This is a genomic window from Rothia nasimurium (assembly GCF_928381415.1).
Lineage (GTDB): Bacteria > Actinomycetota > Actinomycetes > Actinomycetales > Micrococcaceae > Rothia > Rothia nasimurium_H.
This window is the reverse complement of record NZ_CAKMSF010000001.1, coordinates 115096-230438: the sequence shown is the minus strand read 5'-3', so window position 1 is coordinate 230438 and position 115343 is coordinate 115096. Positions and strand designations below refer to the sequence as shown.

Below are 115343 nucleotides of genomic sequence, written 5' to 3'. Positions count from 1 at the left end.
CTCAGATAAGTTTCGCGTCACAAACTCCACATGTGAGACAACAAACTATAAACTTAGGTCTGTAGTGCCCACCAGCTCGTCGTGCCCGTGCATGAATCGGGGTGTGGGCCGCCAGTCACCAGCTACCAGCGCACCGCCGCGCTGCTAACCGATGAGTTCAATGACGCTACTCATCGAGGAAGAGGTCACACCATGACTATTTCTGCCGACAACGCTCACGAGCAGTGGCTTGCCTCTGAGGCTGAAGCCGAAGCTATGATCCCCCTGATTGGCAAGCTGAATCGAGAGAACAATGTGGTTGTCTCTATTCACGGCCACAGCCTGATCAACAAGTCTGTTATCCAGATTTTGAAGGCCCACCGTTTTGCCCGTCAGATTGATGACGTTGAGCTGAACCCGGCTGATTCCCTGAAGATCCTTGAAATTGTGAGCACCCTTGACCTGGGTGCCTGCTCGCTGGGTCTGGCCAGCCTGCAGCGCAAGTTTGAGGCTTCTGGCGCCGGTGATCTTGAGGCCTGGCTGAAGGAAGAACTGGCTCCCGTTGTCGGCAAGAAGGGCCAGATTGAAGCTGCCTCGCAGGACGTCGTGCTCTACGGCTTCGGTCGTATCGGCCGCCTGCTGGCTCGTATCCTGCTGGAGCGCTCCACCGGCGCCGGCCCCAAGCTCCGCGCGGTTGTTGTTCGTAAGAACACCGACAACGACCTCTACAAGCGCGCCTCCCTGCTGCGCCGCGACTCCGTCCACGGCGCTTTCAAGGGCACCATCCGCGTGGACGAAGAGAACTCCACCATCATCGCCAACGGCACCCCCATCAAGTTCATCTACGCCTCTGACCCGGCCGAAGTCGACTACACCGCCCACGGCATTGAGAACGCTATCGTGGTCGATAACACCGGCCGCTGGCGCGACAAGGACGGCCTCTCCCGCCACCTACAGGCCAAGGGGGCAGCGCGCGTCCTGCTCACCGCTCCCGGCAAGGGCGTAAAGAACATCGTCTGCGGCGTCAACGACGACATCATCGAAGATAGCGACACAGTACTGTCAGCGGCCTCCTGCACCACCAACGCCATCACCCCCGTACTGGCCGTCATGGACGAGGTCTTCGGGGTCAAGCGTGGCCACGTTGAGACCGTCCACTCCTTCACTAACGACCAGAACCTGATTGATAACTTCCACAAGGGAGATCGCCGCGGCCGCTCCGCTGCCCTGAACATGGTCATTACCGAGACCGGCGCCGCTAAGGCAGTGTCTAAGGCCCTGCCCCAGCTGGAGGGCAAGCTGACCGGTAACGCCATCCGCGTTCCCACCCCCGATGTGTCTATGGCTATTTTGAGCCTTCAGCTTGAGAAGCCCGTCGGCTCTAAGGAAGAGCTCAACAACCTGCTGCGCGAGCGCTCCCTGCGCTCCAACCTGCGCCGCCAGATTGACTACACCGACTCACACGAGGTCGTGTCAACCGACTTCGTGGGCTCCCGCGCCGCCGGTGTAGTGGACGGTCTGGCCACCATCACCTCCGGTGACGATAACGCCATTCTCTACGTCTGGTACGACAACGAGTTCGGCTACTCCTGCCAGGTAATTCGCGTGCTTGAGACCATGATCGGCGGCAAGCTGCAGAGCTTCCCCGCAGCGATCTAAGAGCGCGGACGCCCGCCGTACGTTCGGAGGGGGCAGGGGCATAGGCTACGAGCCAGCTGGCTCGGGGCTGGCGTGAATCGTGACGAGCCGCCAGGCGAGGAGCGAGAGGGTCGCTGGCGGTAGCCTATGCCCCTGCCCTTTTTGCAGCACGGTGTTGAGTTACGATTTACGCGAAGTTCTCGCTCACCCAGTCCCCCGCGGCGGTGGCGGGGGCTGCTTTTTCGGCGCCGGAGACGCGCGTGTTCAGCTCAATCAGGGTCTCGGTGGTGAGCAGGGCAGATACCTCGTCGAGGACGCGGGCGGCTGCTACCGAGACCTGGCGGGTGTTGATAACGGGTAGTACCTGCTGGGCCAGGATCATGTTTTTGGGGTCTTCAAGCACCACGAAGTTGTTGGCAGTGATGGCGGGGTCGGTGGAGAAGAGGTCCACGATGTCGACGGTGCCGTCGGCCAGGGCTGAGACGGTGAGCGGGCCGCCGCCGTCGTTGATGGGTTCGAAGGACGCCGGGGTGAAGCTGTAGAGGCGCTCTAGGCCGGGCAGGCCGTAGGCTCTTTCCGCGAATTCCGGGGGTGCTCCTAGGCTGAGCTGGCCGCTGAGGGCGGTGAGGTCGTCGAGGCTGGTCAGACCGTGTTCTTCGGCGGTAGCGGCGGTGACGACCAGGGAGTCCTTGTTCTCTGCCTGCGAGGCTGCCAGAACGCCCAGCTCGTCGGGCAGGGCGGCGGGGAGGGCCTGCACGATGTCTTGGGAGGTGACGGCTGTAGTCTCTGCGTCGAAGTAGAGCAGGAGGTTGCCGGAGTAGTCGGGCACCACCGAGACGGTGCCCTCGCGGAGGGCCCCTAGGTAGGCTTCGCGGGCGCCAATGGCGGGGCTGGTGGTGGCGTCTAGGCCGCGGGCTCGCAGGGCTGCGGCGTAGATTTCGGCGATAATTTGTGATTCGGTGAAGTCGGCTGAGCCTACGGTAATGGTGCCGGTGGTGCTCCCGCTGCCAAAGGCGGTGGAGCCGTCAAGGCCGCAGGCGGAAAGGCCTAGAGCCCCGGCGGCGAGTCCTGCCCCGGTGAAGAGGGAGCGTCGGGTGAGGCGGGGTGATGTCATGGGTGTTTACCTTAGTCCGGGGTAGGTGAGGGCTCTTTGTACAAGGGCAAGTAGAGCATCGACGATGAGGGCGAGGGCTGCAACGAGTAGGACGGCCGCGACCATGCGGGTGTAGTCGCGCACCGCCAGCCCATCGATGAGGTAGCGCCCCAGCCCGCCAAGGTTGATGTAGGCAACCACGGTGACGGTTGCGATAATTTGCAGCACCGCGTTACGGATGCCACCGAAAATGAGGGGCAGGGCCACGGGAATTTCTACCCGGGTGAGCACCTGCCAGCCGGTCATACCCTGGGCGCGGGCGGCGTCCTTAATAACGGGATCTACAGCCGCGATACCGGCGTAGGTGCCCGCCAGGAGCGGGGCGATCGCCAGTATGACGAGGGCAAGCGCAGGGGCGGTCAACCCCAGTCCCAGCCAGAGAGCGAAGAGAGTGAGCAGGCCCAGGGTGGGCAGGGCTCGCAGGGCACCGGTAAGAGCGACGACCAGGTTCTGCCCCTTGCCGGTATGCCCCACCCAGGCACCGAGCGGCAGGGCGATAGCCGCCGCGACCAGCAGCACCAGGCCGGAGTAGGCCAGGTGCTCGCCAAGACGCTGCCAGATACCGCCGGTGCCCACCCAGGCGCCGGGGGCGGTGAACCAGGCCCAGACGTCCTGAAAAATCATGGGTTCCTCCAACGGGTGAGCGCGGCGCCGACCAGGGCCAGCAGGCGGTCGAGCACGAGGGCAAGGACGAGGGTGAGCAGGATTCCGGTGATGATTTCAGCCGGTAGGTCCCGGCGCAGGCCGTCGGTGAAGAGGGTGCCGAGGGACTGGATGCCAATAACAGCGCCCACCGACACCATAGAAATATTCGAGACCAGGGCAACGCGTAAACCGGCGATCATGACGGGTAGCGACAGGGGTAGCTCAACCTGCCAGAAGCGGCGCAGCGGGGTGTAGCCCACGGCTGTGGCAGCTTCGAGGGTGATGGGTGAGACCGATTCGAAGGCATCCACGGCGCTGCGCACCATCATGGCTACCACGTAGATAGTCAGCGCCACGTAGACGTTGAGCGGGGAAGTAATGGAGGTGCCCAGCACCAGGGGCATGAGCACGAAAAGCGCTAGTGAGGGCACGGTGTAGAGCAGGGCAGCGCCGTTGACGACCGCCCCTTTACGCACCCGGCCGGCGGTTGTGTAGGCCTCGGTGGAGCGCCCGTCTGCCCGCCGTCCCAGCGCCAGGCGGGCCAGTGGCAGGGCAAGGACGAAGCCCACCAGCACAGGTATGACCGATTGCGCCAGGTGCAGGGCGGTGAGCTGCCCGATATAGGGCAGGTTGGCTAGAAACCAGTTCATGCGGACGCCCCGCTACCGGGGGTCTCGTCGGTGGACTCTCGACCCCTGTCGGCCCCGTTAGGACGGGCCCAGGGGGCTTCCAGGCCGTAGCGCAGGTAGCGCTCCTGCCGGGTTGCTTCGAGCACGTTATCGGCCTCCAGCAGGCCCAGGGCCAGGCCCTGCTCGTCCACCGCCACACCCCAGCCGGAGGGAGAAGAGAGTACCGAATCCAGGGCATCACGCAGGGTTCCACCCTGCACGAAGAGGGAACCACCGGGCAGGTGCCTGCCGCCGGTGACCCAGCCGTCGGGGCGTCCGTCCGCTAGTCTCAGCTGCCAGCCCTCGGCCTCAGCGGCCTGCAGGGGGCGGACGGCCACGTTCCCCGCCCCGGCAAAGGTCAGGCGGCGCATGCCGCGGTCGCGCCCCACAAAAGAAGCAACGTAATCACAGGCCGGGGCCCGCAAAATCTCTTCGGGAGTGCCGAACTGGGCGATAGTACCGCCGGGGGCAAAGACGGCGATGTAGTCCCCCAGGAGCACAGCCTCATCGATATCGTGGGTAACGAAGACGATGGTGCGCTGGAGCTTCTGCTGCAGGTCGAGAAGACTCTGTTGCAGGTCAGCCCGCACCACGGGGTCGATGGCGCTAAAGGGCTCGTCCATGAGCAAAATATCTGATTGCCCCGCCAGGGCTCTAGCCACGCCCACTCGCTGGGCCTGGCCACCCGATAGCTGGGCCGGGTACTTACTGGCAGATGCGCGGTCCAGGCCCACCGTGTCGAGAAGTTCTAGGGCCTCGGCACGGGCCTGCTTCTTAGACACCCCTTTGAGACGGGGCACGGTAGTGATGTTATCGAGCACGCTCTGGTGGGGCATGAGCCCCGCCTGCTGCAGCACATAACCCATAGAGCGGCGCAGCTCGTGGGCTGGTCGAGAAGTGTTGGCTTCTCCCCGCACCAGAATCTCCCCGCCGGTATGTTCTACCATGCGGTTAATCATGCGCAGGGAGGTCGTTTTACCGCAGCCCGAGGGGCCCACAAAAACCGTGATGCTCCCCCGAGGAATACTGAGGTTAAGGTTGTCTACTACCACCGTGTCACCGTATTTCTTGGTGACAGACCGGAATTCAATAGCGGGGGCCGCTGCCATACATGCTCTTTCGTTTGAGGTGGGGCGGGTTTTGCTTCAGCAACCTAACGCCCACGAATCCCAGCCTATTCCAGGCAGTTCTTAAACAGCAAGTACCCTGTCATAAATGCAGATGCCCTGCTTAAAGTGACAGGCATCTGCACTTTTAAGGGGGCAGGTGGGTTGCTAGGCTAGTGACATGAAAATTGCTACCTGGAACGTGAACTCTATCCGTGCCCGCGCTGACCGCGTGGAAGACTGGCTAGAGCGCAGCGACGTAGACGTCCTAGCTATCCAAGAAACCAAGGCCACCGACGAGACCTTCCCCTACGAGATTTTTGAGTACTCGGGCTATGAGGTGGCCCATTTTGGGCTGTCACAGTGGAACGGGGTGGCGCTGGCCTCCCGGGTGGGGCTTGAGGACATTCAGCGCACCTTCACCAACCAGCCGGCTTTTGGCAAGCCGGGTGAGGACGCCGTCGTTGAGGCCCGCGCAATCGGGGCCACCTGCGGCGGGGTTCGGGTCTGGAGCCTCTACGTGCCCAACGGTCGCGGTATCGATGACCCACATATGCCCTATAAGCTGGCCTGGCTTGAGGAGCTCCGCAAGGACGCCGCCAGCTGGCTAGCGCAGGACCCCGCAGCCCAGTTTGCCCTGGTGGGAGACTTTAATATTGCCCCGCTCGATGAGGATGTATGGGATATCGACTTCTTTAGGGAAAACCAGATGACTCACGTGACCGAGCCTGAGCGGGCGGCCTTTAGGGCTTTTCTTAAAGAGCCTTTGGGGCTGGTTGATGTGGCTCGTGAGCATACCACCGTGCCCTACACCTACTGGGACTACACCAAGCTACGCTTCCCCAAGAACGAGGGGATGCGCATTGATTTTCAGCTCTACTCCCCCGTGCTGGCCCAGCGGGTTGTGGGCGCCGAAATTGACCCCGAAGAACGTAAGGGCAAGGGCGCTTCAGACCACGCCCCGGTGATTGTTGAGATTAACTAAAAACAGCCCCGGCCTATGAACCCACAGGCTGGGGCTGTTTTTTGTTTTAAAACAAAAAACCCACTCTCATGTAGAAGCCTAGAGAGTGGATTTCGTGGCTCCGACCGGCGTCGATCCGGTGACCTTACGATTTTCAGTCGCACGCTCTACCAACTGAGCTACAGAGCCAGGCATACCCTTAGATATGCCACAACCGCGTCTTCCCACAAGTGAGAACTTACGCGGTCGGAGCGACCCCGACGGGACTTGAACCCGCGACCTCCGGCGTGACAGGCCGGCGCGCTAACCAACTGCGCTACGGGGCCATACGCAAGAACCGAAGTTCTTACATGGCCGTGAAACCAAAGGTTTCACAGTACCCCCAACGGGATTTGAACCCGTGTTACCGCCGTGAAAGGGCGGCGTCCTAGGCCGCTAGACGATAGGGGCTAGTTCGCTGTATCGTGACCGGCTTTGTTTCCTCAGCCCGTCGCTCGAACAAGTAATACATTACGCGAGTTCAAACAGGCGCGCAAATCGAAAACTGCCCATTCGGGACATTTTGGGTCAAAAGCTGGGTGCCCTGCACCACAAAATTCACGCAAAAGTAACCGGCAATACACATAAACAACCTAGCCAGAACCGATATTGCCGCATCAAGCGTCCGTACCAAAAATTTTTTGAACTTTTTTAAAAAAGACGGCAGGATAGCGCCGTCGGAGCCCTTTTCAGCCTGAAAAGGAGCTTCGGCGGGAGCTATCCTGCCTTGTCTTACAACCAGCCTACTCCTTGCGAGAGAAGCTGACTAGAGTGCTTTTACGTTTTGGCTAGCCCCAGGTAACGCCGGCATCGGGGGCCTGATCGATGCGGGGGTCATCGAGCTGGGGAACAATCATGACCGGCACCTGAGTGTTGTGCAGGATGCCCTGGGAGGTGGAGCCCAACAACATACCGGCGATACCGCCACGGCCACGGGTACCGACCACAATCAGGTCAGCTGCCTTACCCGCCTCTAGCAGTACCTGAACGGGTGAGCCGTCAATGAGCTTGAATTCGATTTCCAGGTTGGGGAAGTAGCCGCGAATCCATTCAGCGGCCTTGCGCTGCAAATCAGCAATTTCGCGGTAGAGGGCCTCAAAGTCCACAGCGGCAGGCACCCAGTTGAGCGCACCGGTGTAGGGAGCCAGGGCGTTGACCAGGGTGAGCTTGACGCCGCGGCGGGAAGCTTCGTCGGCTGCCTGCATCATGGCCAGGCGGGCCTCGTCGGAGCCGTCCGAACCAACAACCACAGACTGGCCGCCGCCCAGAATGCCGGGGTCAGCTTCAATCTTCTCGGCATAGGACTGGGGAACTGCCACGGTGGGGCAGTGAGAGTGGGCAGGCAGGGAGGTAGAAACAGTGCCCAGCAGGCGTCCCAGGAAGCCGCCGTGAGAGCGGGAACCTACCACCATCAGCTCAGCCTTCTTGGAGAGTTCCAGGAGGACGGCGGTAGCGTCGCCGGTCTCGACCGTAGCGCGAAGTTCAACGCTGGTTTCGCCCACGCGGGAGTGAGCTTCGTCGAGAATCTGGGCCACACCGTCGGTCAGGGCCTGCTCGTCAACCATGGAGTAGCCTGCGTCGAAACCGGTACCGGTGAAGACGGGCAGGGAGTAGGCAGTGACCATGCGGACGGGCACCTTGCGGACTTCAGCCTCGTGTACGGCCCAGCGCAGGGCACCGTAGCTCTGTTCGGAACCGTCGATACCGACGATGATTTCGCCGGCTGCGTTGGCCACTTCTGCGATGTCGTTGCGGGCAGCTACTGCTTTTTCACCGAAGGTGAGAGCGTGTTCGGTCATGGTCATCTCCTTAGATTCATGATGACCCCGCTCTGCCAGCCGGGTTGCCGGCGCTGCTGCCGGGGCCTACTTCTAGTTTAGTCCTCCCCTCGTGAGCAGCGTGACTTATTTCGCCTCATTACCGCACTTATTCATTTTTGAACTACGCGGCGCGAGGACGCCGCACCCCACTCCCCTGCCGCTGGGCAGGGGAGTGGGGTGGCGGCGTCCTTGCGCCAACGAGCGTGCGTTATATCGCTGAGCGTGCAGTAGCCATGCGCACGCTCGGCGATACGGCGCACGCTCGCTGAGAAACACCTAGCCCAGGGAGCTAAACACAGCGCCGGAGGCGGTCACCGTGAGTACGCCCTGTTCGGTGTACAGCACTGAGGCATCCCCTACCTGCTGCACCTCAGCCACCGGGAAGCCAAAGGCATCTACAGCGCCCTGGGCATTGAAGTAATCGCCCGCCGGGGTTCCGGACTCAACAAAATGGGCGCCGGTAGCCTCAGACCAGAAGACGTTACCGCTAGCCAAGCCCGGCTGGGCGAAGCTCTGACGCACGCCGCTGCCCACCGGCTGCTCATCGGTCACAGGAATCAGGTTGTACAGGGCAGAGCCGTCACCCACCGTCACCGCGCCAAAACGCCACAGGTCATAGATAGCACCGTGCACAGCATGGGTGCCCGTTACCTCGTTATAGAAAACAGCCCCGCGGGTAAAGTTCTGTCCCATAAAACCGGGGGCACCAGGAGTACCGGGAGCAATAAAACCCTCATCGGTGGGAGCACCCAGCCAGGCGTAATCTTCAGGAGCCCAGGGCAGGGTACCGGTGCTTGAGCTGGTGACCAGCGACGGCTGCTCCGCGGTACCGGCCTCGCTGGCCTGGGCGGGAGCAAGCCCCGTGAGCGTCAGCGCCCCGAGGGCGAGCGCAGCCGAACCGCAACGGGCAAAAATACGGAGTGAAGAGTTGTTCATGGTGTTGTACCTTCCTTTCTCCAGTACTTCCACCCCATCACAGCCGCCCTGGCCCGGGCAAGCGAAAACAGGCAGGTTGATCGAATTGTGAGCCAACTGTTACCAAGCTGTGACCGGCCGCCCAGACTCTCAGCCAGCGCCCACCTCTTCGTGGGAAAATAGGCATGTACGAGCAAGAATCGAGGTAGATTATGGCCGATACCCCGCAGACAAGCCCCTTGTGGAGCACCTGGGCCCGCCAACACACCACCCAGCCCACAGGCGTCCTTGCGCCCCGTTCGGTGCCTGAGCTGCAAAAGCAGGTTAAGGACGCCGCCGCGGCAGGTAGCCGAGTCAAGGTAGTGGGGCGGGGGCGCAGCGCGTCCGCCATTGGGCAGCCGGTCGGCACCATGCTGACCCTGGAGCACCTCACCGGCCTGGTGCGGGTGGACCCCGATAACCTCACCGCCACCTTCCTGGCGGGCACCACCGTGCGCGAGGCCAACCGCCTGCTGGGCCACTACAACCTGGCCTTCACCAACCTGGGGCGGCTCGACGAGCAGACCCTGGCCGGGGCAATTTCTACCGGCTTCCACGGCACCGGCCTGAGCTACGGTATCTTTGCCACCCAGGTTGCCGAGCTCAAACTGGTGGACGCCACCGGCACCTTACTCACCTGCTCGCCCCAGCAGAACCCGGAAATTTTCTCAGCGGCCCTCTGCGGCCTGGGCGCCCTGGGCATCATCGTAGAGCTGACCTTTAACGTGGTGCCCCAGTTCCGCCTGCACGCGGCTGAGCGCGGGCACACCTACGAGAGCATCGTGCACTCTTTTGAAGACCGCTCCCGCGGGGCTGACCACTACGAATTTAGCTGGTTTCCGGGCTCCGGCGAGGTGCGCACCCGCAGACTCACCCGCCTGGCCCTGCTCACCGACGGCTACATGCCCGCCAGCGCTGCCCTGAGCCAGGCCCGGCGCTACGGCGGCGACTATCTGCTCAACAACGGGGTATTCTCGGCGCTCAGCTACGCCGGGGCTAAGGTGCCTGCGGCGCAGCCGACGCTGAACAGGGTAGCCAACTGGGCTAAGGGCAACCGCCGCTACGCCGACTACTCGGCCCGCGTTTTCACTATTCACCGCACCGTGCGGCAAAACAATATGGAATACGCATTCGATATGTCGCAGTTTGCCGACGTCATGCGCGATGTGCGCGCCCACCTGGCGTCCTACCGTAGCCAGATGGCCTACCCCCTGGTCGTGCGCACCGCTGCCGCCGACGACATCTGGCTTTCGCAGGCCTACGGGCGGGAGACCTTCTATGTCTCGGCACGCGCCTACTGGCGTCAGCCCCACGCCGAGCTCTTCAGGGTGTTAGAAGGGGTTTTCAAGGAGCACGGCGGACGCCCCCACTGGGGTCAGTTCCACACCCAGGACGCGGACGCCCTCGCCCAGCTCTACCCCCGTTTCAACGACTTCGTGGAGCTGCGCGAAGAGCTAGACCCGTCGGGCCTCTTCCTCAACCCCTACCTGGACTGGGTGCTCATGCGGTAGGGGCGGCGGACATCCGCACTGGTCCGCGCTTCTGTACGCCCGTTTCCCCCAAGGGGACCTTAAAACCTAAAAGGGACCGCATAATATGCGGTCCCTTTTAAGTTTTGCGGTCCCCTTCTACTAGAGACAGGGCCGGGGCAGTGAGCTACTGCTCGCCGCGTGAAATCGCCGTCATCTCGTCGCGGTCAACCACCTTGATGCGGGCGCGGGGCTCGCCGGCAGCGTCCTTGGCCTCTGCGCCCAGGGCCTTTTCGTGGTCGTCCAGGCGGTGCCAGCCTTCCCAGGTGGTGTAGCGGACGCCGGCCTGATCGAGGAAGGTCTCAATCGCTGCGGGGTCGGCTGCCTCGGCGGTGTAAAGGTTTTCGCGGTCTTCCAGCAGGTGGGTGACAGTTTCGAGGGCGTCTGACTTGGTAGAACCAATCAGGCCGACGGGGCCGCGCTTAATCCAGCCGGTGGCGTAGAGGCCGGGGACGGGTACGTCGCTGTCGTCGATGACGCGGCCCTCAACGTTGGTGATGACGCCGCGTTCGCTGTCGTAGCCAACCTCGGGCAGTTCGGAGCCGAAGTAGCCGATGGCGCGGTAGACGGCCTGCACGGGGTAGTCGATGAATTCGCCGGTGCCGGTAACGCCGCCGTTGCCGTTGAGCTCGGTGCGTTCCATCTTGATGCCGGTGACCTTGCCGTGCTCACCGAGGATTTCGGCGGGTGACTGCAGGAAGTGCAGGTGCAGGCGGCGGGAGGCTGTGCCGGGGTTTTCCTTCTGCTCTTCGAGCCAGCCATTGAGGGTCTTCATCATGACCTTGGTCTGGGCGTTGGTTTCCATGGCTTCGCGGGAGGCCTCGTCGAACTGGAAGTCTTCTTCGTAGAGCACGATGTCAACGTCGCGGGAGTGGGCCAGTTCGCGCAGTTCGAGGGGGGTGAACTTGATCTGGGCAGGGCCGCGGCGACCGAAGACGTGCACATCGGTGACAGGTGAGGCCTTGAGACCCTCGTAGACATTGTCGGGGATTTCGGTGACGAGCAGGTCGTCGGCATGCTTGGAGAGCACGCGGGCGACGTCGAGAGCTACGTTGCCGTTGCCGAGCACGGCGATTTCTTTGGCTTCCAGCGGCCAGGTGCGGGGCACGTCGGGGTGGCCGTCGTACCAGGAGACGAAGTCGGACGCGCCGTAGGAGCCGGTGAGTTCAACGCCGGGGATGTCGAGGTCGGCGTCCTTGATGGCGCCGGTTGCGAAGATGATGGCGTCGTAGTGCTTGCGCAGGTCGGCCAGGGTGACATCGGTGCCGTAGTTGACGTTGCCGAAGAAGCGGATATCGCCGCGGTCGAGCACCTTGTGCAGGGCGTTGATGATGCCCTTGATGCGGGGGTGGTCGGGGGCTACGCCGTAGCGGATTAGGCCGAAGGGGGCGGGGTAGCGGTCGAAGATGTCGATGGCTACGGGCACGGCTCCGGTGCGGACTTCTTCGCTTTTGGTGAGGATGTCTGCGGCGTAGATACCTGCGGGGCCTGCACCGATGACGGCGACGCGCAGGGCGCGGGGGGCTTCGGTTGACACGGGTTTTCCTTTCGGCGCCGGGCGTAGGTGGGCACGGCGGGTTGGGACTTTGGTTCTGCTCTAGTCTACCGAGTTTGGGGCGGACGCCGTCGCCCCGGTTACAGAGTAAGTCCTGGGGTTACCGCGGGTAGAGGCTGGTCGTAATAGATGTAACAGATGCGGGCGGGGGTGCGGGGTGCTTTAGATGGCTCCGGCCTGGGACCAGCCAGCGTCTAGGCATTCTTGGGGAGCGGTGAAGATACCGGTTTTGTTGTTCTCGCTCTGGGCAAGGACTTCTGCCGGGATCTGGCTGTAGTGCTGCTGGTATTCTTCCTCGCTCATGTAGTCACTGGCTAGTTCTTGCTCAGCAAACTCGGTGGGGTCAGCTAGTGTGCCACCGAAGCACATGACGCCGGAGTAGAGCACGTAGATATTGCCGGTGTCGATGCCCCGCTGAATATCTTCGTTAGAAATAGTGGGGCCCTGAGTTGCCAGCTCTTCGGGGCTGGCGGTTGCTGTGGTAGCAGGTGGCGGCACAGTGGTGGTGCGGACGCTCGGGGTGGAGCTTGGTGCCTCAGCTGTAGTGGACGCGCCGCTGGAGCAGGCTGCCAGCAGCGGAATGAGTAGGGCAAGGGGAAGGGCTCGACGTGGCATGGTGCAATCTCCTTTGAATACCAAGAATTGTAATTATTCCAGCAGACACATCTGAAGTTTTCAAGAGGTAGAAGCACCTTCAGTACTTAAGTACTGAGTTGTGCTTAGAAACTTGGCTCAACACTCCTTAAGGGTATTTTCCTCTTCACGCCAGCAGTCCCAAACTAGGCAGACATAGAAGTAAACAGTCAGGTGCATACTTTAACTGAAGTGTTTCTAGACAACCGCCAGGCCTGCATCTCACAGTTGGAGATGCAGGCCTAGCGGTGTCTATTTACTGATTCTCACGCTTAGCTTTTTGGTGCCGATACAGAGTTACCGTAGCAACACACAAGGTAGCAATTGCACCACCGTAGGTGATGTAGCTCAGAAGCGAGCTGAGAGTTTCTGAAGTCATGCTTTGCTCCTATTTAAAATATTTGGGTTAATATCCTGACGGCTTATTAATCTTCCACCATATTCCTGTGGTCAAAAGCAATAAGAGTGCCGGTATCGCAACATAGATAGCCCAAGCTACACCTGAATGTCACGATTCTAATGCTTTTAAACTGATAGAGGTGAAAAATGCAGACAAACAAAGAACCCAGACTGATTTTTTATCCATCTTTAAGGCATAAAAACTGTAAGGCAGCCCAGGATAGAAGTAGACATTTCATTCCCCTTTGAATAACTGAGATATAGCGGATAACTGAAACCCCTTGGTGTTTCTCCGCAGGTTTCTTGTCACATTTCAATAGTAGGTATCGAAGAGCACCCCAGGCAAGGAAAAACGGCCGACGGAGGCAAGGTCAATACTTAAGTACCGACTTCCCTATAACCCCTTGAAGTTTGTCCGAAAACCCTGTATTCCTAGGCATAGAACTCCAACTATGTCAAAGGAGATCCAGATGAAAGCGACTCTGACAACCCTGTTAGTTGCCCTTACCCTAGCGTTACCTGCACAAAATCACCTTTACGGCCACCACGCACCCACTTCTGCCACCCCAGAAGTAGAGTTAGCTATCGGCTGTCCAAAATTTTTGGAACATCTACGACTCTGTAAAAAATAGAAATCCATATGAACTACCTCGAAATCACCCGTAACCTCCCTGCTATAAAGCCAACAGGGAAACTACGCATTACTCTACTCTTCGTTACAGTTCTGGTGACCCTTGGTGACTTTCTACAGGTACCCTATCTTTCTGGAGCAGACCGCTTCTACAACCTAGTGTCTCTGCTGCTCCTTACGCTCCTGCTCTACACCTTCTATGCCAAGAAAATATTCACCCCGTACATTTTCTGCGTTGGGCTTGTAATTAGTTCCTTTTATACTCATATTCCCGATAACAGTTTCTTCTACCTAGGAATATTTTTTGGGGTTCCCCTAGCAGTTTTTCTAGCTAGCTCAAGGCAGCTTATTTTATTAGGAGTTAGCGTACTTTTATTTTTCTTCAGCGGGTTTGTAAATCAAAATTTTCTCAGCTGGCTCATCGTGTCATTATCCTTCTGTGTTCTTCTATTTTTTGTTCCCCTAGCACTACGAATCTCCTGGGAACAGAAAAAGACCCTGGCTCAGGAATATGCCGACTACAAAGAACAGGTAGCTGAATCCAACCGCGCCCTAGCCCGCGAACTTCACGACACCGTAGCCCGGCACATCAGCGTCATCGGCCTCACCACCGGCCAAGGACTCGACGCAATCACCCCCAGCGACAAAGACGCCGCCCTACACACCATCGAAGAACACACCCACAAAGCCCTCACAGACATGCGCCTGCTGATCCGCACCACCCGAGGAGACGCCGACCCCACAGCCCTACCCCAGACGTCCGCCCCCACCATCAACCTCACCCAGACCCTAGCCCAAGCCCGCAAAGACCTCACCGACCACGGCTTCACCCTGCACGAAAACATCACCATCACCGAAGCCAACCTACCCGACGGCGTGCGCCCCACCTTCCACAAACTCATCCAAGAAATCTGCCACAACGCCAAAAACTATGCCCAACCAGGCTGCACCATCACCGTCACCGCCAAACCCAACCTCACCGGCGTCACCGTCACCACTTCCAACCCCGCCACCCCCAAAAAACACACCCGGGGCACCGGCTACGGGCTTGTCGGCATAGGTGAGCGCATCCGCGCCCTCGGCGGAACCATGCACTACGGAGTAACAGACACAACCTGGAACCTCACCATCCACCTGCCCCTCGCCACCGCCTAGAAAGCACCCACCATGCACCAACCCACCGTAGCCCTCATCGAAGACGACCCCGACTTCAACGAGCTCCTGGGCCTCTACATCAAAAACGACCCCGACCTCAACCTCATCGCCACAGGACGCAACGGGCAAGAAGCCATCACCATCGCCAATACCCTACGCCCCGAGGTCTTCCTCATGGACCTCAACATGCCCGTCATGGACGGCATAGAAGCCACCCGGCACATCCTGGCAACCCACCCAGACACTAAAATCATCGCCGTCACCACCTTCGATAGCTACAGCTACGTCAGCCAAGCCCTCGCCGCAGGCGTCCACGGCTACCTCCTCAAAAACTCCCGCGCCAAGGAAATCAAACAAGCGGTCACAGCTGCGGTTGAGGGGCGGGCCATCATCGACCGGCGGGCCCTCGCCAGCCTGGTTATCTCCATGAACCTCACCCAACCACCCCAGGGTGACCCCTGGAGCGAACTCAACGAGACAGAGCAGGCCATCACCAAACTCGTCTGCCTGGGGCACACTAACCAGGAAATCGCGGAAGAGCTGAACTACTCACTCTCAAACGTCAAAAACACACTCTCACAGGTCTACAAAAAGATGGGCGTCACCACCCGCACGCAGCTCCTAGTACACGCCGGGCACCACAACTTCCCGGTGCTGGACTAAAACTTCATCTGCCCTGTAATTTCAGGTATACCTGAAATTACAGGGCAGATTTCACTTAATTTCAGGTATATTCGAAATTATGACTCAGCTTCTTGCTCGCGACCGCTACCTTGACCTGTTAACCAGCATCACGGACCCCGCTCTTGTACGGGTCATTACCGGCGTACGACGCTGCGGCAAATCAGCCCTACTTCGAATGTATCGAGAACACCTCATAAGCCACGGGGTTGCCCCTCACCAGATACTATCTATCAATTTTGAAGACATGAGCAACGACAACCTGCGAGATCCGCAGATCTTCCACGCACATGTTCTCGAAACGATAGAAAACCACGAAGTACGGTTTCTACACATCGACGAAGTTCAGGAACTAAATGACTGGGCTCGCGTCGTAAACTCACTGCGTAGCCGCGAGAATCTTGAAATCTGTGTTACCGGATCCAACGCGTCAATGTTCATTTCTGAGTCCATCACCTATTTAGCAGGGCGCTATATCGAGATATCCATGCTCCCCCTGTCATTGACCGAATTTACTCGTTTCCGAGAACACTCAGGGGTACACTTCACAGGAGCAGTTCAGGCCTACCAACAATGGATCAAATGGGGTACCTTCCCAGCAGCAGCTGTAACAACCAACGAAGAAGTAGTACGACAGCTCAACACCGGTCTCTTTGACTCAATCTTTACCAGGGACATAGCGTTACGCGGGCAGATACGTGATACCGAAGCCTTTCTGCGAGTAGCCCGTTTCGTTTTTGATAACGCAGGCTCTGAACTTTCAACCCTCTCCATCGTGAAACAACTCAAGTCACACGGCAGGAATGTTTCATCTGAGCTCGTAGATCGATACCTACAGTTAATGGTCGACGCGCACTTACTTTACCGCTGCCGCCGGTACGACACCCAAGGGAAGCAGTGGCTAAAGACCAACGGGAAAATGTACTTCGTAGACCCCGGTCTACGCAATTCTTTGCTAGGGTCACGGGATTACAACAGGGGTCGAGACCTCGAAAATATGGTGTACCTAGAACTTCTCCGCCGGGGTTTTGAAGTCACCACCGGGCAGGTCCCCGAAGGTGAAATAGACTTTCTAGCCAAGAAAGAAGGGCGCACAATCTATATTCAGGTAGCCCTAACAACAGAATCTGAGCAAACCCTAGCACGAGAATTAGCCCCTTTTCAGCGACTATCCCCCGGAGCGCGTTGCCTCCTACTCACAGGTGATAGATTCGCCCCTTCAACAGGTGATATTGAGTGGCTAGATGTATTTGAGTTTTTAGCCGGTTCATCCTTCTAGTATCTAATGTAATCGAAAGCTTCATCAGCATGTTCTTAGAACGCGCTGATGAAGCTTTCGATTACCTTGGGCGGGCCGAGGCCCGGCCGTCCGCCCGCTACCGCCGGTTAAGCCTTACGCCCCAGCGATTCCAGGCGCACCAGCACCGACTTATACACCGGAGTGTTCGAGCGCTTCGCCGCCGAATCAAGCGGAACCAGCACATTGCCCTCGGGCAGGTAGACGGTGCAGCAGCCGCGGGCGTGGTCGTACTCCACCACACGGAAATTAGGAGCCCGACGCTCGCCGTCCTCCCAGACCGACACAATATCCACCAGGGAGCCGTCCTCAAGGTCCAGGGCGGCAATGTCGTCCCGGTGCATAAAGACCACGCGGCGGCCACCGCGCACGCCGCGGTAGCGGTCGTCCAGCCCGTAAATCGTGGAATTGAACTGGTCATGCGAACGCACCGTCGACAGCAGCAGGTGACCCTCGGGAACCTCCAGCACGTTGGTCTCATTGACCGTCAACCGGGCCTTGCCGGTTTCGGTGTTGAAGACGCGCTCACGCGGGCCGTTCGGCAGGTAGAAACCACCGGGCTTCTCAATCCGCTCGTTGTAGCGCTCAAACCCGGGGATAGTGCCCTCAATAGCCTCACGAATCACGCCGTAGTCGTCAATCATGGGCTGCCAGAAATCATCACCAAAGGTTTCACGGCCCACCGAGCAGATAATCTCTACCTCTGACTTGAGGTCGAGGTCATCGTTAGCAGTGCGCTTGCCGATAGAAGCAGAGACGATACCGAAGGAGTTCTCCACGGTAATCTTCTGCGGGCCGGACGCCTGCACATCGCGGTCAGTACGGGCCAGGACGGGCAGAATCAGGGCCTTCTCGCCGGGGAAGGCGTGCGACCCGTTGGGCTTGGTCGAGAGGTGGACGGTCATCTCCTGGCTGCTCATAGCCTTCTCGCAGGCGGTGGTATCTGAGGCAACGCGCACCAGGTTACCGCCCAGGGACATGAAGAACTGGTTCTTCCCATCGCGCATCTGGCGCAGGGCGTCCACGGTATCAAGGCCGTGCTCGCGGGGGACGGGGAAGCCGAAGTAGTCTTCAAGAGCCGCAAGGAAGGGCTCGGGCATCTTCTCCCAGATACCCACGGTGCGGTTGCCCTGCACGTTCGAATGGCCGCGGAAGGGGGCCGAACCGGCCCCGGGCTTGCCCATGTTGCCGGTGAGGAAGAGGAAGTTCATCATCTCCCGCAGGGTACCCACCGATTCGCGGTGCTGGGTGACGCCCAGGGTCCAGGAGACAATAGCGTTTTCAGAGGCCTCTACCAGGTCGGCAACCCGCGCCACCTGGGCAGCCGAAATGCCAGAGCCGCGTTCCAGCTCAGCGTCGTCCAGACCCAAAAGGTGCTCGCGTAGCTGCTCGAAGCCATCCGTAAATTTCTCAATGAAAACGTGGTCAATGGCGTCGCGCCGAATCAGCTCTTTGTTGAGCTGCTGGAAGAAGGCGCGGTCACCGTCCAGCCGCACCTGCAGGTACTCGTCCGCCAGCTTTTCGGGCACAATCATGCCCACCGGCGACTGGGGTTCGCGGAAGGCCATCAGGCCGGTTTCAGGCATGGGGTTGAGCACCACCATCTTGCCGCCGTTTTCCTTCATCTTCTTGAAGCTGGTCAGCGAGCGCGGGTGGTTGGTGCCGGGGTTCTGCCCCACCGAGATGAGCAGGTCGGTGGTTTCGAGGTCGCTCATGGTGATTGAGCCCTTGCCCAGGCCGGCGACCTCTTTGAGGGCGACGCCGGTGGACTCGTGGCAGAGGTTGCCGCAGTCGGGCAGGTTGTTGGAGCCCAGGCGGCGGGCCAGCAGCTGGAAGGCGTAGGCGGCCTCGTTGGAGGCGCGGCCCGAGGTGTAGAAAACGGCCTTGGTGGGGTCGGTTTTCTTGAGCTGCTCAGCAATCAGTTCAAAGGCGCGCTCCCAGGTGACGGGGCGATAGTGGTCGTCGCCGCTAGAGCGGTCGTAGAGCAGGGGCTGGGTGATGCGGCCCTGCTTGCCCAGCCAGAAATCGGTCTTGTCGCGCAGCTCGGTCACAGAGTACTGCGCCCAGAAATCGACGCCCGCGCGTTCGGGGGTGGTCTCCTCAGCGATCGCCTTGGCGCCGTTTTCGCAGAACTCCACCACGTTCATGTCTTTCTGGTGGGGTTCGGGCCAAGCGCAGCCAGGGCAGTCGACGCCGCCGTGCTGGTTCATATTAATCAGGGGGAGCAGACCGCGGGCCGGGATCGCGTGGGCCATAGCGTGCAGCACACCACCGGGGCCCGCCGCAACCTTGGTGCGGTGGCCAATCTTGGGATTATCAAAGGCCGTGGCTTCTTCGCTCACGCGGCTGACAACAGGGACGTCTTCGTGCTTGCTTACCGTGCTCATACACCCCAGTGTAGCGCGATGTGGGCCAGGTTACTGAGCCAACTGGCCAGAGTAGAGGTTAAAACGGCGTTCTCGAGCAAAAGCTACCAGGGTGAGGCCCGATTCCTTGGCAAGATCCACAGCTAGCGAGGACGGGGCCGAAACCGCCACGAGCGCCGAGAAACCGGCCAGCACCGCCTTCTGCACCAGCTCAAAGGACGCCCGCGAGCTGACCACCAGCGTCCGCCCCGGTAGGCCGGGGGCTGGGGGCTCCAGCCCGTCGTTCATGAGCAGGTGGCCCACCACCTTGTCCACGGCGTTGTGGCGGCCGATGTCTTCGCGGGCAACCAGCAGTTCGCCGGACGGCTCAAAAACGGCGGCAGCGTGAATACCACCGGTTTTCTTGAAAATTACCTGGTGGTCGCGCAGGCGGGAGGGCAGTTCCAGCACCTGCTCGGGGGTGAGCGCGGTGGGCGGTATGGGGCGACTGGCCTTGCCCATAATGGAGTCAATCGAGGCCGACCCACACACCCCGCAGGCCGAGTTGGTCACGGTCAGGCGCAGGGGTGCAGCCTTCTCAAAGAGGGGTAGGACGCCGCCCGCCGGGCTGGGGTGCGTAGCTTCAGGGACTGCGCGGGTCAGGTCAAGCACGTTGTAGGTGTTGGCGCCGTCCGGCCCGGTCGCCCCCGCACAGTAGCGGGCGGTGCTAATCTCAGCGGCGCTCCTAATCAGCCCCTCGGCGTGCAGGAACCCATGGGCCAGCTCAATATCGTGCCCCGGAGTGCGCATGGTGGTGGTGACGGTCTGGCCATCCAGCCTGATTTCGAGGGGCTCTTCAGCGGTGAGGGCGTCAGCCCGGCGGTCTACCGAAAAGGTGCCGTCGTCTTTGAGCACGTACCGGGTAGCCGGGGCGGTGCGGTTAAGCCTGCCCATGGTTCTCCCGGTACTCCTCGATCAAGGCCTCCACCTGTTCCAAAGCCGAGCGGACGCGCTCCCCCGCCTGACCGGCGTCCGCCTGGTTTTCTGCCTGCGCGGCCGCGTAACCCACCAGGAAGGCAGCCAGGGGTGCTGCCGGGCGCACCACCCCGTGCGCCACATGCTTGGTCATACCCAGAAGATGGGGCATGGTCTGCTCCATCAGGGCAGGGTCAAGATTCAGGCGGGTGGCCAACTCGGCAAGAAAATCGCGGGCAACCTCAAGGTCGCGAGGGTCTCTCTGGCTCATAACGCTCCAACGGTGCAGCGGGAAAAAATTTCAGTTTCAAACATACACCCGCACACCGCAAGAGCCTAGAGGGCTACGAAAGTGACGGCAAGACCGTCCTTCTCACCAAAGCGTTCCAGGTGGCGGCCCAGCACACCCTCAAGGCGCTCACGCTTCTCGGGGGTCTCCGCGTAGGTCAGCAGGACAAGGTGTTCAACACCGTCAACCTCCTGCACCAGCACATCGCCGTAGCCATCGAAATTGCCGTCACGGTTGAAGGTCAGGCGGTGGCCACCCTCAATCTCTTCAGCCAGAATCTTATGCCCGAAGTGGCTAGCGAGCTGCTTGGCATAGCGGGCGGGGCGGTCGGTCAGGACGACGGCGCGCGAGCGGACGGTCAGGGTGTCGATGGAGGGGTAGGACGCGGAATCCACGGCTAGCCTTTCTTATAAGTTAGGTTTGCCTAAATTATACTCAGAGTATCGAAGCAGGCATACCTTTCTTTTCACTATGTTGCTTCCCCCAGAGTGCCACCACAAAGGACCATGCAGCCCCGGCCTATAATTACACCCAGCAGGTGCCCTGCCACACACTCACACGAAGATTTAAAAGACCTCCCGCACGCTCAAAACATAAGGTAATTCGTAACCTTCATCCACCGCAACGCCCACAGGAGTTAGCCCGCATGCTCAATAAGTTCCTCCGCAAGGACTCCCCCACCCCACCTGCCCCAGCGCCTGCACCGGTAGAACACAAAGAAGCGCCCGCGCCCGGTAAGCCCATCTACCTCATCTCCATGGCCGGCTACCCCAACTACGGCGACGAACTCATCACCCTGCGCTGGCTCCAGTACCTGGCAGCAACCCACCCCGCCACCGAGGTCTGGCTCGATGTGCGCGAACCGGGCCATGCGACGTCCCTCTTCAAACACGCCCACCCCAAACTGCACGTCACCAACACCCTCTTCCGGGCAATTCACGAGCACCTCCAGGGCGATTCCAGGACCCCGGCCGATAAGATCCGTGAGCTCAGCACGCCCAACTACGACCTGGGCATCATCGACCTGCGGGAGGCAGGCACCCTGCACCTGCTCGGTGGCGGTTACATCAACTCCCTCTGGCCCGAAAACCAGCTACTCGTAGACGCCATGCGCGCCACCCGTGACATCTCAGGCGCCCGCCTCTTTGCCACAGGTCAGGGCCTCACCCCGCGCAACGACGAAACCTTCGGAGACTTCGATCACGTCAGCGTACGCGACCTACCCAGCGCAGAAGCACTCGGCCTAGAAACCGGCCTCGACGACGCCCTGCTGCTCCCACCCGGCCAGTCACCCGCGTCCGCCCTTCAAACAGGACGCCCCGAAGAGCTCTACCTCTGCATACAAAATGACGCCCTCGAACCCGGGGCCCACGAAGCAATGCTCGCCTTCGCCCGCGCCCAAATCGAGCACTTCGACATCCCCAAGGAACGCACCTACTATGTCGAAGCCATCCCCGGCAACGACTACGCAGGCTACGACGCCCTCCGCGACCTCGTAGCCGACGACGGGTTCATTCCCTTCTCACGCTTCTGGCGTGAAAACTTCACCTACGCCCCCCACCAGGTATGGATCACCAGCCGCTTCCACCACCACCTCACCGGCGCCCTCCACGGGGCCCGCGGCATCGCCCTCAACGGGCAACCCGGTTACTACGACGTCAAACACCAGTCCGTCCTCAACTTAGGTAGCAACTGGAAGCTCGTTAGCCCCCTCAGCGACCCACAAAACCCCCTTGACCTCACCGAGCTCACGAGCCCCCGTAGCTTTATCCACCACATCCGCGCCAAGCGGCAAGAAGCCCAGGAGCTCTACCCCAGCCGTCCGCTCTAAAAAACAAAAGGACGCCCCGCCCTCCCCAACAGGAGAAGCGGGGCGTTCGCGCCCTCCCCTTGCACAGCGTCACACCCGCCGCTCTCGCCAGAAACCGGCACACGGGCGTACACTAGACAGGTACATCAGCGCCGTCCGCACCAAAGACGGCGCACTTTCATTTCTGGGCCACACAAACCCACACGAGTATCTACGGATTTTCACGAATGTCTTCTGAGAACACCGCGGCTCACAAACCCGCACCCTCAGCGCCCACCAGCGCCATCGACCGCTACTTCAAAATCACCGAACGCGGATCCACCCTCTCCACCGAAGTCCGCGGCGGTCTAGCGACCTTCTTCGCTATGGCCTACATCGTGGTGCTCAACCCCCTCATCCTGGGCCTCGGCCCCGACGGCGCAGGCAACACCCTCGGCGTCGAGCGCGTCGCTGCAGCAACCGCGCTGGTGGCGGGCGTCCTGACCATCATCATGGGCCTCTGGGCCAAGCAACCCTTCGCCATGGCGGCGGGCCTGGGCGTTAACGCGTTGCTGGCCTCCACCATCGCAACCACCCCCAACCTGACCTGGCCCCAGATTATGGGCCTGGTCGTCTGGGCCGGTATCGTCATGGCTATTCTGGTGCTCACCGGCTTCCGCCGCGCCGTCTTCGACGCCGTCCCCGAATCGCTCAAGACCGCCATCGTCGTGGGCATCGGCCTCTTCATCTCACTGATTGGCCTGGTCAACGCGGGTATCGTCCGCCGTATGCCCGATGCCGCAGGCACCACCGTACCCGTCTCCTTCGGCGCCGGCGGCCACCTGCAGGGCTGGCCCATCTTCGTCTTCCTCTTCGGTCTCTTCCTCACCGTCGCCCTTTTCATCCGCAACGTGCGCGGTGCAATTCTCATCGGTGTAGTTGCCTCAACCATCTTGGCAATCGTGCTGGAAAAGGTCTGGCCCTCCGGCTCCTCCATGGACTCAGCCACCGGCTGGTCCCTCATGATCCCCGGCATCCCCACCCAGTGGATCGGTCACCCCGACCTCTCCCTGCTGGGTTCCGTTGATATGGTCGGCGCTTTCTCCGGCTCATCCCTGGGCACCCTGGGCGCAACCATGCTCATGTTCGCCATCCTGCTGGCTGTCTTCTTCGACGTCATGGGCACTTCCGTGGGTCTGGCCTCTGAAGCTGGCACCATCGATGAGGACGGCAAGATTGAGAACATCGACCGCGTTCTGCTGATTGACGCCGCCGGTTCCGTGCTCGGTGGTGGCTCATCGTCCTCAGCCCACCAGATTTTCGTGGAATCCGCCACCGGCATCGGTGAAGGCGCCCGCACCGGCTTCGCTAACATCGTCACCGGTGCCCTCTTCCTGCTGGCTGTCTTCATCTCCCCGCTGGTCTCCATCGTGCCCTTCGAGGCTGTAGCCCCTGCCCTGGTGGTCGTTGGCTTCCTGATGGTCCGCCAGGCTGTTCACATCGACTGGACCGATTGGGGCCTGGGCATTCCTGCCTTCCTCACCATCATCATGATGCCCTTCACCTACTCCATCGCGGACGGTATCGGTGCCGGCTTCGTCGCCTTCACCTTCATCCGCCTGGTACAGGGCCGCGGTAAGGAAGTACACCCGATTATGTACATCGTCTCAGCCGCCTTCCTGGTCTTCTTCGGCATGGGCGTGATTGAGGGCTGGCTGCACGCCTAACCCTCCTCTTTCCTCAGTACCCCAGTTTTGGTGCAGTTACCCCGGTTTTTACCCGAGGTAGCTGCACAAAAACTGGGGTATTTGCTTTTAAAGAGGACGGGTTGCCCACCTGCCTACCTGTTTTAATAGAGGCATGCTTGAACCCGATACCCGCTGCCCCTGCGGCACCGGCGAAGTGTACGGCGCCTGCTGCGGCCGCTACCATTCCCGGTTTGCCCAGGCCGGCGAACTAACTGCACCGACTCCTGAAGCGCTGATGCGCTCCCGCTTCACCGCCTTTGCGGTGGGCCTGCCCGACTACCTGCTAGCCACCTGGCACCCGAGCACGCGGCCGACGTCCTTGCACCTCGACGACAGCCTGCGCTGGTACCGACTCGACATTCTCAGCACGGCAGGCGGCCCCTTTGACAGCACCGGCGGCGTAGAGTTCGCCGCCTACTACAGGTCAGTGCCGGGGACGCCGGAGGACGAGCGGGTACGCGGAGTGCAGACCGAGGTCTCCCGCTTCACTAAGGACGGCGGGGTGTGGTTTTACGTTGACGGTGAGCTCAGCTGAGGCTGAAAACTAGGCAGCCCGGTAGACAGTAGAGTGGCTACCCTGCCCGCCTTCTCGAATAACAGCCCCAGAATCTATCAGAGGACGCAGGGCATAACGTACCTGAGCCAAAGTGAGGTTGAGTTTCTGAGCAAGTTCCGTTGCAGACAGGGTGCCCTCATGACTCAAAGTCGCTAGAACCAGAGGGGAGTTCTTTCCAAACTTAGGTGAGGAGCTAGCTACCTGTGTTGGGCGAGACTGGTTGGCGGGAATATTCGTGTTGAAAGATAGCGGGGAAAAAGTAGTTCCCTGTTGTCCGACCAGTTGCCTGCGCTCCAGCTGGCTTAACCAGAGAATGACCTTGAACTTGACCCCGCTATTGATGAGCTGAGGCAAACGCAAACCAACTTGAGCCATAGCAGAGAAACCTTCCTGGATCCCGCCGCCTTCACCCTCAATCAGGCGGTCACCCTCAGAAGTGCGCAGATACTTTGCAGCATCATAAAGTCTTTGGTTAACAGCCGCCTGGGTATGATCCATGGACTCCAGCTGAGCAACTGAAAGACCTCTAAGGCCACCGGGGCTCTCGATGAACAACCCTTTACTACTATCCAGACGAATTTGGATGCTCTTTCCTTCGCCCAAGGTCGAGGGCCCCAAATCACGATGAATAAGAGCATTAGCAATAAATTCTCGCACGGCTCTCATGGGTAGAATTGAGCGGTCAATCATATGCCCATCCGGCTGATAAACCTGCTCGGTAGGAATATTCTCCGCGCACCAGTCCATGATATCTTCGAGCAAATCCGGCAGAGGGCCATCAAAATCTCGCCGATTTCGGGTACGAACACCTTCTGCACCAGGAAGTCGGACGGCAGCCGTTACTGTCAAAGCTGGGCAAAACCCCTGGGGATACTTCCCTAGCGCATACATACCTGCCAGAGTCACCTGCCCCTCTGCTGTCAGCAAACCTTTAACACGTAAAACGTCTTCATCTTTGCTGTACTTAGCCAGACGTTTAGAGCTAGATCGGGCGTTGGACAGGTAAACCTTCAGGTACTGGGTATCTAAGTCATCGATACTGCTGTTAGGTACAGCAGCCTGGTCATAGAAAATTTGTTCTTCGGCATGTAATTTGGCTACCTCAATCATGCGACGTTCACTGTCGTTCATGGGGTAGTCACCATCTGACTGCCGCAGGTAGGCCTGGCCCTTGTAGAAGGCCGGCCGGTCTAATACATTAAGCCCCTTCACTGCTACAAGAAGAACAGTACAGGGCTGAATTTCTTTCTCACTTTTAAAAGTGAAAGAGTGAAAATCTAAATGAGGGCTGGGATGAACATGTTCTCTTGTCAATGAGGCAACACCAGCTTCAACTTCAGGAGCAACGCCTACGATTGAGAAATTTCTTTTCTCATCAACCCCTAAAATAAGGGTGCCTCCATCAGGCATGTTAGCAAAGGCAGACAGAGTTTGGCCTAGATTTTGAGGCAGTCCCTGGTGGGCACTTTTGACCTCAATCTCGGTACTATCAAATCCCCGCTCACGGAGCGCTACAAGTGTTTCTTCAAGAGTGTGAGCAGACCATTCCATGGGTCAAGTATAGAATACTCTCACTAACAATTATCACTGAGAAAAAATTTTTATCACTGATACTTAATAGTGATATGAGGTGTTCTGTCACTGGGTAGCTTTGGTGAACCACATTAACCAAACCCAGCCCTATTCTTTACGTAGCTCTCGGTCCAAGGCCGCCAAGTCAGCTTCGGGCTGGGCGTCGCGGCGCGGGGTAGCCGAGCGGGCGAAGTCGCGCACCCAGGTGTCGTCCTTATACTGGGCAGGTACCCCGCCGCCCAGCAGGCGCTTGGTGATGGCGGCGGTGGCCAGATCACCGGCTACCGGCAGGGGCGCGTGGGAGCCAGCGATAATGACATTGCCCTTGCGCCGTCCCTTGAGCATGGCCGGGTCGGCCACAATGCAGGTGTGTTCAAAGACCTGGGCGATAGCGGCTGCCTCGGCCCGGGCACCGGCCAGGGAGCGGTCGTCGCCGCAGTTGATGATGTAGAGCCCATTTGGGGCTAGCGAGCGTTCGGCCAGCTGGGTGAATTCGAGGGTGGTGAGAGGCTCCGGGGTGATGTAGCCGGCGAAGACGTCGCGGATGATGATGTCGCGCGATGCCGGGGCAAAACCTTCGGTGACGGCGCGGGCTTCACCGACCCTGATTTTGAGGGTGGGGGCCTTGGGCAGGTCGAACCATTCGCGGACGTAGGCGGCGAGTTTGCCGTCGAGTTCGACGACGGTGTTGTGGGAGGCCGGGTAGACGTCGGCCAGGTAGCGGGCCATGGAGCAGGCCCCGCCGCCCAGGTGGGTGATACGGAGCTTAGCCGGGTCGAGGTGGGCGTCAATGAAGGGCTCGATAACGGCCGCTAGCCAGCGCATGTACTCGAAGTCGAGTTCGCGGGGCTGGCCCAGCACGATGTGGGAAGACTCCATGCCGTTGATTTCGAGCACCCAGCCGCCGGGGGTGTAGTCGTCTTCGATGAGTTCGGCGATGCCGGTGTCGATGGGGTAGGTGCCTTCAACGAGGGCTTCGGGGGTTTCTACCTGTTTTTTGGGGGTTCGTCTGCGTTTTGCCACCCCTCTAGCCTAGTGGGTGGGGCGGGCTCTGCGGAGCTTGCTAGAGTGAGAGGGCAGTGACAGTGATGTGAAAGGACGGACGCGCGTGGGTTTTGTAGCTGATGGCAGGTATGTGGTGGCGCCGGTGGGCGCTGAGGACGCCGAGAAGTATGTTGACCTGCAGTTACGGTGCCTGGCGCAGACCTATAACGGGCTGGTAGACCCCGGTTTTGGGGCCCGGCAGGCGGCTGAGCGGGACGGCTGGTTGGAAGAGTTTGCTGAGAATATCGCAGCGCCCGGTGCCCGCGCCTTTTTTGCCTACGAGAATCCGGCATGGACGCCCGCCGGTGGTCTGAGCTGCGCGGTGGGAGGTGAGATTGATTGGGACGCCCCGGTCGGTTTTGCGCTGTCCCGCCCCGGCCCCCTGGCCTGGGAGCTAGAGATTGGCCTGCCCCCGGTTGATGAGGGGACGCGGGAGCTCACCCACCTTTATACTCTTGCATCGACTCACGGCACGGGCTTGGGGGCGGCTCTTTTTGATGCTGTTCTCTACCCTGATGAACCTGCCTACCTCTGGTACATCGTGGGCAATGAGCGGGCTCGGGAGTTTTATGGCCGCCGGGGCTTTAAGGACGAGGGGCTCCCCATTGACTGCGGTGGCGCCTGGGCTCCCGCGCGAACAGCCCGTATGTACCGCGGGCTGACACTGCCTTCGCACTAGAGGGGTTCAAGCCTTTCTCCGCCCTCACAAAATACTTTACTTTGAAAGTATTTTGTGAGAGGGTGGAAGCATGAGCACCACCGAACAGACAGAACACTCCACCCGCGGCTCCTACGTGCACGCCGGGGAAGAATACAACCGCGACACCACTTACATTGAAGACCGCATTGTCGCAGACCCCGCCACTACTGCCCAGCTTGACCCCGACCACCAGCTCTGGCCGGTCAAGCCCGGCGCCTACCGCCTGGTAGCCGCTCGCGCCTGCCCCTGGGCTAACCGCACCCTGATCGTCCGCCGCCTATTAGGTCTCGAAGATGCTCTCTCCGTTGGCCTACCCGGCCCCACCCACGACGCCCGCTCTTGGACCTTTGACCTCGATGAAGACGGCAAGGACCCGGTATTGGGTATTGAGCGCCTACAGCAGGCCTACTTTGCCCGCTTCCCCGACTACCCCCGCGGCATTACGGTACCCGCTATCGTCGATATTGAATCAGGTGGCGTTATCACCAATAACTTCCCGCAGATTACCGAGGACTTCTCGAAGGAGTGGAAGGCCTACCACCGCGAGGGAGCCCCTGACCTCTGGCCCGCTGAGCTCGAAGAGGAAATGCGGGCGGTGATGAAGCGTATCTACACCGAAATCAACAACGGGGTCTACCGTTGCGGTTTTGCCGGTTCCCAGGAGTCCTACGAGGCAGCCTACGACCGCCTCTGGGCGGCCCTAGACTGGGTTGAAGAGCGCCTGGCCACCCGCCGCTACCTCATGGGGGACCACATCACCGAAGCAGATGTGCGCCTCTTTACCACCCTGGTACGCTTTGACGCTGTCTACTACAGCCACTTCAAGTGCAACCGCCAGACCCTGGCCTCCATGCCCAATCTCTGGGGCTACGCCCGCGACCTCTTCCAGACCCCCGGGTTTGGCGATACCGTGGACTTCCAGCAGATCAAAGAACACTATTTTATTGTTCACGAGGACATCAACCCCACCGGCATCGTGCCCACAGGCCCTGACCTGGCCGGCTGGCTCACCCCGCACGGGCGTGAGGCCCTGGGCGGCTCCCCCTTCAATACGGACGCCGGTGCTACCGCCCCTGCCCCGGTGCGGGAGACCGAGCGAGTAGCGTCCGGCCATAACCCCCTCTACCCGGCAGCTTAAGAGCCCGCCGCTTCGTCCGCCTCCTAGCCTGGCTCCGCCCCGGTACTTCACTCGGGCGGGGTCGAGCTGGCGGGCAAAAAGACTCTCACCCCCTCATCGATTGCTTCGTCGCTGATGAGGTCACCCACCCCAGCTAGGTTGGTCAGGTTGCGTACCTGCTGCTGGGCGGTGGGTTCATACACCCGGATACTGCTATCGAGCACAGGCGCAGGCGGCTGCTCCCCCACCGCTGGCAGGGTGATGGTGGGGTTATAGAGCTGCACACCGCCAATTTCTACCTTGCGCAGCTGGGTATCGAGCCAGCGATCCCCCTTCTGTATCACCTCAGTATCTAAGGTGCGCAGGGCTGAGTCGGCGTCCTGGTAGAGGTCAGAGGGGTTAATGCTGGAACTATTGATTAAGCGGTTGCCCAACCCTATTTTCTGAGCCCCCGCGTGCACAGCGTTACCAACTCCCGCTATAGCCATCTGTTCCTGTTCGGTGCGGGTGATGTCGGGCTTCTGGGTCGTGCCGGCGGTAATCGTCGTTTTTACCACGCTGTAGCCGCCCATCAAGCCCTGCAGCTCGGGTATCACCTGCTCCGTACCGGGGTTAGCACCCGCGATCTTCACGTAGTCCGCAGCCCCGTGAACCGAGGCGTCTGCAGGTCTGTGCTGCATCACGGTAGACGCATCGGGCGCGTAGTCGGGGCGGTCACCCTGAAGGTAGGGGACGGGGTCACCCTTATACCGGGTATCAACGTGGGTCACCGACGCAGGTACCTTGATCTCGTCCACCGGACTGCCCTGGGTGATAAGCCCCTTAACCCGATAGCGGGAACCGAAGGACGTATTGGCCGCGAGCGCACCGGCAGCTAGCCCGCCCTGGCTGAACCCGGCCAGAATCACGCCGCTGCCCTCAGCCGCCCCTGCCTGTTCCAGTGCTCGCTCTACCTGGGTCATCAGGGCTGTGTACTGATTAGGGGTTAGGTCAGAACCATACCCCGAGGTAGCACTTCCGGCGGTGCCAGCCCAGGTGTTTGTGCCCCCGCGCCAGGGCTGCAAGAAATCCTCGCGCTCGCCGTCACCGTCCGTCCCGGGAATGGTGACCAGGTACTGGGTTTCACCGGTTTCTGGGTTGTAGAGGGTTTGAACCATGACGTGGTCCCAGGCGCCCTGGTAGTGGGCGGCTTCAAAGAGCTCATCGCCCCGGCTCTCTATGCCTTCCATGCGCTGGAAGTGCTCGGCGATTCCGCGGGCGCTCAGGGGTAGTTCCCGACCGGCTCCATTGGGTTCAAGCCGGGGGATACTCTTACCGGGGTCTAGGTTATCGACGCGCAGGCTGGGGCTGAGCACATCCGTCATGTCGCGGGTAGCCCGCAAGCGCCCGGTCGTACCCGTTACCTGCGCCAGCTTATTAAGTCCCTTAGTCGTATCCTGCATGATCTTACGCCCATCGGGAGTAGTGCGAGCCAGCAAGAAGGCGTCCTTCGCGTAGACCACCGCCAGCACCGCTCCCCGCTTAACAACCAGCTTAAGCAGGTCAACCCGGTAGCCGAAGGCCGACTGGGTGCCACGCAGCACCGCCATGCCCAGGGTCTGAGCCTGATTCGTCTGGTTAATAACCCGATTGGCGAAGTCCTCCGCCTGCCGGTAGTTCTCAGCGGCGCTCTGCACGCCTCGGGCTAGGCCCCGCATACCCGCCACCAGGGTGGTGAGCGTTAGGGTGTTGGTACCCAAGGACGCCAGGGCGCGGCTACCTGCCCCCGTCAGATCGAGGGAGGCCAAAAGAGCCACACGCGCAGTGAGACCACCCAGTTCCCGGCTCGCTTCTTCGTACCGCCCAGCTACGGCAGCAAGCTGGTGAGCTAGGGGCTCTAGCTCAGAGAACTCCACCGAGATACGGCCGCCCGAAGGGCCTGCCCCAGGGGCACCAGAAACGTATGCTGCGACCACGCCTACCACCCCTCTCCTGCCAAAGTAGCACTCACACGGGCAAGCAGAGGGTTGCCCATAGCCGAGGTGAGAGCCCCGTGCAGGGCAGGTAGATTAGCCCGCTCGGCGTGCACAATAAAGTCGTCAAAGTCGATATCGTCCAGCACCGCCATACCCGCTAAGGCGGCATCAAAAGCAGCCCCGGCAGCACCGATAGCAGAAGCCACCAACTCAAGCTCAGCAGCAACAGCCTCACCGGCCAACCGCACCTCCTGGGCACCGGCCTCCAACTCCCCCTGCAGAGCCCTAGCCGCACCCCCTTCTGCCTCCAAAGCCCCCTGAAAGGCACGGCCAGCCACAGAATCCCACTGCACCTGCCCCGCAGCTAAAGCCTGCCCAGAGGCCTGCCCGACGGCGTCCGCCTGCCCCAGCACCTGCTGCGCCAGCGCAGCAGACCACTCCCGCACCCGCTGAGCCAAACCCAGGGCACCCGCGGACGCGCTCGCGGCTCCCTGACTTCCCAGGCCAACCCTGCCCGCAGCCGCGACAAGCTCATACACCGAAGGCATCGCTTTTCCTCCTCACTTCTTTTACGGGCGATTCCTTAGCCCACACCCTAAAAGCAGCACCCGGCGGGGCGCCAGCGTCCGCCCGCCTGTGGATAAGCCCCGCCTCGGCCGTCCGCGCACACCACCCCAAAATTGGTGCAGCCGTGACGCAAGATGACGCAGCGAGTTCACACCCCTTGACGACAGCCACCGCTTACCCGTAAAAGCCCATCTCACACCCCCGCGAAAACGTGCGCCACCCCACCTAGCCGTGAGAAACTAGAGACATGTCTCATCGCGAAAACTGCACCACTCTGCCCTCTGGCCGTCACTCCCTCACCGGCGCGGGTCTTGCCCTCGGCGCCCTCGACGGACGCTACAAGGCCGCCACCGAACCCTTGGTCGACTACCTCTCAGAAGCCGCCCTCAACCGCGACCGCATCCACGTTGAGGTCGAATGGTTCATCTACCTCTGCGACCACCAGGTACTGCCCGGTCTTGAGCCCCTCACCGACGAGCAGCGGGCCGGCCTGCGCGCCATCGTCACCGACTTCACCGAAGAATCTGCCGCCGAGCTGGCAGAAATCGAAGCCGTCACCGTGCACGATGTGAAGGCCGTAGAATACTTCATCGCCCGCCGCCTCGAACCCCTGGGCCTGGGCCACCTCAAGCCCCTGGTTCACTTCGGCTGCACCAGCGAAGACATCAACAACCTCTCCTACGCCCTGGGCATCAAGGACGCCGTCACCAACGTCTGGTTGCCCGCCGCCCGCGGCCTGGTTGAGCAGATCATGAAGCTGGCAGAAGAGGCCCGCGACGTGCCCATGCTTTCCCGTACCCACGGTCAGCCCGCTACCCCCTCCACCCTGGGCAAGGAACTAGCTGTCTTCGCCTACCGCCTGAACCGCCAGATTAAGCACGTTGAAAACGCCGAGTTCCTGGGCAAGATTAACGGTGCAACCGGCACCTACTCCGCCCACGTCGTCTCTGTACCCACCGCCGACTGGCAGAAGATTTCAGAAGAGTTCGTCACCGGCCTGGGCCTGGACTGGAACCCCCTGACCACCCAGATCGAAAACCATGACTGGCAGGCTGAGCTCTACTCCTCCATCGCCCACTTCAACCAGGTGCTGCACAACCTCTGCACCGACGTGTGGAGCTACATCTCTATCCGCTTCTTCCGCCAGATTCCCGTTGCGGGCGCAACCGGTTCCTCCACCATGCCCCACAAGGTCAACCCCATCCGCTTCGAGAACGCCGAGGCCAACCTCGAAATCTCCAACGCCCTGCTGAACACCCTGGGCTCAACCCTGGTGCAGTCCCGCTGGCAGCGCGACCTGACTGACTCCTCCTCCCAGCGCAACATCGGCGTCGCCTTCGGTCACTCCGTGCTGGCTATCTCGAACGTGGTCAAGGGCCTGGAGCGCCTGGACATCGCCACCGACGTCATCGCCCAAGACCTCGACGAGAACTGGGAAGTTCTGGCCGAGGCCATCCAGATGGTCATGCGCGCCGAAGCAATCGCGGGCGTCCCCGGCATGGAGGATCCCTACGAGCGCCTCAAGGAGCTGACCCGCGGCCACCGCGTCGATGCCGCCCGCCTCAAGGAATTCGTCGCTGAACTCGGTCTGAGTGCGGACGCCGAAGCCCGGCTCTCTGAGCTCACTCCGGCTACCTACATCGGCCTGGCCCCCTCCCTGCTGGAGCACGCCACCCGCTAAAGGCTGACTCGCGCAGGTCACATAAGAAAACCCCGTCATACCTGGCGGGGTTTTCTACTCCCCCGAGAGGTTTTCACTTTTAAGATAGAAGGTATGACCGAGAACTCCCGCCCCGCAGACAGCTCGCCCGAGCAGACCCCGCTAGCCGTGCGCCGCCTGCGCAAGCTCCGCACCCGCTACCCCGAAGCCACCCCCGCCGACCTAGCAGAGCGCCTAGGCGGAATCTTCGTGCGCGACTTCACCCTGGTCGGGTCAGCCCAGGCAGGGGCGCAAGAGCTGACCCCCAACGTCCTCGGCAGCGTCACCCGCAACCGCCGCGTCGCCGGGCTCACCCAGGCAGCCGCCCACCTGGGCGCGGTGCAGCAGGGCATGGCCACCTACAGCCGGGCCGCCAACAAGGGCATTAACACCACCGCCCACGTGGGAAGTGCCCAGGCCGTCAAAACCTACCTACACGGCATGGCCCTGCTACACGGCCTACAGGTTGAAAGCAGCGACGAGGCCGCAACCGCTATCTTGGGGGCCGAGGTCAACGATATTCTCACCCAGATGCAGGAGGCCCCCCGCGGTGGTGGAACCACCCAGCAGATGAACATTCTGGGAGCCGTAGCCGCCATCGGCCTGCGCAACCCCCAGACCCTGCTGCTGGTCAAGGCAGGCGAACAGCTAGTCAAGGCAGGAGGCGCTGTTTTCGCTAGTCAGAAGATGCGCCGGGATTTTGCCCAGCAGATTATCGCCCAGGTAGACCAGAACCTGGGGGCAGCTCCCGACCAGCTACCTGCCAGCACCCTCACGGTCTTGAACAGCGGGCAGGACGCCGGCGGCCCGGTCGACGGGTCGGGGCAGGGTAGCGGGGGCTCGGTACCCGCCGATGATGACGCTGACCTGCTAGAACTTTCTGCCGAAGAGGTCAGTGCCATTGAAGCACCCGAGCCGGTAGCGCCTTCTGCCCTGGATGAGCCCGAGCCGATCAAGCCCTCCCAGATTGAGGCACCCGAGCCGGTGACGGCGTCCGCCATTGAAGACCCGGCCCCGGTGGTGACCGAAACTCAGGTACGGCCCAGCACCGAAGCGGAACTGGCGGCAGCCGACGGGGCAACCGCCAAGGGTGCCCGCCTAGCTGCCCGCGCGTTCGTCCGCGCCCGTTCTCGTTTCAAGGGTTAAAAGAAGGGACCAGATCCCTCCCGTATACCGTGTGGACGTTAGGTACTTTGGGAGGAATCTGGTCCCTACTGTAGAGACAGGCACGTGCCCGCGAGCACTCTACCTGCTACTAGCTAGGAGTTGAAGGGCTGGGCGCACGCTGCCATGGTGCCCTCGGTGTAGCCCTTCGTAAACCAGCTGACACGCTGTTCTGACGAGCCGTGGGTCCACAGGTCGGGGTTAACCTCTTGGCCCGAAGAACGCTGAATCGCATCGTCACCGATGGCGCGGGCCGTATCGATCGCCTGCTGGATCTGGCTCTCGGTCAGCGGGTCGAGCAGGGCATTTTCGCCCTTGTCAGCCTGGGAGGCCCAGACACCGGCATAGCAGTCGGCCTGCACCTCAACCTGCACGGCGCCAGAGTCAGCACCCGGGTCCTGGTAGTTGGAGTACTTCAGGGTGCCCATGGTCTGCTGAATGTGGTGGGCAAACTCGTGGGCGGTCACGTACATGACCGCGAAATCACCGTTCGACCCGCCCATAGCCTTGAGCTGATCAAAGAAGGGAACCGACATATACACGGTCTGGTCAGCCGGGCAGTAGAAGGGGCCAGTCTGCGAGATATTGGCGGTACCGCAGCCGGTAGAGAGCTGGCCCTCACCCAGCACCAGGTCGGGTGCGGTGTAGGAGATACCCGCCTCAGCAGGGAGCTTCTCTTCCCACACCATATCCAGGCTCACGCCGGTCGCCAGAATACGGCAATCATCGTAGCGGTTGGCGTCCTCATAGGTCTGGCAGTGGTCGAAGTTCCCGGCGCCGGTAACCTGGTCCTGCTGGGCTTCGGTGCCGTACATGGAGTTAGAACTACCGCCAGTCAGGCCACCAAGGCCGCCCGAGGCAAAAAGGAAGATAGCACCAAGAACAAGCACGCCGGGAATACCGAACTTCCGAGCCACGCTACCCATAAGCATCATCATGAGCGGGTTCGCACCACCGCCACCACCGGAGCGGCCGTTGCCGCCCGATGAGCCTCGCTGGGAGTAGTTGTTATCTAGGTTGTCGTTAAAACCCATGACAGTTCTCTTTACTTCTCAAGCTGCGCGGTCTCACTCTGCGCACCCTCGGAGGTGCTGGCGTCCTGACCGCCCTCAAACCTGGGGGCGCGGTCAGAGTTCAGGGCATCGGGGAAAACAGCGGGCAGGGCGCCGAAGGTCTGCTCGACCGACTTGACCACGTTCTTGCCCAGAGCCAGGTTGGCACCGCCACCCACCACAGCGCCCACACCGAAGGGCAGGGCGCGACCCAGCAGGGCGCCGGACTGGCGGGTCAAGAAACGCTTAATAAACATGTTGCGAATGGTGCGCTCGATGCTGAAGATCTTGCCGGAGTCCTTGGAGCCCATCATCATGCCCCACTTACGGGAAACACCACCGGTCTTACCGGTGTGGGCCAGAATCGAGTTCATAAGCACGGAGCCGTCCTCACCCAGCATGATAGCCATGACCATGAGACGGGACTTTTCGGGATCATCAACGTGCACGCCGTGCAGTTCAGCCATAGCCTGCGCGTAGATAGCGGTGCGCTCCAGATAGCCGCCCACCGCCAGGGCAGAGAGGCCGACGGACGCCGCAGTACCCAGACCGGGCACAAAAGCGGTTGCGCCCACGGCACCGCCACCGACCGTCACATCGCGCAGGTAGGCCTTTTCGAGGCGCTTGGCGATCTGGTCGGGGGTCTCGTGGGGGTGCTTCTCACGCATCTTCTTGAGCATGGAAACAATCAGGGGGCGCTGAACCTTCAGCACGGTGTCTACGGTGCGGGTAACCGCGGGCTTGGGCTGACCGTTAGCGTCAAAAGCGCTAGATGCGTTGAAGTTGAACATAGCTTTTAGTTTACCGGCAAACGGCCCTAAACACAGTGTGCTTGCTATCGTGTATGCCCTGGGCATGACAGGTTACGCAGCACCTCTAGGCGGTAACTGTGGCACCGGCCGCCACATGTGTGAGCGACACCGTAACATTTGGCGGTCAGCGCCACCCCTACGGCAGGCAGCCACCTACACTGTTTGCAGTACCCCTCACGAAAGAAGGCACCTGTGCAGGCAGTTCGTTCTCGTTTCACCGACTCCGATAAGACCACCGGCGTGCTTCTCGTGATCGGCTCCTGTATCTCTCTACAGATAGGCGCGGCTTTTGCGGTGCAGCTCTTCCCCCAGCTGGGTGCCTGGGGCGTCACTACCCTGCGGCTAGGGGTAGCTGCCCTAGTCATCTGCGCTCTTACCCGGCCCCGTTTCTGGGCCTGGGACCTACCCCAGTGGATTGCCGTGGCCCTACTCGGGGCATCTTTTGCCTTTATGAACGGGGCCTTCTACCACGCCATCGAGCTGCTGCCTTTGGGACTGGCGGTGTCTGTAGAATTTATCGGCCCGCTCGTGCTCGCAGCGGTGCTTTCCCGCCGTCTCATTGACGGGCTCTGGATCGGGCTAGCCACCATCGGTATGGCCCTCATCGGAGTTGAAAAGGCCTTCGGGGCCGAACATATCTCCACCCTGGGCTTGGCCTTTGCACTAGTCGCAGGCTTTTTCTGGGCCTGCTATATTCTGGCAAGCTCCCGCGTGGGCAGGCTCATCGACGGGGCTGGCGGCCTGGGTGCCGCCTGCCCAACAATGTCTTCTCTATTCTGCTCAGCCTGGAACCCGGCATCGCGGCTATCGGCGGCTGGCTGTTGCTCTCCCAAGACACCGGAGCCCTACGCTGGACGGCAATTCTACTGCTGACGGTAGCCTCCATGGGCATCACCGTCACCTCACGCCCTCAGCGGGCAGCGGGCGAACCCGCACCCGTCACCAGCACCATCGCCCAGGTGGACGCCCCCCTAGCCCAGCTTGTCGAGCAGCTCCACCAGTTCATCGGTGTCCAGGGCGGACGCCGGGTGCGGCCCGGCACCCACCAGGTAGGTCGCGGCGTCCTGGGTGAGGGCCACATGGGAGCCCACCAGAATAAGGTTGCCCGCATGGCGGCCGCCCAGCATGGTGGTATCAGCCAGACACCAGACGTGCTCAAAGACCTCTAATAGGGTTCGGGCCTGGGCCACGAAGAAGCTGAGACCGGCATCGTCGCCCACATTGACGGCCAGCAGGCCGCCCGCACTATCACCTGTTGCCGGGGCCAGGGCCTCGCGCAGGTCGGTGTAAAACTCGGCGGTGGTCAGGTGGGGCGGGGCCTCCCAGCCCGAGAAAATATCGAGGACGACCACATCCAGACCGCCCGGGGCACCCAACTCATCCCTCAGTCTGGGAGCTGCCGCGGCGGCGTCCTCAATCAAAATTGTGCAGTTAGTACCCTCTGGCAGGGGTAGCTGCTCCATCACAAAGCCGGGCAGCTCCCGCTCGATGTCAACAGCCAGTTGGGCTGAGCCGGGCCGGGTGGCCTGAATATAGCGCACCAGGGTCAGAGCCCCTGCCCCCAGGTGGGCGGCGGTGATGGGCGCCCCGGGCTCAGCCTGAAGATCAACCAGGTTGCCGATCCGGCGTAGGTACTCGTAGAAGATGAAGTCGGGGTGGGCTAGATCCACGTGAGACTGCTCTGCCCCGCCGATTTCAAGAATCCGGCCGGTCGCTGAGAAGCCGTCAGGGGCAACGGATGCGCTCAGGCCAGAAAAAGAAAGTTGAATGGTGCGTGACATGTTCTCTAGCCTAGCCCCTTTCCGGTCTAGTGCAGGTGCCGCAGGTCTTCGTCGGCAGCCAGGGAGTGCGGCTCCATCTGGAAGGTGGAGTGCTTAATGGACACCTCAAAATGCTCAGCCACGCAGCTTTGCAGGTGTTTGAGAATCTCTACGGAGTGGCCCGAGGTGAAGCACTCGTCGTCGAGCACAATGTGGGCGGTGAGCACCGGCAGGTCGGAGGAAATCTGGCTGGCGTGTAGGTCGTGTACGGCAACCACGTGGGGCTGGCTTTCCAGGTGGCGGCGGACCTCGTCGAGATCAAGCCCGCGCGGGGTTGATTCCAGCAGGACCGAGGTGGTTTCGCGGAAGAGCTTGACGGTGCGCGGAATAATGAGCAGGCCGATGAGCACAGCCACTAGGGCGTCGGCCTGGTAGAAGCCGGTACGCCAGATAATAAGGGCCGAGATAATAACCGCCACCGACCCCAGGGCGTCGTTGAGCACTTCCAGGAAGGCGGCCCGCATGTTGAAGTTGGTGCGGTCGCCGCCCACCAGCACCGCAATCATCACGATGTTGCCCACCAGGCCAATGACGCCGAAAATCAGCACTTCAAGGCCGGGTATGGGGGCAGGTTCCAGCAGGCGCTGCACCGCCTCGTAAAGCACAAAGAGCCCAACCCCGAGCAGCACGGCGGCCTGGAACATGGCCGAGAGCACCTCGACCCGGCGGAACCCCCAGGTGTGGCGCGAGGACGCCGGCAGGCGGGCCAGACGCGCGGCGGCCAGGGCAACGCTGACCCCCAGGGCATCGGTGAAAACGTGGACCGTGTCAAAGAGCAGGGCCAGGGAACCGGTCAGCCAGGCTCCGGTCAACTGGAAGGCAACCAATGACCAGGCAATAACCACCACAATGATAAGGCGGCGCTCGTTAGCCCCGCTGCCGTGGGAATGCCCGTGGGCATGGCTGTGGGAGTGGCCGTGCGAGTGGCCCATGGTGTGCCCTTCTAGTAAATGCCGAACCCCTTATAGGAGCCAACCGGCTGGGTGATGTCAGAGTCAACATGATCAATCCTACCAGCGGTATCGCCGCCGGTCAGTTCGGCAAGGAGCTGCTCACAGGCGTCCGCGCTGCCCTGGGCGACAATCTCAACCGACCCGTCGTCCATGTTTTTGGCGTAGCCCACCAGCCCCAGGGGCTTAGCAATACCGGCCACCCACCAGCGAAAGCCCACGCCCTGCACGTGCCCGTAGGCTGTCGCCATGAGCTGGGCCTCAGCGGGTTCAGCGGGAGTTTTATCGGTGAAAATATCAAAGAAACCCATGTCAGAAGACTCTTTCTCTAGTAGTCCAGCTTGGCGTTCGCCAGTACGGGTAGGGCCTGGCGGGCCCGGTCTACCTCGGTGAGGTCAAGGTCAACCACCAGAATCTCGGGAGCTTCACCGGCCTCAGCCAGGGTCGCACCGAAGGGGGAAACTACCCGGGAGCAGCCCACGCCGGTCGGCTGGGTAATATCTGCCCGCGGGTCAGCGCTGGTGGGCGATGCCTGATCAACAGCCAACACAAACATATTGGAATCTAGGGCACGGGCACTGGTGAGAATCTGCCACTGGCTCACCTTCCCCTCACCCCCAGCCCAGGACGCCGCAACAATCGTCGCCTTAGCCCCTGCCCGGGAGTAGTCGGCAAAAAGCTTGGGGAAGCGCACGTCGTAACAGGTGGCCAGGCCAATTTTGGTGCCGTCCACGGTGACGGTCACCAGCTGCTCACCGGCCTTGACCCCCTCAGATTCTTTAAACCCAAAGGCGTCGTAGAGGTGCATCTTGGTGTAGACAGTCTCTACCCCGTTCTGGTCGAAGCAGTAGAGGTTGTTGTAGACCCGCAGGTTCCATTCGTCAGCTAGCTGCACCGGGGCGAAGCCGCCCGCCACCACGGTCACGTAGTTCTCACGCGCGATGTTAGCGAGGGCGGTGCGGAAGGTCAGCTCGTGTTGGGCCGCATCGTCATACAGCCGCCCGCCGAAGCTGAGCATGGCCGCCTCGGGGAAGACCACCAGGCGGGCACCGCGCTCTGCTGCGAGCGCCGTGTATTCACGGATCGTCTCGATATTGCGGGCAACGTCCTTGGTACTGAGCATCTGGGCGAGGGCTATCTTCATACCTTCAACTCTAGAGGGCACAGCGGGCGGTGACCAGGGTAACGCGTTTAGAGCCCGGCCGCCTGTTTGAAGGCCGCCACCATATCGGCGGTGCTGGTGCCTGAGTCCACGTTCTCCAGTTTGGTTCCCTCCACCACGAAACTGGGGGTGCCCTTCACACCTGCGGCGATGCCGTCCTGGTACTCCTGCTCAATCAGGGCCAGGGCCTCTTCGCTTGCCAGGTCAGACTCGAAACGGGCGCGGTCCAGGCCCAGCTCTTCGGCGTAGTCACCCATGAGGGTGGCGAACTGGGCGGTGTCGGTGATCTCCTTCCAGTCGGCCTGGTGGGTGTAGAGGTGATCAGCCATAGCCACGTAAGCCCCCTGGGCCTCAGCAGCCTGCACTGCCTGGGCCGCAGGGACGGCATTGGCGTGCATGGGCAGCGGGAAATGGCGTACCGTCACGTTCATGGTGCCCTCCAGTTCGGCAGCGGCTTCACGGTACTTGGGGTCGGCCTTAGCGCAGTAGGGGCACTGCAGATCGGTGTAAAGGGTGACCGTGGGGGCCCCGTCCGTCACGGCATTGAGCTGGTAGCCAGCATCGGTGCGGACGCCCGCCGCAGCTTCACCGCTCGCGGGGGCAGAAGCGCCGGCAGTGGTCTCGGTAGAACCGCTACAGGCCACCAAGCCCAGCAGAGGGAGGGTGCTCACAAGGGCTCGGCGGGTGAGTTTCGCAGACATAAGACTCTTCTCTCAGACGATAGTTCTGAACCCAGCCTAACCACCCGCCTGCGCTCCGCGCGGGCACAGACTGTCAGCAAGCGTCCGCCCCTCATGAGATACCACACAAACGCACGCCGCTCCGCCCCTAAAGCCCACACAAAGGAATAAACTCAGAAGTAAGCATACGGTAGCCCCACGGTCACCGTAACCCACAAAAACACAGCCACAAGGATGTAGACCCAGATGACCAACGGCATGTACATTTCCGCGATGAACCAGGGCTCAGGCAAGTCCCTCATCGCCATCGGCCTAATCGACTCCCTGCTCAAAGAAACCGACCGCGTGGGCTTCTTCCGCCCCGTCTTCAGCGGCGAAATCGAGTCACAAGACCCCCTCATCCGTCTGCTCCGCACCAAGTACAACCTCAGCGACGCCCAGGCCCGCGGCGGTGTCTCCCTCGAACGCTGCCGCGAACTGCTGGCCTCCGGCGACCACGAAGAAATGTCCTCCATCGCCGTCTCCGTCTACTCCGACATGGCCAAGCACTGCGACGCCATCATCGTCGACGGCACCGACCTGCTCTCCCACAACGCAGCAACCGTAGAATTCGACCTCAACGCCCAGTTCGCCAAAGACCTCGGCACCCCCGTCATCGCCGTCGTCGGCGCCCAGGAATCCACCGTCTCAGATGTGGTCAACGCTGTTGACGTAGCCCGCACCGAACTCCATGCTGCCAAGGTCGATGTCCTGGCCGTCATGGTCAACCGCGCCCGCCCCGAACTGCGCGAAGAAATCCTCAAGAACGTCAAGCGCGGCCCCTCAAACCGCCCTGTCTACGTCCTACCCGAACTCCCCGAAATCTCACTCCCCACCGTCGCCGAAGTCGTCTACAACCTCGGCCTCAACCACGAGGGCATGAGCCAGGACTTCCTCGACCGCGACATCCACGACATCAAAATCGCGGCCATGACCGTCTCCAACTTCCTCTCCCAGTTCACCGACGGCGACTTCGTCATCGTCCCCGGCGACCGAACCGACATCATGGTCGCAACCCTCGCGTCCGCCCTCTCCCCCACCTTCCCCGCCCCCTCAGGCCTACTCCTCACCGGCGGCCTCGCAGCAGAACTCAAGGGCGACACCGCCATCGGCCAGCTCGTCGAAAAGGCACCCTTCCCCGTCTTCTCCACCCAGCTCGACACCTTCAAAGCCGGCCGCGCCGTCTCCATGGTGCGCGGCCAGCTCGCCCTCGGCCAACCCCGCAAAATCGCAACCGCCCTCGGCGAATGGTTCCGCAACGTCGACGAAAAGGAACTCTTCGAGCGCCTCGAACTCGAACGCCCCGCAACCATGACCCCCCTGCGCTTCCTGCACAACCTCATCGAAAAGGCCCGCAGCGACCGCCGCTCCATCGTCCTACCCGAAGGCTACGACCCCCGCATCCTGCGCGCAGCCTCCATCATCGTCCGCCGCGACTTCTGCGACCTCACCCTCATCGGCAACCCCGAAAAAATCGCAGAAATCTGCCAGCGCGAATCCATCGACCTGCCCATCGCAGAGGACGGCAAGCGCGGCGTCACCATCATCGACCTCGACAACAACACCTACACCGAGGACTTCGCCAAAACCTACGCCGAACTGCGCGCCCACAAGGGCATGACCCTCGAAGGCGCACAGAACCGCATGATGGACCCCTCCTACTTCGGCACCATGCTGGTACACAAGGGCATCGTCGACGGCATGGTCTCCGGCGCCGTGAACACCACCGCCAACACCATCCGCCCCTCCCTGGAATTCATCAAGACCCGCGAAGGCGTCAAGGTCGTCTCCTCCGTCTTCCTCATGCTCATGGAAGACCGCGTGCTCGTCTTCGGCGACTGCGCCGTGAACCCCAACCCCAACGCAGAGCAGTTGGCCGACATCGCCAAGGCCTCCGCCGAGACCGCTCGCCAGTTCGGTGTTGACCCCAAGGTCGCCATGCTCTCCTACTCCACCGGCACCTCCGGCTCCGGCACCGACGTCGAACTCGTCGTTGAAGCCACCGAGAAGCTACGCGAAGCCAACCCCGACTTCGCCTTTGAGGGCCCCATCCAGTTCGACGCAGCCTCCAACATGTCCATCGCCTCCTCCAAGCTCCCCGGCTCAGAGGTCGCAGGTCAGGCAACCGTCTTCATCTTCCCCGACCTGAACACCGGCAACAACACCTACAAGGCTGTTCAGCAGACCTCCGGCGCTGTAGCCGTCGGCCCCGTCCTGCAGGGCCTGCGCAAGCCCGTCAACGACCTCTCCCGCGGCGCTACCGTCGATGACATCATCAACACCGTAGCTATCACCGCGATCCAGGCTCAGACCCTGTAATAGGACGCACGGGGTTGGGTTGGCATAACGGCCGCAGCGGACTCCCCTGCGGCGACTAACCTTCTCGAGCTCGCCCTGGGGGGCTCGCTCGATTCATGCCAGACCCAGCCAGTCGCCTTTCGGGGAGTCCGCCTGCGCCCTAGGCGCGGGCGTCCGCGTGCCCCCTCACTCACTAAGTAACTAAAGGAAAACACCTTCATGCTCGTACTCGTTATTAACTGCGGTTCCTCATCTGTGAAGTACCAGGTGCGTGACACCGCCGCTACCAGTGAAGAGAACCAGGTCATCGCTAAGGGCCTGGTTGAGAACATCGGCTCAGCTGACATTCCCGATCACACCGTAGCCCTGGACATCATGGCTAAGGCCCTGGTTGAGCCCCTGCACGGCAAGACCATCGACGCCATCGGCCACCGCGTGGTTCAGGGCGGTGACATCTTCTCTGAGCCCGTCCTGATTACCGACGAGGTCACCGCAACCATCGATGAGCTCTCACCCCTCGCACCCCTGCACAACCCCGCCCACGTTCTGGGTATCAAGGCAGCTCAGGCCACCTACCCCGGCGTCCCCATGGTCGCGGTCTTCGACAATGCCTTCCACTCCACCATGCCCGAGCACGTCTACCGCTACGCTGTTCCCGAAGAACTCGTTGAGAAGTACGGCGTACGCCGCTACGGCGCCCACGGCACCAGCCACGACTACGTCACCGGCGTTGCCGCCGAATTCCTCGGCATTGACCGCTCAGAATTCAACGGCATCATCGCCCACCTGGGCAATGGCGCCTCCATCACCGCCGTCCAGGGCGGCAAGTGCCTGGACACCTCCATGGGCTACACCCCCCTGGCTGGTCTGGTCATGGGTACCCGCTCTGGCGACATCGACCCCTCAGTACTCACCAATGTCATGCAGCGCGGCAACATCTCCCCCGAGAAGATGGACCATATCCTCAACAAGGAATCAGGTCTGCTCGCTATCGCTGGCAACAACGACATGCGCGCCGTGGTTGAGGCTATGGAAGCTGGGGACGAGCGCGCCAAGCTGGCCCTGGACATGACTTCCTACCGCCTGGCTAAGTACATTGGCGCCTACCATGTGGCTGTTGGTGGCGCTAAGGCCCTGGTCTTCACCGCCGGTATTGGTGAGAACTCCCACCAGTTCCGTAAGCTGGCTGTTGAGCGTCTGGGCGCCCTGGGCATCAAGCTGGACGCCGAAGCCAACAAGGTACGCGGCGACGAGCCCCGCATCATCTCCACCGAGGACTCAGCCATTCCCGTGCTGGTTGTTCCCACCAACGAGGAAAAGGCTATCGCTGAGGCTACTGAGGCCCTGGTTGCCTAAGTTTTAGGGCTTCGCCACTGTAGGGCGGGGTTTCTTTCGAACTACGGTTCTTTACTGTGTTTCGAAAGAAACCCCGCTTTTCGTTTCTAGCTAGTGGTCAAGACATCGACGCAGGATTTCACCAGGCTGGGTCTCACGTAAGTTTCCCGTTGAAAAATACTTCAACTACCGTTTTTCTCTTTGGGTGACGCGCCTTACAATTTTAGCTACAGTGCTTTTATCCAACTCTAAGCTGAAGGCAAAGAAGGTTTCACGAAAAGTTCTTCACATGAGCTCCGCAGAAAAGAGGCAGACCTTGCTAACGCCAGAAGAAAAAAATAATCTCCTCAACCGTTGGCTCAAAGCTAACCCACAACAACCCGCCAAAGAAGAGGTCTACATTCTTCTTGAAGAAAAATACGGTGCCTACCAGCTCCCCCTTGCCTATATGGAACCAGACGGCTACCACCGTGACGAAGAAATACGAGCAGACACAGTAGATTCCCTATACACCATCACGCTCAACACAATATCCTGGCCCCTAGATACTTACGAAACAGATAAAATATTCAACGGAGGATATACCGAAACCGCAGAAGAAAGAGCTGAAATTGCAGAATGGAAAATGCAGTTACTCTTCGATCAAAGCAGCTCAGGTGTCCCTCTTGAATACCGCATTATTTCAACTCAACACGACTTGGGGCACAGAATCTCACTCATCCTCATGGCAGAAGATGGGCGTATCACTGATTATAAAATGTACGGCTCCCGTGGTATGGGCAATAGCCTAGATCGCTACCTTAGAGGCTGGATAGGCTTCCCAACCAAACGCCCACAAGACCCCGAAGAAGGCCCCTACATGAGACCCGGTGATATCAACGATGAGGTTTTCCTGCAGTATCTAGAGATCGCAGCTGAACAAGGGTTTATATAGAGCTGATGCCCTGGTTGTGCTTAAGCCTTATAAGCTCTAGAGCGCAGTAAAGGGCTGCAACCCAATGCACCGGGTTGCAGCCCTTTACTGTCTACTCTTTCAATCACGCGCTTACCGATAAACAGCAGAACGGTGCCCAACTTCCAAGGCCAAAAGGACCAAGGTACCCTGATCAATATCCAAAATCACTCGGTAGGAGCCTGCTCGATAGCGCCACAGCCCCGAATAGTTGCCGGTCAGGGCCTTACAGTGGCTCTGCGGGTGCTCAAAACCCTCTAGTTTTTCCAGTTCTTCTAAAATACGTTGGGCAACTGGCTTATCCAGCTTTTTCAGCTGTTTGAGAGCTCGAGGAGTTAGCTCTAGCCTCCAGGTGTTACTCACAGACCGAGCTCCGCGCGAGCTTCATCCAGGCTATATGTTTTCTGTTTACCTGCACGCACTGATTCAGCATCGGCCTTCAAAGTAAAGGCATGTTCTAATTCAGCCAGGTGTTCTTCTAACAAGGTGTTGATGTAGAAGGAAACAGGGCGATTAGTTTTGTGCGAGAGCGCTTCAAGGCGTTGGCGCACATCGTGAGAGGGGCGAAAGGTGAGCCCTTTCCGAGCCGTTGTTTCTACTGTCATGCTTCAATCGTATTACACGTCATACACAGATTTTAAGGGGTCACCCTAAAAGAAGACCCTGTACTTTGTTGCTAGCTAGACAGCAAGACCCACAGGCTAGAGTTACACCATTACGAAGAAGCAGCCGAACAATCTATTCAGTATTTTTAGATAGGTTCTTGACTGAGTTCTAAACAAGGTATTAAAGTCAGAAGCACAAGAACTCACTCTTGATCCCCAAGTCTCAGCCAAAGACGGCTGACCAAGCACTCAAGGAGAACCAAGTGAATGCTAAATTTTTCGGTAAGATTTCTGTTTTATTTTTTACAGTTACTTTTCTATTGCCGCATACCGCACACGCTACTCCAATCTCCTCACAAGTAGAGCATTCTGAAAATATAAGTACCACAAACAGCTATTATAGTGAAATTCTAAGCGAATCAGCTTATATCATTTCACCGCAAGAACTAGAGGAAATGGGGTACAGTGAAGAGATTATTCACCAACAAAAGGAAGCTTTAAAAGCCCTCCCCGTTTTTGTTAAAAATCAAAATGATGAAACAACAGAAACACAGCAGAGCATTACCCATAAATATCGCGCACAAAGCGTACATGAAAACTCCAGAATCGGAATACTGAACAAAACTCAATCATCACTGAGAAATACTTACCAGATTAGAAATACCTCTGGTGAAACTTTTCATTTTAGACAAAAAGGGGTCTTCGATGTAAACGTTCGCTCTGCCAAAACAGTCTCCCCCGGCTTTGGCAAGGGACGGGTTATGTATCATTCACTAGAGTCAAGCTTACCTACAGCAAAAGTCTGGACAGTGTGGCGCGAGAATACAAACCAGGAGTTTGAGATGCCATACAGGACACACTATTCAAGCAGGGTATATCCAAGTATAGAGAAAATTGAAAGGTACTCCCTTGCCCAATAAGAAGAACTGATTCGGATAAAACATCATTAAATAATGCTAAATGGAACGATTTTAAAATGAAGAAAATAGGAACTCTGGTAATTCTAGGGGCTTTAACCCTAAGTGGCTGCGGAACGGGAACTATCAAAGAAGAATCTCCAGACACAAAATCCCAAGCCACTGCGCCACCCCTGCGCCAATATGAACCGGTAGCTGATGAGAGTAAGGCCCTATCAAACCTCAGCAAAGAACAGTTCGATAGCTACTACGACATCATCTGCCACACATCATCTTTTAGGGATTTTTCAGAGATAGAAAAATCCCTCACAGAATCACCAGAAGAAAAGGAAAAGAACTACGCCTATATTAACGATGCACCAGATGTAGTTCGACAGATAAGCGATAGAAATAAAAATCAAGTCTCCTCAGATACAGCATTAGAAAAGCCTCAGCCACCCCGCTGCCAGGAGCAATCAGAACCTCAGAATTAAGGGCTAGTGTTACCTATACAAAAATTGATTTGGCAAAGGATACATGTGCCACTGAACATTTTCTAGTGGCACAGGTTCTACTACTTTTCGTTGAGCTGCGAGCGGATAAATCTGTATGCAATAGCAAAAGCAAGGAGAAACAAAATTCCGCTGTTGATAATTTCTAATCGTGTTATCTCAAACATTTACGACCCTCAGGTGTCAACTATTCCATTTTTATCTACACGGATACCTTGATATCCAAACGTCGTAGGTACAATAAACGCCAACGCCACAACTTTTGATATTGAGATGACCCTCATTCGGTGCTCCCGGAGTGCTTGGTCAGCCGTCTCTGGCTGAGACTTCGGTATCAGGAGATATCCTCATGATTCGCTCTCTACCGCCGACCCAAATCGCGTACAAGAGGTTATTTAAAACATTATATGAATTTTTAGTCCCCCCTCACAGAGCACAGCTCAACACCGGCAGATCTCGTCAGCAACAGGCGGAAACCTGCACCCTCAGGATCCATCCCACCCACGTAGCCAAGTAACGACCCTCAACCAGCTCGCCCAGAACACAGCGCTCACCAACTTTCTTGCTACTGTGGAACCAAAACACACCGCCTAACCAGCAGGAAACCGCATGAGTGAGAACAACCCCGGCACCACCCCGCCCTACCCGCAACAGCCCGGCCCACAGGCGTCCGCACACAGCAAGGAGCAGGGCCTCACCCAGCCCCTGCCCAACGACCTCAGCGGCGGCTGGCTGCCCGAAGATATGCGCCAGCGGCCCCTCTCGCCCCTGCCCGCACCCAAGCTCTTCGGCTTCCAATCCCTGCTGCCCTTCAAGTTCCTCAATGCGCTGCGCCACCCTGCGGAACTGCCCCTGGTCGTCATGGCCTACGCGCTCACCATCATGCTCTACGTGGGCGGCGGTATCTACCTCATCTACTCACTCTTCACCAGCGTGCTGGGGGACGACTTCGTCAACTACCAAATCAGCAACCTAATTGGCCAACTCATCGCCATCGCTATCTACCTGCCCCTGGGCATCTTCTTTGTACGCGGTGCCATGTACGGACGCCTGCGCCTCAGCGGGGTGCGCATCACCCCCACCCAGTTCCCCGAGGCCTACCAGATGGTTGTTGAAGCTGCCCACGCCGCCGGTCTGCGCCGCGTACCCGACGCCTACGTCGTGCTCGGCAACGGCCAAATCAACGCCTTCGCCTCGGGCCACGGGCACCGCCGCTTCATCGCCATCTACTCCGACCTCTTCGAAATCGGTGGTGCAGCCCGCAACCCCGAAGCCCTGCGCTTCATCATCGGGCACGAGGTAGGGCATATCGCCGCCGGCCACGTCAGCTACTTCCGCCTGATTTTCACCAGCTTCTTCATGCAGATCCCAATCCTCGGCAACCTGCTCTCCCGCACCCAGGAATACACCGCCGACAACTTCGGCTACCGCTACGCCCCCGACGGCGCCGAAACCACCACCACCGTACTCGCCGCTGGCAAGTACCTGATGAACGACGTGAACTTCCACGAACTAGCCAACCGGGCCGTCTACGAGCGCGGCTTCTTCACCTGGTTCGCAAACATCGGATCCACCCACCCGCCGGTCACCTGGCGAGCCCATGCCCTGCGCGACCGCACCGAACCCGGCCGCCTCATCTGGCGACCCAAGAACAACCCGCCCTACCCGCTGTCCATGATTCCGGCGGCAGAGCCTGCCGAAGCCTGGGCCGACCCCCTACAGGCCACCGACCATCTGGCCACCTACCCCGAACGCGCCGACAACCAGCACTGGGGTTCAGTCAACACCACCTACCGGCCCCCGGCCCAGTACCGCGACCGCACGGTAGGCGACATGCTCTACACCGGCTGGGTACCCCCGCAGTACCGCCAGCGCACCCCCTGGAACGGCTTCGGTGCCCCCTCACCGCAGGGCCCCCAGCAGGCACCTGGCCAGTCACCTGAGCAGCAGGGTCAGGACGCCGGTAGCGGCCCAGGTGCTACGCCTCGGGAAGGTGAGCGCCCGGCGTCCGCCCCTGGCAACCCGCCCACTGACCAGGACTAACCCTCGACGCGAAAACCCCCACCCCAACCTGTTGCCTAAATCACAAGCATGGGTTAGGGTGGGGTTTATTAGCCCTCAAGAAAGAAGGTGAGCCCCATGGGTTTTCTCTACGCTATCGCAGGTATTGTTGCCCTGGTTCTGGCCGCGCGCGGCAGTGCTAAGTGGTACGAGGCTGAAAAAGGCAAAGAGTAGAATGGGCTAAATGGCCCTACCCCAGAAATTGCGCTCCTGGCGCCCCGACCCGCTGATTACCCTGATTCTGCTCGCCGTTGCCCTGGCGATTATCTTCCCGGCTCGCGGGGACTTCGCCGAAGGGTTCAGCGTCGCCACCAAAATCGCTATCGGCCTGCTCTTCTTCCTCTACGGTGCCCGGCTCTCACCCCAAGAAGCCCTGCAGGGCCTGAAAAACTGGCGGCTCCACAGCACCATTCTGGGCTTTACCTACCTGATTTTTCCCCTCATTGGCCTGGCCCTCTACCCCGTGCAGGGCATTATCGGCCGGGAGCTCTACCTGGGCCTGCTCTTTATGACCCTGGTGCCATCCACTGTGCAGTCCTCAGTGGCTTTCACCTCTATCGCCAAGGGCAATGTGGCAGGGGCAATTGTTAGCGCGAGTGCCTCGAATATCGTGGGCGTGATAGCCACTCCCCTGCTGGTCATGCTGCTGATGCAGAGCGATCAGCTCACCATCTCAGGCTCCGTTTTTGGTGATATCGCACTCCAGCTGCTCCTGCCCTTCGTGCTGGGTCAGCTCCTGCGCCGCTGGGTGGGTGAGATTGCCAAGAACAAGCTGACCAAGCATGTTGACCGGCTCTCCATCGCCATGGTGGTCTACGCGGCCTTTTCGGACGGCATCGTGCAGGGTATCTGGACCCGCATCAGCCCCTGGCAGATTCTGCTTCTAGTTCTTCTGTCGATTGCCCTGGTGGAGTTTCTGCTCTGGCTCAGCGGGGTTGTCTCAAAGAAGCTGGGCTTTAGCTACGGCGACCGGGTGGCGGTGCAGTTCTGCGGCTCGAAGAAGTCCCTGGCAACCGGCCTGCCCATGGCAGCGGTAATTTTCGGGGGCGGAGCCGTGGGTGCCCTCATTCTGCCGCTCATGATTTTCCACCAGGTTCAGCTCATGATTTGCGCCGCCAAGGCCGCCCGCTGGGGCAGGCAGGTTCAAGCTTCATAGCGAAAATCATGGTGACTATCATGGTGAAAATGACCATCATGGTTAGCAATGACGGCCGATTTTCACATTGATGACGCCGGGTTCAGCTCCCGCAGAATATCAACGAGGAGGCGGGCGGCGGCGTCCTGCTCCGAGCTCGCTCTGAGCACCGCAAAAACCCGGCGGCGGCCCAGCGGCTCGCTCACCCACAGGTTTCCGGTGCGGGTTCCCTGCCGCCAGGGCTCAGCCCCGCTGGGAGCCGGGACCTCTGACCGGTAGAGGCCGTCAAGCACCAGATGGGGCAGCAGGGCTACCGCATAACCACCGTAGGCCGAGTGCAGCTGCCAGCTCAGGTCGGTTGAGATAAACCGCGGGCGGGGTGCGATATGGGCGTCGGCCAGATAGGCGTCCGACCAGGCCCTGAGCTCCGTTCCCGGAGGTTCCATACACCAGGGGGCGCTCTCAGCCCAGGCAAGAGAATCGAGCGGTTGCGGCGGCACCATAGCCGCCGGGGCCACCAGCACGATGGGGTCTTCCCAGAGCTCCCGCCGCACCAGAGTGACGGGGAGCTGCACCGGGCGTCCTTCGTATTCTTCGGCGATGACCAGGTCAAACTGGTGCCGGGCAAGCTCGGCGATAGAGCGCTGGGGTTCCAGCTGGGTGAGCTCCAGGCTCAGATGCGGGGCGCGCTCTTCGAGCAGTTCAAAGACCCGCGGCACCATGTAGCGGGCTGCCGAGTTGAAGGACGCCACCTTGAGGGTTCGCGGGGCCAGGCTGGTTTCGCTGGCCATGGCGTTGTGGGCGCGTTCCATGAGCGAGAGAATCTGCCCGGCATAGTCGGCAAGTTCCAGGCCGCGCGGGGTGAGCACCACGCCGCGGCCGGACTTCTCATAGAGCCGATGCCCCACCTCAGCCTGGAGTTTGGCCAGGTGGTTTGAGACGGTTGAGGGGTCGTAGCCCAGCACATCGGCGGCAGCAGCCAGGGAGCCCTGCTGGGCTAGCTCGTAGAAGATTTCGAGGCGGCGGGAGTCGTACACACTCACTCCAATTCATTGATAAATCCCATGAATACTGTTTGAACTCATGGAATTGAACCGGGTTTACCCCTAGTTTACAGTGGAGTCCATGACTCTCACCCAGGCCCTCATGGGTTTCGCCGGCATCGCTTTCCTCATCACGATTATCCCGGCCACAGACACCGCCCTGGTGTTGCGCTCCCTGGTCGCGGGCGGACGACGAAGCGCCTACGCCTGTGTCTTTGGCATCACCGCGGGCCTGCTCATTTGGGGCGTCACCGCAGCAACCGGCCTAGCCGTGCTCATGGCCGCCGCTCCCCTGGTCTTTGACCTCATCACCGTGGCTGGCGGCCTCTACCTGATCTATCTGGGTATCAAATTCCTGCTCAACCTCAGGCGCTGGGGGCAGGTGACCGCCCTCAAAACCGACCAAACCGCCCTGGCCTCACTACCCGCACCTGCGGCGTCCTTACCCGGAGTTAGCGGAGCGGACGCCCCCACCCCCGCTGGCGAACACAGGGTGGGTAAGGATTTTCTCGCCGGCTTCATCGCCAACATTCTCAACCCCAAAATTGCGGTCTTCTACATCGCCAGCGTGCCGCCCTTTATGGTCGCTAGCGTGCAACCCTTCATCATGGGCAGCCTGCTAGCCCTCATCCACGGCGGCATTAACGTGCTCTGGTTTACCCTCATCATTTCGCTGGCCTCACTGGCCATGAAGTGGCTGCTGCACCCGCGAGCCACCCTCGTCATCGACGGCATCGCGGGGTCAGTGCTACTGGTCTTTGGCGTGCTGATCCTGGTGGAGGCGGTGCACAAGCTACTCTAGAGAATTTAGAGCAGGTGGGTATACCGAAAGCCTGCTGGCTCGGGGCTGGCGTGAATCGCCCGTGAGCGCTAGCGAACCGGCGAGAGGGTCGCAGGCAGAGGTATACCCACCTGCTCAACACCTTTTTCTACAGCCCCAGCGCCTCCACAGCCCGGATCAGAGAGATATGGGCCAGGGCCTGGGGGAAGTTGCCGGTGAGGCGCTGCTGTTCAAAGTCGTACTCGGAGCTCATCAGCCCCAGGTCGCTGGCGCAGTCCAGGACGGTGTCGATGAGGGCGCGTCCGTCCGCCTCCCGTCCGGAGCGGATGTACTGCTCTGCTAGCCAGAGGGAGGAGATGAAGTGGGGGTTATCCTGCCCCTCAAAGCCGTCTTGGGAGTCGGAGTTGTCGTAGCGGTAAATCATGCCCGAGGAGTGGCGGATGGTCGCTTCGATACGTTCAACGGTTGCCAGCATGCGGGGGTCATCCCAGTCTACGAGCCCGATTTGGGGCAGCTGCAGCAGGGAGGCGTCCACGGCGGTGCCGCCGTAGGTTGAGACGAAGCAGCCCAGGTCGGCGTTGAAGCCGCGGCTCAGGATTTCATCGGCAACGGCGTCGCGGCAGTGTTCCCAGGTGGCGGCGTCCCCGTCGAGCCCGAAGTCACGCACGGCAGAGACACCGGCGTCGAAGGCTGCCCAGAGCATAGCCTGGGAGTGGGTGTAGACGGCGGGCTCGCCGAAGGTTTCCCACATGGAGCGGTCGGTGTCGCCGATACGTTCGGTGGCGGCGTTGAGCAGGGCCTTCTGGATCGGCCAGGAGAGGTGGTCTTCTGCTACGCCCGCTTCGCGCAGGTTGGCGAAGGTGACAAGCACCTGCCCCAGGGCGTCCCCCTGGAACTGATCACCCGACCCGTTGCCGCTTCTGACCGGCTGGGAGCCCTCATAGCCGGGCAGGGCAAGACGGCGCTCGATGTCGTCCTTTTCGCCAGCCAGGCCGTAGACCGCGTGAATGCGGCGGGGGTTGTTGGCCAGAGCGCGCAGAATCCAGTTGCGTAGCTGGGCGGTTTCGCGTTCGTGGCCGTGGGCGAGGGTCACGTCCATGGCCATGGCGACATCGCGCAGCCAGGTGAAACGGAAGTCGTAGTTACGTTTGCCCCCAAGCACCTCGGGCAGGGAGGTGGTCGCAGAGGCGACCAGGGCGCCGGTTTCACGGGAAATCAGGGCGCGTAGAACCAGCAGGGACCTCAGGCGGGCTTCCCGGTAGCGGGCGTTAGCTTCTTCGCGGTGGTCCTCGGCGGTGGGGGCAACAACCTGGCTCGCAGCCGTTTGGGCCAGCTCACGATAGGTGGCTTCATCGACCTCGGGGGCAGCGGTGTTGGAGCCGGTTTCCAGCAGAATTGATGAGGTCTTAGCCTCTTCCAGCTCTTCAACCTCGCGCACCGCCGAAATAGTAGCGGACGCTTGCTCTGCCTGCTCAGATGCGCGGACGCCGGTGGGCACCTGCCCGCCCTCGGGCAGGTGGGCGGGAGTGGCGTCCTCATCTTCAGCCTCTGGCAGGGAGTCTGCGGGGCTGTAGAGATCGGACCACTCCTGCCACTGCTCCTGGGTGTAGGTCAGGGCCGTGGGGTAGTCCACCGGGGCAGGCGGATTGTGGTTAGAGGCAAAGTAAGACAGGGTGAAAGTGTAACTCTGACCAGCAGAAACGGTGAAGGTTTCGGCCTTAGATTCGGGGTCACCCTCAGGCAGGGAGTCACCCCGGAAGACCAGGGCATGAGGGCCAGCCATCCCCACCAGCATGTCGGCGGACGGGTCGGGGGCGCCAGCGGCGTCCACCCCCTCATAGCGGGTAACCCAGGGAATCGTCTTACCGTAGTCAAAACGCAGGGCCAGCTCGTGGTACATGGTGACCTCACCGGTCAGGCCCTCCACGTTGCGCACAATGGTGGTGCCACCCGAAAGCGGCATAAACTCGGTGACGCGCACCGACGCGTCCCCCACAAACCAGACGGTCTGCAGAATAAAGGTGTTCTCGCGGTAGGAACGCTCCGTGCGAATCTCTTCCACCGGGGCGGGGTTGACCGATTCGAGGGGGGCCAGTAGCCAGCGTCCGTGTTCCCGCTCCCCCAGAAGGGCGGCGAAGACCGCGCGGGAGTCAAAGCGCGGGGCGCAGAACCAGTCAATGGAACCGGTGCGGGAAACCAGCGCGCCGGTGTTCATGTCTGAGAGCAGGGCGTAATCCTCGATGAAAGAAGCCATACCACCAGTCTAACAGGGCGCTTAGTATCGGCCGGCAGTGCTGAAGGTAATCGAAATTTTCATTAGCGCGTTCTTTTTCCGCACCTATGGCAATTTCGGTTACTTTCAAGAAACCACCCTCTTGTAAACATACCCCTAGGGGGTATATGCTTAAGGCATGAGCGAAGAACACTGCGCAACCCACCAGGCCAACCCGCACGAGGGGCACCAGCACGGCTACACCGCCGACAAGGACGCCTACCTCAAGCGCCTGCGCCGCATCGAGGGGCAGGTACGCGGCATCCAGCGCATGGTCGACGAGGATGTCTACTGCATCGACATCCTCACCCAAGTCTCTGCCATCAACAAGGCCCTGCACAGCGTCTCCATCCAGTTACTGGAAGACCACGTACGGCACTGCGTCGTCGAAGCTGCCACCCAGGCAGAGGCCACAGGCGACACCGCCCCACTCGACGACAAAATCAGTGAGGCCATGGCAGCTATTACCCGCCTGATCAAGAGCTAAACCCGGCGGAAGCCCACCGCTTCCCGCCACCGCAAGTACGGGCGTCCGCGCCCCACACCCATAAGGAGAAACCCCATGTCAGCAACCATCGTCAAGGCAACCGGCCTCACCTGCAACCACTGCGCCATGAGCGTGCGCGAAGAAATCGAAGAGATTGAGAACGTCACCGGCGTAGAGGTCGATGTGGTCAAGGGCGGCGAATCCACCGTCACCATCAACCACACCGGCGACCTGGACGCCGCCGCCGTCTCAGCCGCCATCGAAGAAGCCGGCTTCACCCCCGTCGGCTAATCACCGATACAGGTGCGGACGCGCATCTCTGCCAACTAACCTTCTCGCGGGCTCGCAAGCTCGCGCGCGATTCATGCCAGCCCCAGCCAGTTGGCTGCCGATGCGCGCCCGCACCCGCGGGCGACGGAGGGCGGCTGGCGCCCAGCTGGCTCCGGGGCTGGCGTGAATTGCGACGAGCCCCCAGGCGAGGAGCAAGAGGGTCGCTGGGCAAAGCCGCCCTCCACAGCCCGCGATATGCGTCCGCCCCCAAGCACCCTATAAGCACCAAACACAACAAACATATCAAGTGAAAGAAGGCGTCATGCCAACCCAATCTACCGCTGAGGTTTTCACCGGTGATACCCGCATCGTGAATCTGAACGTGGGAGGCATGACCTGCGCGTCCTGCGTGGGGCGGGTGGAGCGCAAGCTCAAGAAAATTGGGGTGGAACCCTCGGTCAACCTGCCGCTGGAGACCGCCCGCGTAGTTGCACCAGCCTCTATCACCGATGAGCAGCTGATTGAGACCATCGAGAAGGCCGGCTACTCGGCCAGTCTCAAGCAGGACGCCGTGGAGCAGGCAGACGAGGCCAGGCAGGATTCGCTCGCCCCGCGACTGTGGGTAGCGGCGCTCTTCACCCTGCCGGTCTTTCTCATTTCTATGTTTGCTACCTTCCAGTTCCCCCACTGGGGCTGGGTGGTCGCAGCCCTGACCCTGCCGGTGGCCACCTGGGCAGCTATGCCCTTCCACCGCCCGGCCTGGACTAACCTGCGGCACGGCTCTTTCACCATGGACACCCTCATTTCTCTGGGTGTGGTTGCCTCCTACGCTTTTTCGCTCTGGCAGCTCCTTATCGACCCGGCTATGACCGCCCATGCCGGGCACGGGGCGTCCTCGCCTGGCAGCCACGGCATGGACCACATGCTCTACTTCGATGCCGCCGCCATGATTACCCTCTTCCTGCTGGCTGGCCGCACCATTGAGCACCGTACCGCCCGGCGATCCTCCCAGGCCCTGCGGGCCCTGCTGAATCTAGGGGCTAAATCGGCCACGGTGCTGCAGGGCGGGCGGGAAGTGCAGATTCCCGTCAAAGACCTGCTGCCCGGCGACATCTTTCTGGTGCGCCCCGGCGAGAAAATCGCGGTGGACGGCGAGGTTGTCGAAGGACGCTCGGCGGTAGACACCTCCCTGCTGACCGGTGAGTCTGTGCCGGTTGAGGTGGAAGTTGGGGACGCTGTTGTCGGGGCGACCGTCAATACGTCCGGCTCCCTGACGGTGCGGGCAACCCGGGTGGGGGCCGATACCGTGCTGGCCCAGATGAGCCGTACCGTGGCCGAGGCCCAATCGACGAAGGCTCCTATTGCCCGCCTGGCAGATAGGGTTTCTGCGGTTTTCGTTCCGATTGTCATCGGGCTGGCCCTGGCCACCCTGGCGGGCTGGTTGTTGCTGACCGGCGACCTCAACGCTGCCTTTACCGCAGCCGTGTCGGTGCTGGTCATTGCCTGCCCCTGCGCCCTGGGTCTGGCTACCCCTACGGCCCTGCTGGCAGGCACCTCGCGCGGTTCCCAGCTGGGTATTCTGATTCGTTCAGCCCAGGTGCTCGAATCCACCAAGCACCTGCGCACCGTGGTGCTCGATAAGACCGGCACCGTCACCACCGGCGCATTCACCCTGGCTGAGGTAACTCCCCTTGCGGGCTTTGAAGCCCAGGACGCAGGGCGCCTGCTGGCGGTGGCCGGGGCAGCTGAGAGCCGCTCTGAGCACCCCATTGCCCGGGCTATCACCCAGGCAGCCCAGGCTGCTGGGGCGGGTTCCTCTCTGCCTGAAGTCACCGCCTTTGAGTCAGCCCCCGGAGGGGGTGTGCGAGCCACCCTGCTGGAAGAGGTTTCCCCAGGTGAAAGCCGAGAAATTACGGCTCTAGTGGGTCAGGCCAGCTTCTTAACTGCCGAAGGTGTCGAGCTGAGCGAAGCCCAAGCCCGCACCCTACTGGCCGGGCAGGAGGCCGGACGCACCACCGTCGTCCTTGCTCTCAACGGGCAGCCCGCGGCCCTGCTGGCCCTGCAAGATACCCCCAAGCCGGGGGCGTCCGAAGCCCTGGCAGAACTCAAGGCCCTGGGGCTCACCCCGGTTCTGCTGACCGGGGACGCCGAACCCGTCGCCCGCGCCGTGGCAGCCGAGGTGGGTATTGCCCCGGCGGACGTCTACGCGGGGGTCAGCCCGTCCGACAAGCTGGCCACCATCACCCGCCTGCAGGAGGGCGGGGCCGGGGTCGCTATGGTGGGCGACGGCGTGAATGACGCGGCCGCCCTGGCTCAGGCGGACGTGGGCGTGGCCATGGGGTCGGGCACCGACGTGGCTATGGAGGCCGCCGATATGACCATTGTCCGCAGTGACCTGGGCTCACTCCCGACGGCGATTCGGCTCTCGCGGGCTACCCTGCGCCTGATTAAGAGCAACCTGTTCTGGGCTTTTGCCTATAACACGGTGGCGATTCCGGTGGCGGCGGCGGGCCTGCTCAACCCCATGATTGCGGCGGCGGCCATGGCTTTCTCGTCGGTCTTCGTGGTGCTCAACTCCACCCGACTCTTCCGCTTCTCATAACATTCAACCCACACCCTAGGAGGTAACTATGAAAACCCTAACTACCCGCGTCCTCGCCCTCGCTGCCCTATCTCTGCTGGCTCTGACCGCCTGCGGGTCCAACGAGTCAACTGCTAAAAACGAGGCTGAGGCTCTGGTCTCGTCAGCTGCCGCAGCCCACGCTGATCACGCCAACCACCCGACAGATGGCGGGCCCGCACCTGCCGGTATCGCTGAAGCATCAGACCCCACCTACCCGGTTGGCACCGAGGTTGTTCTCGCCGCTGACCACATGAGTGGTATGGACGGGGCCACCGCCACCATCGTGGGCGCCTACCAGACCTACACTTACTCGGTGAATTACACTCCCACCGATGGCTCTGACCCCGTCACCGACCACAAGTGGGTTGTGCAGGAAGAACTGGCGGACGCCGGGAGTGAGCGCCTTTCCGACGGCGCCCCCGTGACCATCGAGGCTGAGCACATGACCGGCATGAAGGGAGCTGAGGGAACGGTTGAGTCATCCACCGATGAGACCGTTTATATGGTGGACTTCACTTCCAGTGGCATGACCATGAAGAACCATAAGTGGGTCACTGAATCCGAGATTGAAGGGGTCAAGTAACTCCTCATTCTCAAAGGGACCCCGAAACTTCAAAAGGACCGCATATTATGCGGTCCTTTTGAAGAAATGAGGTCCCCTTGCCAGGGGCGGGAACGGGGTTAGAGTGCGGGTTTAATATCGCGGACGATTGCCTCCAGCTGGCGCAGGTTGAAGTCCACTCCCAGCATGTTGGGAATGGTCACCAGCAGGGTATCCACCTCGGCCACGGCCTCGTCCTGAGCCAGCTCTTCGGCGATTTTGTCGGGCTCACCGATGTAGCTCTTGCCGAAGCGGGAGACAGCACCGTCCAGAATACCAACCTGGTCCTGCCCCTCAGCCTGGGCGCGCAGGCCGAAGTAGTAGTTACTCTGCTCGTCAATAATCGGAATAATCGAACGCGAGACCGAAGTGCGCGGGGTACCCTCGTGCCCGGCGTCCGCCCAAGCCTGCTTGAAGATACGTAGTTGCTCGGCCTGGAGCTGGTCAAAGGGCACACCGGTATCTTCCAACAGCAGGGTGGAGGACATAAGGTTCATGCCCTGTTCGCCGGTCCAGCGGGCAGTATCGCGAGTGCCAGCACCCCACCAGATACGACGGGGCAGGCCGGGTGACTGGGGCGTAATCGGATCAAGCTGGGTGGGGTCAGAAACGCTCTGGGCGATTCCCTTCCCGGCAATAGCCTCGCGAAAGAGGGCGGTGTGACGGCGAGCCATGTCAGACTCGTCCTCCCCCTCGGCGGGTAGGTAGCCGAAGTGGGCAAAGCCCTTATAGACGGTCTCGGGTGAGCCGCGGGAGATACCCAGCTGTAGGCGCTCGTTACCGGCAATGAGGTCGACCATGGCTGCCTGCTCTGCCATGTAGAGCGGGTTTTCATAGCGCATATCGATGACGCCGGTGCCCAGCTCGATGGTGGAGGTGCGGGCTCCTGCGGCGGCCAACAGAGGGAAGGGGGACATCTGTTGCTGGGCGAAGTGGTGGACGCGGTAGAAGGCCCCGTCCAGTCCGATTTCTTCAGCGCCGACGGCCAGATCGATGGCCTGGTGGAGCATGTCGGCGCCCGTGCGGGTTTTGGAGCCGGGGTAGTCGCCGTAGTGACCGAAGGAGAGGAAGCCTATTTTAGGTGCCACGATTGTATGCCTTTCAGGTTGATTTCCCTTACAGGCATTACTTTACCAGGAAAGCATTGCGGGCGATAGGGAGATGCCGTCGGAAAAGTGCAAGTGCCCGTCACTTTTGGCAGGGCAGTTGCACTTTTCGAAGGGGTGCAAGGCATTTTTCGCATCAAAGGCTAGATCAGAAAAATAAACCACATGAAGTAGACAGACAAGCCAGCTAGCGCCCCAGTTTAGCCAGTAGCCGGTCGTGGTAGAAAGGTGGGTAGCAGCCTGCTTCTACCACGGCCTGCATGGCAGCACGATCACCCATAGCGGCCGCAAAGGCCTGCCCCATGGTCACCCCGTGGTCGGGGGCAGGCAGAAAAGTAATAGTATCCCCAGCTGTGATGGTACCGGGCTGGATGACGCGCAAGTAGGCGCCGGCGTCCTGACGCTCGGTAAAGGTTTTTACCCAGCCTTTTTGACCCAGCCAGTCGGCAAAGGTGCGGCAGGGCTGGCGCGGTACCGACACCTCGAGCACGGCCGTGCCCACCGCCAGGCGCTGGTTGATGAGAACCCGGCTCCAGGTAATACCCTCGGTAGTTAGGTTCTCGCCGAACTGCCCGTCAGCCAAGGGAGCACCTAAGCGCTCGGCCCAGTAATCCAGTTCTTCCCGGGCAAAGGCGTAAACCGCCTTGTCAGCACCGCCGTGGTGCTTGGCGTCCCCCACAAAATCCCCGCGCACGCCGGAGCCGTTGCCATAGCCGGGTGCCGGGGCAAAAACCTCCAGGGAATCTACTGGCTGCTTATTGATGCCGGTGGTGCCCTTACCTGTAGGGTTGGGCATCTCGGCACCAAGGTTGGTGGAGCGGACGCTCGCGGACGCCGTATACAGGCCGGGAGCGGTAGGGCTTAGGCGGGTCTTATTCATACCCTCAAGATACCCCCTGAAAAGCGCAAGTGCCCGTCACTTTTGGCAGGGCACTTGCACTTTTCGGAGGGCATGAAGCTTTAGCGGTGCTTAAAATCTGCCTCCCGCTTCTCAACAAAAGCAGCCATGCCCTCTTTCTGATCCTCTGTAGCAAAAAGAGCGTGGAAGGTGCGACGCTCAAACTGGATACCCTGGGCCAGGGTGGTCTCAAAAGCGGCGTTAACGGCCTCCTTGCAGACCTGGGCCACGAACTTTGACTTAGAAGCGATGGTTTCTGCCATCTCAAGGGCAGTGGGGAGGACGTCCGCGTCCTGATCCACCAGGCGGGATACCAGCCCCGCCCGCTCGGCTTCGTCCGCCCCCATAAAGCGCCCGGTCAGGCAGAGGTCCATGGCCTTAGCCTTACCCACAGCGCGGGTCAGGCGCTGGGAGCCACCCATACCGGGAATGACCCCCAGGTTAATTTCGGGCTGGCCAAACTTAGTGGAAGGCCCAGCTACCAGCATGTCAGCCATCATGGCCAGCTCGCAGCCACCCCCCAGGGCATAGCCGTTCACGGCTGCCACGATGGGGGTGCGCAGGCGGGTGAGGTTATCCCAGTGAGCAAACCAGTCAGCTGCGTACATGCTGGCGTAGGTCTGGGATGACATTTCCTTAATGTCTGCCCCGGCGGCAAAAGCTTTTTCGCTACCGGTGAGGACGATGCCCCCCACCTCGGGGGAACGGTCAAAGTCGGTTGCGGCGGCAACAACCTCGCGCATGGTGGCGTCGTTGAGGGCGTTCAGAGCCTTGGGGCGGTTGAGGGTAATCAGCCCAACCCGTCCGCGGGTTTCAACCAGAATATTCTCGTAAGTGGTCACGGTGTTCCTCCTTGCTGTAGGCGGGCTAGATGCCTGAGACGGGTGAGCCGTCGGCCTCACGAATAGCGTTGATGACGTCTGAGAAGTCCTTGGTGCCGCGCCCTTCTTCTACCAGGTGAGTATAGATATCTGCGGCGTGCTTGCCGAGTTCGCCGTTGACCCCTGCGGTGTCGAGGGCGGCGACAGCTAGCCCCATGTCTTTGCTCATCAGGGCGGTGGCAAAGCCCGGTTCGTAGTCCCGGTTGGCGGGCGACCCGGGCACGGGGCCGGGTACCGGGCAGTTGACGTTGACCGCCCAGCAGTAGCCGGACGAAGTTGAGATAACGTCATAGAGCACCTGGGCGTCCAACCCCAGACGCTCACCCAATACAAAGGCTTCTGAAGCGCCCACCATGGTGATACCCAGCAGCATGTTGTTACAGATTTTGGCGGCCTGGCCGGTGCTGTTGGTACCGCAGTGCACCACCTTCTTACCCATTACCTCAAGCAGGGGGCGAACCTGGTCTACGTCTGCCTCAGCGCCACCCACCATGAAGGTGAGGGTGCCCTGCTCGGCCCCCACCATACCGCCGGACACAGGAGCGTCCACGGCCCGCATACCGGCCTGCACAGCCAGGTCGGCTGCCTGGCGGGCATGCTCCACCTCGATGGTGGAGCAGTCTACGAAGAGGGTGCCGGGCTGAGCGGCAGCCAGTAAGCCTCCCTCACCCTCGCGTCCGCCGTAGGCTCCCAGAACGTGCTGGCCAGCGGGCAGCATGGTGATGACGATATCGGCCTGAGCTGCGGCTTCTTCACCGCTGGCAGCGACCTGGATTCCGCGGTCGCGGGCGGCATCGAGCGCGGCGGGCACCAGGTCAAAGCCGTGCACGGTGTAGCCTGCGGCAACCAGGTTGGCCGCCATGTAGCCGCCCATGTGCCCCAGGCCGATAAAAGCGATGGTGGGTGTGGTGGTCATCTTCTTCTCCCTTACAAGGTGGGCTGGTAGGTCTGGTGAAGCTAAGGCGCAATCTAACGAGGGGCCATGCGTAGGGCGCCGTCCATGCGGATAGTTTCGCCGTTGATGTAGTCGTGCTCGGCGATAAAGACCGCTAGGTCGGCGTATTCGGCAGGAGCTGCAAGGCGCTGCGGGAAAGGCACGTTTTTAGCCAGCTCTTCACGGAACTCTTCGGTGATACCGGCCATGAGCGGGGTATCAACAATGCCCGGGGCGATGGTATTTACACGGATTCCTGAACTGGCCAGATCTCGGGCCGCGGGTAGGGTCAGGGCTACGACCCCGCCCTTTGATGCCGCGTAGGCTATCTGGCCAATCTGCCCCTCATAGGCGGCGATAGAGGCGGTGTTGATAATGACGCCCCGCCCGGCTGTGCCTTTCACCGGCTCCTGGGTGGCCATCAGGGCTGCCCCGGCTGTGAGCACATTGAACGTGCCGTTGAGGTTAATGCTGACGGTTTTAGCGAAGAGGGCGGGGTCGTGCGGCCCCCTTTTGGAGAGGACGCGGGCCCCCGGGGCGATACCGGCGCAGTTGACTACGGTACGCAGGGGGCGCTCGTCCTGCCCCACCTGCTCGAAGGCAGCTTCAACGGCAGCGTAGTCGGTGACGTCGCCGGGCAGGAAGGTAACGCCATCAACCTCCCCGGCCTTCTCGATACCGGCGGGAAGGTCAAGCCCGTAGACGTGCACGCCGCGGGCAACCAGAGCGCGGGCGGTTGCTGCTCCGATACCCGAGGCTGCGCCCGTGACCAGGGCGGTGGTGTTGGTGAGATCCATGGTGCTCTCTTTCAGGTGGGAGGTGAGGGGTTTAGACGAAGGCTGAGTAGCCGGTCAGGGCCCGGCCCACGATGAGGGAGTTGATTTCGTAGGTGCCCTCGTAGGTGTAGAGGATTTCGGCGTCCCCAAAGAACTTGGCCATCTCGTAGTCGGTGGTCATGCCGTTGCCGCCCTGGATTTCCCGGCCCAGCCAGGCGCTCTGCCGGGCCAACTTGGTGGTGGTGGCCTTGGCCATGGCGGCGTGAACCATGTCGAGGGTTCCGTTTTCTTGCATGCGGGCGCAGTTCATCATGAGCCCCAGGGCTGCCTGGGTGTTGCTCATAATTTCTGCGATGTTCTTTTGGATGAGCTGGAACTTAGCCAGGGGCTTGCCGAACTGCTGGCGGGTGATGGCGTAGTCGCGGGCGATATCGAAGATACCCAGCTGAATACCGTAGCCCTGCCAGCCCACCCAGGCGCGGGAGTTGCGCAGCATCTCGTTGGCGGCGTCGAAGTTGACGGCCCCGGGCAGGTGGGCGCTAGCGGGCACCTTCACGTCGGTGAGGGTGATGTGGGCGTTCTGCATGACGCGAAGGCCGATTTTGTTGCGAATCTTCTCGGCCTCATAGCCGGGGGCGTCGGTGGGGACGATGAAGGCCTTAATCTGCTGGTCGGCGGTATCGCGGGCCCAGACCAGGGCAAAGTCGGCGATGGTACCCATGCCAATCCAGCGTTTTTCGCCGTTGATGACCCAGTTTTCGCCGTCAAAGGTGGCACTGGTTTCGAGGCCGCCAGCGATATCGGAGCCGTGGTCGGGCTCGGTCAGGGCAAAGGCGCCGGTGAGTTCAAAGCTTTCGAGTTTCGAGAGCATCTCAGCTTTCTGCTCGTTGGAGCCGAGAATGTTAATCATGCCGAGCACCAGCTCGTTGTGAATACCGACCAGGGCTGAGAGCGAGACATCTACCCGGGTTACTTCTGCGTAGACCAGGCCGCGGAAGAGCCAGGAGGTGCCGCTGGTTTCAAGGCGGGCCAGGCCCACCTCAGCCATACCTTCAAGCAGATGCAGGGGGAACTCTTCGGTGTTCCAGTAGTCAACGATTTGGGGGCGTACTTCTTCTTGCAGGTAGGTGCGGATGCGCAAGAACCACTCTTTTTCGTGGTCGGGCAGCAGGTTGAGGACGCCGAAGGGGTCGATGTCGGGGAAGGGCAGGGGCTTTTCGGGTGGGTTTTTGACCATTCCGCGGATGTGGGTGTTCATAGGGTAGCTCTCCTGTGCAACGTCGTCGTGTGCAACTCACGGGCGGGGTTCACCCGCACTTTTTGTGTGAGTCAAGCCATATTTAGCTCTGAATGTACTCCACCTTGGGGGCTGCCGGGTAGCTTTTGGGGGAATTAATTGGTTCGTTACGCACAGACAGGCTTGCTGTCGTTGATTTTTCCACAGGGTCTTGGCAGGGGTGCCACCCCTCCCCTATAGTGACTCACAGCACCCTATCGTGACCCATGCCACTATTTTTGTGTGGTTTATTGCCGAAAGAGGTTACTCATGAGCGTTACCGAAGAGTTCCGCACCATTCGCGATCAGCTTGTCGCCTTGCACGAGGACTATGCCGCCGCGCGCGAACAGTTCACCTGGCCCCGGTTTGAGCATTTCAACTTCGCCCTCGACTGGTTTGATCAGGTAGCTGCTAGCGAGGAACGCAAGGACGCCCCCGCCCTGATTATTGCGGAGCAGGACGGTTCCAGCGTGAGCGTGAGCTATGCAGAAATGTCTCAGCGGTCATCGCAGGTGGCTAACTGGCTACGGTCGGTAGGCGTGAAACGCGGCGACCGTGTGATTCTCATGCTGGGCAACCAGGTAGAGCTCTGGGAGCTTATGCTCGCCGGCATTAAGCTGGGCGTTATTCTCATGCCCTCCACCGAGATGCTTGAGCCGGTTGACCTCGACGAACGCATCAGCCGTGGCACGGTCGAATGGGTCATTACCAACAGCAAGAACGTGCCCAAATTCGAGCGAGTTGAGGGCAACTTCACCGTGATCGAAACAGACGGTAAGACCGAGGGGGCCCTGACCAAGCACCCCCACCTGAACTACCTGGATGCGGCGTCCGCTCCCACCGATTTCACCCCGGACGCCCCCACCCGGGGCGACGAGCCCCTGCTCTGGTACTTCACCTCGGGCACCACCTCACGGGCCAAGATGGTGGAGCACACCCACACCTCCTACCCGGTGGGCCACCTTTCGACCATGTACTGGATTGGCATGGGCCCCGGTGACGTGCACCTGAATGTGGCCTCACCCGGCTGGGCCAAGCACGCCTGGTCCAACATTTTTACCCCCTGGATTGCTGAGGCAACCGTCTTTATCTACAACTACTCCCGCTTCGACGCTGCCGCCCTCATGCAGAACATGGAAAAGTTCGGGGTCACCAGCTTCTGCGCCCCGCCCACCGTCTGGCGCATGCTCATTCAGGCTGACCTGAGCCAGCTGGCAACCCCGCCCACCAAGGTCGTTGCCGCAGGTGAACCGCTGAACCCCGAAGTAATTTCCAAGGTGAAAACCGCCTGGGGTGTGGATATTCGAGACGGCTTTGGGCAGACCGAGTCCACCGTGCAGATTGCCAATACACCCGGCCAGCCCATCAAGATTGGTGCTATGGGCAAGCCCCTGCCCGGCTACGACATTGTGCTGATTGACCCGGCTACCGATGAGATTTCTGAAACCGAGGGTGAGATTTGCATCCGCCTGGGCGATGCCCGCCCACTGGGCCTCATGACCCAGTACAAGGGGGACCCCGAAAAAACCGAGGACACCATGCGCGGGGGCTTCTACCACACCGGCGATATTGCCGAGCGGGACGAGAACGGGGTGCTCACCTATGTAGGCCGTGCCGACGACGTCTTCAAGGCCTCCGACTACAAGCTCTCCCCCTTTGAGCTGGAGTCCGTGGTCATTGAGCACCCGGCTGTGGCTGAGGCTGCGGTGGTTCCCTCACCCGACGAGATCCGCCTGGCTGTGCCCAAGGCCTACATTGTGCTGGCCGCTGGGCACGAGCCAACGGCTGAGACCGCGAAGGATATTCTCAAGTACGCCCGCGACCACCTGGCCGCCTATAAGCGGGTGCGCCGCATCGAGTTCTACGAGCTGCCCAAGACTATTTCGGGCAAGATTCGCCGCGTGGAACTGCGGGCCCGTGAGAACGAGTTCCACGGCCGCCACGGCGAGAAGACCGCAGCCGCTCTGGCCGCCCGCACCACCACCGAGGGCTACGGCCACGAGTTCGCCGACACGGACTTCCCAGACCTCAAAGGCTAGGCGAGCTATCTTTCTCTACAACGAATGTGACTCATATTCCCAAGCGGGCGTTAAAACAACACCCTTTCGGGAATATGAGTCACATTCGTAATGGGGTGACTGCGTCTCTAGGCCAGGCCCAGTTCCCCCGCCTTCGTGGGGGTGAAGAAGGCCAGGACGCTCTCGCGCGAGACCTCCGCGAGGCTGGCAGGGGACCACTGCGGGTTGCGGTCCTTATCTACCACCTGGGCCCGGATGCCCTCCCGCATATCGTGATGGGCCAGGGCGTTACAGGAGGTCACAAAATCCTGATTCAGGGTCTCGGCCAGGGTCTGCTCACCGGCCCGGCGCACAGCTTCCAGAGCCACCTTCATGCCGGTCGGCCCGTTCTTCTGCAGAGCCGCCAGAACCGTACCGGCGAACTCGGCGCCGTCCGCCCCCGAATCAGCGACCGCCTGAACCCTCTCCAGAATCTCCTCCACAGTATCGGCGGCAAAAGCACCCTCAATCCAGTGGGCATTCTCTACCAGCTGGGAGGAAGGTGCATCAGCCGCAAAACCCTCAATGACGCGGGTGACGGCGTCCGCCCCCTCAGCATTCTCAAGGGCAGCAACCAGATCGTCGAGCTTCTCAGACGGCACGAAATAGTCAGCCATACCGACGGCGAGCGCGTCCGCCCCGGTCACGTGCAGGCCGGTGACAGCCATGGGGGTGCCCAGGTTCTGCGGGGCGCGGGCCAGGATGTTGAGACCGCCCACGTCGGGGCAGAAGCCGATAACGGTTTCGGGCATACCGGTGCGGGTGCGTTCGGTGACGATGCGGTGGGAGCTATGGGCTGAAACGCCAACGCCGCCGCCCAGCACCAGGCCGTCCATGAAAGAGATGAAGGGCTTGGGGTAGCGGGCGATGCGCAGGTCGAGCGTGTACTCCACACGGAAGAAGTCCACGCCCTGAGCCGGGTTTTCGCCGGTGGCCTTGTAGAGGGCTACCACGTCGCCACCCGCGCAGAGGCCCCGCTCGCCAGCTCCGCGCAGGAGGACGGCGGTGATGCCGGCGTCCTGTTCAAAGTCGTCCAGGGCTGTATTCAGCAGCTGCATCATCTCGGCGTTGAGAGCGTTGACCGCGCGGGGGCGGTTGAGGGTGATAACCCCCAGGCTGCCGCGCTTTTCGGTCAGGACGCTCTCGGTCGGCTGGGTGCCGGGCGTATCGGTCACGGTGGGCCTCCTTTAGTTGCCGGTGGGCATGACGAAGCTGGCGCCCTCTTTAATGCCTGAGGGCCAGCGGGATGTTACCGTCTTGGTCTTGGTGTAGAAGCGGAAGGCGTCGGGCCCGTGCTGGTTGAGGTCGCCGAAGCCGGAGGCCTTCCAGCCGCCGAAGGTGTAGTAGGCAATCGGCACGGGAATCGGCACATTCACACCTACCATACCCACATCGACGCGGCGGGCGAACTCGCGGGCGGTATCGCCGTCGCGGGTGTAGATGGCAACGCCGTTACCGAACTCGTGGTTGGTGGGCAGGGCCAGGGCCTCTTCGAAGTCATCAACGCGCACTACCGACAGCACAGGACCGAAGATTTCTTCGCGGTAGATGGACATGTCAGTGGTGACCTTATCGAAGAGGGTAGCGCCGATGTAGTAGCCGCCCTCGTGGCCTTCGACCTTGACGCCGCGGCCGTCCACCAGGAGCTTAGCGCCCTCCTTCTCACCGGCGGCGATGTAGCCCTCGATGCGTTCCAGGGCGCTGGCGGCTACCACGGGGCCGAAGTCAGCTTCGGGGTCAAGGGCGTGACCGACCTTGAGGGTCTTAGTGCGCTCGACCAGTTTTTCGACCAGGGCGTCGGCGGTGGCCTGACCGACGGGTACAGCAACTGAGATAGCCATGCAGCGTTCACCGGCAGAGCCGAAGGCTGCGCCGATCAGGGCGTCGGCCGCCTGGTCGAGGTCGGCATCAGGCATGATAATCAGGTGGTTCTTGGCGCCGCCGAAGCACTGGGCGCGTTTACCGGTGCGGGCGGCGTGCTCGTAGATGCTCTGGGCGATGGGGGTGGAACCCACGAAGCCGACGGCCTTAATGCGGGGGTCGTCGAGCAGGGTATCAACGGCCTCCTTATCGCCGTTGACCACGTTGAAGATGCCGTCGGGCAGGCCGGCCTCGGTCCAGAGCTCAGCCAGACGCAGGGGCACGGAGGGGTCACGCTCTGAGGGCTTGAGGACGAAGGCGTTACCGGCTGCGATCGCGGGGCCACACTTCCAGAGGGGAATCATGGCCGGGAAGTTAAAGGGGGTGATACCGGCGACCACGCCCAGGGGCTGACGCATGGAGTAGACGTCAATACCGGTGCCTACGGAGTCGGAGTATTCGCCCTTGAGCAGGTGGGGGGCGGCGGTGGCAAATTCGACGACGTCAAGGCCGCGCTGGATATCGCCGTGGGCGTCGGCTACGGTCTTGCCGTGTTCGAGCGAAAGCATCTCGGCCAGTTCGTCGGCGTTCTGGTTGACCAGGTCCACGAAGCGGTGCAGAATACGGGCGCGCTTCTGGGGGTTGGTAGCAGCCCACTTGGCCTGGGCTTCTGCGGCGTTGGCGATGACCTCGCGCACCTCGTCAGCGGACGCCAGGGGCACCTGGGCCTGCACCTGGCCGGTGCTGGGGTTGTAGACATCGGCGAAACGACCTGAGGTTCCGGGGCGATGGGCGCCGCCGACGTAGTGGGTTAACTGCTTCGTCATCGAAGCCTCCTTCCGTGAGGGCGCACAGTTTTCTGTGCATCAGCTCACACGATACAGAAAAAATAGACGGGTGCCTAGGGGTGGGCGGGCTGTTACACAGAATATGCAGCATTAGCGCATGACAGACAGAAAATCCATAGGGAAAAGTTAAGATACCCCCCTTACTTTTGGGCTTCCACCCTCTGCTCCAGCAGGTCGGGGACATCGTGGCGATCCACCAGAACTTCGAGAAGTACCAAGCGGTCGCTGGTTTTCACCGCACGCTCTAGAGTCTCACACAGGTCGGCACCGGTTGCCGCCTGGAGCGTCAGAACCTGCCCCCGTTACCTTTTAAGGGCGCACACAAAGTGCCCAGCTCTTGCACCGTTACCTGAGCGGCCCCGCCCCCAGTGAGCAACACCCCGCGGGACTCAGGGGCAGCCAGCTGCGCTCCCAGCAGGCATAAAGAAAGGAGCTACCCGCAGGGTAGCTCCCGTCTTCTACCGGCGCCTATGCCGAGGGGTCAGATTCGCCCTTCTTCTGAGCTGCATTAGCCTCGTCAATGCGCTTGGCCAAGCGCTCCTTTTCCTCAGCCTCACGGCGCTTGGTCTCGGCCTCACGGCGGGCCTTAGCCTCCGCGTACAGCTTGGCGGAAGACCGATTAATGCCGGTACCCTCCCCTAGCTCGGGGTCGTTAGGACGTTCCACCAGAATCAGGGTTGCACACATGACCAGGGTGACCACGAAAACGGCGCCCGCAACAGTCAGAGCCAAGACCACGTTCGGGGTGTTATTTGTACCGCCAGTTGCAAAAACCACGATGCCTAAGAAAGCCACCAGGGCCAAGACCGCCGCAATAATCAGCGGACCGCGCACCTGCGCCTTAAACCCACGATTGGGTGATTCACTCTTCTGAGCCAAGACCATTCCTCCTGAAAACAAACTCTCCACCAGTCTACGGGGTGAGCGCCACTTTTGCCCGACAGCTCCTAGCCGCGACGGGCGTCCGCGCGCAGGGTCAGAGCCCCAACTACCAAGAAAATACCGGCCACCAGGGCGCCGCCACCGGCGGTACCCATAATGGCCTTATCGCCAATCTCAGAAACCACGGGCAGGGCAGCAGCTGAAAGCGTCACGATAGTTCCCTCTAGCTGCCAGTCGCGGGCCGCGGGATTGCTGGCTTTAGTGCGCATACCGGCAAGTAGCTTGAGCACACCGGTCAAGCCCAACACACAGGCGGCGATGAGGGTCAGCCAGAACTCCCCGCGGGGGGCCACAAAAGCTAGCACACCACCGGCGGCCTGCACCAGGGCAATAGAGGTAAAGGCCTGGGCGGTGCCGGAATCACCCACGCGGCGCAGGGTTTGCGCTGTCAGATAGGACGCCCCCGCGTAGCCCAGCATATAGAGCCCCAACATGACGGTAATGACGCCCAGGGTCGGCTGCTGCCAAAAGACCGTGGTAAGACCAAAAGCTAGAAACACTAGAGCGTGCACCAGGGTGGGTCCGGTGAGGGCAGCAGCAAGTGCCGGATCAGCCGGACGCTTGGGGGCAGCCTGCTGACCGGTGCTAGCCGGGTGGGGGGTGGAGGGCTTGGAATCGGATTGCTGGAAATCGGAGTGCTGAGAATCAAAAGTCACCCCACCAGTCTAACCAGCCAAGCTGACCGCCGCTGAGCTACCGGCAGCCTGTTACGCGCTACTGGCCTGTTGAGGTATCTCCATCGAAAGAGTAGCCCTCAAGCACCCGCCTCAGGCTTGCCAGCCCAAGAGCCAGTTTACGGTCGCTAACCGCACCAAAGCCTAGAACCAGCCCATAGAGGCCTTCACCGGTTTCTGCCCGGGCTGACCAGTAGTCCCCCAGCGGGGCCACCAGCACACCGGCTGAATGGGCGGTGGCAACCAGGTCCTGTTCAAGGCTTGTGCCTCGGGCAGGGTCCGTGCCGGGGAGGTAAATCACTGCATGCAGGCCTCCGTCCATGGGTAATACCTGCGGACCGGCCAGACCCTCCAAGGCTGTGCGTACTTGCTCCCGGCGTCCGCGGTAAACCCGACGCATGCGCGCTGTATGGCGCCGCACTCCCCCTTCAGCCAGAAAAGCGGTCATGGCATCCTGCACGACCGATGACACCGGGTTGCCCAAATCGGCACGCAGTTCTAGCAGGTCAGCCTGTAGGTGTCGCGGGGCCACCGCATAGCCCAGGTTGAGACCGGGTGCCAGCATCTTGGCAAAGGAGCCAAGCGTCACCACCCGGTCGGAGGCCCAGCGGGCCGGGTGGGCTTCTGCCCCACCCGGTAGGGGCGGGCGGTCAAGAGAAGCTAGAGCCGGTAGGGGGTCGCCAACATAGCGCAGCTCGGAGTCATAATCGTCTTCAACGAGCAGGGCGTCGTGGGTGCGCGCCCAGGCCAGCAGTTCCAGGCGGCGCGCTAGCGGCATGGAAGCCCCCAGCGGGTACTGGTGGCTAGGGGCTATGAGGACGAGGTCGGGCCGGTTAGGCCCCGTAGGCAGGTGGGCAGGGTTGAGCCCCTGTTCATCAACCTCGATAGGTAGGATTTCGTGACCAAAGGCCAGAGGAATGCGATGCAGGGAGGGGTAGCCGGGGTTCTCCACCGCAATACGAAGCGGACGGTTGCGCACCCTGCGCCGCAGGGCGGTAAGAATCAGTCGGAAGCCATCACGGGCACCGGCAGTTACCAAGAGGTCATCGGAGGTGCGTAGCACCGATCGCATGAGTCTCAGGTGCTCAGCCAGCTGCACCCTCAGCTCGTAGGAACCAGCAGGCGGGTAGGCCGTACCGGGAGTGGCAGCCGCCTGCCGCCAGGCAGCCCGCCAGGTGGAGCTTGCCACCAGAGAGGTATCGGGACTACCGGGGCGAAGGTCGATGAGGTCACGGTTAGCCGTGTCAGCAGGAGAGGTGATCGGCACCCTCCTGTGCGCGGACGTCCGCCCCATTTCTCCGCTCCCAGCAGGGGGCTGGACGGGACCCGCTCCTCCCACGGAGGCGGGAACCCCAGGAAACTGCGGGGCACTCAGAGTGAGGTTTCCAGCCACGCGGGTGCCCCCGCGTCCGCTGGTTAAATAGCCCTCACCCACCAGCTGTTCATACGCAAAAACAACCGTTCCACGTGAAACATTCAGGCGATCAGCCAGCGCGCGAGTAGAAGGCAGCGGATCCCCCGCCACCAGAAAACCACCCAGCACCAGAGCCCGAATCTGCTCAGCCACCTGCGACGGCAAAGAACCCGGCGCCGACCGGGACACGCTTACCGGCAGCTGATCAAACCGCGAATACTTCGCCACGCTACACTCCCCTCACATCAAAGCCGCGCTCCCCCGATACTAGCCCACCGGCGTCCGCCCGCCTACACAAAAGTGCCCACCGCGAAGCACACGCGGCGGGCATCTATCCCAAACATAACGAAAAGGGGCACCGGGCTGCTGGCGCCGGTACCCCTCTCGCATCAGATTCTTCCCAGGGAATCTGACTAGCCTACGTACTCCCAAACGCGTACGTAGTCAACCTCGATTGCGCAATCCGCGGTGGTCTCAGCGAGGCCACCCCAGTAGGCATTGCCTGCCTGCATGCACAAACGGATGTTGAACTTCTCACCAGCAGGCAGTGCGGCCTGGTAGCGAGGATCCTCTGACGAGACGAACAGGTATTCAACCCCGTCAAAGAAGAACTTGATACCGGCAGGAGTCTTCTCAACTGCCCAGGTGTGGTATTCATCGGCAAGGTTCTGGCCCAGTACGGGAATCAGGGCGTTCTTCTTAGCCTTGTTACCCTGCTGCTGGCCGTAGTGCACAGTGCCCTCGGAACGGTTGGAGATATCAACCTTCTGCTTGCCGGAAGCGTAGCCGTAGGACTCGGAGATGTCGATTTCACCGAGCAGAGCGGTGTTGTTGGGGCGCATCCAGATGCCGCCCCAGGCGCCGATGTGCTCGGGGGTGGACGCGGGTTGCTTGGCGCGGTATTCCAGGCGGAAGCTCTCAGCGGAGAACTTGCCCATGGTGTCGATGTAGCCGGTGGCCCATTCGCGCAGCTTGCCGTCCTTGTAGGTGACGGGGGTAGCCAGCTTCTTCAGCCAAATCTTGGCGGAGGAGTCGCCCATGGTGACGGCTTCCTTGAGGTTGACGCCGGAGTCGTAGCCTACGTAGGACTTGTCGCGTACGCGCCACTTAGCGCCGTCGATCGCGCCGTTGTTGAAGTCGTCCTCGAAGATGAGCTTGCCCCAGCCTGAGGCGGTCAGGGCACCGCGGTGCTCGCCCCAGTTATCTGCCTTGGACTTCTCAATCTTGACCAGGTGGGTAGAGGGGACGGTACGACCTGCGTAGGCGCTAATACCGGTGCCGACACCCTGGGGGGTTGCGTGGAAGGGGACCTGGTTATCGTTGGATACCAGGCTCTCAACGGTCTGGCCATTGATGATGACCTGAGCAACCAGACGAGTTGCGCGGACAGATAGAGCCAGCTCGTAGGAGAAGGCGGCGGAGGGGGCTGCGGTTGCCAGAACCTTCTGACCGAGTACAACGGTGCGGTGGTTCATCACACGCTCGATATGCAGGGTCATAGTGCCGCTGTGGGCGATGGAGAGCATCGCGGTGTAGTAGTCACGACCGGTGCTGTTGCGTCGTGCGATGACGCGGGTGTAAACGGTACCTGCTGCAGGACGTGAGGTGGTGTAGGTTGCTTCCACCAGGGCGTCTGAGTGCTTGGTGCCTACGGTAGTGAAGGCACGAGCATCGGTGAATGCCTGAGCAAAGGGGGAGGTGTAGTTGACGTCTGCCAGGGGGGTAAAGCGCAGGACGCCTGATGCCAGGCCATTGCCGTTGAGTACCATGCCGGTGTTTGCGTGCGCTGCCTGGGTGGTCAGTGCGGTCGCTACGGCGGTTGCGGCGGTCAGTGACAGGAAGTTGCGGCGGGATACAGAAAGCATGGTTTGGGTCTCTTTCGTGTGTACTTGTTTGGGATGGGAAGCTCTTGGGGAGAGCTGGGGTGGTTGAGATTCTTGGGGAATCTCGGGGTGAACCCTGGGTGGGTTCGTGCGGCTCCTGGGTGGAGCCTGTGGGCTTTGGGTTAGCCCTTTGTGCTTCGGTTGAAAACTTTATAGGACGTTTGGGGGACAAGACAAGGCGAGATGGGGACAAAAATGCCACTTTCCGCATCAAGTATTTTTGTTTTGCCTTGTAAAGTCTAGCTTGTCTGGTGAAAAAATTTTTTGGAAAAAATTTTCAGCCTGTCCCCAAGGTCGGGTTTTTTGGGCAAATCAGCTCATTTTTTCAAAGATTTTGCTGCAGTTTTGTCCCCCAAACCTCTTCACCCTTCGGCATGGAGGGGGCAAAATTTTAGCTTTTGGGGACAAATTGCCCCCTAAAACGTGCTGACGGGCGTCCGCCTCGCTACCTGTGGTCTAAAAACTTTGCTAGAAACTGGCCCTATTCTTAGGCCACATCGGCGGGCACAGTTGAAACCATGACTGAACACAACACCGCAGAAACCACCGTTACCGGCTCCCCCCTCGTCAAGCGCGGCCTAGCCGACATGCTCAAGGGCGGCGTCATCATGGACGTCGTCACCCCCGAACAGGCAAAAATCGCAGAGGACGCCGGCGCCGTAGCCGTCATGGCCCTCGAACGCGTCCCCGCCGACATCCGCGCCCAGGGTGGTGTTGCCCGCATGAGCGACCCCGACATGATCGAAGGAATTATCGACGCCGTCTCTATTCCCGTTATGGCCAAGGCCCGCATAGGCCACTTCGTAGAAGCCCAAATTCTGGAACACCTCAAGGTTGACTACATCGACGAATCCGAGGTCCTCTCCCCCGCTGACTACGTCAATCACATCGACAAGCACGCCTTTAAAGTGCCCTTTGTCTGCGGTGCCACCAACCTGGGTGAGGCCCTGCGTCGCATCACCGAGGGCGCTGCCATGATCCGCTCCAAGGGTGAAGCTGGCACCGGTGACGTCTCTGAGGCCACCAAGCACATTCGCACCATCAAGACCCAGATTGCCGAGTTGCAGGCCCTGCACGCCACCGCCCCCGACCTGCTCTACGTCAAGGCCAAGGAGCTGGCTGCCCCCTACGAGCTGGTGCGCGAGGTGGCCGAGACCGGCAAGCTGCCGGTCGTACTCTTCACCGCCGGTGGTGTAGCAACCCCAGCAGATGCGGCCATGATGATGCAGCTGGGTGCGGACGGCGTTTTCGTCGGCTCTGGCATCTTCAAGTCGGGCAACCCCGAGGCGCGCGCCAAGGCGATCGTCAAGGCAACCGCCTTCTACAACGACCCTGCAGCAGTTGCGGACGCCTCCCGTGGCCTGGGTGAGGCCATGGTCGGTATCAACGTGGCAGACCTGCCCGCCCCCCACCGCCTGGCGGAGCGTGGCTGGTAGTGAATTTTCCGAGCGAGCGAGGAAATAAAAATTCACTACCAGCGCCGAGCATAGCGTAGCGGCGAGGCGAGGACAGGGCGAGCGCAGCGAGCTCCTCTAGACCTTTTGAGAGATAGGATTCCCATGAATGGATACCGCCCTGTTGTTGGCGTCCTTGCCCTGCAGGGTGGGGTCGCCGAGCACGCGTCCCTGCTGGAGAGGCTGGGGGCGCAGGTGGTTTTGGTCAAGCGCCCCGAGCAGTTGGAGGGGCTAGATGCCCTGGTTCTTCCCGGTGGGGAATCGACGACTATTGACCGGTTGACCAGGATTTTTGGCCTGCGCCAGCCCCTCATTGACGCTATCGCGGGTGGCCTGCCCACCCTGGGCACCTGCGCCGGGCTGATTCTTCTGGCTCGGGAGATTGAGGACCCGGCGGCAGGCCAGCAAACCCTGGGCCTGCTCGATGTGACCGTGCGCCGCAACGCCTTTGGCTCCCAGGTTGACTCGGTAGAAACCGAGCTGGCCTGGGGCGCTACCGGGGCGGACGGTGACGGTCAGCTTACCGGCGCAGGCGGGCAGGTACCGGTGAAGGCCGCCTTTATCCGCGCGCCCATTGTCACCCGGGTGGGTGAGGACGTCACCGTGCTGGCCCGTCACGCCGGGCAGGTGGTCGGGGTGCAGCAGGGCCACCTGCTGGGCATCTCTTTCCACCCGGAACTCACCGGCGACACCACCGTGCACCGGGCCCTGCTGGGCCTGGCCAGCCGGGCGGAGGTGTCCTAGAAGCGTCCGCCTCCACCGCCGCCGCTAAAGCCCCCGCCGCCCCCGAAGGAGGAGCCGCTCGAGAAGCTACCCCCTGATGCCCCCGAATTTTCCGGCACGTGATTGCTGCCCGAGTAGAGGTGGGGCATGGTCGCATAGAGGGGCAGCCAGGCACTAAAGGTGGGGGCGTAGCGGGTATAGGTGTCCTTGTTCTCCGCTTCCTGCTCAGCAAGCTCGGCCTCGCGCTGGTCGGGGTCTGCCGGGGCGGTGCGGTTGGCGTAGCGGTATTTGATGTAGTCACGGCGCATATCGTCGGGAATGCTCAGGCCGGGGTTCTCCTCCTTGGCCCGGCGCATCTCGTCCTCGGCATCCCGCTTGACCTTGCGGTAGTCACGGAAAACCCACCCAACAATAATCGCGGCAACGGCACCCAGGGTGCCCAGGACGCCCCAGAGAATCAGGTTGCTATCGGCACTTTCGGTTTCTGCTGCCGTGTAGACCTCATCGATGGTAGCTTCAAGTCCGGCTGCGTAGTTGCCGTCGGTGAGGTAGGGGCCCAGCACGTCGTTGGCGATGGTTTCTGCCTCGGAGTCACTGATGTAGTCCCCGGCGCCGTCTGCTACCGCGATGAAGGTTTCGCGGCCCTGCATATCAATGACCAGCACAGCGCCGTTATCTTTGCCTTGATCGCCGACGCCCCAGGCGTTTCCTAGGTCGGTGGCGTAAGCGGGCAGGTCACCGGGGCTTTGGTCGGTGGTGTAGATGGCGAAGCGGGTGCGGTCGGTGCCCCGGTTTTTCTGGTCGATGAGGTCGTTGAGGGTGTTCTCTTCGGCGTCGGTGAGCAGGTTGGCGTCGTCGCGAATGTTGCCGGACGCCGGCGCAGCAGGTAGGTCTGCTGCTTCGGCTGCCGTCATGGTCAGGGATGCAAGGGCAAGGACGCCCGCCGCCGCTACCGCGGGCAGGGTGGCGAGCCTGCGGTGCGGCTTCTTGTTCTGGATCTGGGGGCTTGTGATGTCGGTCTGAGGGTTCACGGCTGCGTCCTTTCTGGCATCGGGTAGCAGGCTTCTTTACCGGCTCTTACCGCCAGCTTAGCAAGCCTGCTGATAAAAGAACTCCCCCGGCAGAATGAAATAAAGAAAGACTCGTACCTCCTTGAACCCACCGCCCAACCCAGCATGACCCATCAAAGAGCAAGCCCTAAAGTTTTCAATCTGAACCAAGAGACTCCGCATCATAAACGCGGAATTACCACTGTTTGGAGATAACGAGCAAAATTCAAAGCCCCTGCTTGTCGAAGCAAGCTAGGTACAGTTGCATCAGGGTTCCTACGTTCAAGATAGGTTTCCTGTTTTAGGTACACCGAGTCGAGAATCTCTGGGGGTATGAAGTGAGCCATCTGCATAAGAAAGTCATCAGCGCTCATGGTGTCATAGGGCAGAAGGTGCTCCCCCTGATAACTTTGACCAAAAACTATCAGCTTAGAGTCATCGGTAATAAGAGCATCTGCGTTAGATGCAAGCACCGCCGCATGAACATGCGCATCATGCTCGTCAGGGTAACCAGCAGGAATATTTACCTCAAACCCCTCCACGATATCTGTCACGCTAGCCATAATCTGCTGCATATAACGTTGCCGTACAGCATCATCATGGTGTGGATGTTGTTTACGCCAGTGGTAACCAAACTCGTCCAAGATACCCTGCGAAAGATAGACCTGATAAAAAAGATTGTTTGTTTCTATACAGGTGAGGAAAATCCAGTCTCTCAACGTCTTGCTCATGAGTACGTTGGTGTCGAGAACTATCCGATAGATATCGCTGCTCATACCACCCCATCTTAAAGATATGGGTAGCACAAGCAGCGATATTTCTATTTTGTTTAGTCTAAAACTCCAAGCTCTTCGTCAAGTTTCATGAGCTCTTCGAAGGCAGCTTTCTGCTCGGCGGTTTTCGCAGCGAGTAGCTGCGCCCTGTAGGCATCAACATCAGCTGTGCGAACACGCCAGTGGGTGCCTACCTGATGGGCCGGCATCTTTCCCTCACGAATAAGTTTCATGAGAGTCGGGCGAGATACACCAATGCGTCGGGCAGCCACAGTCGTAGTAAGGTCTTTGGGCGCAGCAATCACTTGTGCATGCCCTCCCTGACTAATAATTGACAGAGTTGCTTTCAAAGCAGCGACCAGTTCCGCACCGAGCACTTCACTGGCCTCGCCAGATACAGTCAGTGACACAGACAGCATGGGTGACTTCTCAAGGTGGGTAAGAAGGTTGTGGGCTTCCTGAGCCATAGCTTGGCTTGTTTCGATAGTCGCAGTATTTTTGAGAGCCTGCGCAGTCATAGTATTCCTCGGTAACAGTGATTCTTCGCTTGATGCACCCTCAGACTATCGGATTAAGTGAAATAAGTGCAAGAGTTTTCATTTATTGCACTTATTACAAACTTTGCATCATTCGCATCTAGAAGGTACTTAGTCCCGTCGCCTCCTGGGCGCGGTAGGCCAGGGTTTGCAGGGTCGATTTTAGGACGCCCCCACCCGCCTTGGCTGCGTAGGGCAGGGTGAAGGTGGTTTGGGCACCGCCTACCGGTTCGTTATTCCAGATCAGGGACCAGTAGGCAGAGAACTCCTGGGCTAGGGCGGAGTCACCCGCGGCGCGCACCCGCAGACTGGTTTCTAGGTTGTAATTACAAATATTTCGGCGGGTGAAATTACCCGACCCGCTCAGGAGCTCAAAGCTGCCAGAATCTGCCGGGGCGGGTGCGTCCACCCCTCGGTGAACCGCCAGATACTTGGGGTGGAACTGCTCGCCCCCTGTGGCGTACCAGCGCACCTGGACCCCGGCCCGTACCAGCTCTCGCGCAACGGGCAGGGCGGGCAGGCCGGTTTTTGTGCGGCCGAAGGCGTCAATGTTGAGGTCGAGCACCACCTGCACCGAAGCGCCACGAGCTGCGGCAGCCTTAAGCCCGGCAATGACAGTGCGCTCCGATAGATAGAACATACCCAGGCAGACCCTGTCCCCCGCGCCGACACCAGCCAGCAGCTCCAGCACCGCAGTGCGAATACCGCCCTCGGTCACCAACTGCACCTCAGACGCCTGCCCCGGGAGCTTAACACCCCCAGCAAACCTTAGCCCCCGCAGGGAACGGGCAAGGTCGGGAGCAGAAAAGTCTAGAACCGCCAGCTCACTGGCCAGCAGGTCGCCCACCACAGCACCGGTGACCCGCAAACCCAGGTTGGAGTTGGGCGCAGAGGCGTCGTGCGGGTTGGCAGACGCCACCACAGCCTCGGCCTCAGACAGGGCCACCTTGCGGTGGTTGGCCTTGAAGTTAAAGAGCCTGGCGTAGGCATTGGCAGAGACGCGCGGCCCACCCGGTGCTAGAGCATTGGGCAGTACGGCGGGGAGCTCCGGCAGGTGTGCCAGGGCCGCCCGGTAGAAGCCGGAGTAGGCGGGGTTAGAGTCGCGCAGGGCCTCTAGCCGGGTTTCAACCACCTGCACCCCGGCGGCCCGCAGTCGCTCTAGATGAGGCAGGGGGTAGCTGCCGTAGAAGGTGTTGATGGGGTCGGTAATGAGAACGATGGGCATATCGGGGGCGGCAGCCCGCTTGGCAAGAAGGGCCTCGGTGAGGCGCTGGGAGAGGGCCGGGTAGGTGCGCCCGCTGGAGCGGTCATAGTCGCTATTGAAGAGGAACATATCGAGCACCAAGAAGCTTGTAGCCCGCTCAATGACCCCCTCAACAGCGGTGAAAATCTGCTGGTCAGACCGGCTTTCACCGGCGGCCGTGTAGGTGAGGTCTGCCAACAGCTCTACCTGCCCGCTTCGCCAGGGCCCGGTAACACCCAGGCCAGCTGGCAGGGGTTTGTAGCGGTGATAGAGGACGGACGCGGCTGCGGCAGCACCGCAGGCCAGAGCGGCAAAGGCGAGGGGGCGGGGCAGTGTGCTCATGCCTATAATCTACCTAGACAGCTATTTCTTATCTCACACACCCACCGCTTGCCGATATTTTTTACAAGTGTAAACTTTACATCTGTAAGAAAAAATTGTTGGCAGAGGATACCCGCTATGACCCCAACCCTGGCACCCGCCGCAGAGGACGCCCGCGCCGCCGACCCGCGTCCGGCCCGCTCCCGCGCAGCCCTCATCGACGCCGCCACCGAGGCTCTGGCTACCAGCGACCCCGGCAACCTCAGCATCACAACCCTGGTCAAGACCGCAGGGGTCAGCCGCCCCACCTTCTACCAGCACTTCGCCGACGTGCACGAGCTCATTCACGCCGCGGCCCTCACCAAACTCAGCGCCGCCTTCGACGCGTTACTGCCCGCCGACCCCACCGCGTCCGTCGCTGTCTTTACCAGCGAGGTCAGCACCAACCTGCTCAAGCAGCTACAGGTCGACGCGGATTTCTACCGCAACGTGCTGGCTATCTCGGGCAACTCCTCCCTGGTCGCCGAACTCGTCGACTTCCTCAGCCACCGTTTTCTCAGCCGACCGGCCGTTGCCGAACGTTTCATCACCAAGAACCCCGACCTCACCAGCGACTACACCCAGTTCGTTGCTGCCGGAGTTGCCTGGCTGGCCGTCCGCTGGCTGGCCACCGACTTCACCGGCGAAAACACCGCAGAAGCCACCGGCGAGCGCCTGGCCCAGATGATGCAAGCCGTGATTTCCTAACCCGAGAAACAGACTTTTCACGATCCCAACAACCCGAAAGTAGGTGAGATCCCGTGCCCTCAACACGCGCTAAACGCCCCAAGCTGCACCCGCATCGCTTCAGCCCCATGAAGTACCTGGTACTGCTGGCCGTTATTATCATCCCCTCGATTTACTCAGGCATTCTAACCTGGGCTAACTATGACCCCACGGGCACGATTGACGCCGTTCCGGCAGCGATTGTGAATGAAGATTCACCGGCAACCACAGCCACCGGCAGCACCCTTAACCTGGGTCAAGACCTCACCGACGAGCTTCTGAGCAACGACAGCAAACAGAATTTTGACTGGTCGACCATGAGCGCAGACGAAGCGCAGACCAAGCTCGAAAACGGTGACATTCAGGCTATTTTGACGATTCCGTCTGACTTCTCTGCGAATGTAGCGTCGGTGTCTGAAAACGACGCGGCGGCAGCCCAGACCGCCAAGCTAAATATCACCACCAATGACGGCTCCAACATCATCTCGGGCAATATCGCCAGCTCTCTGGGCACGGCGGTCACCGACACCCTGGCCAGCCAGGTGTCCACCGAGTACCTCAACAACATCTACGCGGGCTTCACCGATATCCACGACTCCCTGGGGCAGGCAGCGGACGGCGCCAGCCAGCTCGCTGATGGCTCCACCAGCGCCAAGGAAGGCTCCGACGAGCTCGTGGTGGGCCTGACCGACTTGAAGTCCGGTACGAGCGAGTTGAGCTCGGGTGCAGCCTCTTTGGCGGACGGCGCGACCCAGGTTAATGACGGCGCAACCTCCCTCGCCTCGGGCGCAGCGTCCCTGTCGGACGGCGCGACCCAGGTCAACGACGGAGCCTCATCCCTCGCATCCGGCGCAACCCAGGTCAACGACGGAGCCTCATCCCTCGCATCCGGCGCAACCCAGGTCAACGACGGAGCCTCATCCCTCGCATCCGGCGCAACCCAGGTCAACGACGGAGCCTCATCCCTCGCATCCGGCGCGACCCAGGTCAACGATGGAGCCTCATCCCTCGCATCCGGCGCCGATAGTGCCGCCAGCGGAGCCGCAACCCTCGCTAACGGCCTGAACCAAATCAACGACGGCGTCTCTGCCCTACCTTCCCAGCTACCGGCCCTCACCGACGGAACGAGCTCCCTGGCGTCCGGCGCGAGCGACCTCGCCACCGGCGCTCAGAACCTTGAGGACGCCGCCGGGCAGCTCGCCAGTGGAAGCACCGCAGTCTCTGACGGCGCCGACGCAGCGGTCAAGGGTGCACAAACCCTTGCCGACGGCACGCAAGCTCTCCACACCGCCACCGGTACCCTCGCGTCCGGCGCGAGTGATCTAGCCAGCAGCTCCCAGCAGCTCATCGATAACTGGGGCTCCCTCAGCGACGCTCAAAGGCTTGCCGCGCTCCAACAGATTAACGCCGGTGCCACCACCCTCTCGGAGGGTGCGAGCGCCGTGGATAGCGCATCAGGCGACCTCGCTACCGGTGCATCCTCCCTCGTCGGCAACGAATCGGGCGGGTTGACTAAGCTTGCCGCCGGCGCTTCATCCCTTGAAAGCGGAGCCGGACAGCTCGCCGCTGGCGCAACCTCCCTCTCTGACGGGGCCGACACCCTGGCCGGCGGGGCTGCAACCCTCAATGACAAGGCCGGTTCTATGGCGAGCGGCTTGAGCTCGCTAGCCACCGCAATTTCTCAGGCCAATGACGGTGCCTCTGCCCTGGCTGACGGCACAGGTACCCTGGCCTCCGGCGCGCACAGCCTCGCTGATGGAACCAGCTCCCTGGCATCGGGTGCGGGGACGCTGGCTGATGGAACCAGCTCCCTGGCTTCCGGTGCGGGAACCCTGGCTGATGGAACCAGCTCCCTGGCTTCCGGTGCGGGAACCCTGGCTGATGGAACCAGCTCCCTGGCATCGGGTGCAGGAACCCTGGCTGATGGAACCAGCTCCCTGGCGTCCGGCGCAGGAACCCTCGCCGACGGTGCAGGAACCCTGGCCGACGGTACCAACTCCCTGGCGTCCGGCGCAGGAACCCTCGCCGACGGCACCCAGACCCTGGGCGAAGGCGCAGGATCCGCCGTTGACGGAGCCACCAGCCTCTCCAACGGCCTCAGCGACCTGAACGATGGTAACAGCGAGCTAGCGACCTCCCTGGGGGACGCCGTGGGGCAGGTTCCCAGCTACACCACCGACCAGGCCAGCGAACTCAGCGCGGTCACCAGCGACCCCGTCACCATTGAAAAGACCCGCCTGAACGAGGTGTCCACCTACGGCCACGGCCTGGCTCCCTACTTCATGACCCTGGGCCTGTGGGTTGGCGCTATCGCCTACTTCATGATGTACCCGGCGATCTCCAGCAAGTTCGCCCGCGGCGGCCACTCCGGCCTGCGCACCCTGCGCGGTGCCCTGGTGCCGGTACTCTTCATGGGTATTCTGCAGGGAACCGTCATGTCGCTCATCATCCACTACTGGGTGGGCATTGAAGAGGTGAACTTCTGGGGCCTGACCGGCTTCGCTATTCTGACCTCTATCACCTTCCTGGCTATCAACCAGGCCCTGATTGCCCTGCTGGATGCTCCCGGCCGTTTCATCGCTCTGATTCTGACCGTGGTTCAGATTGGCGCGGCGGGTGGTACCTACCCGATTGAGACAGCCCCTGCCTTCCTACAGGCTATCCACCCCTGGCTGCCGCTGACTCACGCGCTGGAGGCTTTCCGCTCCCTGATCGCCGGTGGCTCCATCGGTATTGCAACGGGTATTGTCTGGCTGCTGGGCTGGATTGCCCTGGCTGTTGCGGGCACTGCCCTGAGCATCTGGATTCGCCACCGCCGCGAAGATAAGGCAGAGGCCGAACGCCAAGCCCGCCGGACCGTCCTGGCGAGCGCCTAAAGAATCAAGGCCCCTAACCTACGCCCTTTCGTTTCTACCCCGGTGTATCACCCCGGAGGCAGGAGCGAAGGGGCGTAGAGGGTTAAAGGGGCCACCTATAAATAACAGGCTAGCCCTCCACCCCAACCCCACCTTCGCCCGAACCTATAGGATAGAAGGAACCGCACCACTATCTTCCACCGTTGAAAGAGGAACCATGGGGTACTTTGAGTCCGTCCAGTCTGCCGCGCAGCTGCTTAAGCCGCTCACCGATGAGCGTATGTTGCAGGCTCTTGACCGCCTTGAGGTGGACTACGAGCTGGGCGATGACGGGGCCGCTGTGTTCCATTTTGAGCGGGGCTACTTCTACTACACCCTCTCCAGTAACGCCAGCCGCGACCTGCTGAGCGTGCGCGGCAGCTACCGGGGCACCTTCCCCTTCGAGGCGCTGCCCGCCCTCAACGAGTTCACCAACGCCTGGAACCAGCAGAACCTCTTCCCCAAGGTCTTCCCCTACCGGGTTGAAGAGGAGGGGCAGGGGTTTGTGGTGCTGCCGGTTGAGCTGAGCATGGTTTATGCGGGCGGGGTGACGGACGCCCAGCTGGATGAGCACCTGCGCGCTGCCCTGCAGACTTCGCTGGAGTACTTCGAGACCGTGGCCTCCACCTTCGGCGGGGAGGAATAGCCTTGTCACAGCGCTTTAAAGTTGATTTGGGCGGCTTGGTTGAGCTGCTGTCGAAGAACCTGTATTCGGGCCCGCAGGTTTACCTGCGCGAGGCGATTCAGAACGGGGTTGACGCTATTACTGCCCGCCGCGAGCAGGACGTCGACGCTCCCGCCCGGGTGCTCCTGGAGCCCTGGGAGGACGGCACCGGCATCACCATTACCGACACCGGCGTGGGTCTGACGGCCGAGCAGGCTGAGGAGTTTCTGGCGACGATTGGCCGTACCTCTAAACGCGATGAGGTCTTTAACGAGGGCCGCGCCGAGTTTTTGGGCCAGTTCGGTATTGGCCTGCTGGCCTGTTTTTTGATTGCCGATACGGTTGAGGTCACCTCTCAGAGCGTGCTGCCGGGGGCTGCTCCGGTGCGCTGGCTGGGCCATGCGGACGGCACCTTTGAGGTGCTTCAGCTCGCTGGCGGTGAGGACGCCGCCGGGCAGGTTCCCGAGGTCGGTACAACGATTCGCCTTAAGGCGCGGGCGGACGCCGCCCACTGGGTTGCCGAGGAGACGGTGGTGACGCTGGCGAGCGACTACGCGGATATGCTGCCGGTCGAGGTGGCGGTTCGGGTGACGGCTGCCGGCCAGCGGATCTGGCGTCGTATTTCTCTGCCTGCCCTGCCCTGGGCGAAGGGGGAGGGCGAGCACCAGCCCAACCAGCACGAACGGGCCCTGGCCCTGACTAACTACGCCGAGAAGACCCTGGGCTTCACGCCCCTGGCTGCTCTTGAGCTCGAGGTGCCCGCCACCGGCACGACCGGTGTGGCCTATGTGCTGCCGCAGGCTGTGTCACCGGGTTCAGGCCGCCACCGCGTCTACGTGAAGAACATGCTGGTGAACACCCGCGAAGACACTCTGCTGCCCGATTGGGCTTTCTTCGTGCGGGCCGTGGTGAACTCGGAGTCCCTGACCCCAACGGCCTCCCGCGAGCAGCTGCGCGAGGACGAGATTCTTCTGCTCACCCGCGAGGCGATCGGTGAACAGCTCAAGACCTGGATTACCGCTACCCTTTCTGAGCCCAGCGCCCTGCGCGACCGCTTTGTCGAAACCCATTCCCTGGCCCTGCGGGCAGTGGCCCTGGCTAGCGACGACATGCTCGATGTGGTGGCGTCCTCCCTGCCCTTTGAGACCACCGGCGGCATCGCCACGCTCGCCCAGGTCATTGAAGAGACCGGGCAGGTGCTCTACACCCCCACCACCGAGGCCTACCGCCGGGTGGCTCCGGTGGCGCGGGCCCAGGGGCTGTGGGTGGTCAACGGCGGCTACGTCTACGACGCCGACCTACTGGCTAAACTGGCTGACCGCCCCCGCTGGAAGGTCACAGAGCTGACCAGCAAGGACGTCACCCAGACCCTGGCAGCCGTTGAGATGGAACGCGAGTTCGAGGTGCTGCGCGGCCTAGAGCGCGCCCGGGCTGTGCTCGCCGCCCAGGACTGCGGCGTCCTGCTGCGCACCTTTGACCCCGCCGAGGTACCCGCGGTGCTGCTGCGCGATGCGGACGCCGAACGCGCCCGCGACCTGGCCCAGGAGGCCGAGGACGCCGGTGGCGCCTGGGGTGGGTTACTGGGCTCCTTTACCGAGGCGGCAACCGAGCCGACCCGCACCCTGGTGCTCAACGATGCCAACGAAAATACCCGCCGTCTGTTGCACCAGCCGGAGCACGCGTCCTTTGAGCCGGGCCTGACGACCCTCTACCTCTCTGCCCTCATGCTCGCCGGTGAGGGCCTGCGCGGGGCTGAAACCAACCTGCTCAGCGATAGCCTGGCCCAGCTGCTTGAAGCTGCCCTGCGCCAGCCCTAAAGATAGCTACCAACAAGGGAGAAGACTGTGTGGTCCACCCACGAAGCCGCCCAGAAAATTGCCGCAACCCGCGACCTGCCCTACGGTAGTGCCCGCACCGCCGCCATGGAGTACATCACCCGCACTCTAGAACGGGAGGGCCCCGAATCCATGCTGCCCGAGGCCTACCTCAACCTGGTGGAGGCCTATGTTTTTGGGCAGCCGACCCCGGCGTCCTTTGCGGTGTTCTCTAAGCTGTTGCGTCTCTACGACGCCCACCCCGAGCACTTTGACGAGTTCACCGCCCGCACCCTCTTCTGGCAGTTCAAGTGGATTATCGGCGATATGACCGCCTACCCGCAGATCTCTAAGGAGCAGGCGCGTGAGCTGCTCGATGAGATGCGCCGCCGCTACCGCCTGGCGGGCATGGGCGAGATGGCCCCTGACCGGGCCGAGTACATGTGGGCTGCCCATATTGGTGAGGACGAGGCCGCCGAGACCTGGCGCGCCCGCTGGCTGGCGCACGGTGAGGACGAGATGGACTGCGGCTCCTGCAGGCACGGCGGGATTCTGCGCGACCACGTGACCGACGGGGAGTTTGAGGCGGCCGTCCGCCTGGGTGCCCCCACCGAAGATTTGTGTAACCGGGAGCCTGCGGCTTCCCACCGGCAGCTGGCCCTTGCCTACCTGCACCTGGAGGACGGCGAAGCAGCCGGTCGTCACCTACTGCGAGCAGCGGCCAACCGCGACCAGTATGATCCGGACGACCTGGGCGTTGAGTTTGAGGTGCTAGCTCGCGGCCAGAACCTTCAGGCAGCCTTTGACCTGCTGGCTGACCACGGCAAACGTGCCCTTGACCTGGCGGGGGATCCCGGCGATAACCGCAACTTCCTGCGCTATATCGTCGCTGGCCTGGCCTGGGCTTTAGAGGACCACGAGGATATGCCCACCGGTCTGCGGCCTGCCGGTCAGACATCGCGGGCGACCCTGCGGGAGCTTTACGACTGGGCACTGGCCGAATCCCGGCCGCTAGCGCAGGCCTTTGACCGCCGGGCGGGTAATACCCGGTTCTCGGAGTCCCTGGAGGCCGCCACCCAACTGGATGCCCTGACACCCATTGTGCTGCCTACCGGGGCGGACGGGGCCGGTTCGGCTAGTTCAGCTGGTTCGGCTAGTTCAGCCAGAGCGGACGCCGCTGCGGGTGCGCAGACCCAGGGTGAGGGCGTGGAGGGGGCTGCTCCCCTGTCCTTCACCCCGGTGGAGTCTTACCTGGCGGTGGCCCGCGAGCATGAGTCTGCGGGGGCTTCCCTTGAGGCGGGTCTGGCCTACGCCGAGGCTGCTTTCTTGGTGCTGGCCGGTGGGCCTGTCACTGGGGCACAGGCGCTTGAGGTCCACAGGTTCTTTGAGACGGCCTGGCCCCTGCTAGCGGACGGCAGCGCCGCCCCGGCCCTGCTGGCCGAGGTAGTGCGCGTGTGGGCACCGGTTGCCGAACGTGCCAATGAGCTTGAAGCCCTTCGCACTCCGGTGCGTGAGCTACAAGAGCTGGCCCAGCAGGCTCTTGCCCCAGCCCACGGTGACCAGGGCGGGGACGCCGCCCCGGGCGTCCGCCCCGACCTGCTGGCTTTCCTGCTGGCTCAGGATTTCGCCGCCCGCCTTTCGCTGGCGACCGGTGAGTCTACCGGCCAGCAGCTCGTGGATGAGCTGGTTGAGACCTACCGTGAGAACGAGTCTCTGGAGCGGGCAGCCCGCCTACTGATGGTTGCCGCTGAAGCTGCGGCTACCGCCGGGCAGAGTGAGTTGGCGATTGGCCGCTATGAGTTGGCGGCGGAGTTTTTTGAGCCTTTGAGACTGAAGAAGTCCCGTGCTGCTGCCCTGGACGCCTGCATTGAGCTGCTGCGCGCCACCGGCCAGGAGCACCGCGTCGAAGCCCTGCTGGCTGAGCTCATGTAAAAAGAATCGCCCGTAAGAGCCTCGAAAGGATAGCTCCCATTGCGAATCTCTTACGGGCTATTGCTCAGTTCCTTGACGCTCTCTCACACTTCTTCAACTAAGTGAGAGTAGCGACCATAGCAAGGGGCGGCCTGTCACGCACCAACGTGGCGGGTTGCCCCATCTTTGTATCTCTACAAATCTACCTGTAAGCCCAGGCCTTGATAACGGAATCGTCTACGTCTGACGCTCTACTTTCGGGGGAAAGCTACACACTCTGGCCACCCCTATCGACTCCACATCCCTAAATTTTTTTGTGTCTCTTGACACATTTTCACACAATGATTAGTCTGAAAATTGCAAACATTAGATTTGCATCACAACACATCAACCGTCCCTCTCCACTTAAGGAGCAATCCTATGGAACCCAGAAAACTTACCTTCATATCATGGCAGCAGACCGAAAGATAACGCCGCAGAAAGCTGTGCGTGCGCTTATCGCAGGCCGCTTACTCACCAGCTTCGGCGAAGGTTTGGCAGGGTTTGCTGTCACCGTTATCGCTATCCAAAATCTCGGTGGGATTGACTCTGGAGTAGCCGTAGCCATTGCGTTTGCCACCGGAGCGCTTATAGGCAACATCGTTGGGTCACTTGCCGACTTCTACGCACCACCTCGAATTATTACCCTCTCTGCGTTTACAGCTACAGTAACATCACTTACCTTAACTATTAGCTCTCTCACTGATACTCTCACTCTCCCTATAGTAGTCATCATCAGTTTCATCATTACAACCTGCTCTTCAGCCCTCTCACGTGCAGACACTACTGCTTTCATCCACATGCTAACCCCTGAAGATCTTCCTCAAACTTTTGGGTTTATTGCTGCAAGAACACAAGTAGCTGCTGCTATAGCTGGTATCTTTGCGGGAATCACGCTCAATGCCTGGCAATCTCTTCCCTTCATAATCAGTACTACCAGCTGGATTATCCTCATTGGGTTTACTATTGTTTTTGGTCGCGCCTACATAGCTGCTAACTGCCGCCCGCAAGAAGTACCTGATTTCGGTTTTTTTACTCTCTTTGCAGGTTTCGCTTTTGCAATCAAAACTAGGCCTATTGCAGCCGTAATTATTATCAGCGCTACCGCTAATCTTTTCTTAGAAGGTGCGGGAACAATTATAGAAATAGACCTCATAGCATCCGGTGTGAGCGTTGTTCTCGTTGGAATGCTAGGAACTTTCACCAATCTAGCTGCACTGGTTGGTAGCCTATTCAGCGGGACTATCAGCGCACGTTTTACGCCACGACTTCTCTTCATTATGGTGTTTATGCTACTGAGCTCAGCTATGCTATTTTGTGCGCTCTCCCAAAACTACTGGATTACAGTAACTAGCCTTTCGTGCGCTGTCATTCTCATACCTTCACTGGGCGTAAGTACCGCTGTAGCACTTGCTCAGTTGGCTCCCGATACAATGCAAGCCCGTGTATCAGGCGCTAGCGCGATAGTTTCGATCATTACATCAGCAATTTCTCCGGGACTATATGGGTTCTCCTACGCCCGGTTTTCCCGATTTGTCACACTGTTTGCAACGGCCTGCGCCTTAGGTGCTTTAGCAGTTATTGCCCGTTACACAATTCCCCAGAAACTTCATCAGCAAAACCCCTAACGAATCCACACCCCACTGCGGGCCCGCAGGCCCAGGGTGAGGGCGCGGGCGCCCATGTACCACAGGGCGTAGGAGCACCAGAGCAGCAGGTAGGCCAGGGTGGGGGCATCGAACAGACCGCCCCACCCCCAGGAGGTGCCCCCGGCAAGCGGGGCGGGAGCGTCCGTACCGGCACCGAACCAGAAATAAAGCCCAGCCAGCACCGGCAGGTAGGCCACCAGGGTAAAGAGCCCAGCCAGACCCAGATAGCGTACGTCCTGGGCGCCGATGAGCACGCCGTCCAGAATAAAGACGTAGGCCGCCAGGGGCTGTCCCACCGCCAGCACCAGAAGAGATAGGGCGAAGAGGCGCTGCACCTCGGGGTCGGGGGTAAAGACCCAAGCCAGGCCAAACCCGACCGCCGGGCAGACCAGGGCCGTAACCAGACCAAAGGCCAGGCTCCACCGCACCAGGCGGTTTTTGAGCTGAACCACCGCATCCTGCCCCTGCCGGGTTGAAAGATCCTGTGCGCCCATCTCCTTACCCAGCAGGGCCTGGGCTGCAATGGCCAGGGCGTCCAGGGCGAAGGCCAGCAGGTTAAAGAAAGCCATCGTCAGCTGGTAGGCGGCCAGGTTTTTCTCCCCCTGGCTGGTCACCACAAAGACCGTAGCCAGCAGGGCAATCCGCAGGCAGGCCGCCCGCACCATCAGCCAGGCCCCCACCTTGAAGACAGCGGCCAGTCCGGCGCGGTCGGGCAGCCAGCCGGGGGTTCGCGCCGATAAGCCGGAAGAGCTGGTAGCCGAGCCGGGCGTCCGCGTCCGCGCAACCACCGCGTAGGTCAGTGCCAGGGCCATACCCCACTGCACCACCGCCGTCGCCACCGCCGAGCCAGCCACACCCCACCCTGCCGGGTAGACCAGGGCCCAGCTCAGCGGCACGTTGAGGGCAGCGCCGGTGGTAGCAACATAGAGGGGGGTTGTGGCGTCCTGAAAACCGCGCAGGGCACCGGTCGCCGCCAGCACCAGGAGCATACCGGGCAAGCCCGCCAGGGAGGGTAGCAGGTAGGCGGTGGCGTGGGTCAGGACGTCCCCGCCCGCCCCCAGTGCACGCAGCAGGGGGCCGGCGGTCAGCGCCAACAGCACCGCGAAGAAAAGACCCAGGCCAGCAGCCACCCACAGGCCGTTGCGGGCGGCAGCAAACGCGCTGGGAGTATCGCCTGCCCCCACGGCTCGGGCCACCGCCGGGGTGGTGGAGTAGGCCAGAAAAACCATGAAGCCCACCAGGGTCTGCACCACGGTTGAACCCAGCGTCAGGCCAGCCAGCGGGGCACTGCCCAGGTGACCCACGATGGCAGAATCAGCCAGCACCAGCAGGGGCTCAGCAATGAGGGCACCAAAGGCGGGCACCGCCAGGGCAAGAATCTGGCGGTTGAGCGAAGGCTGCCGGGGCGAAGAAGACGGTGTAGAGGGCATAAAACCACCCTACCGGCGTCCGTATGGGTAAGCGAAACCTTCATCTGCGTGTGCAAAGAACGCGCAGATGAAGGTTTCGGTTACTTTCAAGAAGCTAGCTGGCCTGGGCTTCTGCCTCGGCCGCATCGGCGTCGCTGACCTCAACCCCGGTGTAAAGCTTGAACTGTTCAGCAGCCTGCAGGGCGATGACCTCGCCGCCGGTAATCACTTCCTTGCCCGCAGCCCGTCCGGCCCGAATCAGCGGGGTTTCAACGGGCATGGCGACCACGTCAAAGACCACCTGGGCGGCCTCAATCGCGAGAGCGGGGTAGGCCAGGGTGTCAACCTCGGGGCCACCCTCCATACCGATGGGGGTGACGTTCACAATCACAGGGGCGGTTAGCTCGCCCACCTCAGCGGCCCAGGTGTAGCCGTAACGCTCAGCCAGGGCGCGGCCGGTCTCTTCATTGCGGGCGATGATGGTGCCGGTGCGGAAGCCCGCGTCATAGAAGGCCCCGGCCACAGCCGCCGCCATGCCGCCTGAACCGCGCAGCAGGAAGGGCAGGGCGGGATCTACCCGGTGGGAAGCCAGCAGGGAGGCCACCGCAATCACGTCGGTGTTATAGGCCTTAAGATAGCCGTCAGTGTTCACGATGGTGTTAACCGCGCCAATCACTTCAGCGGAATGGTCTATCTCGTTGACCAGGGGAATCACTGCCTGCTTGAAGGGCATCGATACCGAGCAGCCCCGAATGCCCAAGGCCCGCACACCGCCAATGGCGGCCTCAATGTCGGTGGTGGTCATGGCCTTATAGAGAAAGTCCAGGCCAAACTTTTCGTAGAGGTAGTTGTGGAACTTAATGCCGTGGTTTGAGGGGCGGCCCGAGAGGGAGATGCAGACGGTGGTGTCGCGATTCAGGGGCGGACGGCCAGGCGCGGCAGGTGAGCTAGTCATAGGGTGTTTTCCTTGGTGAGGGTTCGAGCCGGGCTCCTCACAGCGGGGCCAACCCGGCCTGACCCTTTCACCCTACCACCGGCGTCCGCGCACCGCTCCACCTCGGCTGAGTGTAACGATAAATGCCATGTGCGCGAATCGTTACCGCGCACATGGCATTTAGCGTTACAGTCAAAAGTGGGGCTGCTAGGGCCGGGTCATGATGTAGGTTTTACGGCCCGCAAACTCGTCAGAGCGGGCGATGGTGAAGCCTTCTTTTTCATAGAAACGAATCGCGCGGGCGTTGGTGGAAAGCACCTCAAGTTCGGCCGGGCCGGGGTCGAGAACCTCACCCAGCAGGGCCTGGGCAACTCCCGTGCCGAAGGCCTCGGGCAGCAGGTAGAGCATTTCAAGTTTCTGCACCTCATACGGCATCTGGGAGGCGAAGGCCAGACCCAGGAGTTTGCCCGCGACGTCCTTTTCTACCGCCACCAGGGCGCGGCGGTGCTGGCCCAGTTGCTGCTGAATATCTTCACCGGTGCCACCGGTGGAATCAAGCCACTCTGCAAATCCGGTGGCGCGGGCGTCCAGCTGCTCTTCCTGCTTAGCGAACATTTCGGGGGTAAATGTGCCTGCGTAGGCGTGACGCCAGGACGTCATGCGCAGCTCTTCCCACGCTCTGGCCTCTGCGGGCACAGGTGGGCGGATCTCAAAATTCATTATTCTCCTCGAGCCCTGCCGCTGCGAGCGAGTGGGGGAAGGCAGGGCGTAGAGTCATAATACCGCACCGACCTGCACAATCTTCAGGTTTTAAATAGACAGGTGGTAGATGTAGTCGTGGGCGACTTCGGTGGCAGTGAGCTGGAAGGTGCGCTCACCCACCCGGGTGAATCCCATCTTTTCGTAGAAGGCCTGGGCGCGGTGGTTGAGCTGATGGGTGCCAAGGTGCAGGCCGTCTTTACCGTCTGCGCGGGCGGCGGCGATAGCGGCGTCCATGAGTTCCCTAGCCAGACCGGTTCCACGGGTTTCTGCGGAGAGGTAGAACTTGCTCAGGTAGGCGGCGTTGCCGGGGATTTCAGCAGGCTGGGGCGCCTCGTGGTCGATGCCGAAATAGGCGATAATCTCGCCTGCTTCATTGACGGCCAGAGTGAAGCTGTAGGAGCCGGTTTCGATATAGCGGGTGAAGGACGCCTCATCTAGGTTTTCGCTCACAAAGGCCGCCACGAACTCGCGGGGCACCACGGGCGGGGCAGCGTCGGGGAAGTGCGCGCTAGCGAAGGCGGAGAGGGCGGGAACGTCGGCAAGGACGGCAGGGCGCAGGGTGTAGGGCATACTTATTCTTTCTCGTAGCCGCGGAGCTTGTTGAGGGCGCGGCGCTCAGTTTTGGTGGGTCGGCCTGCGCCCCGGTCGCGGCGGGGTAGGGCGCCGCTGGTGAGGTAGGCGGGTTTGGGGGCGGAGATGTCGTCGTAGCAGGTGACGGCCACGGGTGCACCGACGCGCTTGGAGATGGTTTTGCGCACGATGAGCACGCGTTCCCAGCCGGGGTAGCGCACGGTGACGGTGTCGCCGGGTTTGATTTTTTGGGAGGGCTTGGCGTGCTCGCTGTTGATGCGCACGTGCCCGGCTTTGACCTCGGAGGACGCCAGTGATCGGGTTTTGAAGACGCGCACCGACCAGAGCCAGGCGTCGATACGCACAGGTGGCTGCGGCTCTACGGGGGCTGAGTCTGCGGGTGAAGTCATGTATCTAGGCTACCCAATGAGCAGGCGAAGCCCTGACCTGCGCGAGCGTGCGTCATATCGCTGAGCGTGCAACAGTCATGCGCACTCTCGGCGATATGACGCACGCTCGCCGCCCCTTGGAGCCCGCGCTGGCGTACACTTATGCCCATGACTAGCCCTACCGCACCCGCTATTCCTGCCGATTCCTGCTCCCTGCCGGTTGATGAGAACCTACCGGGTACCGCTGCCCGCGAGACGCTCTGGGTGCTGCTGGAGCACCCCGGCGGCTGGAGCCGCGATATTCTCGATGGAACTGTCTTTGGGGCAGAACTCTCAGCCGCCCTTAAAGAGAAGATGGCGCAGGCGGGTGCCCGCCTGCTGCTGATTCGGCAGCCCGGTCGTGAGGGGCAGAAGGTTAAGGACACCGGTGCCCGCCGCCGCGCCTTCCTTGCGGTCACCGGGGGTAGGGGTTTTTCACCCGCCCGACTCTACTCCTTTGAGGTCTCCGGTGCGGAGGAGCTGCTCACTCTCCCCCTGGAAACCCCGGAAAATATACCCGGCGCGGTTGTTTCACGTGAAACACTCACCCTTGTCTGCACCCACTCCAAGCGTGACCGCTGCTGCGCGGTACGGGGCCGACCCATTGCGTCCTTTGTATCCGAACAACTCGCAGACGGCAGCGTCTGGGAGTGCTCCCACACCGGTGGGCACCGCTTCGCCCCGGTCGCTATCAGCCTGCCCACCGGCTACACCTACGGGCGTCTGACCTTCGAACAGGCCCTGACCTTAGCCCAGGGTGCCCAGCAGGGCCGGGTGGAACTCACCGGGCTGCGCGGGCGCTCCTCCCACTCCCCCATCGAGCAGGTAGCCGAGGTAGCCGTCCGCACCCTCCTTACGGACGCCGGTGAGCAGGTAGGCCCCGACGACCTAAACCCCGGGGAAATGACCGCCACCGAACCCGACCTACACGCCGCCCACGTCGCCCACCGCGACGGCCGCTTCTGGGTAGCAACTGCCCGCCGCACCGAGCTAGCGCCGCGACCGGCGTCCTGCGGTAAGGACGCCGGCCCCGCCTTCAGCTGGGAGGTCGTCAGCCTGCACCCCGGCACGGCAGCCTAACTTTTATCAAGCCCCCGGGAAGCACACAGGCGGGCCTGCTCATGCAGACCCGCCTGGTGGCGTCCGCCCCGGTTCAAAGAATCAGGGGCTGAATCTCGACGTTTTAGACCACGCCGGTTGCACCCAGCAGGGAGCCCACGCCGAAGGTAACGGCCAGGGCTAGGGCGCCACCGACGACGACGCGCACAGCGGCCTTGCCGTAGTGCGGGGAGCCGCCCCACTTAGCGCCCAGAGTGCCGGTAATAGCCAGGGCGATCAGCACGCCCGCAAAGGTCACCGGAATACGGATGGACTCGGGGAAGAGCAGAATCAGCAGGGTAGGCAGCAGGGCGCCCATGAGGAAGGCACCGGCTGATGCAAGGGCAGCGGACCAAGGGGAGGGAATGTCCTCATCGTCGATACCCAGCTCGAAGTGCAGGTGGGTTTTGAGGGCGTTCTTCTCGGTCATTTCGATGGCCGCCTTGCGGGCGGTTTCCGGGGAGATGCCGCGCTCTTCTAGGATTTCGGTCAGCTCGTCCAGCTCTTGTTCGGGCAGGTCGCGCAGCTCAGCCTTTTCCTTGGCGATCAGAGCTTCCTGGCTATCCACCTGGGACGAGACCGACACGTACTCGCCCAGGGCCATTGAAATCGCGCCACCAACCACAGCGGCGGTAGCAGCCACACCGATAGCCGAAGTGCTAGCGGTAGCACCAGCAACGCCCACTACAGTGGCAGCTACAGAAACGATGCCGTCGTTAGCACCCAGCACAGCTGCGCGCAGGCGGTTGAGCTTCTCCTGGTAGGCACCGCCCATATCGTGGGCTTCACCGGTGTGGGAGTGAGGGGCTGCAGCTGCAGGGGCTGCTTCGTTCGGTTGGTTCGTCATAGGTCTAAGCGTAGAGAGTCCCCCAGCTTTCTTCCAGCAAGTCTAGAGTGAGCTTGCCTGCTCCCCCGCTTAACCGCCGGGTGAGGCTAGGCTGGGCTACCTAGAGGCGGTCGATGAACTCGCCGATAGCCCGGTAGGTGGCGGTACGGGCGGGTTCGGGCGAGAGGACGAGGTCGTGGGTTCCGCCGTCGATGACGCGGCTGGTGACGTCCCTACCCAGCCCCAGGCCCCAGCGGCGGATTCCCTGCACGTTGAGCACAGCGTCGAAGTCGTGGCGGTCGGTGGGGTTTGTGAGTTTGCCGGAGCGGGCCGAGGTTAGCAGCAGAACGGGGGCCTGGATGTCGAGGCCGCGCTGTAGCTGCCGGTGGGCCCGGCGCACAGCCGCCAGCCAGCCCGCGTAGACGGGTGGGAAGTTGAGGGTTTTCCAGTCGGTGTTGAACTGCCAGGTGCCCGCGTGCTCAGCGTGCAGGGAGCGGGCGTAGGCGTCCTCCTGCTCCTTCTGCACGATGGCGCGTGGCTTGAGGCGTGCGAGCGCCGCCACCGACCCGGTCATGAGGGCGCGCTCAAGCGGGTTGTTGAAGTGGTCGAGCCAGGGTGAGTTGAGGACGACTGCGGCCAGCTCGGGCGGGGCGGTTTGGCTGGCCCAGAGGGAGGCGATGAGGCCACCGGTGGAGTGGGCCATAAGAATAACCTGCCGGTGCCCGTCGCGGCCGGTGATGAGCTTCCAGGCGGCGGTGAGGTCTTCGAAGTAGTCGTCGAGGTTTTCGGTGTAGAAGGGGGTTTGGCCGGGTCGCAGGGAGCGGCCGTATTTGCGCAGGTCTAGGGCGTAGAAGTCGTGGCCGCGGGCTGCCCACCAGTCGCCGAGGTCCTTCTGGAAGAAGTAGTCCACAAAGCCGTGCAGGTAGAGCACGGCGGGCTGTGCTGCCCCGTCCTGCCCCTGCGCGGACGCCGGTAGCTGGGGAGCCGCGTCCGCCCCGTCGGCGCCTGCGGGTCGGTGGACGAGGGTGGCAACGATGGGGCCTTCTGCGTCGCGGCCCAGGTCGATGGTTTCGGCGGTGTAGGGGGCGCCGAGGATATCTGGCTGTGTCATAAAACCCACTATACTCTCGCACGCATTTTCGTATTACGATATTTATATGGAAACTATCAACGGCACCCCGGTAACAGAAGAGCAGATTCAAGCCTGGGCTGACGAGGCTGAAGCGGGTTACGCAGTAGAACGATTTAAGAAACGTGGCCGCCCAAGCCTCGGGAGCGCTCCGGCATCGGTCATTCCCGTCCGCATGGAGGAGGAGCTCCTTGCAGCCCTCTTACATAAAGCTGAGGTTGAGCATCTTAACCGTTCAGAAGCTATCCGCGCCGCTGTCCAGGCATGGGTTGATGCATGATTTCAGTTCACCACTCCGCTCTCAAACATGGAATGTAGAGGCATAGAGCCATTCACCGCTAACATTCTTATAGAAGTGATACCCGCAACACCCCGCAGGTATCTCATGCAAAAGACCCCTTGCTCCTCTTCTTAGATTTATAAGGACACCACCCATGACCTACACCGTCAGCGACTACCTGCTTGACCGCCTTGTTTCCCTGGGCGCCACCGATATTTTCGGTGTGCCCGGCGACTTTAACCTGCAGTTCCTCGACCATGTGATTGCGCACGAGCAGCTGACCTGGGTGGGCAACGCGAATGAGCTCAACGCCGGGTACGCGGCGGACGGCTACGCCCGCGTGGGCGGTATTGGCGCTCTGGTGACCACCTACGGTGTGGGTGAGCTTTCCGCTATTAACGCAACGGCCGGTTCCTATGCCGAGCATGTGCCCGTCCTGCACATTGTGGGTGCCCCCTCCAAGGATGCCCAGGCCGCCCACCTGACCATGCACCACACCCTGGGGGATGGGGACTTCAGCCACTTTATCCGCATGGCCTCCGAGGTGTCCTGCGCTGTTGCTAACCTTGAGCATGCTACCGCCACCGCCGAGATTGACCGCGTGCTGCGGGAGATGATGATCCAGAAGCGCCCCGGTTATATTCTGCTGGCGACCGACGTGGCCCGGGTTGAGGTGGCCCCGCCGTCCGACCCCCTGGAGGTGCCCAAGGCCCTGTCCTCCCCCGGCGCTGCCGAGGCTTTCCGCACCGACCTGACCGAGGTGCTGGCGGGCAAGCAGACCACGGTGCTCGCCGACCTTTTGGTCCACCGCATGGGGGCCCAGGCCAACCTGACTGAGATGCTGGAGGCCACCGGCCTGCCCTATGCCACCCTCATGTGGGGTAAGACCCTGGTGGACGAGTCCAAGCCGGCTTTTGCGGGCATTTACGCCGGGGTGGTGTCGTCCGCCCGCACCAAGGACGCCGTGGAGCAGGCCCAAGCCCTGATCTGCGCGGGCGTGACTTTCACCGACACCACCACCGCAGGTTTCTCCCAGAACCTCCCCGAAAACACCGTCTTCTTGGGCGCCCAAACCGCCAAGATTGGCCGTAAGACCTACGCCCCGCTCACCCTCGATACCGCCCTGGATATTGTGCGCGAGGTTGCCCGCGAGGTCGGGGCAACCCCCAAGGAGCTGCTGCCCTGGGACGAAGAAACCCACGAAGACATCGACATGACCGCCCCGCTGACCCAGGACGTCCTCTGGTCCCTGCTCTCCCGCGAACTGTCACCGGGCAACATTGTGGTGGCCGACCAGGGCACCTCCTTCTTCGGCATGGCCTCCCGCCGCTTCCCCGAGAACTCCATGTTCATCGGCCAGCCCCTGTGGGGCTCCATTGGCTATACCCTGCCCGCCATGCTGGGGGCCGCGATTGCCGACCGGGGCGCGCGCGGCGTCCTGCTCATTGGCGACGGCTCAGCCCAGCTGACCTTCCAGGAAATCGGCACCATGCTGGAGCAGAAGACCAACCCGGTGGTGGTGCTGATCAACAATGACGGCTACACGGTAGAGCGTGCTATTCACGGGGCCACCCAGCCCTACAACGACATCCGCCGCTACAACTGGCAGCTGATTCCGGCAGCGCTGGGGGCGACCGAGGACGACGTGCTCATGCTGCGCGTGACCACCGCCGCTGAGCTACTGGAGGCGACCGCCCTGACCCAGGCCACGCGCGACAAGCTGGTTTTCCTGGAGGTCATGATGGATAAGGACGACGTGCCCGCCCTACTGGCCGACGTCGCCGCCGCGCTCACCCGCGCTAACTCCTAAAGGTGGCCTGGTCCACCCCGCACCCGGCTAGTTCTGCCCCGCCCAGGCGGCATAGCTGCCTTCAAGTTCGAGCACGGTGTAACCGGCTCGACGCAGACCGCTGGCAACCACCGAGTTGCGCACGCCGGACTGGCAGAAGGTCAGCAGGGTCGAGCCGGGGGCGGGCAGCTCATCAAGGCGCCAGAGGGCTGAACCACCTGAGAGCTGCTGGGCACCGGGAATGGTGCCTGCGGCGTACTCATTTTTAGCGCGCACATCGACCAGAGCATCGCGGGAGGCTGTATCTAGCTCATCCACCGCCACCAGGGGCGGGGTGAAATTGATGAGGGGCTCAAGGTCGGCAGTGTAGTAGCGCACGGTATCGATACCTACCCGGTAAAGGGCATCGCGCAGGTGAGTCGCTTGGGCTTCAGTATCGGCCAGGACGACCAGGGGGCGGCTTTCGCGTTCGGGGTCTAGCACCCAGGCGGCGAAGTTAGAGGCCTGGGGGCCTGCCGGAACATTCAGCGAGCCTTCCACAGTGCCGCTGTGCACGTCGTGCTGGTCGCGGGTATCGATGAAGATAGCCTGATCAGCCTCAAGTTTTTCTGCCACCTGGGCAGCGGTGAGTTCAGCAGGTTCGGGGGCAGGGTAACCGATGAGGGCAGGGCCGACCCGGTTTTCCTTCTTCATGCGGGCAAAGTAGGCATGGGCGTCGGGCTGGCCGTTGAGTAGCTCGTCAATAAAGCCCTGTTCGTCGTTGTTGCGCACGTAGGGAGCCCACCAGGCGTAGGCTTTTTCGTAGCCAACGGTGCTTGAGGGAACCGCGCCGAGAGCCTTGCCGCAGGGGGATCCTGCGCCGTGGGCGGGGTGCACCTGCACGTGGTCAGGTAGGGGCATGAATACATGTTTGAGGCTGGTAAAGAGGTCGCGGGCCCCGTCAAAGCGGGTGTCGATGCCGCCTGCTGCCTCGTCGAGTAGGTCGGGGCGGCCCAGGTCGCCCACGAAGACGAAGTCGCCGGTGAGCATGTAGCCGGGGGCGTCGGCCACAGCACCATCGGTGATAAGGAATGAGAGATGCTCCGGGGTGTGGCCGGGGGTGTGCTGGGCGGTGACGGTAATCTTTCCGAGCTGGATGGTGTCGCCGTGGTAGAGGCGCGTGCCGTCGAAATCATACTGCCAGTCGTCCCCGCCTTCGCCGGAGAGGTATACGGTGGCGCCGGTTGCGGACGCCAGTTCGCGGGTTCCTGAGAGGTAGTCGGCGTGGATGTGAGTTTCGGTGGTCGCCACAATCTTCATGTTATTTTTGGCAGCCAGGTCGAGGTAGACCTGGATGTCGCGGCGGGCATCGACCACAATGGCCTCGCCCTTGCGCTGGCAGCCGATGAGGTAGCTGGCTTGGGCAAGGCCTTCTTCGTAGATGCGTTCAAAGAGCACGGTAGATCCTTTCAGTGCAACCAATATAAAAATACCCCCAGGGGTATTTAAAAGATAGCAGAATCCCAACCGGAAACAAACCCCCGGGGGTATACTAGAGAAAAAGTTTTTACAAGAAAGCAGAAGCCATGCAACTCAACCCCGAAGAGATGAAACCGGTCATCAACCGTCTCAAGCGTGCCCAAGGCCAACTCAACGGCATTATCCGTATGCTCGAAGAGGGCGATGACTGCCAAAAAATTGTCACCCAGCTCGCCGCCGCCTCTAAAGCGGTCGACCGCGCCAGCTTTGCCGTGGTCGCCAACGGGCTCCAGCAGTGCCTTACCTCAGATAAGCCCGAGATGACCCCCGAACAACTAGAGAAAATGTTCCTCTCGCTCGCCTAAGGCCCACACAGCACACCAAAACGCCGCGCCCCTCCCCCACCCCAGCACTGACAAGGCGCGGGGCAGGAGCCAGGGGGTGCGGCGTCCCTGTTTTAAAATTTAAGGCGGGGCCTAGCTAACCCGAGAGTCACCAGTAGCGGCCAGGCGGCGCTTTGCCTCGCGCAAGGTGACGTCGCCACCCTTGTTATAGGGCAACTTTGAAAGCGCCGCACCCATGGCGCAGGTATTACTGACCGCCGCAAAAGTCAGACCGCCGCCAATGGCACCAGCCAGGTACTTGGCCTTGGGGAAAATGGTGCTAGCTGCTACCCCACCCAGCACCAGAGAACCCGCAACCAGGCGCACCTGACGCTCGAGATCCCAGCGGGCCGGGCCCACATTGACTGGCTGATCAGCCTTCTTCCAGGCCTCCATACCGCCGGTGAGCACACTGGTGCGGGTAACACCAGCCCCAGCCAGGAGCTTCTGGGCGCGGGTAGCGCGAGCACCGGAACGACAGATAATGACAGCTTCATCATCAATGAAAGCACTCAGCTCTTCGGGGTGCTTTTCAATTAGAGCCAAGGGTACATTTACACTCCCGGGAATATGGGCACCCTCGTATTCCGCTGCGGTGCGCACATCGAGCAGCAGGGTCGTGTGGGAGTCTTTAATGTTCTGCGCCAGCTGCTGCACCTCAAGAGTTGAGGGGAGAGAGCTTGTAGTATCTGACATGTTTTTCCTTTCTTTATGCCATCAGTTCAATGAGGGTGGTAGCTGCCATGTAGGCTGCGACGACGTAGAGAAAAATTGCGAAGGCTAGCTGCAGGGAACGCTGGGGCACCCGCCTACCACCCCAGGTGCCGGCCAGGGTACCGACCGCAGTTGCAGCCAGCAGGGGTGCGAGCGCTGACCAATCCAAGGACGGCAGGGCCCCAACTCCCAGGGCTAGGGCAACAAAGCTGTTGATGAGGATAACCAGTAGAGAGGTCCCCACGGCGGTTGCCATACTGAACCCCAAGATGAGAGTCAGGGCGGGCACGATAGCAAAACCACCACCCACACCAAAGAAGCCGGTCAAAAAGCCAACCCCCGTAGCAGCCCCCACCAGCGTAACCCCCTGCCGGAAGGCGGAGGGGTGGGAGATAGCGTCCATACCCTGGGCTCGCACAGAGCTTCTGCGTGCCTTGCGTACCATTAGACTGGCCACCACCAGCAACAGAGCAGAGAAGGCCAGCAGGAGCAACCGTCCATCGAGACTATGGGTCAACATTCGACCGCCGTAGGCACCAGCCAAACCAAGCACCCCAAAGAAAGCGCCGCGACACCAGTCAACCGAGTGGGCTTGGGTCAGCACACCGGCGGCAGCACCAACACCCACCACTACAAGGGAAGCCAGGGTCGCCTGCGCCGGGCTAAACCCGAACCCGTAGACCAACAGGGGAATCGCTAAAATAGCCCCACCCCCGCCCAGGGCACCCATGAGCAAACCTATAGCCAGGCCGCCCGCAAGAGCTAACAGCACAATTCTTCTTTCTCTTTCTTCACCCTAGAGATAATACCCCTAGGGGTATATAAAAAACAAGGTTGCCCCCTTCAAAACACCCAACCCCACGTATCATCACAAGCCACAGCGGACGTCAGGACAAAGCGGAGCAGTCCACCACTGAACGGAATTTTGGTAGCGTAGGATAGGGAATTTTGGGAGCGTAGAGCGCGGAATATTCGGATTATGACCTTGTCAGATGGATATCACCATATCTGTACAGGAACCTCGACTGCGAGCGTTACGGACGCGGACGTCCGCCACCTCCTATGGTTGCGTGAGAAGGCGGGAAGTTCAGTAACGAACCTGGTGGTGGTGACAACCGGTTCTCAGGCCTACCGTCGGCAGGACGGCGTAGCGGTAGTCCCACTGGCCCTTTTAGCTGAGTAGCAACAACCGCCCCAAATTAAACCCCACACCCTGCCACAAACCGCTGCGGGCGTCCGCGCAATTTCGTGACAGGGCGTGGGGTTGGGAATACCTTGCAAAGGCGGCCTAGCTCTTCGCCGCCACCTTCTTACGGGCCAGGGGCCACAGGGCCAGCATAGCTACGGTGACAATGAGCGAGGTGTAGACCTGGGTGCGGCCCGACTCGCTGCCCAGCATCACGATCAGCACGAAGAGAATACCCGCGATGAGCACAATATTGAGCCAGGGGAAGAGCCACATCTTGAGCTTGAGCCCGGCAACTTCTTCGGGGGTCATCTTGCGGCGCATGTTCCACTGGGTCAGGGCGATAAAGACGTAGACGAAGAGGGCGACCAGGCCCGCCGAGTTCATGATGAACTCGAAGATACCCGAGTTGGGGGCGGCAAAGTTCACGATGGAGGCAATGACTCCGCCGATGGTGGATGCCAGTAGGGCGTAGACGGGCACGCCGCGGCGGGATTTCTTGGCCAGCAGGTCGGGGCCGAAGCCCTGCTGGGAGAGGGCTGCTGCCATGCGGGAGGCAGAGTACAGGCCGGAGTTCAGCACCGAGATAACGGCGGTGAAGATAACCAGCTGCATAATGACCGAGGCCCCGGGCACGCCCAGGCGTTCGAAGACCAGGGTGAAGGGGGCGACCGACACGTTGGTGGGTTCGGGCAGTTCGTCCCAAGGAATCACCATGCAGATCACGGCGATAGCGCCGACGAAGAAGAGCAGGATGCGCCAGATAACGGTCGAGGACGCCTGGCGGATACCCTTGGCAGGGTCTTCCGATTCGGCCGCTGCCATGACGGCAATTTCGGTACCGAAGTAGGAGAAGATCACCAGGGCGACACCGGTGAGCACGATGCCGTAGCCGTTGGGGGCGAAGCCGCCGTGGCTCCACAGGTAGTTGACGGTGTTGGTGGAGTCGGGCCACAGGCCAAGGGCGAAGAGCAGGCCGGCAACCAAGAAGACCACGATGGCAATTACCTTGATGGAGGCCAGCCAGAATTCGACTTCACCGAAGGTGCGCACAGAGATAAGGTTGGTGCCCACAAAGATAGCGAGAAGGACGAGGGAGGCGGCCCAGGCGGGCACGCCGGGGAACCAGCCCGCGATGGTTTCACCACCGAGCACCGCCTCATAGGCGAGCACGCCGACCCAGAAGTACCAGTAGAGCCAGCCGACCAGGTAGGCGGCCCAGTTGCCCAGGCCTACGCGGGCGTATTCCATGAAGGAGCCGATGGCGGGCCGGGCAGCGGCCATTTCGCCCAGCATGCGCATGGCGAGGAAGACTAGCAGGCCGCCGATGAGGTAGGAGATGAGGGCGGCGGGGCCGACGGAGCGAATCACGTTACCGGAGCCCACGAAGAGGGAGGCGCCGATAATGCCGCCGAGGGTAATCATGGTGACGTGGCGGGGGCGGAGTTTGCGCACGGTGGCGTCCCCGGCGATGGGTGGGGCGGTGTGCTGGTTGACCCGCATGCCGACGGAGGTCTCGGGCGAGACCGCATCGTCGTAGGGTGAGTGGGGTTGTGTCATGTGTTTTCCTAGGGGTGCGCGCTGGGTGCGCTGGGAATTTTTAAGGACGCCGCCGCCCGCCTACTCTGCCGGGGGCAGGGTGGCGGGCGGCTGCGTCCTTGCAACGTATGTTTATTGTACGGCGCTACTTTTGGACGAAGTAGAGGCGCTTGTTGACGAATTCGTCCATGCCGACGTCAATCTGCTGAGTCGGGTAAGCAGAGCTGCCAAGGGCTACACCTAAAACCAGAAAGCCAGCTCCCTACTAGCCCCTATGACCTAGTGCCCACGATCCAGGAGAGTCAGCGTCACATCAGATAGACGCTTAACCTCCGTGTGCAGACGCTCAGGCAAAGCACTGCTTCCTATAGCCAAAGACTCTGCAGTGAATACAGTCTCTAATGCAACCGGCAATCTCTCAGCAATCTCCCTCACCGTTGCTACCACCCAATCTGCGTCTATGCTGGCCGCTCTTGCAAACCTCTCCCAATGTCTACGGGAAATTTTGCCAAAGCGTCGTTCGCCCCCAATAGCCATAGCAGCCTTTCTCAGCTCATCAGAAACCCCAGGAAGCCCATCGTTTTCGCTATAGCCAAACTCCGAGCCTCCCGGCTCGTAGGGTAAGGCTGATGCAACATCATAAAAAGGAGCCAAAACCAAGCGACTATTAGGAAGGTGTATCAGAGAATAATTTTTCGCGTGGGCGTCAGGAGCACCCAACAGGTAGTTGCCGATAAGCCCTTGAACAAATTTTTCAATTTCTGAGTCAGCCGCCCCGTTCAGCCTTAAAACTTCAATTATTTTTAGGGCGCTGGGCCCTTTATTGGATTCGTATTTATTCTGCGGGAGAGTAGAGGTTGCCTGGCAGAAATCCTCCTGGTGCAGACGCATAACCTGCCCATCACCTAGGCGTAAACGGTCATAACGACTAACAATAATTGCCGGTACTCCATCGAAAGTACGGTACTCCGTGGAAGCAACCGCTAGTCCCACTTCACCCAAGGCCTTAAGACAGAGGTGCTCATTAAGAGCCTGGTCTTTTAGGGTATGAATACCCGGCTTAAAGATATGGGTTGTTGGTTCTGCACCTCTAGCTTCAAACCAGTCACCGTTCTCCTGCCGTAGCGCAAATTTACTCTGTGCACCTGCCAAGGACCACCGCTCCCGAGGAAGAATCCATGACTGCCCCGAATCTGTCAGGCTCCTCAAACGGTTAGCTATTGTTTCTTCATTGCAGGAGATTAACTCACCAGTAAGGTTCAGAGAGGGGTCTTCACTGTCGGGATCGAAAAACTGAACCGCTCCGGCGCAGTCAGCACCAATGTGTTCAAGCAGGGCAAAAGGATTTCGGGGGGAAACACCAAACTCCCGCCCCAAGGCCTCACGCACCCCGTAGCCTTCTGGCACAAGGCCCTCGATAAAAGCTCTAGTGACTTTTGCTGAGTAAGGGGCTTCACGCACTGGCATAGCAACTGAGAGCTGCAGAGTATCACTCACACCAGAAAAGTATTGGAAGGAAAGACTACCTGCGCCTGACTGTCTAAGAGTGCCGATTTTTTGACCATAGGAGTAGGCTACGAGTTGTTTCATGACTTTCTACCACCTTCTAGGGTGGCACGTACTTCTTGCTGCAGCCTAGTCTCACCGAAAAGGTGGCTCAGTTGGTCGTCCGTAGGAAAAATAATATCGGGCATATCGTGTGTCGTTTTTTTAGGGCTGTGCGCCCCCTCTGCCGCAGACCAGGACAGGGTGATATCAACTCCCAGAACCTTCAACAGGTCCAGAACTTTACCCAACTCTGCTCTAGGGCGTTTGCCCTGTTCGATACCACTTATCCATTCGCGCGAGACCTTAGCCCTTTGGGCAAGCTCTTGCTGAGTTAGACCAGATTTTGTGCGGGCATCATGAATAAAAGCTCCCAGATTTTTCTGATGGGTGATTTTCCGCTCCATTTTTACCTCCCGCACTACAAGAGTTATGTGTCAATACGTTCACACCACTGAATGTGAACGTACCGTCACAATACCAGATGTGAACATACCTTCACATGACTGAAAGGAACAGGCCCTCCCCACCCTTCCAGACCTCCATGACATAAAGAGGGGCTCATACCCCGCAAGGTATGGGCCCCTGCCAGCCAGGGAACCTAGTTTAGCCAGCTACGTAGTAGAGGCGCTTGTTAACGAACTCATCCATACCGTAGGGGCCGAGTTCGCGGCCGTAGCCGGAGTTCTTGACGCCGCCGAAGGGGATTTCGGCACCTTCACCAGCGGGGGTGTTGACGTTGACCATGCCGGCGTCAATCTGCTGGGCCAGGCGGCGGGCGCGGGCCTCGTCCCGAGAGAAGACGGCGCCACCCAGGCCGTACTGGGTGTTGTTAGCCAGCTCGATGGCTTCCTCGTCGCTCTCGACCCGGTAAACGGTGGCGACGGGGCCGAAGAGCTCCTGGTAGTAGACCTCGGAGCCGACGGGCACATCGGTGAGGACGGCCGGGGAGAGGTAGGCGCTCTTCTCGTCCAGTAGCTGCCCACCGACGCGCAGGGTGGCACCGGCGGCAACGGCCTCGTCGAGCTGCTTCTTGAGGCCTTCGGCTGCCGAGCGGGAGGAGAGGGCCATGTAGGTGGTCTCGTCCGCTTCGGCGGGCTTGCCCGGCTTCATGGCCTCGGCCAGCTTGACGAGTTCGGCGACAAACTCGTCGTAAATGTCAGCCATGACGATCATGCGCTTGTTGGAGTTGCAGGCCTGGCCGGTGTTGTACATGCGGAAGCCCCAGGCGGTGGCGGCGGCTTCAGCGACGTTGTCGGTGTCGAGCACGATGTAGGGGTCGGAGCCGCCCAGTTCGAGCACGGCCTTCTTGAGGTTACGTCCGGCAATACCGGCAACGATAGCGCCAGCTCGTTCGGAGCCGGTCAACGAAACACCCTGGATATGGCGGTGGCCGATCATGGTTTCAATCTGGTCGTGGCTAGCGAAAACTGCTTCGTAGGCACCCTCGGGCAGCCCGGCGTCCTTCATAATCTCAGCGATTACGAGCGCTGACTTGGGGCAGATTTCGGCATGCTTGAGCACGATGGTGTTGCCCAGCATGAGGTTGGGGGCGGCGAAGCGGGCAACCTGGTAGTAGGGGAAGTTCCAGGGCATGATACCCAGCAGGGCGCCCAGGGGCTTGCGCTGGATGTAGGCCTCGGAATTTTCGGTCTCTGAGGGAATCGGCTCGTCTTTGAGGTGATCGGCGGCGATCCCGGCATAGTAGGCAAAGATAGCGGATGAGAATTCGGCCTCTTCGATGCCCTCTGAGATGGGCTTACCCATCTCCTGGGAGATGATTTCGGCCAGTTCCTGCTTGCGCTCTTCGAAGAGCTCGGCGATGCGATTGACGATAGCGGCGCGCTCTTCGACGCTGGTGTTGCGCCAGGAAAGGTAGGCGGCGTGGGCACGCTCTACAGCCGCAACGGCCTGTTCGTCGGTGAGGGTGTCGAAGGTTTCGAGTACCTCGCCGGTGGTGGGGTCTTCAAGTCGGTAGCTCATGGGTTTAGCTCCTTTGTGTTTGTGGGTATGTGCGGTACGGACGCCCCTGCGCCGACTAACCTTCTCGCAGGCTCGCAAGCTCGCATGCGATTCATGCCAGCCCCAGCCAGTCGGCTTACGGGGCGTCCGTACCGCACCTAAATGCAACTCAACAAGCTGGATGCGGGGCCAGCTCTCGGGCGGGAAATACCCTCAAAGCCAGGCTGGCTGGGTCTGGCGTGAATCGTAGCGAGCCCCCAGGGCGAGCTACGAGAGGGTCAGCCTGGCGGAGGGTATTTCCTGCCCATTTCCTGGCGCAGGGGCACCTGCCCTGCTCATACACAACAGATGATTAATTTCCCGCGACCTTGCGGATTTCTTCCACGAAGATGTCCAGGGCTTGGCCCAGGAGTTCTTCGCTGATGGTCAGCGGGGGTAGCAGGCGCACGACGTTGCCGTAGGTGCCGCAGGTGAGGATGAGGACGCCGCGTTCGGCGCAGGCTGCTGCGATGTCTTTGGCGGCGGTGGCGTGGGGTTCCTTAGAGTCGGAGTCTGCCACGAATTCGACGGCGAACATGGCGCCGCGGCCGCGGATTTCGCCGACGATGTCGAGTTCGTCAACGAGGGGGCCGAGCTTTTCGCGGGCGATATCTTCGATGCGGGCGGCGCGGGCGTTGAGGTTCCACTCTTCCATGGTTTCGATGGCGGCTAGGGCTGCGGCGCAGGCGACGGGGTTGCCGCCGTAGGTGCCGCCGAGGCCGCCGGGCTGCACCTTGTCGAAGAGTTCGGCGCGGCCGGTAACGGCGGAGAGGGGCATACCGCCTGCGATGCCCTTGGCGGTGGTGATGAGGTCGGGCTCGATGCCTTCGTGGTCGGAGGCGAACCAGCTGCCGGTGCGGCAGAATCCTGCCTGGACTTCGTCCGCGATGAAGACGATGCCTTTTTCGCGGGCCCAGGTAACCAGCTCGGGCAGGAAGCCTTCGGCGGGGACGATGAAGCCGCCTTCGCCCTGGATGGGTTCGATGAGGATTGCGGCGACGTATTCGGAGCCGATCTGCTTTTCGATCATGTCGATGACGCGGGCAGCTGCTTCCTTGCCACCCAGGTCACCGTCGCGGTAGGGGTAGCTCATGGGGGCGCGGTAGACCTCGGGGGCGAAGGGGCCGAAGCCCTTCTTGTAGGGGGCTGCCTTGGCGGTGAGGGCCATGGTGAGGTTGGTGCGGCCGTGGTAGGCGTGGTCGAAGACGACGACGGCGTTGCGGCCGGTGGCTGCGCGGGCGATTTTGACGGCGTTTTCTACGGCTTCGGCGCCGGAGTTGAAGAGCACGGTGCGCTTGTCGAAGTCGCCGGGGGTGAGCTGGTTGAGTTTTTCGGCCACGGCTACGTACCCCTCGTAGGGGGTGACCATGAAGCAGGTGTGGGTGAAGTGGGTGGCGGCTTCGCGTACGGCTTCTACGACCTTGGGGGCGGAGGCACCGACGGAGGTGACGGCAATGCCGGAGCCCAGGTCGGCGAAGGAGTTGCCGTCGACGTCGACGATGACGCCGCCGTCGGCGTCCGCCGCGTAGACGGGCAAGGTGGAGGCTACACCGGCGGGAACGTTGGCGGCGCGGCGGGCAGCTAGTTCGGCAGATTTGGGGCCGGGGACAGTGCCGGTGAGGGTGATCTGCTGGGGTAGGCGGTAGGCAATCTCAGCCATGGTGGAGGTTCCTTAGTAATGGATTTTCTTGTAACTACAAAAAGGTGAGGGGTGCGGACGCCCGCCCAAACCGGGTGCGACAGGAGGGCGTCCGCTGGGCTTTAGTTGGCGTAGGGGTCGCGGATGCCGATGTACTGGATGGAGGAGTATTCGTCGATACCTTCGGCGGCCCCTTCGCGGCCCATGCCTGACTGCTTGACACCACCGAAGGGGGCGGCGGCGTTAGAGACCACACCGGCGTTGAAGCCCATGATGCCGAACTCTAGGTGGTCGCTGGCGCGGTAGAGGCGGTCGATGGATTCGGTGTAGACGTAGGAGGCCAGGCCGTATTCGGTGTCGTTGGCTAGCTCGTAGGCCTCGTATTCGTCCTTGAAGGTGAAGACGGGGGCGATGGGGCCGAAGATTTCTTCACGGGCGACGCGGGCGTCGAGGGGCACGTCAACGAGCACGGTGGGCTTGAAGAAGTAGCCTGCGCCCTCGCCCTTTTCACCGCCGGTGAGTACGCGGGCGCCCTTGGCAACGGCGTCCTCGACGAGGGCAACCATGGAGTCCTGGGCTTTCTTTTCGACGAGGGGGCCGCAGGTGACGCCTTCGTCCAGGCCGTTGCCGAGCTTGAGTTCGCCCATTTTTTCGGCGAACTTCTGGGAGAATTCTTCGGCTAGGGATTCGTGCACGATGAAGCGGTTGGCGGCGGTGCAGGCTTCGCCGATGTTGCGCATTTTGGCAGCCATGGCGCCAGCGACGGCCTGGTCGAGGTCGGCGTCCTCGAAGACCAGGAAGGGGGCGTTGCCGCCCAGTTCCATGGAGGTGCGCAGCACGTTGTCGGCTGCCTTTTTGAGCAGGTCCTTGCCGACGGGGGTGGAGCCGGTGAAGGAGACCTTGCGCAGGCGGGAATCGCTCATGATGGGCTCGGAGATAGCTGCTGCCGATTTGGAGGAGACAACGTTGAGGACGCCGGCGGGCAGGCCAGCGTCGAGCATGGTCTGGGCGAAGTACTGGCTGGTCAGCGGGGTCAGGCGGGCGGGCTTGAGCACCATGGTGCAGCCTGCTGCGATGGCGGGGGCGACCTTGCGGGTGCCCATGGCCAAGGGGAAGTTCCAGGGGGTAATCAACAGGCAGGGGCCGACGGGCTTGCGGCGGGTGATCATGCGCAGGGTGCCCTCGGGCATGTCGAGGGAGCGGCCGTAGTGGCGGGGGGTTTCTTCGGCGAACCAGCGCAGGAACTCAGCGCCGTACTTGACCTCGCCGAGGGCTTCGGCGTAGGGCTTGCCCATCTCTAAGGTCATGAGGGTGGCGAACTCTTCGGCCCGTTCGGTGACGAGTTCGAAAGCGCGGCGCAGGATTTCTGCGCGTTCACGCGGAGGTGTGGCGGGCCAGCCGTGGTCCCCCGCTTCTTTTTCTGCGCGGCAGGCGGCATCGAGGGCAGCTAAGGCGTCCTCTTCGGTAGCAGAAGCTAGAGTGGCGATGACTTCGCCGGTGGCGGGGTTTTCAACGTCGAAGGTTTCGCCGTTTGAGGCGTCGCGCCACTGGCCATCGATGAGTAGGCCGGTAGGCACCTTTGCTAGGAGTTCTTTCACATCTACGGTCATAGCCGGTGTGCACCTTTCGTGAACTATCTGTGTGATGGGCACACCATCAGGCCCATCCTTCTGCTTATCTTACGCCCCCTACCCGCCGGGCAGGTAGCCTGTCTCACACGCCCCGGGGCGGACGCCCGCGCCCGACAGGGCGGTTATTCAGGCAGGTCAAGGTGTGGGCCTCCACCCCAAGACCCCAATATCGCTACAAATACAAAAGTAGGGCTGGTGCCCCATGAAATCATGGGGCACCAGCCCTACTTTGGCCTTTAAGTTCTGCGTCCTATCGTTGGAAGCGACTCCCTACCATCACGCCATCAATAGGAAGGCAACGAATTTAAACTTTGGTAGACTCAACAGTCCAGGTTTTAGTCTTAAGACCTGTTGCATCGGTATAGGCTACGCTTCGGGTAGTAGTGAGCGTATTCTGACCGACGCGAGTACAGGTATTTTCGCGGAAATTCAGGAAGTAACCGGTGCAGAATCCGCTACCTGCGGTGGCATCAGACATATCTACAGGGGTACCGTCACCCTTATATTCCAGAGTGATGGAAGTAGGAGTGCTAGAAACGATAGACCACCCTGGCTCCAGGTAGGTGGCATTCGTCCACTTTGTTACACCGAGGGTAGATGCAGCACCGTTTGCAGTGGGGGCATCATTGAAGGTAACCGGACGAGCAAAGGTATGGGTCACGGTGAAGGTGTCGATGATGACACTGCCGGAATATCCAGGGTCAGCCTCAATCCACCAACCTACAGAAGAGTTGGGATCCTGAATGCAGTTTGATTTGCTCGGAGTTACCGAGGCACCGCAGCAAAGAGTGTTAATAAAGCCCTCTTTGGGGTTAGTGGTCACGTTACACCCGGTAGGCTGACGCGAGAATATCTGCTGGTAGGCACGCACAGACCCAACCCCCAGCTGCGCCTCGGGTGATGAAACTGCCATAGCCGGAACATTCGACGCCCCAACAATAACAGGCGCAGCCCAGGCTGCACCTCGCACAAGGGCACGGCGATTCATGGAAGTAGACATTTTTGTTTTTCCCTAAAAAGTATTCGAGACAAGAGTTAGTATACACTCAACATAAAACTTTAAAGGGAGTAACCTACTGTGATTAGAAATAGTAATTTACAGCACTCAATCTAGCCGCAACTACGTGCCAACTAGGTGTTTCATTTCTTCCAAAAAGTCAAGCTTCAGCTTGGTATTTTCCATGAAAAACCTTGCGTGAGCACCGTTATTTAAAATTTTTCTTATATTCTTTTAATTAAAAGGTAAAAATTCAGCACTTTGAATACCGTTTTTTTACTCAGTTAAGCACAACCCCACTACCAACACGACACACCCCAGCATGACAGAGGCCTACACAACCCTTGGGGGCACCCCCCAGGACGAGGCTTTCACCATTGGCCTCTCAGCCCTGCTCACCGGGCTGAGTGCAACGCTGATACCCCGCCCAAGAGTCAGAACCAATACCCAGTAGCTCGTCGTATCTTCGAGAGACTAAGCCTTAAAAAGTCTGGGTCGCGTCTACCCTCTTTTCAAGAAAGAATGGTTACGCGACCCGACTATTAAGATACATGCCACCTAGTTGGAACCGACGGTACCCCACTCGGTGAAGGTGGAGGAGAAGCCACACTGCGAGTTGTTAATGGTGTAGGTAAAACGCAGAGTGAAGCCCCCATTATTGGTTTGCTCCTGAGGCACAAGGGCGGTTGCAGAGAATTCCACAGGACCAGAGCCAGCAGGAATAGTGAGGGTCTTACGGTCAGCAGAAAGGGTAGCCCCGGCAATGCCAGTGGGATCTGCCAACTCAGCGTTGGAAACAAGAACGATCTGGGCGTAGGAACCAGCATCAGGGAAGCTGTAGGTTGCAGTCACCCGATGGGTGCCTTCCGCTGTTTCATGAGCAAAAGTAGGTGCAACGTCAGGGCAGGTGAAAGAGGCTGCGTAGGCAGGAACAGATGCAGTAGCCACCACAACGGGAGCAGCCCATGCGCTACCCTTGACCACGTTACGGCGCGACAGTGTGTGAGTCATGTTTTTAATTTCCCCTAAAAGTAATAAAAATCTTTTTCATGGTAGCACCTTGGCCGTACTGCGGCGACAAAAAACTGGAAGAAATTTTCGCCTGTCTAGACCTGAGTGCCACAGAGAAAACCCGATCACCCCAAATACCTATTAACACTAGTCAGAACCTGTATTTTTAAAACATACGCACCCTTGCATATACTCCCCAAAAATTAATACAACCGCCCCATCATCTGCCCACCCAATCAATCCCAACCCACCAGCCGCGCACGCCTTATCTCCCCCACCCGCCAAGGCGTGCAAAAATAGAGTCTATGAGTTTTGATTCGCACTCCGAGCTCCCCCCGCACCTTTTAGCTCTCGCACACCTTACACAATGGCATTCAGAGGCACATCAGCAGCCCCTGGAGATCCGTTTTACCGTACACAACACCACGCTAGATAGTGTTGCTTGTGCCATCACGGGTTCTTTAGGCGCCCCACCCCCAGCTGATTATGCCCGCTCAGCCACCGTCGCCATCTACGAACTGGCTCGCAGTGGAACCTTCGAAGGTTCCTATAACGTGCGTATCAACTCATCGCCAGGTGGCCAGGTCATCGTCAAGCAGATGCCTCTCTCCCCTACATCTGAACATGAAACTGAACACATCGACACACCCGTCGAAGACTCAGGGGCCACTGTCTCAAATAACGGGCTACGTCTACGCTCCGCCCTGCTTAAGCGCCGGCACAGTGCGGGATACACCCCAGCCGAGATTGCCGCCGAAGAGAAGCAGCGCGGGTTCACCTTCACCCCCGAGCTCAAGTTCTATCGGGCCCTAGTACGCAACGGTGTGGTTGCCGAAGTGGCCGGGCAGAAGGTCATTGCCTCTACCCCTCAGGCCGATTTTGGGGCGTCCACCCTGGATTCTGCCCCCTGGAAGGCACCGGAAAAGACGGACGGCACCGTCCAAGCCGTCCTGAACCACAGCCTCTGGCTTGAAATTGCCAACTCCCCCAGCCACCTCTACGCCATTGATTTGGCGCCCGGCGCCCAGGGCACCGTGGGGCAGGTTATTGCGCGCAAGCGGGGTGAGGCGTCAGTGCCAGTGCAGGTTGCCCTGTCATTGGCAGATTTTGTGACCGGCGAGCTGGTAGGTCAGGACGCCACGAGCAGCTCTCCCGTCGCAGCCGCCCCCACTGGCCCCCAGACTTCAGCAGGAGCATCACCTCTAGCGCAAACCATCGCCTGGGTAGGCACCGTTGAGCCTATCGCGCTCCCCGGTTTCCTGGGCTGGACTTTAGCTCCCACTGAGGCTCGCTACCGTGCGGTTCTGGCTGAGGTTGACCCCGAATCAGCAGCAGAGCCTGAGCCCGCCGTGGCCCCAGGACCCGCCAAGGGTGACGAAGCACCTGCTTCTGAAGCAGTACCGACTCCCGCTCAGATGGATGATTCTGAGCCGGTCATCGCTCCCGCGGCGCCGGTGGTTATTAAGTCCACTACGACCTCAGAAAACGCTTCGAACCTCTTCGCAACCCAGGAGGCAGACGAGCCTGCCCCCGCGCCGTCCGCCACCCCCGACTCTGAAGCCTCCCCGGTGCCGTCCGCTGAAGAGCAGGGTGAGGCGGGCGTCCGCACCGATGGAGAACCTGCGGCCCCCACAGCAGACGGTCAGGGCTCTACCGACGAGGGCGCATCCAGCCCCCTCAGCCGGGCGGCAAGTGCCTACGCCGCAGCGGCTTTCCCCAATGACCTGCCCGTCACCACCGGTGAGAAGGCTCAGGATATCCGTGATATAGACCCGGGTGTAGCCCGCGTCCCGGCCTCCCCCGAGCAGAAAAATATCGCTAATACCATCGGCACCCTGGCTTTTGGCACCCCCGAGGAGCGCAAGGAGTATCGGAGC

103 protein-coding genes and 3 tRNA genes (1 of these 106 running past the window's edge) are annotated in these 115343 nt (G+C 60.9%); 41 read left to right on the top strand and 65 right to left on the bottom strand.

From position 1 onward, the window contains the following. The first annotated feature begins 192 nt into the window (after positions 1-192). Complete coding sequence (locus tag L7A20_RS01095; protein ID WP_237222094.1) at positions 193-1638, top strand: glyceraldehyde-3-phosphate dehydrogenase; 1446 nt, start codon at positions 193-195, stop codon at positions 1636-1638. Positions 1639-1804: 166 nt separating this feature from the next. Here L7A20_RS01095 and L7A20_RS01090 read toward each other — a convergent pair whose 3' ends face one another. The 4 genes from L7A20_RS01090 to L7A20_RS01075 are packed head-to-tail and all read right to left on the bottom strand — an operon-like array spanning position 1805 to position 5192. Beyond that, positions 1805-2731, bottom strand: coding sequence for an ABC transporter substrate-binding protein (locus tag L7A20_RS01090; protein ID WP_237222093.1), 927 nt, complete (start codon positions 2729-2731; stop codon positions 1805-1807). A 6-nt stretch (positions 2732-2737) separates the two neighbouring features. After that, positions 2738-3394: an ABC transporter permease gene (locus L7A20_RS01085; protein ID WP_237222092.1), complete on the bottom strand. Its 657-nt coding sequence runs from the start codon at positions 3392-3394 to the stop codon at positions 2738-2740. Further along, the gene (locus tag L7A20_RS01080; RefSeq protein WP_237187334.1) at positions 3391-4065 is read right to left on the bottom strand and encodes an ABC transporter permease; all 675 of its coding nucleotides are present in this window, start codon (positions 4063-4065) and stop codon (positions 3391-3393) included. The genes L7A20_RS01085 and L7A20_RS01080 overlap by 4 nt, the downstream gene beginning before the upstream one ends. After that, complete coding sequence (locus tag L7A20_RS01075; protein ID WP_272879198.1) at positions 4062-5192, bottom strand: ABC transporter ATP-binding protein; 1131 nt, start codon at positions 5190-5192, stop codon at positions 4062-4064. Before L7A20_RS01075 ends, L7A20_RS01080 begins: the two co-directional genes overlap by 4 nt. Positions 5193-5370: 178 nt before the next feature. On the opposite strand from L7A20_RS01075, the gene L7A20_RS01070 reads away from it, so the two are divergent. Beyond that, positions 5371-6174: an exodeoxyribonuclease III gene (locus tag L7A20_RS01070; protein ID WP_237222091.1), complete on the top strand. Its 804-nt coding sequence runs from the start codon at positions 5371-5373 to the stop codon at positions 6172-6174. Positions 6175-6269: 95 nt separating this feature from the next. Here L7A20_RS01070 and L7A20_RS01065 read toward each other — a convergent pair. The 5 genes from L7A20_RS01065 to L7A20_RS01045 all read right to left on the bottom strand — a co-directional run bounded on the left by L7A20_RS01065 (position 6270) and on the right by L7A20_RS01045 (position 8948). Then, a tRNA-Phe gene (locus tag L7A20_RS01065) sits at positions 6270-6342 on the bottom strand. A gap of 63 nt (positions 6343-6405) precedes the next feature. Next, a tRNA-Asp gene (locus L7A20_RS01060) sits at positions 6406-6479 on the bottom strand. Positions 6480-6530: 51 nt separating this feature from the next. Further along, positions 6531-6603, bottom strand: a tRNA-Glu gene (locus L7A20_RS01055). Between the two features lie 377 nt (positions 6604-6980). Further along, positions 6981-7991: a universal stress protein gene (locus L7A20_RS01050; RefSeq protein WP_237222090.1), complete on the bottom strand. Its 1011-nt coding sequence runs from the start codon at positions 7989-7991 to the stop codon at positions 6981-6983. A gap of 297 nt (positions 7992-8288) precedes the next feature. Next, positions 8289-8948: an LGFP repeat-containing protein gene (locus tag L7A20_RS01045; RefSeq protein ID WP_237222089.1), complete on the bottom strand. Its 660-nt coding sequence runs from the start codon at positions 8946-8948 to the stop codon at positions 8289-8291. 191 nt (positions 8949-9139) lie between these two features. Between L7A20_RS01045 and L7A20_RS01040 the strand changes: the two genes are divergently transcribed. Beyond that, positions 9140-10477, top strand: coding sequence for a D-arabinono-1,4-lactone oxidase (locus tag L7A20_RS01040; protein ID WP_237222088.1), 1338 nt, complete (start codon positions 9140-9142; stop codon positions 10475-10477). Positions 10478-10622: 145 nt separating this feature from the next. On the opposite strand, the gene L7A20_RS01035 is transcribed toward L7A20_RS01040, so the two are convergent. From L7A20_RS01035 to L7A20_RS11960, 3 genes are all read right to left on the bottom strand, one after another. Continuing rightward, positions 10623-12032, bottom strand: a complete 1410-nt coding sequence (locus L7A20_RS01035) for an FAD-dependent oxidoreductase (protein WP_237222087.1) — start codon at positions 12030-12032, stop codon at positions 10623-10625. A 180-nt stretch (positions 12033-12212) separates the two neighbouring features. Further along, complete coding sequence (locus tag L7A20_RS01030; protein WP_237199142.1) at positions 12213-12665, bottom strand: hypothetical protein; 453 nt, start codon at positions 12663-12665, stop codon at positions 12213-12215. Positions 12666-12939: 274 nt separating this feature from the next. Continuing rightward, positions 12940-13062 (bottom strand): hypothetical protein, encoded by a 123-nt coding sequence (locus L7A20_RS11960; RefSeq protein WP_257617982.1) that lies wholly within the window; start codon positions 13060-13062, stop codon positions 12940-12942. Positions 13063-14136: 1074 nt separating this feature from the next. Here L7A20_RS11960 and L7A20_RS01025 point away from each other — a divergent pair. The 3 genes from L7A20_RS01025 to L7A20_RS01015 all read left to right on the top strand — a co-directional run bounded on the left by L7A20_RS01025 (position 14137) and on the right by L7A20_RS01015 (position 16828). Beyond that, on the top strand, positions 14137-14868 hold the full coding sequence (locus tag L7A20_RS01025; RefSeq protein ID WP_237222086.1) for a sensor histidine kinase: 732 nt from the start codon (positions 14137-14139) through the stop codon (positions 14866-14868). Positions 14869-14880: 12 nt separating this feature from the next. Continuing rightward, positions 14881-15531 (top strand): response regulator transcription factor, encoded by a 651-nt coding sequence (locus L7A20_RS01020; RefSeq protein WP_237222085.1) that lies wholly within the window; start codon positions 14881-14883, stop codon positions 15529-15531. Positions 15532-15610: 79 nt separating this feature from the next. Beyond that, positions 15611-16828, top strand: a complete 1218-nt coding sequence (locus L7A20_RS01015) for an ATP-binding protein (protein ID WP_272879197.1) — start codon at positions 15611-15613, stop codon at positions 16826-16828. Between the two features lie 107 nt (positions 16829-16935). On the opposite strand, the gene L7A20_RS01010 is transcribed toward L7A20_RS01015, so the two are convergent. The 4 genes from L7A20_RS01010 to L7A20_RS00995 form a co-directional block, all read right to left on the bottom strand. Further along, positions 16936-19233, bottom strand: coding sequence for an FdhF/YdeP family oxidoreductase (locus L7A20_RS01010; RefSeq protein WP_237222084.1), 2298 nt, complete (start codon positions 19231-19233; stop codon positions 16936-16938). Positions 19234-19263: 30 nt separating this feature from the next. After that, positions 19264-20145, bottom strand: a complete 882-nt coding sequence (fdhD, locus tag L7A20_RS01005; RefSeq protein WP_237222083.1) for a formate dehydrogenase accessory sulfurtransferase FdhD — start codon at positions 20143-20145, stop codon at positions 19264-19266. Then, entirely contained in the window at positions 20132-20437 is a 306-nt protein-coding gene (locus L7A20_RS01000) for a DUF6457 domain-containing protein (RefSeq protein ID WP_237222082.1), read from the bottom strand. Before L7A20_RS01000 ends, fdhD begins: the two co-directional genes overlap by 14 nt. Positions 20438-20502: 65 nt before the next feature. Beyond that, positions 20503-20850 carry a DUF2218 domain-containing protein gene (locus tag L7A20_RS00995; protein ID WP_237222081.1) on the bottom strand — a complete coding sequence of 116 codons (348 nt, stop codon included), beginning with the start codon at positions 20848-20850 and terminating at the stop codon, positions 20503-20505. Between the two features lie 251 nt (positions 20851-21101). On the opposite strand from L7A20_RS00995, the gene L7A20_RS00990 reads away from it, so the two are divergent. From L7A20_RS00990 to L7A20_RS00980, 3 genes are all read left to right on the top strand, one after another. Next, positions 21102-22286 carry a polysaccharide pyruvyl transferase family protein gene (locus L7A20_RS00990; RefSeq protein ID WP_237222080.1) on the top strand — a complete coding sequence of 395 codons (1185 nt, stop codon included), beginning with the start codon at positions 21102-21104 and terminating at the stop codon, positions 22284-22286. 206 nt (positions 22287-22492) lie between these two features. Beyond that, positions 22493-23971 carry an NCS2 family permease gene (locus tag L7A20_RS00985; protein WP_237222079.1) on the top strand — a complete coding sequence of 493 codons (1479 nt, stop codon included), beginning with the start codon at positions 22493-22495 and terminating at the stop codon, positions 23969-23971. Positions 23972-24104: 133 nt separating this feature from the next. After that, positions 24105-24527: a YchJ family protein gene (locus tag L7A20_RS00980; RefSeq protein WP_237222078.1), complete on the top strand. Its 423-nt coding sequence runs from the start codon at positions 24105-24107 to the stop codon at positions 24525-24527. A 9-nt stretch (positions 24528-24536) separates the two neighbouring features. Here the strand turns inward: L7A20_RS00980 and L7A20_RS00975 are convergent, their stop codons facing one another. After that, positions 24537-26099: an RNA-binding domain-containing protein gene (locus tag L7A20_RS00975; RefSeq protein ID WP_237222077.1), complete on the bottom strand. Its 1563-nt coding sequence runs from the start codon at positions 26097-26099 to the stop codon at positions 24537-24539. A 129-nt stretch (positions 26100-26228) separates the two neighbouring features. Next, complete coding sequence (locus tag L7A20_RS00970) at positions 26229-27143, bottom strand: spermidine synthase (RefSeq protein ID WP_237222076.1); 915 nt, start codon at positions 27141-27143, stop codon at positions 26229-26231. Between the two features lie 85 nt (positions 27144-27228). On the opposite strand from L7A20_RS00970, the gene L7A20_RS00965 reads away from it, so the two are divergent. Next, positions 27229-27843 (top strand): GNAT family N-acetyltransferase, encoded by a 615-nt coding sequence (locus L7A20_RS00965; RefSeq protein WP_237222075.1) that lies wholly within the window; start codon positions 27229-27231, stop codon positions 27841-27843. Between the two features lie 70 nt (positions 27844-27913). Beyond that, on the top strand, positions 27914-29002 hold the full coding sequence (locus tag L7A20_RS00960) for a glutathione S-transferase family protein (RefSeq protein ID WP_237222074.1): 1089 nt from the start codon (positions 27914-27916) through the stop codon (positions 29000-29002). Between the two features lie 47 nt (positions 29003-29049). On the opposite strand, the gene L7A20_RS00955 is transcribed toward L7A20_RS00960, so the two are convergent. Further along, a complete protein-coding gene (locus L7A20_RS00955) occupies positions 29050-30936 on the bottom strand; it encodes a hypothetical protein (RefSeq protein ID WP_237222073.1) in 1887 nt (628 codons plus the stop codon). Between the two features lie 2 nt (positions 30937-30938). Continuing rightward, positions 30939-31484, bottom strand: coding sequence for a hypothetical protein (locus tag L7A20_RS00950; protein ID WP_237186768.1), 546 nt, complete (start codon positions 31482-31484; stop codon positions 30939-30941). A gap of 266 nt (positions 31485-31750) precedes the next feature. Between L7A20_RS00950 and purB the strand changes: the two genes are divergently transcribed. Together purB and L7A20_RS00940 are read left to right on the top strand one after the other, a co-directional pair. Then, entirely contained in the window at positions 31751-33184 is a 1434-nt protein-coding gene (gene purB, locus L7A20_RS00945; RefSeq protein WP_237222072.1) for an adenylosuccinate lyase, read from the top strand. A 93-nt stretch (positions 33185-33277) separates the two neighbouring features. Then, on the top strand, positions 33278-34348 hold the full coding sequence (locus tag L7A20_RS00940) for a hypothetical protein (RefSeq protein WP_237222071.1): 1071 nt from the start codon (positions 33278-33280) through the stop codon (positions 34346-34348). A gap of 113 nt (positions 34349-34461) precedes the next feature. Here L7A20_RS00940 and ypfJ read toward each other — a convergent pair whose 3' ends face one another. Both ypfJ and L7A20_RS00930 read right to left on the bottom strand, forming a co-directional pair. Further along, positions 34462-35400 (bottom strand): KPN_02809 family neutral zinc metallopeptidase, encoded by a 939-nt coding sequence (gene ypfJ / locus L7A20_RS00935; RefSeq protein WP_237196191.1) that lies wholly within the window; start codon positions 35398-35400, stop codon positions 34462-34464. A gap of 11 nt (positions 35401-35411) precedes the next feature. Further along, on the bottom strand, positions 35412-36209 hold the full coding sequence (locus L7A20_RS00930; protein WP_237222070.1) for a di- and tripeptidase: 798 nt from the start codon (positions 36207-36209) through the stop codon (positions 35412-35414). Positions 36210-36422: 213 nt separating this feature from the next. Between L7A20_RS00930 and L7A20_RS00925 the strand changes: the two genes are divergently transcribed. Next, positions 36423-37103, top strand: coding sequence for an EamA family transporter (locus L7A20_RS00925; protein WP_237222069.1), 681 nt, complete (start codon positions 36423-36425; stop codon positions 37101-37103). A 98-nt stretch (positions 37104-37201) separates the two neighbouring features. On the opposite strand, the gene L7A20_RS00920 is transcribed toward L7A20_RS00925, so the two are convergent. Genes L7A20_RS00920 through L7A20_RS00900 form a run of 5 tightly spaced genes read right to left on the bottom strand, consistent with a single transcriptional unit; the run spans position 37202 to position 40863 of the window. After that, a complete protein-coding gene (locus tag L7A20_RS00920) occupies positions 37202-38011 on the bottom strand; it encodes a spermidine synthase (protein WP_237222068.1) in 810 nt (269 codons plus the stop codon). Between the two features lie 26 nt (positions 38012-38037). Continuing rightward, positions 38038-38982, bottom strand: a complete 945-nt coding sequence (locus tag L7A20_RS00915; protein ID WP_237222067.1) for a cation diffusion facilitator family transporter — start codon at positions 38980-38982, stop codon at positions 38038-38040. Between the two features lie 11 nt (positions 38983-38993). Beyond that, entirely contained in the window at positions 38994-39311 is a 318-nt protein-coding gene (locus tag L7A20_RS00910; RefSeq protein ID WP_237222066.1) for an acylphosphatase, read from the bottom strand. A 17-nt stretch (positions 39312-39328) separates the two neighbouring features. Beyond that, a complete protein-coding gene (locus L7A20_RS00905) occupies positions 39329-40144 on the bottom strand; it encodes a carbon-nitrogen hydrolase family protein (protein WP_237222065.1) in 816 nt (271 codons plus the stop codon). A gap of 47 nt (positions 40145-40191) precedes the next feature. After that, positions 40192-40863: a DsbA family protein gene (locus L7A20_RS00900; RefSeq protein WP_237222064.1), complete on the bottom strand. Its 672-nt coding sequence runs from the start codon at positions 40861-40863 to the stop codon at positions 40192-40194. A 225-nt stretch (positions 40864-41088) separates the two neighbouring features. Between L7A20_RS00900 and pta the strand changes: the two genes are divergently transcribed. The 3 genes from pta (at position 41089) to L7A20_RS00885 (ending at position 45448) form a co-directional block, all read left to right on the top strand. Continuing rightward, complete coding sequence (gene pta, locus L7A20_RS00895) at positions 41089-43200, top strand: phosphate acetyltransferase (protein WP_237222063.1); 2112 nt, start codon at positions 41089-41091, stop codon at positions 43198-43200. 198 nt (positions 43201-43398) lie between these two features. Further along, positions 43399-44535 carry an acetate/propionate family kinase gene (locus L7A20_RS00890; RefSeq protein WP_237222062.1) on the top strand — a complete coding sequence of 379 codons (1137 nt, stop codon included), beginning with the start codon at positions 43399-43401 and terminating at the stop codon, positions 44533-44535. A 268-nt stretch (positions 44536-44803) separates the two neighbouring features. Further along, complete coding sequence (locus L7A20_RS00885) at positions 44804-45448, top strand: hypothetical protein (protein WP_237222061.1); 645 nt, start codon at positions 44804-44806, stop codon at positions 45446-45448. 111 nt (positions 45449-45559) lie between these two features. Here the strand turns inward: L7A20_RS00885 and L7A20_RS00880 are convergent, their stop codons facing one another. Then, the gene (locus L7A20_RS00880) at positions 45560-45829 is read right to left on the bottom strand and encodes a type II toxin-antitoxin system RelE family toxin (protein ID WP_237198327.1); all 270 of its coding nucleotides are present in this window, start codon (positions 45827-45829) and stop codon (positions 45560-45562) included. Beyond that, the gene (gene relB, locus L7A20_RS00875; RefSeq protein WP_237198326.1) at positions 45826-46071 is read right to left on the bottom strand and encodes a type II toxin-antitoxin system RelB family antitoxin; all 246 of its coding nucleotides are present in this window, start codon (positions 46069-46071) and stop codon (positions 45826-45828) included. The genes L7A20_RS00880 and relB overlap by 4 nt, the downstream gene beginning before the upstream one ends. A 263-nt stretch (positions 46072-46334) precedes the next feature. On the opposite strand from relB, the gene L7A20_RS00870 reads away from it, so the two are divergent. From L7A20_RS00870 to L7A20_RS00855, 4 genes are all read left to right on the top strand, one after another. Further along, the gene (locus L7A20_RS00870) at positions 46335-46991 is read left to right on the top strand and encodes a hypothetical protein (RefSeq protein WP_237196165.1); all 657 of its coding nucleotides are present in this window, start codon (positions 46335-46337) and stop codon (positions 46989-46991) included. 56 nt (positions 46992-47047) lie between these two features. Continuing rightward, entirely contained in the window at positions 47048-47461 is a 414-nt protein-coding gene (locus L7A20_RS00865) for a hypothetical protein (protein ID WP_237196163.1), read from the top strand. 627 nt (positions 47462-48088) lie between these two features. Next, a complete protein-coding gene (locus tag L7A20_RS00860; protein ID WP_237222060.1) occupies positions 48089-49522 on the top strand; it encodes a M48 family metallopeptidase in 1434 nt (477 codons plus the stop codon). A gap of 202 nt (positions 49523-49724) precedes the next feature. Next, on the top strand, positions 49725-50696 hold the full coding sequence (locus L7A20_RS00855) for a bile acid:sodium symporter family protein (RefSeq protein ID WP_237222059.1): 972 nt from the start codon (positions 49725-49727) through the stop codon (positions 50694-50696). A 62-nt stretch (positions 50697-50758) separates the two neighbouring features. On the opposite strand, the gene L7A20_RS00850 is transcribed toward L7A20_RS00855, so the two are convergent. Then, positions 50759-51718, bottom strand: a complete 960-nt coding sequence (locus tag L7A20_RS00850) for a LysR family transcriptional regulator (RefSeq protein ID WP_237222058.1) — start codon at positions 51716-51718, stop codon at positions 50759-50761. Between the two features lie 82 nt (positions 51719-51800). Here L7A20_RS00850 and L7A20_RS00845 point away from each other — a divergent pair, with 82 nt between their 5' ends. Continuing rightward, complete coding sequence (locus L7A20_RS00845; protein WP_237222057.1) at positions 51801-52520, top strand: LysE family translocator; 720 nt, start codon at positions 51801-51803, stop codon at positions 52518-52520. Between the two features lie 127 nt (positions 52521-52647). Here L7A20_RS00845 and L7A20_RS00840 read toward each other — a convergent pair whose 3' ends face one another. Beyond that, positions 52648-54753 (bottom strand): glycoside hydrolase family 15 protein, encoded by a 2106-nt coding sequence (locus L7A20_RS00840; protein ID WP_237222056.1) that lies wholly within the window; start codon positions 54751-54753, stop codon positions 52648-52650. A 157-nt stretch (positions 54754-54910) separates the two neighbouring features. On the opposite strand from L7A20_RS00840, the gene L7A20_RS00835 reads away from it, so the two are divergent. The 4 genes from L7A20_RS00835 to L7A20_RS00820 all read left to right on the top strand — a co-directional run bounded on the left by L7A20_RS00835 (position 54911) and on the right by L7A20_RS00820 (position 58734). Then, positions 54911-55258 carry a metal-sensitive transcriptional regulator gene (locus tag L7A20_RS00835; RefSeq protein ID WP_237222055.1) on the top strand — a complete coding sequence of 116 codons (348 nt, stop codon included), beginning with the start codon at positions 54911-54913 and terminating at the stop codon, positions 55256-55258. Between the two features lie 75 nt (positions 55259-55333). Beyond that, positions 55334-55549, top strand: coding sequence for a heavy-metal-associated domain-containing protein (locus tag L7A20_RS00830; protein WP_237208514.1), 216 nt, complete (start codon positions 55334-55336; stop codon positions 55547-55549). Positions 55550-55850: 301 nt separating this feature from the next. Further along, positions 55851-58130, top strand: coding sequence for a heavy metal translocating P-type ATPase (locus L7A20_RS00825; protein WP_237222054.1), 2280 nt, complete (start codon positions 55851-55853; stop codon positions 58128-58130). Between the two features lie 28 nt (positions 58131-58158). After that, entirely contained in the window at positions 58159-58734 is a 576-nt protein-coding gene (locus L7A20_RS00820; RefSeq protein WP_237222053.1) for a YdhK family protein, read from the top strand. Positions 58735-58832: 98 nt separating this feature from the next. On the opposite strand, the gene L7A20_RS00815 is transcribed toward L7A20_RS00820, so the two are convergent. The 6 genes from L7A20_RS00815 to L7A20_RS00790 form a co-directional block, all read right to left on the bottom strand. Continuing rightward, positions 58833-59840, bottom strand: a complete 1008-nt coding sequence (locus tag L7A20_RS00815) for an LLM class flavin-dependent oxidoreductase (RefSeq protein WP_423817411.1) — start codon at positions 59838-59840, stop codon at positions 58833-58835. Between the two features lie 205 nt (positions 59841-60045). Beyond that, positions 60046-60738, bottom strand: a complete 693-nt coding sequence (locus L7A20_RS00810; RefSeq protein ID WP_237210003.1) for an MOSC domain-containing protein — start codon at positions 60736-60738, stop codon at positions 60046-60048. Positions 60739-60818: 80 nt separating this feature from the next. Further along, positions 60819-61598: an enoyl-CoA hydratase gene (locus L7A20_RS00805; RefSeq protein WP_237222052.1), complete on the bottom strand. Its 780-nt coding sequence runs from the start codon at positions 61596-61598 to the stop codon at positions 60819-60821. A gap of 25 nt (positions 61599-61623) precedes the next feature. After that, the gene (gene mmsB / locus L7A20_RS00800) at positions 61624-62553 is read right to left on the bottom strand and encodes a 3-hydroxyisobutyrate dehydrogenase (protein WP_237222051.1); all 930 of its coding nucleotides are present in this window, start codon (positions 62551-62553) and stop codon (positions 61624-61626) included. Positions 62554-62606: 53 nt separating this feature from the next. Beyond that, entirely contained in the window at positions 62607-63368 is a 762-nt protein-coding gene (locus L7A20_RS00795) for an SDR family oxidoreductase (RefSeq protein ID WP_237207451.1), read from the bottom strand. A gap of 31 nt (positions 63369-63399) precedes the next feature. Next, positions 63400-64605 (bottom strand): acyl-CoA dehydrogenase family protein, encoded by a 1206-nt coding sequence (locus L7A20_RS00790; RefSeq protein ID WP_237198308.1) that lies wholly within the window; start codon positions 64603-64605, stop codon positions 63400-63402. Positions 64606-64893: 288 nt separating this feature from the next. Between L7A20_RS00790 and L7A20_RS00785 the strand changes: the two genes are divergently transcribed. Further along, positions 64894-66663: an AMP-binding protein gene (locus L7A20_RS00785; RefSeq protein WP_237222050.1), complete on the top strand. Its 1770-nt coding sequence runs from the start codon at positions 64894-64896 to the stop codon at positions 66661-66663. Between the two features lie 107 nt (positions 66664-66770). On the opposite strand, the gene L7A20_RS00780 is transcribed toward L7A20_RS00785, so the two are convergent. The 6 genes from L7A20_RS00780 to L7A20_RS00755 form a co-directional block, all read right to left on the bottom strand. Then, positions 66771-67856, bottom strand: coding sequence for an enoyl-CoA hydratase/isomerase family protein (locus L7A20_RS00780; RefSeq protein ID WP_237222049.1), 1086 nt, complete (start codon positions 67854-67856; stop codon positions 66771-66773). Between the two features lie 12 nt (positions 67857-67868). Next, entirely contained in the window at positions 67869-69368 is a 1500-nt protein-coding gene (locus L7A20_RS00775; protein WP_237222048.1) for a CoA-acylating methylmalonate-semialdehyde dehydrogenase, read from the bottom strand. A 489-nt stretch (positions 69369-69857) separates the two neighbouring features. Next, positions 69858-70268 carry a hypothetical protein gene (locus tag L7A20_RS00770; protein ID WP_237198304.1) on the bottom strand — a complete coding sequence of 137 codons (411 nt, stop codon included), beginning with the start codon at positions 70266-70268 and terminating at the stop codon, positions 69858-69860. A 68-nt stretch (positions 70269-70336) separates the two neighbouring features. Then, the gene (locus tag L7A20_RS00765; protein WP_237207437.1) at positions 70337-70987 is read right to left on the bottom strand and encodes a hypothetical protein; all 651 of its coding nucleotides are present in this window, start codon (positions 70985-70987) and stop codon (positions 70337-70339) included. Between the two features lie 58 nt (positions 70988-71045). Further along, the gene (locus L7A20_RS00760) at positions 71046-72647 is read right to left on the bottom strand and encodes a PLP-dependent aminotransferase family protein (protein WP_237222047.1); all 1602 of its coding nucleotides are present in this window, start codon (positions 72645-72647) and stop codon (positions 71046-71048) included. Positions 72648-72832: 185 nt separating this feature from the next. After that, on the bottom strand, positions 72833-74284 hold the full coding sequence (locus tag L7A20_RS00755) for a glycoside hydrolase family 16 protein (protein WP_237222046.1): 1452 nt from the start codon (positions 74282-74284) through the stop codon (positions 72833-72835). A 536-nt stretch (positions 74285-74820) separates the two neighbouring features. Between L7A20_RS00755 and pdxS the strand changes: the two genes are divergently transcribed. Both pdxS and pdxT read left to right on the top strand, forming a co-directional pair. Further along, positions 74821-75738: a pyridoxal 5'-phosphate synthase lyase subunit PdxS gene (gene pdxS, locus L7A20_RS00750; RefSeq protein ID WP_185173864.1), complete on the top strand. Its 918-nt coding sequence runs from the start codon at positions 74821-74823 to the stop codon at positions 75736-75738. 123 nt (positions 75739-75861) lie between these two features. After that, a complete protein-coding gene (gene pdxT, locus L7A20_RS00745; protein ID WP_237222045.1) occupies positions 75862-76500 on the top strand; it encodes a pyridoxal 5'-phosphate synthase glutaminase subunit PdxT in 639 nt (212 codons plus the stop codon). Here the strand turns inward: pdxT and L7A20_RS00740 are convergent. The 4 genes from L7A20_RS00740 to L7A20_RS00725 all read right to left on the bottom strand — a co-directional run bounded on the left by L7A20_RS00740 (position 76497) and on the right by L7A20_RS00725 (position 80422). Then, a complete protein-coding gene (locus tag L7A20_RS00740) occupies positions 76497-77510 on the bottom strand; it encodes a TPM domain-containing protein (protein ID WP_237222044.1) in 1014 nt (337 codons plus the stop codon). The two genes, pdxT and L7A20_RS00740, sit on opposite strands and share 4 nt — an antisense overlap. A gap of 200 nt (positions 77511-77710) precedes the next feature. Then, positions 77711-78304 (bottom strand): putative toxin-antitoxin system toxin component, PIN family, encoded by a 594-nt coding sequence (locus L7A20_RS00735; RefSeq protein ID WP_237222043.1) that lies wholly within the window; start codon positions 78302-78304, stop codon positions 77711-77713. A 53-nt stretch (positions 78305-78357) separates the two neighbouring features. Then, the gene (locus L7A20_RS00730) at positions 78358-78819 is read right to left on the bottom strand and encodes a helix-turn-helix domain-containing protein (RefSeq protein WP_237222042.1); all 462 of its coding nucleotides are present in this window, start codon (positions 78817-78819) and stop codon (positions 78358-78360) included. A gap of 118 nt (positions 78820-78937) precedes the next feature. After that, positions 78938-80422: a phospholipase D-like domain-containing protein gene (locus L7A20_RS00725; RefSeq protein WP_237222041.1), complete on the bottom strand. Its 1485-nt coding sequence runs from the start codon at positions 80420-80422 to the stop codon at positions 78938-78940. Positions 80423-80539: 117 nt separating this feature from the next. Between L7A20_RS00725 and L7A20_RS00720 the strand changes: the two genes are divergently transcribed. The 6 genes from L7A20_RS00720 (at position 80540) to L7A20_RS00690 (ending at position 90116) form a co-directional block, all read left to right on the top strand. Then, entirely contained in the window at positions 80540-81148 is a 609-nt protein-coding gene (locus L7A20_RS00720) for a TetR/AcrR family transcriptional regulator (RefSeq protein ID WP_237222040.1), read from the top strand. A gap of 53 nt (positions 81149-81201) precedes the next feature. After that, positions 81202-84042: a YhgE/Pip domain-containing protein gene (locus tag L7A20_RS11955; RefSeq protein WP_272879196.1), complete on the top strand. Its 2841-nt coding sequence runs from the start codon at positions 81202-81204 to the stop codon at positions 84040-84042. A gap of 196 nt (positions 84043-84238) precedes the next feature. Further along, positions 84239-84706 carry a YbjN domain-containing protein gene (locus L7A20_RS00705; protein WP_237222039.1) on the top strand — a complete coding sequence of 156 codons (468 nt, stop codon included), beginning with the start codon at positions 84239-84241 and terminating at the stop codon, positions 84704-84706. A gap of 2 nt (positions 84707-84708) precedes the next feature. Continuing rightward, positions 84709-86541: an HSP90 family protein gene (locus L7A20_RS00700; RefSeq protein WP_237222038.1), complete on the top strand. Its 1833-nt coding sequence runs from the start codon at positions 84709-84711 to the stop codon at positions 86539-86541. A 27-nt stretch (positions 86542-86568) separates the two neighbouring features. Beyond that, positions 86569-88470, top strand: a complete 1902-nt coding sequence (locus tag L7A20_RS00695) for a hypothetical protein (protein ID WP_237222037.1) — start codon at positions 86569-86571, stop codon at positions 88468-88470. A gap of 428 nt (positions 88471-88898) precedes the next feature. Next, positions 88899-90116 (top strand): hypothetical protein, encoded by a 1218-nt coding sequence (locus tag L7A20_RS00690; protein WP_237222036.1) that lies wholly within the window; start codon positions 88899-88901, stop codon positions 90114-90116. Here L7A20_RS00690 and L7A20_RS00685 read toward each other — a convergent pair. The 5 genes from L7A20_RS00685 to L7A20_RS00665 all read right to left on the bottom strand — a co-directional run bounded on the left by L7A20_RS00685 (position 90113) and on the right by L7A20_RS00665 (position 94222). Then, positions 90113-91567 carry an MATE family efflux transporter gene (locus L7A20_RS00685; RefSeq protein WP_237222035.1) on the bottom strand — a complete coding sequence of 485 codons (1455 nt, stop codon included), beginning with the start codon at positions 91565-91567 and terminating at the stop codon, positions 90113-90115. The genes L7A20_RS00690 and L7A20_RS00685 overlap by 4 nt on opposite strands. A gap of 94 nt (positions 91568-91661) precedes the next feature. Next, positions 91662-92501 carry a shikimate 5-dehydrogenase gene (locus L7A20_RS00680; protein ID WP_237222034.1) on the bottom strand — a complete coding sequence of 280 codons (840 nt, stop codon included), beginning with the start codon at positions 92499-92501 and terminating at the stop codon, positions 91662-91664. A 186-nt stretch (positions 92502-92687) separates the two neighbouring features. After that, positions 92688-93200, bottom strand: coding sequence for a GNAT family N-acetyltransferase (locus L7A20_RS00675; RefSeq protein ID WP_237207422.1), 513 nt, complete (start codon positions 93198-93200; stop codon positions 92688-92690). A gap of 90 nt (positions 93201-93290) precedes the next feature. Continuing rightward, positions 93291-93812 carry a GNAT family N-acetyltransferase gene (locus L7A20_RS00670; RefSeq protein ID WP_237207421.1) on the bottom strand — a complete coding sequence of 174 codons (522 nt, stop codon included), beginning with the start codon at positions 93810-93812 and terminating at the stop codon, positions 93291-93293. Positions 93813-93814: 2 nt separating this feature from the next. After that, entirely contained in the window at positions 93815-94222 is a 408-nt protein-coding gene (locus L7A20_RS00665) for an RNA-binding S4 domain-containing protein (RefSeq protein ID WP_237186591.1), read from the bottom strand. Between the two features lie 147 nt (positions 94223-94369). On the opposite strand from L7A20_RS00665, the gene L7A20_RS00660 reads away from it, so the two are divergent. Then, entirely contained in the window at positions 94370-95320 is a 951-nt protein-coding gene (locus L7A20_RS00660; RefSeq protein ID WP_237222033.1) for a sucrase ferredoxin, read from the top strand. A 103-nt stretch (positions 95321-95423) separates the two neighbouring features. On the opposite strand, the gene L7A20_RS00655 is transcribed toward L7A20_RS00660, so the two are convergent. Beyond that, a complete protein-coding gene (locus L7A20_RS00655) occupies positions 95424-96185 on the bottom strand; it encodes a VIT1/CCC1 transporter family protein (RefSeq protein WP_423817410.1) in 762 nt (253 codons plus the stop codon). 100 nt (positions 96186-96285) lie between these two features. Next, positions 96286-97275 carry an alpha/beta hydrolase gene (locus L7A20_RS00650; protein ID WP_237222032.1) on the bottom strand — a complete coding sequence of 330 codons (990 nt, stop codon included), beginning with the start codon at positions 97273-97275 and terminating at the stop codon, positions 96286-96288. 46 nt (positions 97276-97321) lie between these two features. On the opposite strand from L7A20_RS00650, the gene L7A20_RS00645 reads away from it, so the two are divergent. Both L7A20_RS00645 and L7A20_RS00640 read left to right on the top strand, forming a co-directional pair. Next, entirely contained in the window at positions 97322-97573 is a 252-nt protein-coding gene (locus tag L7A20_RS00645; RefSeq protein ID WP_083091871.1) for a ribbon-helix-helix protein, CopG family, read from the top strand. Between the two features lie 154 nt (positions 97574-97727). Further along, positions 97728-99383: an alpha-keto acid decarboxylase family protein gene (locus tag L7A20_RS00640; RefSeq protein WP_237222031.1), complete on the top strand. Its 1656-nt coding sequence runs from the start codon at positions 97728-97730 to the stop codon at positions 99381-99383. A gap of 27 nt (positions 99384-99410) precedes the next feature. On the opposite strand, the gene L7A20_RS00635 is transcribed toward L7A20_RS00640, so the two are convergent. Then, positions 99411-100799, bottom strand: coding sequence for an MBL fold metallo-hydrolase (locus tag L7A20_RS00635; protein ID WP_237222030.1), 1389 nt, complete (start codon positions 100797-100799; stop codon positions 99411-99413). A gap of 128 nt (positions 100800-100927) precedes the next feature. Between L7A20_RS00635 and L7A20_RS00630 the strand changes: the two genes are divergently transcribed. Then, complete coding sequence (locus tag L7A20_RS00630; RefSeq protein ID WP_237207416.1) at positions 100928-101185, top strand: metal-sensitive transcriptional regulator; 258 nt, start codon at positions 100928-100930, stop codon at positions 101183-101185. A 111-nt stretch (positions 101186-101296) separates the two neighbouring features. On the opposite strand, the gene L7A20_RS00625 is transcribed toward L7A20_RS00630, so the two are convergent. Beyond that, the gene (locus L7A20_RS00625; protein ID WP_237222029.1) at positions 101297-101899 is read right to left on the bottom strand and encodes a rhodanese-like domain-containing protein; all 603 of its coding nucleotides are present in this window, start codon (positions 101897-101899) and stop codon (positions 101297-101299) included. A gap of 13 nt (positions 101900-101912) precedes the next feature. Next, entirely contained in the window at positions 101913-102689 is a 777-nt protein-coding gene (locus tag L7A20_RS00620; RefSeq protein ID WP_237222028.1) for a sulfite exporter TauE/SafE family protein, read from the bottom strand. Positions 102690-102896: 207 nt separating this feature from the next. Here L7A20_RS00620 and L7A20_RS00615 point away from each other — a divergent pair, with 207 nt between their 5' ends. Then, positions 102897-103100: a hypothetical protein gene (locus L7A20_RS00615; protein ID WP_237198278.1), complete on the top strand. Its 204-nt coding sequence runs from the start codon at positions 102897-102899 to the stop codon at positions 103098-103100. Between the two features lie 105 nt (positions 103101-103205). On the opposite strand, the gene L7A20_RS00610 is transcribed toward L7A20_RS00615, so the two are convergent. From L7A20_RS00610 to L7A20_RS00575, 8 genes are all read right to left on the bottom strand, one after another. Continuing rightward, positions 103206-104663, bottom strand: a complete 1458-nt coding sequence (locus tag L7A20_RS00610) for an amino acid permease (protein ID WP_237222027.1) — start codon at positions 104661-104663, stop codon at positions 103206-103208. 258 nt (positions 104664-104921) lie between these two features. After that, positions 104922-106232: a type II toxin-antitoxin system HipA family toxin gene (locus L7A20_RS00605; protein ID WP_237222026.1), complete on the bottom strand. Its 1311-nt coding sequence runs from the start codon at positions 106230-106232 to the stop codon at positions 104922-104924. Continuing rightward, positions 106229-106594 carry a helix-turn-helix domain-containing protein gene (locus tag L7A20_RS00600; RefSeq protein WP_237198275.1) on the bottom strand — a complete coding sequence of 122 codons (366 nt, stop codon included), beginning with the start codon at positions 106592-106594 and terminating at the stop codon, positions 106229-106231. Before L7A20_RS00600 ends, L7A20_RS00605 begins: the two co-directional genes overlap by 4 nt. 199 nt (positions 106595-106793) lie before the next feature. Then, positions 106794-108170, bottom strand: a complete 1377-nt coding sequence (locus tag L7A20_RS00595; protein WP_237222025.1) for an NAD-dependent succinate-semialdehyde dehydrogenase — start codon at positions 108168-108170, stop codon at positions 106794-106796. 331 nt (positions 108171-108501) lie between these two features. Next, positions 108502-109848: a 4-aminobutyrate--2-oxoglutarate transaminase gene (gene gabT, locus L7A20_RS00590; RefSeq protein WP_237222024.1), complete on the bottom strand. Its 1347-nt coding sequence runs from the start codon at positions 109846-109848 to the stop codon at positions 108502-108504. 101 nt (positions 109849-109949) lie between these two features. Beyond that, on the bottom strand, positions 109950-111437 hold the full coding sequence (locus tag L7A20_RS00585) for an NAD-dependent succinate-semialdehyde dehydrogenase (RefSeq protein ID WP_237222023.1): 1488 nt from the start codon (positions 111435-111437) through the stop codon (positions 109950-109952). A 325-nt stretch (positions 111438-111762) separates the two neighbouring features. Next, a complete protein-coding gene (locus L7A20_RS00580; protein ID WP_237222022.1) occupies positions 111763-112458 on the bottom strand; it encodes a hypothetical protein in 696 nt (231 codons plus the stop codon). Between the two features lie 555 nt (positions 112459-113013). Continuing rightward, entirely contained in the window at positions 113014-113466 is a 453-nt protein-coding gene (locus tag L7A20_RS00575; RefSeq protein ID WP_237205160.1) for a hypothetical protein, read from the bottom strand. 305 nt (positions 113467-113771) lie between these two features. Here L7A20_RS00575 and L7A20_RS00570 point away from each other — a divergent pair, with 305 nt between their 5' ends. Beyond that, positions 113772-115343, top strand: partial view of a hypothetical protein gene (locus L7A20_RS00570; RefSeq protein WP_237222021.1) — the 5' portion only. It continues 159 nt past the right edge of the window; only the first 1572 of its 1731 coding nucleotides appear in the window; the start codon lies at positions 113772-113774; its stop codon lies off the right edge, out of view.

Excerpts from the sequence above, each read along its gene's own strand:
- L7A20_RS01090 (WP_237222093.1), bottom strand. The coding sequence starts at position 2,731 with ATGACATCACCCCGCCTCACCCGACGCTCCCTCTTCACCGGGGCAGGA.
- L7A20_RS00675 (WP_237207422.1), bottom strand. The coding sequence starts at position 93,200 with ATGAATTTTGAGATCCGCCCACCTGTGCCCGCAGAGGCCAGAGCGTGG.
- L7A20_RS00615 (WP_237198278.1), top strand. The coding sequence starts at position 102,897 with ATGACCTTGTCAGATGGATATCACCATATCTGTACAGGAACCTCGACT.
- mmsB (WP_237222051.1), bottom strand. The coding sequence starts at position 62,553 with ATGACCACCACACCCACCATCGCTTTTATCGGCCTGGGGCACATGGGC.
- L7A20_RS00660 (WP_237222033.1), top strand. The coding sequence starts at position 94,370 with ATGACTAGCCCTACCGCACCCGCTATTCCTGCCGATTCCTGCTCCCTG.
- L7A20_RS01075 (WP_272879198.1), bottom strand. The coding sequence starts at position 5,192 with ATGGCAGCGGCCCCCGCTATTGAATTCCGGTCTGTCACCAAGAAATAC.
- L7A20_RS00840 (WP_237222056.1), bottom strand. The coding sequence starts at position 54,753 with ATGGCTTCTTTCATCGAGGATTACGCCCTGCTCTCAGACATGAACACC.
- L7A20_RS00975 (WP_237222077.1), bottom strand. The coding sequence starts at position 26,099 with ATGGAATGGTCTGCTCACACTCTTGAAGAAACACTTGTAGCGCTCCGT.
- L7A20_RS00670 (WP_237207421.1), bottom strand. The coding sequence starts at position 93,812 with ATGCCCTACACCCTGCGCCCTGCCGTCCTTGCCGACGTTCCCGCCCTC.
- L7A20_RS00865 (WP_237196163.1), top strand. The coding sequence starts at position 47,048 with ATGAAGAAAATAGGAACTCTGGTAATTCTAGGGGCTTTAACCCTAAGT.
- L7A20_RS01045 (WP_237222089.1), bottom strand. The coding sequence starts at position 8,948 with ATGAACAACTCTTCACTCCGTATTTTTGCCCGTTGCGGTTCGGCTGCG.
- L7A20_RS00820 (WP_237222053.1), top strand. The coding sequence starts at position 58,159 with ATGAAAACCCTAACTACCCGCGTCCTCGCCCTCGCTGCCCTATCTCTG.
- fdhD (WP_237222083.1), bottom strand. The coding sequence starts at position 20,145 with ATGGGCAGGCTTAACCGCACCGCCCCGGCTACCCGGTACGTGCTCAAA.
- L7A20_RS00915 (WP_237222067.1), bottom strand. The coding sequence starts at position 38,982 with ATGGGCCACTCGCACGGCCACTCCCACAGCCATGCCCACGGGCATTCC.
- L7A20_RS00605 (WP_237222026.1), bottom strand. The coding sequence starts at position 106,232 with ATGAAACAACTCGTAGCCTACTCCTATGGTCAAAAAATCGGCACTCTT.
- L7A20_RS01020 (WP_237222085.1), top strand. The coding sequence starts at position 14,881 with ATGCACCAACCCACCGTAGCCCTCATCGAAGACGACCCCGACTTCAAC.
- L7A20_RS00680 (WP_237222034.1), bottom strand. The coding sequence starts at position 92,501 with ATGACTAGCTCACCTGCCGCGCCTGGCCGTCCGCCCCTGAATCGCGAC.
- L7A20_RS00885 (WP_237222061.1), top strand. The coding sequence starts at position 44,804 with ATGAGCTCCGCAGAAAAGAGGCAGACCTTGCTAACGCCAGAAGAAAAA.
- L7A20_RS00845 (WP_237222057.1), top strand. The coding sequence starts at position 51,801 with ATGACTCTCACCCAGGCCCTCATGGGTTTCGCCGGCATCGCTTTCCTC.
- L7A20_RS00610 (WP_237222027.1), bottom strand. The coding sequence starts at position 104,663 with ATGACACAACCCCACTCACCCTACGACGATGCGGTCTCGCCCGAGACC.
- pta (WP_237222063.1), top strand. The coding sequence starts at position 41,089 with ATGACCAACGGCATGTACATTTCCGCGATGAACCAGGGCTCAGGCAAG.
- pdxS (WP_185173864.1), top strand. The coding sequence starts at position 74,821 with ATGACTGAACACAACACCGCAGAAACCACCGTTACCGGCTCCCCCCTC.
- L7A20_RS00795 (WP_237207451.1), bottom strand. The coding sequence starts at position 63,368 with ATGGATCTCACCAACACCACCGCCCTGGTCACGGGCGCAGCCTCGGGT.
- L7A20_RS00910 (WP_237222066.1), bottom strand. The coding sequence starts at position 39,311 with ATGGGTTTCTTTGATATTTTCACCGATAAAACTCCCGCTGAACCCGCT.
- L7A20_RS01050 (WP_237222090.1), bottom strand. The coding sequence starts at position 7,991 with ATGACCGAACACGCTCTCACCTTCGGTGAAAAAGCAGTAGCTGCCCGC.
- L7A20_RS01015 (WP_272879197.1), top strand. The coding sequence starts at position 15,611 with ATGACTCAGCTTCTTGCTCGCGACCGCTACCTTGACCTGTTAACCAGC.
- ypfJ (WP_237196191.1), bottom strand. The coding sequence starts at position 35,400 with ATGGGTTTTAACGACAACCTAGATAACAACTACTCCCAGCGAGGCTCA.
- L7A20_RS01080 (WP_237187334.1), bottom strand. The coding sequence starts at position 4,065 with ATGAACTGGTTTCTAGCCAACCTGCCCTATATCGGGCAGCTCACCGCC.
- purB (WP_237222072.1), top strand. The coding sequence starts at position 31,751 with ATGTCTCATCGCGAAAACTGCACCACTCTGCCCTCTGGCCGTCACTCC.
- L7A20_RS00575 (WP_237205160.1), bottom strand. The coding sequence starts at position 113,466 with ATGACTCACACACTGTCGCGCCGTAACGTGGTCAAGGGTAGCGCATGG.
- pdxT (WP_237222045.1), top strand. The coding sequence starts at position 75,862 with ATGAATGGATACCGCCCTGTTGTTGGCGTCCTTGCCCTGCAGGGTGGG.
- L7A20_RS00890 (WP_237222062.1), top strand. The coding sequence starts at position 43,399 with ATGCTCGTACTCGTTATTAACTGCGGTTCCTCATCTGTGAAGTACCAG.
- L7A20_RS00600 (WP_237198275.1), bottom strand. The coding sequence starts at position 106,594 with ATGGAGCGGAAAATCACCCATCAGAAAAATCTGGGAGCTTTTATTCAT.
- L7A20_RS00920 (WP_237222068.1), bottom strand. The coding sequence starts at position 38,011 with ATGTCACGCACCATTCAACTTTCTTTTTCTGGCCTGAGCGCATCCGTT.
- gabT (WP_237222024.1), bottom strand. The coding sequence starts at position 109,848 with ATGGCTGAGATTGCCTACCGCCTACCCCAGCAGATCACCCTCACCGGC.
- L7A20_RS00980 (WP_237222078.1), top strand. The coding sequence starts at position 24,105 with ATGCTTGAACCCGATACCCGCTGCCCCTGCGGCACCGGCGAAGTGTAC.
- L7A20_RS00725 (WP_237222041.1), bottom strand. The coding sequence starts at position 80,422 with ATGAGCACACTGCCCCGCCCCCTCGCCTTTGCCGCTCTGGCCTGCGGT.
- L7A20_RS00595 (WP_237222025.1), bottom strand. The coding sequence starts at position 108,170 with ATGAGCTACCGACTTGAAGACCCCACCACCGGCGAGGTACTCGAAACC.
- L7A20_RS00825 (WP_237222054.1), top strand. The coding sequence starts at position 55,851 with ATGCCAACCCAATCTACCGCTGAGGTTTTCACCGGTGATACCCGCATC.
- L7A20_RS00625 (WP_237222029.1), bottom strand. The coding sequence starts at position 101,899 with ATGTCAGATACTACAAGCTCTCTCCCCTCAACTCTTGAGGTGCAGCAG.
- L7A20_RS01030 (WP_237199142.1), bottom strand. The coding sequence starts at position 12,665 with ATGCCACGTCGAGCCCTTCCCCTTGCCCTACTCATTCCGCTGCTGGCA.
- L7A20_RS00585 (WP_237222023.1), bottom strand. The coding sequence starts at position 111,437 with ATGACCGTAGATGTGAAAGAACTCCTAGCAAAGGTGCCTACCGGCCTA.
- L7A20_RS01095 (WP_237222094.1), top strand. The coding sequence starts at position 193 with ATGACTATTTCTGCCGACAACGCTCACGAGCAGTGGCTTGCCTCTGAG.
- L7A20_RS00835 (WP_237222055.1), top strand. The coding sequence starts at position 54,911 with ATGAGCGAAGAACACTGCGCAACCCACCAGGCCAACCCGCACGAGGGG.
- L7A20_RS00630 (WP_237207416.1), top strand. The coding sequence starts at position 100,928 with ATGCAACTCAACCCCGAAGAGATGAAACCGGTCATCAACCGTCTCAAG.
- L7A20_RS01000 (WP_237222082.1), bottom strand. The coding sequence starts at position 20,437 with ATGAGCCAGAGAGACCCTCGCGACCTTGAGGTTGCCCGCGATTTTCTT.
- L7A20_RS00785 (WP_237222050.1), top strand. The coding sequence starts at position 64,894 with ATGAGCGTTACCGAAGAGTTCCGCACCATTCGCGATCAGCTTGTCGCC.
- L7A20_RS00775 (WP_237222048.1), bottom strand. The coding sequence starts at position 69,368 with ATGACGAAGCAGTTAACCCACTACGTCGGCGGCGCCCATCGCCCCGGA.
- L7A20_RS00900 (WP_237222064.1), bottom strand. The coding sequence starts at position 40,863 with ATGTCTGCGAAACTCACCCGCCGAGCCCTTGTGAGCACCCTCCCTCTG.
- L7A20_RS00990 (WP_237222080.1), top strand. The coding sequence starts at position 21,102 with ATGCTCAATAAGTTCCTCCGCAAGGACTCCCCCACCCCACCTGCCCCA.
- L7A20_RS00860 (WP_237222060.1), top strand. The coding sequence starts at position 48,089 with ATGAGTGAGAACAACCCCGGCACCACCCCGCCCTACCCGCAACAGCCC.
- L7A20_RS01040 (WP_237222088.1), top strand. The coding sequence starts at position 9,140 with ATGGCCGATACCCCGCAGACAAGCCCCTTGTGGAGCACCTGGGCCCGC.
- L7A20_RS01010 (WP_237222084.1), bottom strand. The coding sequence starts at position 19,233 with ATGAGCACGGTAAGCAAGCACGAAGACGTCCCTGTTGTCAGCCGCGTG.
- L7A20_RS00930 (WP_237222070.1), bottom strand. The coding sequence starts at position 36,209 with ATGTTCAACTTCAACGCATCTAGCGCTTTTGACGCTAACGGTCAGCCC.
- L7A20_RS00640 (WP_237222031.1), top strand. The coding sequence starts at position 97,728 with ATGACCTACACCGTCAGCGACTACCTGCTTGACCGCCTTGTTTCCCTG.
- L7A20_RS00705 (WP_237222039.1), top strand. The coding sequence starts at position 84,239 with ATGGGGTACTTTGAGTCCGTCCAGTCTGCCGCGCAGCTGCTTAAGCCG.
- L7A20_RS00650 (WP_237222032.1), bottom strand. The coding sequence starts at position 97,275 with ATGACACAGCCAGATATCCTCGGCGCCCCCTACACCGCCGAAACCATC.
- L7A20_RS00755 (WP_237222046.1), bottom strand. The coding sequence starts at position 74,284 with ATGCTTTCTGTATCCCGCCGCAACTTCCTGTCACTGACCGCCGCAACC.
- L7A20_RS00905 (WP_237222065.1), bottom strand. The coding sequence starts at position 40,144 with ATGAAGATAGCCCTCGCCCAGATGCTCAGTACCAAGGACGTTGCCCGC.
- L7A20_RS00645 (WP_083091871.1), top strand. The coding sequence starts at position 97,322 with ATGGAAACTATCAACGGCACCCCGGTAACAGAAGAGCAGATTCAAGCC.
- L7A20_RS00855 (WP_237222059.1), top strand. The coding sequence starts at position 49,725 with ATGGCCCTACCCCAGAAATTGCGCTCCTGGCGCCCCGACCCGCTGATT.
- L7A20_RS01070 (WP_237222091.1), top strand. The coding sequence starts at position 5,371 with ATGAAAATTGCTACCTGGAACGTGAACTCTATCCGTGCCCGCGCTGAC.
- L7A20_RS00830 (WP_237208514.1), top strand. The coding sequence starts at position 55,334 with ATGTCAGCAACCATCGTCAAGGCAACCGGCCTCACCTGCAACCACTGC.
- L7A20_RS11960 (WP_257617982.1), bottom strand. The coding sequence starts at position 13,062 with ATGACTTCAGAAACTCTCAGCTCGCTTCTGAGCTACATCACCTACGGT.
- L7A20_RS00655 (WP_423817410.1), bottom strand. The coding sequence starts at position 96,185 with ATGACGAACCAACCGAACGAAGCAGCCCCTGCAGCTGCAGCCCCTCAC.
- L7A20_RS00665 (WP_237186591.1), bottom strand. The coding sequence starts at position 94,222 with ATGACTTCACCCGCAGACTCAGCCCCCGTAGAGCCGCAGCCACCTGTG.
- L7A20_RS00810 (WP_237210003.1), bottom strand. The coding sequence starts at position 60,738 with ATGAATAAGACCCGCCTAAGCCCTACCGCTCCCGGCCTGTATACGGCG.
- L7A20_RS00735 (WP_237222043.1), bottom strand. The coding sequence starts at position 78,304 with ATGAGCAGCGATATCTATCGGATAGTTCTCGACACCAACGTACTCATG.
- relB (WP_237198326.1), bottom strand. The coding sequence starts at position 46,071 with ATGACAGTAGAAACAACGGCTCGGAAAGGGCTCACCTTTCGCCCCTCT.
- L7A20_RS00690 (WP_237222036.1), top strand. The coding sequence starts at position 88,899 with ATGGCAGCAGACCGAAAGATAACGCCGCAGAAAGCTGTGCGTGCGCTT.
- L7A20_RS00960 (WP_237222074.1), top strand. The coding sequence starts at position 27,914 with ATGAGCACCACCGAACAGACAGAACACTCCACCCGCGGCTCCTACGTG.
- L7A20_RS00790 (WP_237198308.1), bottom strand. The coding sequence starts at position 64,605 with ATGAACACCCACATCCGCGGAATGGTCAAAAACCCACCCGAAAAGCCC.
- L7A20_RS00685 (WP_237222035.1), bottom strand. The coding sequence starts at position 91,567 with ATGCCCTCTACACCGTCTTCTTCGCCCCGGCAGCCTTCGCTCAACCGC.
- L7A20_RS00950 (WP_237186768.1), bottom strand. The coding sequence starts at position 31,484 with ATGCCTTCGGTGTATGAGCTTGTCGCGGCTGCGGGCAGGGTTGGCCTG.
- L7A20_RS00985 (WP_237222079.1), top strand. The coding sequence starts at position 22,493 with ATGTCTTCTGAGAACACCGCGGCTCACAAACCCGCACCCTCAGCGCCC.
- L7A20_RS00720 (WP_237222040.1), top strand. The coding sequence starts at position 80,540 with ATGACCCCAACCCTGGCACCCGCCGCAGAGGACGCCCGCGCCGCCGAC.
- L7A20_RS00730 (WP_237222042.1), bottom strand. The coding sequence starts at position 78,819 with ATGACTGCGCAGGCTCTCAAAAATACTGCGACTATCGAAACAAGCCAA.
- L7A20_RS01085 (WP_237222092.1), bottom strand. The coding sequence starts at position 3,394 with ATGATTTTTCAGGACGTCTGGGCCTGGTTCACCGCCCCCGGCGCCTGG.
- L7A20_RS00940 (WP_237222071.1), top strand. The coding sequence starts at position 33,278 with ATGACCGAGAACTCCCGCCCCGCAGACAGCTCGCCCGAGCAGACCCCG.
- L7A20_RS00580 (WP_237222022.1), bottom strand. The coding sequence starts at position 112,458 with ATGTCTACTTCCATGAATCGCCGTGCCCTTGTGCGAGGTGCAGCCTGG.